Source organism: Brevundimonas sp. 357, assembly GCF_003938605.1.
Taxonomy (GTDB): Bacteria; Pseudomonadota; Alphaproteobacteria; order Caulobacterales; family Caulobacteraceae; genus Brevundimonas.
In genome coordinates this window covers 1-112,498 of sequence record NZ_RHWX01000009.1, presented here as the reverse complement: position 1 = coordinate 112,498, position 112,498 = coordinate 1, and the positions used below count along the sequence as shown (strand labels likewise).

At 67.8% G+C, this 112,498-nt stretch carries 104 protein-coding genes, 1 tRNA gene and 1 riboswitch (1 of these 106 cut by a window edge); of the genes, 59 read left to right on the top strand and 46 right to left on the bottom strand.

What is annotated here, in order from left to right; all coding sequences use genetic code 11:
- The 11 genes in view from EGK63_RS09800 to EGK63_RS09750 are tightly spaced (at most 48 nt apart) and all read right to left on the bottom strand, a layout consistent with a single transcriptional unit that may run on beyond the window.
- Nucleotides 1-231 carry the 5' portion of a hypothetical protein gene (locus tag EGK63_RS09800; protein ID WP_003166007.1) on the bottom strand. 144 nt of this gene lie to the left of the window's left edge, so only the first 231 of its 375 coding nucleotides appear in the window; it begins with the start codon at nt 229-231; its stop codon lies beyond the left edge, outside the window.
- 1 nt (nt 232) lies between these two features.
- A complete protein-coding gene (locus tag EGK63_RS09795) occupies nt 233-778 on the bottom strand; it encodes a chemotaxis protein CheD (protein WP_003166008.1) in 546 nt (181 codons plus the stop codon).
- Nucleotides 775-1,164, bottom strand: a complete 390-nt coding sequence (locus tag EGK63_RS09790) for a response regulator (RefSeq protein WP_003166009.1) — start codon at nt 1,162-1,164, stop codon at nt 775-777. Before EGK63_RS09790 ends, EGK63_RS09795 begins: the two co-directional genes overlap by 4 nt.
- 8 nt (nt 1,165-1,172) lie before the next feature.
- Nucleotides 1,173-2,210 (bottom strand): chemotaxis response regulator protein-glutamate methylesterase, encoded by a 1,038-nt coding sequence (locus tag EGK63_RS09785; RefSeq protein ID WP_125901165.1) that lies wholly within the window; start codon nt 2,208-2,210, stop codon nt 1,173-1,175.
- Entirely contained in the window at nt 2,207-3,073 is an 867-nt protein-coding gene (locus EGK63_RS09780; protein ID WP_125901163.1) for a protein-glutamate O-methyltransferase CheR, read from the bottom strand. Before EGK63_RS09780 ends, EGK63_RS09785 begins: the two co-directional genes overlap by 4 nt.
- Nucleotides 3,070-3,531, bottom strand: coding sequence for a chemotaxis protein CheW (locus EGK63_RS09775; protein WP_371412957.1), 462 nt, complete (start codon nt 3,529-3,531; stop codon nt 3,070-3,072). Before EGK63_RS09775 ends, EGK63_RS09780 begins: the two co-directional genes overlap by 4 nt.
- Before the next feature lie 28 nt (nt 3,532-3,559).
- The gene (locus EGK63_RS09770) at nt 3,560-5,872 is read right to left on the bottom strand and encodes a chemotaxis protein CheA (RefSeq protein WP_125901159.1); all 2,313 of its coding nucleotides are present in this window, start codon (nt 5,870-5,872) and stop codon (nt 3,560-3,562) included.
- A gap of 12 nt (nt 5,873-5,884) precedes the next feature.
- Nucleotides 5,885-6,250, bottom strand: a complete 366-nt coding sequence (locus EGK63_RS09765; protein ID WP_040346123.1) for a response regulator — start codon at nt 6,248-6,250, stop codon at nt 5,885-5,887.
- Entirely contained in the window at nt 6,247-6,528 is a 282-nt protein-coding gene (locus EGK63_RS09760; RefSeq protein ID WP_125901157.1) for an STAS domain-containing protein, read from the bottom strand. The genes EGK63_RS09765 and EGK63_RS09760 overlap by 4 nt, the downstream gene beginning before the upstream one ends.
- The gene (locus EGK63_RS09755) at nt 6,528-8,522 is read right to left on the bottom strand and encodes a methyl-accepting chemotaxis protein (RefSeq protein WP_125901155.1); all 1,995 of its coding nucleotides are present in this window, start codon (nt 8,520-8,522) and stop codon (nt 6,528-6,530) included. Before EGK63_RS09755 ends, EGK63_RS09760 begins: the two co-directional genes overlap by 1 nt.
- Before the next feature lie 48 nt (nt 8,523-8,570).
- Nucleotides 8,571-9,278, bottom strand: coding sequence for a TorF family putative porin (locus EGK63_RS09750; protein ID WP_125901153.1), 708 nt, complete (start codon nt 9,276-9,278; stop codon nt 8,571-8,573).
- A gap of 294 nt (nt 9,279-9,572) precedes the next feature.
- Between EGK63_RS09750 and EGK63_RS09745 the strand changes: the two genes are divergently transcribed.
- The 5 genes from EGK63_RS09745 to EGK63_RS09725 all read left to right on the top strand — a co-directional run bounded on the left by EGK63_RS09745 (nt 9,573) and on the right by EGK63_RS09725 (nt 18,574).
- Nucleotides 9,573-10,955: a nitrogen regulation protein NR(II) gene (locus EGK63_RS09745; protein WP_243637635.1), complete on the top strand. Its 1,383-nt coding sequence runs from the start codon at nt 9,573-9,575 to the stop codon at nt 10,953-10,955.
- On the top strand, nt 10,952-11,554 hold the full coding sequence (locus tag EGK63_RS09740) for a response regulator transcription factor (protein WP_125901149.1): 603 nt from the start codon (nt 10,952-10,954) through the stop codon (nt 11,552-11,554). The genes EGK63_RS09745 and EGK63_RS09740 overlap by 4 nt, the downstream gene beginning before the upstream one ends.
- A gap of 76 nt (nt 11,555-11,630) precedes the next feature.
- Entirely contained in the window at nt 11,631-13,076 is a 1,446-nt protein-coding gene (locus tag EGK63_RS09735; protein ID WP_125901148.1) for an NAD-dependent succinate-semialdehyde dehydrogenase, read from the top strand.
- 177 nt (nt 13,077-13,253) lie between these two features.
- Nucleotides 13,254-14,909, top strand: coding sequence for an MFS transporter (locus tag EGK63_RS09730; protein WP_371412956.1), 1,656 nt, complete (start codon nt 13,254-13,256; stop codon nt 14,907-14,909).
- Between the two features lie 290 nt (nt 14,910-15,199).
- The gene (locus tag EGK63_RS09725; RefSeq protein ID WP_125901144.1) at nt 15,200-18,574 is read left to right on the top strand and encodes a PAS-domain containing protein; all 3,375 of its coding nucleotides are present in this window, start codon (nt 15,200-15,202) and stop codon (nt 18,572-18,574) included.
- Nucleotides 18,575-18,637: 63 nt separating this feature from the next.
- Here EGK63_RS09725 and EGK63_RS09720 read toward each other — a convergent pair whose 3' ends face one another.
- On the bottom strand, nt 18,638-19,252 hold the full coding sequence (locus EGK63_RS09720; RefSeq protein WP_125901142.1) for a response regulator transcription factor: 615 nt from the start codon (nt 19,250-19,252) through the stop codon (nt 18,638-18,640).
- Nucleotides 19,253-19,434: 182 nt separating this feature from the next.
- Here EGK63_RS09720 and EGK63_RS09715 point away from each other — a divergent pair, with 182 nt between their 5' ends.
- From EGK63_RS09715 to EGK63_RS09705, 3 genes are all read left to right on the top strand, one after another.
- On the top strand, nt 19,435-20,784 hold the full coding sequence (locus tag EGK63_RS09715) for a DcaP family trimeric outer membrane transporter (RefSeq protein ID WP_125901140.1): 1,350 nt from the start codon (nt 19,435-19,437) through the stop codon (nt 20,782-20,784).
- A gap of 32 nt (nt 20,785-20,816) precedes the next feature.
- Nucleotides 20,817-22,754 (top strand): acetate--CoA ligase, encoded by a 1,938-nt coding sequence (gene acs / locus EGK63_RS09710; RefSeq protein ID WP_125901138.1) that lies wholly within the window; start codon nt 20,817-20,819, stop codon nt 22,752-22,754.
- Between the two features lie 271 nt (nt 22,755-23,025).
- The gene (locus EGK63_RS09705; protein ID WP_125901136.1) at nt 23,026-24,084 is read left to right on the top strand and encodes a CaiB/BaiF CoA-transferase family protein; all 1,059 of its coding nucleotides are present in this window, start codon (nt 23,026-23,028) and stop codon (nt 24,082-24,084) included.
- Nucleotides 24,085-24,315: 231 nt separating this feature from the next.
- Here EGK63_RS09705 and EGK63_RS09700 read toward each other — a convergent pair whose 3' ends face one another.
- A complete protein-coding gene (locus tag EGK63_RS09700; RefSeq protein ID WP_125901135.1) occupies nt 24,316-25,887 on the bottom strand; it encodes a bifunctional GNAT family N-acetyltransferase/carbon-nitrogen hydrolase family protein in 1,572 nt (523 codons plus the stop codon).
- Nucleotides 25,888-26,109: 222 nt separating this feature from the next.
- On the opposite strand from EGK63_RS09700, the gene recA reads away from it, so the two are divergent.
- From recA to alaS, 3 genes are all read left to right on the top strand, one after another.
- Nucleotides 26,110-27,189 carry a recombinase RecA gene (gene recA, locus EGK63_RS09695; protein ID WP_125901133.1) on the top strand — a complete coding sequence of 360 codons (1,080 nt, stop codon included), beginning with the start codon at nt 26,110-26,112 and terminating at the stop codon, nt 27,187-27,189.
- Between the two features lie 397 nt (nt 27,190-27,586).
- Nucleotides 27,587-28,072, top strand: a complete 486-nt coding sequence (rraA, locus tag EGK63_RS09690; protein WP_125901131.1) for a ribonuclease E activity regulator RraA — start codon at nt 27,587-27,589, stop codon at nt 28,070-28,072.
- A gap of 131 nt (nt 28,073-28,203) precedes the next feature.
- Nucleotides 28,204-30,849, top strand: a complete 2,646-nt coding sequence (gene alaS, locus EGK63_RS09685; RefSeq protein ID WP_125901129.1) for an alanine--tRNA ligase — start codon at nt 28,204-28,206, stop codon at nt 30,847-30,849.
- A gap of 221 nt (nt 30,850-31,070) precedes the next feature.
- On the opposite strand, the gene EGK63_RS09680 is transcribed toward alaS, so the two are convergent.
- Complete coding sequence (locus EGK63_RS09680) at nt 31,071-31,622, bottom strand: DUF2939 domain-containing protein (protein WP_125901127.1); 552 nt, start codon at nt 31,620-31,622, stop codon at nt 31,071-31,073.
- Between the two features lie 316 nt (nt 31,623-31,938).
- A complete protein-coding gene (locus EGK63_RS09675) occupies nt 31,939-33,159 on the bottom strand; it encodes an NADP-dependent isocitrate dehydrogenase (RefSeq protein ID WP_125901125.1) in 1,221 nt (406 codons plus the stop codon).
- A 194-nt stretch (nt 33,160-33,353) separates the two neighbouring features.
- On the opposite strand from EGK63_RS09675, the gene EGK63_RS09670 reads away from it, so the two are divergent.
- The gene (locus tag EGK63_RS09670; protein WP_165906575.1) at nt 33,354-34,475 is read left to right on the top strand and encodes a DUF1176 domain-containing protein; all 1,122 of its coding nucleotides are present in this window, start codon (nt 33,354-33,356) and stop codon (nt 34,473-34,475) included.
- Nucleotides 34,476-34,555: 80 nt separating this feature from the next.
- Here the strand turns inward: EGK63_RS09670 and EGK63_RS09665 are convergent, their stop codons facing one another.
- From EGK63_RS09665 to EGK63_RS09630, 8 genes are all read right to left on the bottom strand, one after another.
- Nucleotides 34,556-36,352 carry a DUF885 family protein gene (locus EGK63_RS09665; protein WP_125901121.1) on the bottom strand — a complete coding sequence of 599 codons (1,797 nt, stop codon included), beginning with the start codon at nt 36,350-36,352 and terminating at the stop codon, nt 34,556-34,558.
- A gap of 92 nt (nt 36,353-36,444) precedes the next feature.
- Nucleotides 36,445-38,268: a DUF885 family protein gene (locus tag EGK63_RS09660; RefSeq protein ID WP_125901120.1), complete on the bottom strand. Its 1,824-nt coding sequence runs from the start codon at nt 38,266-38,268 to the stop codon at nt 36,445-36,447.
- A 127-nt stretch (nt 38,269-38,395) separates the two neighbouring features.
- On the bottom strand, nt 38,396-38,623 hold the full coding sequence (locus tag EGK63_RS09655) for a hypothetical protein (RefSeq protein WP_125901118.1): 228 nt from the start codon (nt 38,621-38,623) through the stop codon (nt 38,396-38,398).
- A 5-nt stretch (nt 38,624-38,628) separates the two neighbouring features.
- Nucleotides 38,629-39,462 carry an S-formylglutathione hydrolase gene (fghA, locus tag EGK63_RS09650; RefSeq protein WP_125901116.1) on the bottom strand — a complete coding sequence of 278 codons (834 nt, stop codon included), beginning with the start codon at nt 39,460-39,462 and terminating at the stop codon, nt 38,629-38,631.
- Nucleotides 39,463-39,481: 19 nt separating this feature from the next.
- The gene (locus tag EGK63_RS09645; RefSeq protein WP_125901115.1) at nt 39,482-40,033 is read right to left on the bottom strand and encodes a hypothetical protein; all 552 of its coding nucleotides are present in this window, start codon (nt 40,031-40,033) and stop codon (nt 39,482-39,484) included.
- An 11-nt stretch (nt 40,034-40,044) separates the two neighbouring features.
- Entirely contained in the window at nt 40,045-40,431 is a 387-nt protein-coding gene (locus EGK63_RS09640) for a VOC family protein (RefSeq protein WP_125901113.1), read from the bottom strand.
- Nucleotides 40,432-40,523: 92 nt separating this feature from the next.
- Nucleotides 40,524-40,988, bottom strand: a complete 465-nt coding sequence (locus tag EGK63_RS09635) for a GFA family protein (protein WP_125901111.1) — start codon at nt 40,986-40,988, stop codon at nt 40,524-40,526.
- A gap of 16 nt (nt 40,989-41,004) precedes the next feature.
- Nucleotides 41,005-42,111 carry an S-(hydroxymethyl)glutathione dehydrogenase/class III alcohol dehydrogenase gene (locus tag EGK63_RS09630; protein WP_125901109.1) on the bottom strand — a complete coding sequence of 369 codons (1,107 nt, stop codon included), beginning with the start codon at nt 42,109-42,111 and terminating at the stop codon, nt 41,005-41,007.
- A 202-nt stretch (nt 42,112-42,313) separates the two neighbouring features.
- Here EGK63_RS09630 and EGK63_RS09625 point away from each other — a divergent pair, with 202 nt between their 5' ends.
- The gene (locus tag EGK63_RS09625; RefSeq protein WP_125901107.1) at nt 42,314-43,015 is read left to right on the top strand and encodes an NAD-dependent deacylase; all 702 of its coding nucleotides are present in this window, start codon (nt 42,314-42,316) and stop codon (nt 43,013-43,015) included.
- Nucleotides 43,016-43,131: 116 nt separating this feature from the next.
- On the opposite strand, the gene EGK63_RS09620 is transcribed toward EGK63_RS09625, so the two are convergent.
- A complete protein-coding gene (locus EGK63_RS09620) occupies nt 43,132-43,917 on the bottom strand; it encodes an RNA methyltransferase (protein ID WP_125901105.1) in 786 nt (261 codons plus the stop codon).
- Nucleotides 43,918-44,024: 107 nt separating this feature from the next.
- On the opposite strand from EGK63_RS09620, the gene EGK63_RS09615 reads away from it, so the two are divergent.
- Entirely contained in the window at nt 44,025-44,708 is a 684-nt protein-coding gene (locus EGK63_RS09615; protein WP_125901103.1) for a DsbA family oxidoreductase, read from the top strand.
- Nucleotides 44,709-44,882: 174 nt separating this feature from the next.
- Here the strand turns inward: EGK63_RS09615 and EGK63_RS09610 are convergent, their stop codons facing one another.
- Complete coding sequence (locus EGK63_RS09610) at nt 44,883-45,710, bottom strand: hypothetical protein (RefSeq protein ID WP_125901101.1); 828 nt, start codon at nt 45,708-45,710, stop codon at nt 44,883-44,885.
- Nucleotides 45,711-46,051: 341 nt separating this feature from the next.
- Here EGK63_RS09610 and EGK63_RS09605 point away from each other — a divergent pair, with 341 nt between their 5' ends.
- Together EGK63_RS09605 and EGK63_RS09600 are read left to right on the top strand one after the other, a co-directional pair.
- On the top strand, nt 46,052-46,963 hold the full coding sequence (locus EGK63_RS09605) for a retron St85 family effector protein (RefSeq protein ID WP_125901099.1): 912 nt from the start codon (nt 46,052-46,054) through the stop codon (nt 46,961-46,963).
- A complete protein-coding gene (locus tag EGK63_RS09600; protein ID WP_125901097.1) occupies nt 46,953-47,888 on the top strand; it encodes a retron St85 family RNA-directed DNA polymerase in 936 nt (311 codons plus the stop codon). The genes EGK63_RS09605 and EGK63_RS09600 overlap by 11 nt, the downstream gene beginning before the upstream one ends.
- Nucleotides 47,889-47,901: 13 nt before the next feature.
- Here EGK63_RS09600 and thiC read toward each other — a convergent pair whose 3' ends face one another.
- On the bottom strand, nt 47,902-49,824 hold the full coding sequence (gene thiC, locus EGK63_RS09595) for a phosphomethylpyrimidine synthase ThiC (protein WP_243637634.1): 1,923 nt from the start codon (nt 49,822-49,824) through the stop codon (nt 47,902-47,904).
- A 67-nt stretch (nt 49,825-49,891) separates the two neighbouring features.
- Nucleotides 49,892-50,001: riboswitch (TPP riboswitch) on the bottom strand.
- Between the two features lie 273 nt (nt 50,002-50,274).
- Between thiC and EGK63_RS09590 the strand changes: the two genes are divergently transcribed.
- Together EGK63_RS09590 and EGK63_RS09585 are read left to right on the top strand one after the other, a co-directional pair.
- Nucleotides 50,275-50,937 (top strand): aspartate/glutamate racemase family protein, encoded by a 663-nt coding sequence (locus tag EGK63_RS09590; protein ID WP_125901095.1) that lies wholly within the window; start codon nt 50,275-50,277, stop codon nt 50,935-50,937.
- A gap of 70 nt (nt 50,938-51,007) precedes the next feature.
- Nucleotides 51,008-52,354: a Gfo/Idh/MocA family protein gene (locus EGK63_RS09585; RefSeq protein ID WP_125901093.1), complete on the top strand. Its 1,347-nt coding sequence runs from the start codon at nt 51,008-51,010 to the stop codon at nt 52,352-52,354.
- Nucleotides 52,355-52,409: 55 nt separating this feature from the next.
- Here the strand turns inward: EGK63_RS09585 and EGK63_RS09580 are convergent, their stop codons facing one another.
- The gene (locus EGK63_RS09580; protein ID WP_243637633.1) at nt 52,410-52,694 is read right to left on the bottom strand and encodes a hypothetical protein; all 285 of its coding nucleotides are present in this window, start codon (nt 52,692-52,694) and stop codon (nt 52,410-52,412) included.
- 94 nt (nt 52,695-52,788) lie between these two features.
- Between EGK63_RS09580 and EGK63_RS09575 the strand changes: the two genes are divergently transcribed.
- Nucleotides 52,789-53,547 carry a ribonuclease gene (locus tag EGK63_RS09575; RefSeq protein ID WP_165906574.1) on the top strand — a complete coding sequence of 253 codons (759 nt, stop codon included), beginning with the start codon at nt 52,789-52,791 and terminating at the stop codon, nt 53,545-53,547.
- Nucleotides 53,548-53,593: 46 nt separating this feature from the next.
- Nucleotides 53,594-53,971, top strand: coding sequence for a hypothetical protein (locus EGK63_RS09570; RefSeq protein ID WP_046651837.1), 378 nt, complete (start codon nt 53,594-53,596; stop codon nt 53,969-53,971).
- A gap of 24 nt (nt 53,972-53,995) precedes the next feature.
- Here the strand turns inward: EGK63_RS09570 and EGK63_RS09565 are convergent, their stop codons facing one another.
- The 4 genes from EGK63_RS09565 to EGK63_RS09550 form a co-directional block, all read right to left on the bottom strand.
- Nucleotides 53,996-55,075 carry a hypothetical protein gene (locus EGK63_RS09565; RefSeq protein WP_125901089.1) on the bottom strand — a complete coding sequence of 360 codons (1,080 nt, stop codon included), beginning with the start codon at nt 55,073-55,075 and terminating at the stop codon, nt 53,996-53,998.
- Nucleotides 55,076-55,167: 92 nt separating this feature from the next.
- The gene (locus tag EGK63_RS09560) at nt 55,168-55,935 is read right to left on the bottom strand and encodes an ABC transporter permease (protein WP_003163885.1); all 768 of its coding nucleotides are present in this window, start codon (nt 55,933-55,935) and stop codon (nt 55,168-55,170) included.
- The gene (locus tag EGK63_RS09555) at nt 55,935-56,870 is read right to left on the bottom strand and encodes an ABC transporter ATP-binding protein (protein WP_125901087.1); all 936 of its coding nucleotides are present in this window, start codon (nt 56,868-56,870) and stop codon (nt 55,935-55,937) included. Before EGK63_RS09555 ends, EGK63_RS09560 begins: the two co-directional genes overlap by 1 nt.
- 84 nt (nt 56,871-56,954) lie before the next feature.
- A complete protein-coding gene (locus EGK63_RS09550; protein WP_125901085.1) occupies nt 56,955-57,293 on the bottom strand; it encodes a DUF2218 domain-containing protein in 339 nt (112 codons plus the stop codon).
- Between the two features lie 118 nt (nt 57,294-57,411).
- On the opposite strand from EGK63_RS09550, the gene EGK63_RS09545 reads away from it, so the two are divergent.
- The 9 genes from EGK63_RS09545 to EGK63_RS09505 all read left to right on the top strand — a co-directional run bounded on the left by EGK63_RS09545 (nt 57,412) and on the right by EGK63_RS09505 (nt 69,484).
- Nucleotides 57,412-58,740, top strand: coding sequence for a sorbosone dehydrogenase family protein (locus EGK63_RS09545; protein ID WP_125901084.1), 1,329 nt, complete (start codon nt 57,412-57,414; stop codon nt 58,738-58,740).
- A 256-nt stretch (nt 58,741-58,996) separates the two neighbouring features.
- Nucleotides 58,997-60,796, top strand: a complete 1,800-nt coding sequence (locus tag EGK63_RS09540) for a long-chain-acyl-CoA synthetase (RefSeq protein ID WP_125901082.1) — start codon at nt 58,997-58,999, stop codon at nt 60,794-60,796.
- 135 nt (nt 60,797-60,931) lie between these two features.
- Nucleotides 60,932-61,801, top strand: coding sequence for a flagellar motor stator protein MotA (gene motA, locus EGK63_RS09535; RefSeq protein WP_003163893.1), 870 nt, complete (start codon nt 60,932-60,934; stop codon nt 61,799-61,801).
- A 92-nt stretch (nt 61,802-61,893) separates the two neighbouring features.
- Nucleotides 61,894-62,202, top strand: a complete 309-nt coding sequence (locus EGK63_RS09530) for a hypothetical protein (RefSeq protein WP_125901080.1) — start codon at nt 61,894-61,896, stop codon at nt 62,200-62,202.
- 151 nt (nt 62,203-62,353) lie between these two features.
- Complete coding sequence (locus EGK63_RS09525) at nt 62,354-62,638, top strand: hypothetical protein (protein WP_125901078.1); 285 nt, start codon at nt 62,354-62,356, stop codon at nt 62,636-62,638.
- Nucleotides 62,639-62,786: 148 nt separating this feature from the next.
- The gene (gene mnmC / locus EGK63_RS09520) at nt 62,787-64,595 is read left to right on the top strand and encodes an FAD-dependent 5-carboxymethylaminomethyl-2-thiouridine(34) oxidoreductase MnmC (RefSeq protein WP_125901076.1); all 1,809 of its coding nucleotides are present in this window, start codon (nt 62,787-62,789) and stop codon (nt 64,593-64,595) included.
- Between the two features lie 33 nt (nt 64,596-64,628).
- Nucleotides 64,629-65,051 (top strand): DUF6491 family protein, encoded by a 423-nt coding sequence (locus EGK63_RS09515; protein WP_125901074.1) that lies wholly within the window; start codon nt 64,629-64,631, stop codon nt 65,049-65,051.
- A 173-nt stretch (nt 65,052-65,224) separates the two neighbouring features.
- Nucleotides 65,225-66,385: an efflux RND transporter periplasmic adaptor subunit gene (locus EGK63_RS09510; protein WP_371412952.1), complete on the top strand. Its 1,161-nt coding sequence runs from the start codon at nt 65,225-65,227 to the stop codon at nt 66,383-66,385.
- A gap of 9 nt (nt 66,386-66,394) precedes the next feature.
- Nucleotides 66,395-69,484 (top strand): efflux RND transporter permease subunit, encoded by a 3,090-nt coding sequence (locus EGK63_RS09505; RefSeq protein ID WP_125901072.1) that lies wholly within the window; start codon nt 66,395-66,397, stop codon nt 69,482-69,484.
- A gap of 153 nt (nt 69,485-69,637) precedes the next feature.
- On the opposite strand, the gene EGK63_RS09500 is transcribed toward EGK63_RS09505, so the two are convergent.
- Both EGK63_RS09500 and nhaA read right to left on the bottom strand, forming a co-directional pair.
- The gene (locus tag EGK63_RS09500; protein ID WP_125901070.1) at nt 69,638-72,289 is read right to left on the bottom strand and encodes a TonB-dependent receptor; all 2,652 of its coding nucleotides are present in this window, start codon (nt 72,287-72,289) and stop codon (nt 69,638-69,640) included.
- Between the two features lie 230 nt (nt 72,290-72,519).
- Nucleotides 72,520-73,725, bottom strand: coding sequence for a Na+/H+ antiporter NhaA (gene nhaA, locus EGK63_RS09495; RefSeq protein ID WP_125901068.1), 1,206 nt, complete (start codon nt 73,723-73,725; stop codon nt 72,520-72,522).
- Nucleotides 73,726-73,947: 222 nt separating this feature from the next.
- Between nhaA and EGK63_RS09490 the strand changes: the two genes are divergently transcribed.
- The 8 genes from EGK63_RS09490 to EGK63_RS09455 all read left to right on the top strand — a co-directional run bounded on the left by EGK63_RS09490 (nt 73,948) and on the right by EGK63_RS09455 (nt 80,563).
- On the top strand, nt 73,948-75,399 hold the full coding sequence (locus tag EGK63_RS09490) for a protein adenylyltransferase SelO family protein (RefSeq protein WP_125901066.1): 1,452 nt from the start codon (nt 73,948-73,950) through the stop codon (nt 75,397-75,399).
- A 217-nt stretch (nt 75,400-75,616) separates the two neighbouring features.
- Nucleotides 75,617-76,030 (top strand): DoxX family protein, encoded by a 414-nt coding sequence (locus EGK63_RS09485; protein WP_125901064.1) that lies wholly within the window; start codon nt 75,617-75,619, stop codon nt 76,028-76,030.
- Nucleotides 76,031-76,227: 197 nt separating this feature from the next.
- Nucleotides 76,228-76,716: a MerR family DNA-binding transcriptional regulator gene (locus EGK63_RS09480; RefSeq protein WP_125901062.1), complete on the top strand. Its 489-nt coding sequence runs from the start codon at nt 76,228-76,230 to the stop codon at nt 76,714-76,716.
- Nucleotides 76,717-76,720: 4 nt separating this feature from the next.
- Entirely contained in the window at nt 76,721-78,502 is a 1,782-nt protein-coding gene (locus tag EGK63_RS09475) for an acyl-CoA dehydrogenase C-terminal domain-containing protein (protein ID WP_125901061.1), read from the top strand.
- A gap of 104 nt (nt 78,503-78,606) precedes the next feature.
- Nucleotides 78,607-79,770 (top strand): acyl-CoA dehydrogenase family protein, encoded by a 1,164-nt coding sequence (locus tag EGK63_RS09470; protein ID WP_125901059.1) that lies wholly within the window; start codon nt 78,607-78,609, stop codon nt 79,768-79,770.
- 35 nt (nt 79,771-79,805) lie between these two features.
- Nucleotides 79,806-79,994 carry a hypothetical protein gene (locus tag EGK63_RS09465; RefSeq protein ID WP_003163904.1) on the top strand — a complete coding sequence of 63 codons (189 nt, stop codon included), beginning with the start codon at nt 79,806-79,808 and terminating at the stop codon, nt 79,992-79,994.
- A 57-nt stretch (nt 79,995-80,051) separates the two neighbouring features.
- Nucleotides 80,052-80,306 carry a type II toxin-antitoxin system Phd/YefM family antitoxin gene (locus EGK63_RS09460; RefSeq protein ID WP_125901057.1) on the top strand — a complete coding sequence of 85 codons (255 nt, stop codon included), beginning with the start codon at nt 80,052-80,054 and terminating at the stop codon, nt 80,304-80,306.
- Nucleotides 80,303-80,563: a Txe/YoeB family addiction module toxin gene (locus EGK63_RS09455; protein WP_125901056.1), complete on the top strand. Its 261-nt coding sequence runs from the start codon at nt 80,303-80,305 to the stop codon at nt 80,561-80,563. Before EGK63_RS09460 ends, EGK63_RS09455 begins: the two co-directional genes overlap by 4 nt.
- Before the next feature lie 6 nt (nt 80,564-80,569).
- Here EGK63_RS09455 and EGK63_RS09450 read toward each other — a convergent pair whose 3' ends face one another.
- On the bottom strand, nt 80,570-82,084 hold the full coding sequence (locus EGK63_RS09450) for an AarF/ABC1/UbiB kinase family protein (RefSeq protein ID WP_125901054.1): 1,515 nt from the start codon (nt 82,082-82,084) through the stop codon (nt 80,570-80,572).
- Between the two features lie 82 nt (nt 82,085-82,166).
- Here EGK63_RS09450 and EGK63_RS09445 point away from each other — a divergent pair, with 82 nt between their 5' ends.
- From EGK63_RS09445 to EGK63_RS09435, 3 genes are all read left to right on the top strand, one after another.
- A complete protein-coding gene (locus EGK63_RS09445) occupies nt 82,167-82,886 on the top strand; it encodes a 16S rRNA (uracil(1498)-N(3))-methyltransferase (RefSeq protein ID WP_125901052.1) in 720 nt (239 codons plus the stop codon).
- A gap of 68 nt (nt 82,887-82,954) precedes the next feature.
- Nucleotides 82,955-84,316 carry a glutamate--cysteine ligase gene (locus EGK63_RS09440; RefSeq protein ID WP_125901050.1) on the top strand — a complete coding sequence of 454 codons (1,362 nt, stop codon included), beginning with the start codon at nt 82,955-82,957 and terminating at the stop codon, nt 84,314-84,316.
- Between the two features lie 94 nt (nt 84,317-84,410).
- Nucleotides 84,411-86,021, top strand: coding sequence for an ATP-binding protein (locus EGK63_RS09435; protein ID WP_125901048.1), 1,611 nt, complete (start codon nt 84,411-84,413; stop codon nt 86,019-86,021).
- 1 nt (nt 86,022) lies between these two features.
- On the opposite strand, the gene EGK63_RS09430 is transcribed toward EGK63_RS09435, so the two are convergent.
- Nucleotides 86,023-86,814: a TSUP family transporter gene (locus EGK63_RS09430; protein WP_125901046.1), complete on the bottom strand. Its 792-nt coding sequence runs from the start codon at nt 86,812-86,814 to the stop codon at nt 86,023-86,025.
- A gap of 136 nt (nt 86,815-86,950) precedes the next feature.
- On the opposite strand from EGK63_RS09430, the gene EGK63_RS09425 reads away from it, so the two are divergent.
- From EGK63_RS09425 to EGK63_RS09400, 6 genes are all read left to right on the top strand, one after another.
- Nucleotides 86,951-87,742 (top strand): hypothetical protein, encoded by a 792-nt coding sequence (locus tag EGK63_RS09425; RefSeq protein WP_125901044.1) that lies wholly within the window; start codon nt 86,951-86,953, stop codon nt 87,740-87,742.
- A 744-nt stretch (nt 87,743-88,486) separates the two neighbouring features.
- The gene (locus tag EGK63_RS09420; RefSeq protein ID WP_125901042.1) at nt 88,487-89,239 is read left to right on the top strand and encodes a DUF72 domain-containing protein; all 753 of its coding nucleotides are present in this window, start codon (nt 88,487-88,489) and stop codon (nt 89,237-89,239) included.
- A gap of 4 nt (nt 89,240-89,243) precedes the next feature.
- Nucleotides 89,244-90,314 (top strand): NAD(P)-dependent alcohol dehydrogenase, encoded by a 1,071-nt coding sequence (locus EGK63_RS09415; RefSeq protein WP_125901040.1) that lies wholly within the window; start codon nt 89,244-89,246, stop codon nt 90,312-90,314.
- Between the two features lie 100 nt (nt 90,315-90,414).
- Nucleotides 90,415-91,140 (top strand): acetoacetyl-CoA reductase, encoded by a 726-nt coding sequence (gene phbB / locus EGK63_RS09410; protein ID WP_003163916.1) that lies wholly within the window; start codon nt 90,415-90,417, stop codon nt 91,138-91,140.
- 153 nt (nt 91,141-91,293) lie between these two features.
- Entirely contained in the window at nt 91,294-92,034 is a 741-nt protein-coding gene (locus tag EGK63_RS09405; RefSeq protein WP_234288006.1) for a DUF4908 domain-containing protein, read from the top strand.
- 54 nt (nt 92,035-92,088) lie between these two features.
- Nucleotides 92,089-93,111 carry an isopenicillin N synthase family oxygenase gene (locus EGK63_RS09400; protein ID WP_125901037.1) on the top strand — a complete coding sequence of 341 codons (1,023 nt, stop codon included), beginning with the start codon at nt 92,089-92,091 and terminating at the stop codon, nt 93,109-93,111.
- A 79-nt stretch (nt 93,112-93,190) separates the two neighbouring features.
- Here EGK63_RS09400 and EGK63_RS09395 read toward each other — a convergent pair whose 3' ends face one another.
- The 3 genes from EGK63_RS09395 to EGK63_RS09385 all read right to left on the bottom strand — a co-directional run bounded on the left by EGK63_RS09395 (nt 93,191) and on the right by EGK63_RS09385 (nt 97,007).
- Nucleotides 93,191-95,044 (bottom strand): ubiquitin-activating E1 FCCH domain-containing protein, encoded by a 1,854-nt coding sequence (locus EGK63_RS09395; protein ID WP_125901035.1) that lies wholly within the window; start codon nt 95,042-95,044, stop codon nt 93,191-93,193.
- Nucleotides 95,045-95,221: 177 nt separating this feature from the next.
- Nucleotides 95,222-95,929: a monofunctional biosynthetic peptidoglycan transglycosylase gene (mtgA, locus tag EGK63_RS09390; protein ID WP_125901033.1), complete on the bottom strand. Its 708-nt coding sequence runs from the start codon at nt 95,927-95,929 to the stop codon at nt 95,222-95,224.
- Between the two features lie 112 nt (nt 95,930-96,041).
- Nucleotides 96,042-97,007, bottom strand: coding sequence for a WD40 repeat domain-containing protein (locus tag EGK63_RS09385; RefSeq protein ID WP_125901031.1), 966 nt, complete (start codon nt 97,005-97,007; stop codon nt 96,042-96,044).
- Between the two features lie 88 nt (nt 97,008-97,095).
- Here EGK63_RS09385 and EGK63_RS09380 point away from each other — a divergent pair, with 88 nt between their 5' ends.
- The gene (locus tag EGK63_RS09380; protein ID WP_125901029.1) at nt 97,096-97,782 is read left to right on the top strand and encodes an alpha/beta fold hydrolase; all 687 of its coding nucleotides are present in this window, start codon (nt 97,096-97,098) and stop codon (nt 97,780-97,782) included.
- Between the two features lie 12 nt (nt 97,783-97,794).
- On the opposite strand, the gene EGK63_RS09375 is transcribed toward EGK63_RS09380, so the two are convergent.
- From EGK63_RS09375 to EGK63_RS09360, 4 genes are all read right to left on the bottom strand, one after another.
- Nucleotides 97,795-98,004, bottom strand: coding sequence for a DUF2093 domain-containing protein (locus tag EGK63_RS09375; RefSeq protein ID WP_125901027.1), 210 nt, complete (start codon nt 98,002-98,004; stop codon nt 97,795-97,797).
- The gene (locus EGK63_RS09370) at nt 98,001-99,098 is read right to left on the bottom strand and encodes a GTP-binding protein (protein WP_125901025.1); all 1,098 of its coding nucleotides are present in this window, start codon (nt 99,096-99,098) and stop codon (nt 98,001-98,003) included. Before EGK63_RS09370 ends, EGK63_RS09375 begins: the two co-directional genes overlap by 4 nt.
- Before the next feature lie 49 nt (nt 99,099-99,147).
- Nucleotides 99,148-100,134 carry a cation diffusion facilitator family transporter gene (locus EGK63_RS09365; RefSeq protein ID WP_125901023.1) on the bottom strand — a complete coding sequence of 329 codons (987 nt, stop codon included), beginning with the start codon at nt 100,132-100,134 and terminating at the stop codon, nt 99,148-99,150.
- Between the two features lie 86 nt (nt 100,135-100,220).
- On the bottom strand, nt 100,221-100,880 hold the full coding sequence (locus EGK63_RS09360) for a hypothetical protein (protein WP_125901021.1): 660 nt from the start codon (nt 100,878-100,880) through the stop codon (nt 100,221-100,223).
- A gap of 299 nt (nt 100,881-101,179) precedes the next feature.
- Between EGK63_RS09360 and rplU the strand changes: the two genes are divergently transcribed.
- The 11 genes from rplU to ptsN all read left to right on the top strand — a co-directional run bounded on the left by rplU (nt 101,180) and on the right by ptsN (nt 108,624).
- Nucleotides 101,180-101,668, top strand: coding sequence for a 50S ribosomal protein L21 (gene rplU, locus EGK63_RS09355; RefSeq protein ID WP_087140381.1), 489 nt, complete (start codon nt 101,180-101,182; stop codon nt 101,666-101,668).
- 96 nt (nt 101,669-101,764) lie between these two features.
- The gene (rpmA, locus tag EGK63_RS09350; protein ID WP_125901019.1) at nt 101,765-102,049 is read left to right on the top strand and encodes a 50S ribosomal protein L27; all 285 of its coding nucleotides are present in this window, start codon (nt 101,765-101,767) and stop codon (nt 102,047-102,049) included.
- Between the two features lie 177 nt (nt 102,050-102,226).
- The gene (locus EGK63_RS09345; RefSeq protein WP_003163930.1) at nt 102,227-102,760 is read left to right on the top strand and encodes a GNAT family N-acetyltransferase; all 534 of its coding nucleotides are present in this window, start codon (nt 102,227-102,229) and stop codon (nt 102,758-102,760) included.
- A 124-nt stretch (nt 102,761-102,884) separates the two neighbouring features.
- Nucleotides 102,885-102,971, top strand: a tRNA-Leu gene (locus EGK63_RS09340).
- A gap of 161 nt (nt 102,972-103,132) precedes the next feature.
- A complete protein-coding gene (locus tag EGK63_RS09335) occupies nt 103,133-103,747 on the top strand; it encodes a ribonuclease D (RefSeq protein ID WP_125901017.1) in 615 nt (204 codons plus the stop codon).
- Between the two features lie 19 nt (nt 103,748-103,766).
- Nucleotides 103,767-104,429, top strand: coding sequence for an LPS export ABC transporter periplasmic protein LptC (gene lptC / locus EGK63_RS09330; RefSeq protein ID WP_125901015.1), 663 nt, complete (start codon nt 103,767-103,769; stop codon nt 104,427-104,429).
- Entirely contained in the window at nt 104,426-104,920 is a 495-nt protein-coding gene (locus tag EGK63_RS09325; RefSeq protein WP_125901013.1) for an LptA/OstA family protein, read from the top strand. Before lptC ends, EGK63_RS09325 begins: the two co-directional genes overlap by 4 nt.
- A 6-nt stretch (nt 104,921-104,926) precedes the next feature.
- Nucleotides 104,927-105,727 (top strand): LPS export ABC transporter ATP-binding protein, encoded by an 801-nt coding sequence (gene lptB / locus EGK63_RS09320; RefSeq protein WP_125901011.1) that lies wholly within the window; start codon nt 104,927-104,929, stop codon nt 105,725-105,727.
- A gap of 108 nt (nt 105,728-105,835) precedes the next feature.
- Nucleotides 105,836-107,356, top strand: coding sequence for an RNA polymerase factor sigma-54 (gene rpoN, locus EGK63_RS09315; RefSeq protein WP_125901216.1), 1,521 nt, complete (start codon nt 105,836-105,838; stop codon nt 107,354-107,356).
- 76 nt (nt 107,357-107,432) lie between these two features.
- Nucleotides 107,433-108,080 carry a ribosome hibernation-promoting factor, HPF/YfiA family gene (gene hpf, locus EGK63_RS09310; protein ID WP_125901009.1) on the top strand — a complete coding sequence of 216 codons (648 nt, stop codon included), beginning with the start codon at nt 107,433-107,435 and terminating at the stop codon, nt 108,078-108,080.
- Nucleotides 108,081-108,159: 79 nt separating this feature from the next.
- Nucleotides 108,160-108,624 (top strand): PTS IIA-like nitrogen regulatory protein PtsN, encoded by a 465-nt coding sequence (gene ptsN, locus EGK63_RS09305; protein WP_125901214.1) that lies wholly within the window; start codon nt 108,160-108,162, stop codon nt 108,622-108,624.
- A gap of 38 nt (nt 108,625-108,662) precedes the next feature.
- Here ptsN and EGK63_RS09300 read toward each other — a convergent pair whose 3' ends face one another.
- On the bottom strand, nt 108,663-108,917 hold the full coding sequence (locus EGK63_RS09300; protein WP_125901007.1) for a DUF1150 family protein: 255 nt from the start codon (nt 108,915-108,917) through the stop codon (nt 108,663-108,665).
- Between the two features lie 58 nt (nt 108,918-108,975).
- Nucleotides 108,976-109,395, bottom strand: a complete 420-nt coding sequence (locus EGK63_RS09295; protein ID WP_125901005.1) for an Hsp20 family protein — start codon at nt 109,393-109,395, stop codon at nt 108,976-108,978.
- A gap of 204 nt (nt 109,396-109,599) precedes the next feature.
- On the opposite strand from EGK63_RS09295, the gene EGK63_RS09290 reads away from it, so the two are divergent.
- Nucleotides 109,600-110,274: an OmpA family protein gene (locus EGK63_RS09290; protein ID WP_125901003.1), complete on the top strand. Its 675-nt coding sequence runs from the start codon at nt 109,600-109,602 to the stop codon at nt 110,272-110,274.
- 269 nt (nt 110,275-110,543) lie between these two features.
- Here EGK63_RS09290 and EGK63_RS09285 read toward each other — a convergent pair whose 3' ends face one another.
- Together EGK63_RS09285 and EGK63_RS09280 are read right to left on the bottom strand one after the other, a co-directional pair.
- Complete coding sequence (locus EGK63_RS09285) at nt 110,544-111,860, bottom strand: UDP-glucose/GDP-mannose dehydrogenase family protein (RefSeq protein ID WP_125901213.1); 1,317 nt, start codon at nt 111,858-111,860, stop codon at nt 110,544-110,546.
- A 175-nt stretch (nt 111,861-112,035) separates the two neighbouring features.
- A partial coding sequence (locus tag EGK63_RS09280; RefSeq protein ID WP_133411903.1) for an OmpA family protein occupies nt 112,036-112,498 on the bottom strand: 463 nt, incomplete at its 5' end.

The window sequence follows — 112,498 nt, the reverse complement described above, 5'->3', positions numbered from 1 at the left end:
GTCCATCGGCTGATCGTCGGCCACGGCCTGGGCCAGGCCCGACAGGGCCTCGATGCGCTGGGACAGGACATCGAAACTCTGGCTGCGCGTCAGATAGCCCAGCCGCGCCTCGGCCGGCAGTTGGCGCAGCACTTCGGACACCAGGCCGCCCGCCGCCTCGATCTCGGCGCGGATATCCGCCAGTTCCGCAGCCATGGCGGCCAGCAAGTCGCGGTTGTCGTTCTCGCCCATGTCAGAAGAGCTCCAGATCGCCGGTCGCGACGGACGGCGGCGGCGGCGTCGCGGGCGGCAGGATCGCGCCGTCCGTCACCACGCGCTGACGCGCCCGACCGCTGACCGGCCAATAGTGAATGCGGCGCCCGCCCGCGCCTCTCAGACTACGGCTGACGACGGGGATGCCCTCGTCGGCCAGGAATTTCTCGGCGAAGTCGGCGTTGGCGGCGCCCACGTCGCTGAGGCTGTCGAACATGCGGCCGCCGCCGAACAGCTTGGCCTCCAGCCGGTCGCGTCGCCCGCCCGCCTTCAGCACGTCGTTGATCAGCACTTCCATCAGATAGGCGCCGTAGCGGCGACTGGCGTCCGTTCCCGATCCCGCCCCTTCGGGCAGCAGAAAGTGGTTCATGCCCCCCACCCCGGCCGCCGGATCACGCAGGCACAGGGCCACGCAGCTGCCCAGAACCGTCGTCAGCACGACGTCGGGATCGGACGACACGCAGTGATCGCCCTGCCCCACATGCACGCGCCGCTCCACCGGCTCCTGAGCGGCCGCGCCGATCACGTCAGCGTGCCGAAGACCGCTTCCAGCTTCTCTTTCAGCTGGGCGGTGGTGAAGGGTTTGACCAGGTAGTTGTTCACGCCGAACTGCACGGCGCGCTGAACCAGTTCGCGATCGGCCCGGCCGGTCAGCATGATGAAGGCCGTCTTGGAGATCGGCGGGTGCGCCCGGATGGCCCGTAGCAGGCTGAGCCCGTCCAGATTCGGCATGTTGAAGTCCGAGATCACCAGATGGACCGGCTGCACCAGCAAGGAGCGCAGGGCCGCCTCGCCGTCGGGCGCCTCTTCGATGTCGCGCACCCCGATCTGCTGCAGACTGGCGCGGACAAGTGAGCGCATCGTCAGCTGATCGTCGACGACAAGGGTGCGAATGGCGGAAGCGGCGGGCATGAACGTCCTTACGCGACAGACTGGGGCGCGCCCGAACGGGCGGCGCAGGATTCGAGGATGGCCGGGGCCATGCGGGACAGCGGCAGCTGGCGCTCGACGGCGCCCAGCTCGAAGGCGGCGCGGGGCATGCCGTAGACGACGCAGGACGCCTCGTCCTGGCCCAGGGTGCGGGCGCCGGCCTGACGCATGGCCAGCAGGCCCTTGGCCCCGTCCTTGCCCATGCCGGTCAGGATGACGCCCGTGATCGGGCGGCCCAGTTGGGCGACCGAACCGAACAGGACGTCGACCGAGGGGCGGTGGCCGTTGACCGGATCGGCGGCGACCAGGCGGCAACGCCCGCCCGACACGGCCAGATGGGTCTCGCCGCCCGGCGCGATATAGACATGGCCCGGCTTCAGCGGCGCGCCGTCCTCGGCCTCGCTGACCGTGGCGGCCGAGACCTTGTTCAGGCGGGCGGCGAAGCTCCTGGTGAAGCTGGCGGGCATATGTTGGGTGATGACCGTCGCCGGACAGTCCGCCGGGAAGGCCGACAGTATGGTCAGCAGGGCCTCGACCCCGCCGGTGGACGAGCCGATCGCCAGCACATGATTGGGGTCGGCGTGATAGACGCCCTCGTGCCCCCGGATCGCGCGATCCTCCAGCGGGCGAACACGAGACCGCGCGGCGACCTTCACCTTCTCGGCCAGGTCGGCGAAGGCCTCGGCGGCGGGCACGCCCGGCGCGGGCTTGGCCACGGCGTCGACGGCGCCGACCTCCAGCGCGGCCAGGGTCACGTCCGTCCCCGCCTGGGTCAGGGTCGAGACCATGACCACCGGCATGGGCCGCAGCCGCATGATCTTCTCGAGGAACTCCAGCCCGTTCATATTGGGCATCTCGACGTCCAGGGTGATGACGTCGGGGTTCAACTCCTTGATCTTCGTGCGCGCCTCCAGCGGATCGGCGGCCGTACCGACCACGTTGATCTCCGAATCGCGGCGCAGGACGGCGCTGATCAGGCTGCGCATGGTGGCGCTGTCGTCCACCACCAGGACCGAGACCGCGCTCATGCCCCCGCGCCCTTGACGTAGGTGGTCAGTCCGGCCGGCTGCAGCTGTTGCGCCGCCGGGCCCGTCACCCGTTCCGAGTGGCCGATGTAGAGGACGCCGCCGGGGTTCAGGATCGGCGTGAAGCGGCCCCAGACCCGCTCCTGGGTCGCGTCGTCGAAATAGATGACCACGTTGCGGCAGAAGATGACGTCGAAGCGGCCGCGCATCGGCCAGTCGCCGATCAGGTTCAGCTCCTTGAACGCCACCAGACGGCGCAGCGTCGCATCGGCGCTGAAGCGGCCCGGCGCGCCCGCGATCGGCGTGAAATGCTTGCGCGACGCGGCCGGGACCGGGGCCAGCAGATCGTCGGAATAGACGCCCGCCGCGCCCTCGGCGACCATGTTGGGGTCGATGTCGGTGGCCAGGATGCGCACGTCCAGTTCCGCCGCTTCCGGCAGAACGTCCAGCACCGTCATCGCCATGGAATAGGGCTCCTGCCCGTTCGAGCAGGCGGCCGACCACAGGCGCACGCGCCCGCCCGCCCGCGCCTTGGCGGCCAGCTCGGGCATCACCTTGTCGCGCAGGTGATCGAAGTGGTGCGGCTCGCGGTAGAAGCGGGTGACGTTGGTGGTCAGGGCCGCCATCATCGCCTGGCGCTCGTCCACGCCCTCTACGCCGTCGATCAGGGCGCAGTAGTCGCGGAAGCTGCGCAGCCCCAGCACGCGCAGCCGCTTGGCCAGGCGCGAATAGACCAGCGCCGCCTTGCCTTCGCTGAGGGCGATCCCTGCGTGAGCGTGCAGGGTCTGGGCGATGTGACGGAAATCCTCGGCCGTGAAGACGAACTCGCCTTCAACCAGGGTTTCACGCCCGGCGAGGGTCGTCATGCCGCTGCAGCCTCGCTTTCCGGCAGGACGTGATCCAAGTCGATCAGGCTGATCATACGGCCGCCCTCGACGGCGAAGATGCCCTTCACGAAGGACTTCACCTGTTCGCTGGCCACGTCCGGCGTCGGCTGGATGGCCGCGTCCGACAGCTGCACGATGTCCGACACCGCATCGACCAGCAGGCCGACCAGGCGCGAACCGACATGGGCCACCATGATGACGTGCCGCTCGGTCGGCTCGTTCGTGGCCAGGCCGAAACGCGCGCCCAGGTCGATGATCGGCAGCACCACGCCGCGCAGGTTGATGACGCCCTTCATATAGGCGGGCGAGCGCGGCAGGGGCGTGGCCGGCGTCCAGCCGCGGATCTCGCGCACGCTCATGATGTCGACGCAGAATTCCTGCTCGCCGATGCGGAAGGCGATCAGTTCGCGGTCGGTCCCGGCGACATTGGGGGTCAGGGTCTGGTGTTCAGTCGGGGTCATGGTCTCAGCTCGCCATTTGCAGGTCGGAACGCGACGGGGTTCGGGAACGCTTGGCGGTCACAAGGGCGTCGATGTCGAGGATCAGGGCCACGCGGCCGTCGCCCAGAATGGTGGCGGCGGCTACGCCCTCGACGTGGCGGTAATGGGTTTCCAGGCTCTTGATGACGACCTGGCGCTGGCCGTGGATGGCGTCGACCAGCAGGGCCGCGCGCTGGCGGCTTTCGGTCTCGACGATCATCACCACCCCGCCCTTCAGCTCGGTCGGGGCGTCGCGGAAGCCCATGACCAGGCCGACGTCCACCAGCGGCACGAAGGCCTCGCGGAAGCGCAGCACGGGATCGACGCCGCCGACGTAGTGAATGTCGGCCTCGTTCGGGGTCAGGCTCTCGACGATGGCGGCGAGCGGCGCGACCAGGGTCTGATCGGCGGCGCCGACCACCATGCCGTCCAGCACCGCCAGCGTCAGCGGCAGGCTGAGGGTGAAGGTCGAGCCCTTGCCCGGATTGGAGGTGATGGAGATGCGCCCGCCTAGCGACTGGATCGAGCGGCGCACCACGTCCATGCCGACGCCCCGGCCCGACAGGTCCGACACCTCGGTCGCGGTCGAGAAGCCCGGCAGGAAGATCAGGTTGTCGATCTCGTCGTCCGACAGAACCGCATCCTCGGCGATCAGGCCGCGCTCGACGGCGATGCCCTTCACGCGCGGACGGTTGATGCCCTTGCCGTCGTCGGAGATCTCGATGACGATCCGGCCCGAACGGTGCAGGGCCGCCAGACGCACCGTCCCCTCTTCCGGCTTGCCGGCCGCCAGACGGTCCGCCGGGCTTTCCAGCCCGTGGTCGATGGCGTTGCGCAGCATGTGGGTGATCGGCTCGGCCAGGCGTTCGACCACGGTCTTGTCGACCTCGGTGTCCTCGCCGGACGTGACCAGCTTCACCTTCTTGCCCGTGGCCTCGGCCGCCTCGCGCACCAGGCGCGGCATCCGCTGGAACACCGACTTCACCGGCTGGGCGCGGATGGCCATGACGCTGTCCTGGATCTCGCGCGTCAGCAGTTCGAGGTCTTCCAGACCCAGGCCGATGTCGGATGAACGGGCCAGGCCGCTTTCGGTCACGCGCTGGGCCAGCATGGCCTGCTGGATGACCAGTTCGCCGACCGCATTGATCAGGCGATCCACCCGCTCTAGATCGACGCGGATGGTCACGGGCGCCGCAGCGGCGGGGGCCGTCGCCTGCACAGGCGCCGGAGCGGCCGGCGCGGGCGCAGGCTTGACCGGAGACGGCGCGACCGGCGCGGCGGGCGGAGGGGTCACGGGCGCGACGGCGACAGGCGCGGGCGCCTCCGTCGGCGCGGCGCCGACCGAGGCCAGCAGGGCGGCGATGTCCAGTTCCGGCGCGGCCGCGCGGGCCAGGGCCGAGGCGTCGCTGCCGTCCTCGTCGGCCACGGCGGCGGGCGCGGCCTCGACCGGCGTCGCATCGCCCAACGGCGTGACGCTGAGGTCGCAGTCCATCTCCACGAAGTCGAAGACCTCGCGCACCTCGGCCTCGCTGACGTCGGCGTCCAGTTCGATGGTCCAGATCAGATGGCTGTCGGTCGGCTCCAGCGCGTCCAGCAACGGCAGGCCGCTGTCGTCCATCTGCACCCGCGTCGGACCCAGACGGCCCAGTTCACGCAGCAGCAGACCCGTCTCATTGGCGCTGGCGTAGAGTCGCGGATGCGGACGGAAGACGACCTTCCACCCCTGCGATGCGCTCGGCGTCGTCAGATCGGGCAGCGGCGCCAGGGCGGACAGGTCGGGCAAGGGCGGCAGGTCGGGAAGGTCCGGCAGGCCCGCCGGAGCCTCGAACGCCCCAAGGTCCATAGCCACCGGGGTGAAGCCGAAATCGTCCTCTTCCGGCTCGACCGCCGCGACCGGCGCGGCCCCGCCATAGGTCAGGGCTTCCAGTTCAGCGACCAGACCGACCGAGCGCACGGGATCGACGGGCGCGCCCGCGCCGCGCGCGGCGGCGACGTGGTCGGCCAGCACGTCCGCGGCGCGCAGCAGGGTCTTCACCGTCGGCTCGTCGCACGGCTTGCGGCCCGAGCGCAGCTCGTCCATCAGCGTCTCGAAGACGTGGGCGAACCGCACCAGGTCTTCCAGCCCGAAGGCCCCCGCCCCGCCCTTCACCGAGTGAACGGCGCGGAAGACGGCGTTGATGACCTCAATGTCCGTCGATCCGGCCTCCAGCGTCAGCAGATTGCCTTCCAGATCGGCGAGCAGCTCCTCGCATTCCTGGAAGAAGGTCGCCTTGATCGCCTCGAACGGATCGTCGCTCATCGTCTCAGATCCTCAGGCCGCCACGCGGCGCACGGCGTCGACCAGACGCACGGGGTCGAACGGCTTGACGATCCAGCCGGTGGCCCCGGCCTCGCGGGCGCGCTGCTTCTTGGCGGCGTCGCTCTCGGTCGTCAGGACCAGCACGGGGACGGCGCTGAACGCCGGGTCGGCCCGCATGCCCTCGATGAAGCCGAAACCGTCCATGCGCGGCATGTTGATGTCGGTGATGACGATGTCCGGGTTCTCGGCCTGAAGCACCTCCAGACCGTGGACGCCGTCCTCGGCCTGGACCACGCGATAGCCGGCGTCCTTGAGCGCCAGCATCAGCATGTCGCGCATGGTGCGTGAATCATCGACGGTCAGAACGGTCTTGGTCATTGGGGGGCGTCCTGTGCGGAGAGATCGGAGGGCGAAGCGCCGAAGGCGCTCCATTGGGTCGTCAGCGCCTCGGACGCATTGACGAAGGTCAAAGCCTGGCCGTCGGCGCGCCAGGTGCGGATCGCCGACAACAGCAGCTGCAGGCACAGCCCGCCCAGCCGCTCGACGGCCGAGCCGTCCAGCGTCAGGGCCTGACCGCGCGCCGCCACAAGCTCGCCCTTCAGCGGCTCGGCCGCGCGCAGGTCCAGAACCGGGGCCAGAACGACCGTGGCCGTCATCAGAACTCCTCCCAGCCGTCTTCGATGGCTTCAGGTTTCAGGGCGGCGCCGCCGCGTCCCATCGTCTTCAGGGCGGCGACCGTTTCGGACACCGGCCGAGCGGCGCGGGGCGTCTGCTCGGCAGGGGTTGCAGGGGCGGCGGCGACAGGAGCGACGGGGGCCTTCGGCGCGACGGGCCTGGGGGCCGCCGCAGGACGCGACGGCGCCGCCTGGATCACCTTGAAGTGCGCCACCGAGGCGGCCAACACGTCGGCTTCCTGAGACAGGGAGTGGCTGGCGGCGGTCGATTCCTCGACCATCGCAGCATTCTGTTGCGTGACCTGATCCATCTGGTTCACGGCCGCATTGACCTGTTGCAGGCCGGTCGCCTGCTCCTGGGCCGAGGCCGAGATTTCCGACATCAGACCATCGATCTCGGCCACCCCGGCGACGATGCGTCCCAGCGCCTCGCCGGTCTGGCCGACCAGGGCCACGCCCTGCTCCACCTGACGGCCGGACGCCGTGATCAGAGCCTTGATCTCCTTGGCCGCGCCGGCCGAACGCTGGGCCAGGGCCCGCACTTCCGAAGCCACCACGGCGAAGCCGCGACCGGCGTCGCCCGCGCGCGCCGCCTCGACGCCCGCGTTCAGCGCCAGCAGGTTGGTCTGGAAGGCGATCTCGTCGATCACCCCGATGATGGCGCCGATCTGGTCGGACGACTGTTCGATGGCGGTCATGGCGGCGACGGCGTCGCTGACCACCGCGCCCGAGGCTTCCGCCTCGCCGCGCGCCTGCTGCACCACGCCGGCGGCCTGGCGGGCGCCGTCGGCGGTGCGGTTCACCGTGGCCGTGATCTGGTCCAGGGCGGCGGCGGTCTCTTCCAGGCTGGCGGCCTGCTGCTCGGTGCGGCGCGACAGGTCGTCGGAGGCCTGGCTGATCTCGCTCGAGCCCGAACGGATCGCCGCGACATTGGCCGTCACGGCGGCGATGGCCTTCTCCAGCTGGGCGATGGCGGCGTTGAAATCGGCCTTCAGCTGCGCCGCCTTGGGGGCGAAGGCGACGTCGATGCGATGGGTCAGATCGCCGTTGGCCATGGCGCCCAAACCCTGGGCCAGGGCGGTGATGGCCACCTTGTCGTCTTCAGCCTCGCGGGCCTTCTCGGCTTCGACGCGGGCGCGCTCGTCCTCGGCAGCCTGACGCTGGGCGACGGCTTCGGCCTCCAGGCGGTCCTTGGCGATGGCGGCGTCCTTGAAGGTCTGGACGGCGGCGGCCATCTGGCCGACCTCGTCCTTGCGGCCGGCGGCCGGCACGGCCACCGAGGTGTCGCCCGACGCCAGGCGGCGCATGGCCGCCGTCATCGCCGTCAGCGGCTTGGCCAGGATATTGGTCAGCATCACGGCCATGCCGGCCGCCAGCGCCAGCGCCAGCACCAGGCCGCCGATCAGCACCATGCGGGCCGTCTTGGCGACCGACACCTGGGTCTCGGCATAGATGCGGCTTTCCTGGACCTTCTTCTCGATCAGGCCGTTCAGGGCGCTTTCGGCCGGGTCGATGAATTTGTCAGCCTCGCCGTTGCGGCCGACCATGGCGATGGCCTGCATCCAGCCGGCCTGATCCGCGACCAGGGCCTGGCCGCGCTGGACCACCTGCTTGTTCCACTCATCCGCGGCGGTCCGAGCCGCGCGCACCTGCGCGGCGCTGGCGCGGTCCAGCTGCGTCACGCGATCGAGGCTCTTGTTGAAGCTCTGCCGGTGCTCTTCCAGCCGTTGCAGATAATAGGGGTCGCGCGACACCAGGAAGCCGCGATAGCTGGCCTCCTGCCGCGCCAGATAGAATTGCGCCGCCTCGGCCTCGCGCTGGACGACGCCCGCGCGCGCTCGGTCCGCCCGCGCCGCATCCAGGGCGTTAATCTGCAAAAACACCGTCAGCCCCATGGCGACGATGGCCAGGATGACGACCGCAAAGGCCGCCATCAGTTTCTTTTCGATCTTAAGGTCGCTCAGCATGGCGTCCATCTAACTCACCCCCGTGAAGATTCTCTTGAGAGCCGAACCGGCTTTCGATCAGAAGTTGAAGCTGAGCGCCCCCACCAGGCGCCCGTCGTAGTTGTCGCCAAGTGCATGGCTGTCGGTGTCGTACCAGCGCGCGTCGATGGCCCATCGCTCGCTCAGGTTGTGCTTCACGCCCAGATTCCAGGCGTTGTAGTCCGCCCCGCCGTCCGCCGATCGCACGCCGAAGGCGGCCGACGCCTTGGTGCGCGGCCCCAGGGCCGTCGACGCCTGGGCCTCGACCCACCAGGCCTTCTTGGTCGCGGCGAAACCGTCGGGCGTGTAGTTGATCCGCAGCCGCCCGGAGACGCGCCCGAACTTGCGGGCGGCGTCAGCCTGATATTCCCAATAGTTGGCGTCGACGCCCGAGCGCGTGCCCGGCAGGTCGCGGTTCACGACGGACAGATCGAAGGCCACGCCCGCCGCCTTGGGCCGCCAGCCCAGCGCCGTCACGATCTCGGCGTCGGAGCCTTGAGACAGCTTGGCCGTCGAGGCGAAGACGCTGCCGTAGAAGTCGCCGTAGGACGCCTCAAGGCTGGCGTTCAGGCTGGGATCGCCGGCGCTCTTGCCCAGGCCCTTGCCGACGTATTCGCTGGCGAGGCCCAGCTGGCCGCTGATGGATTGAGCCTGCACCGGCGTCGCGGCGCAGACCACGGCGATCAGCGTCGCCGTACAAAGCCCGCGTGCGCCGTTCTGGCGGGGGGCTGAAATTTGAAAGGACATTCGGACCTCTTGAACGTGAAGCCTTCTTGCCGCAGACATCCGTATGCAATCGTAAACTGAACCGTACGTAGAAATCCGCATTCCGCGGCCGAAACGCCGCAAGTCTATGCAGAACTCTTCTCGCAAGATGATCTACGATCACCTTGCAGGCGGCTTTCAGCAACAAAGTTAATAAAAACATATATACCGACGTTATATAGAGAAACGTCGCTTTCTGTGATCTCATTCTCCATTGGAGACGATTGCTACTCCGACAGTGAATATTTAAAAGCGCGCCACGTCTTGATTCTGACGATGCCGTTGCGGAAGGTCTCGGCCCTGGTCTGGCGGGCGCGAGGAGGACTTTCGATTTATTCCGCATTGGACCGCCGCCACCCCGTCGCGTCCCGTCGCAAGCCCAGCGCCTCGGCGACGGCTCTGGCCTTCTCCGTGCTGACGATCGGCGCCCTGCTGTTCGCCTTCATCGCTCCCGCGACAGCGACGACGCGTCTCTCCCTTCTCTTCGCCGCAGCCTTCACCTTGTTGTCGATCGCCAGCCTGATCACGGCCTGGCGTCAGGACCGCGACATGGCCCGACAACTGGCGGCGAGAGACGCCATGCTGCACGCCGCCTTCCTGTCCACGCCCGCCCTGACCCTCAGCCGGGACGGCCTGGTGCAGAGGATGAACGGCGCGGCCGTAGCCCTGTTTGGCCTTCCGCGTGAGGCGGCGCGCGGCCGCGCCTTCTCTGACCTGACGCCCGAATTCGACATGACCGTCGTGATGCAGGCGGGTACGCAGGCCGGCCCGCTGGAAGCACGCCACGGCCACTGGACCGGACGCCGCTCCGACGGCTCGACCTTCCCTCTCAGCCTGCGCTTCGGTCTCATTCCCCATGCGCCAGGCGACGAACACGTCGCCCTGGCCCTGACCGATCTGACGCGTTCGCACGTCGCCGAGGCCCAGGCGCGCGAGCTGCACGCCCAGCTCAACAAGGTCTGGCGGCTGAACTCCCTGGGCGAGATGGCCGCCACCCTGGCGCATGAATTGAACCAGCCGCTCAGCGCCGCCACGACCTATATGCACGCCAGCCAGGCCGAGATGCTGAAGGCGGGCCCCGCGGCGGACAGCGCCCGGCGCCCGCTGGACCTCGCCAAGGGCCAGTTGCTGCGCGCGGGCAAGCTGATCCACCGGATGCGCGAACTGCTGACCATCGAAACCAGCGTGCTGGGACGCGAACGCGTGTCTTCCATGATCGAGGATCTGTCGCCCATCCTGCAGATGATCGGCCAGGACAAGCAGGTCGAGATCAGGCTTGACGCAGACCCTCAGGACGACGGGGTGCGCGCGGATCGCATCCAGTTCCAACAAGCCCTCGTCAATCTGGTGCGCAATGCGGTCGAGGCGGCGGCGGAACGCCCGGACAGCGGGGAAGTCAGCGTGACCGGCCGTGTTGAAGGCCCCGTCTATTGCATCACCGTCGAAGATAACGGCCCAGGCATCGCCGAGGCCGATGTTGAACGCATCTTTCAGCCCCTGACCACCACCAAGTCCGGCGGCATGGGCCTGGGCCTGTCGGTGACGCGGACCATTGTCGAACGCCACGGCGGCGCCCTGTCGGCGCGCCGCAGCCAGGCGATGGGCGGCGCAGCCTTCTCTTTCGCCCTGCGCCGACACGAGGAAGCGACCGCGTCATGAGCCGTTCCGTCTTCGTCATCGACGACGACCCCGCCGTGCGGGACTCCCTGCTGACCCTTTTGCGAGCGGACGGCGTCCGAGCGCGCGGTTTCGCCGGCGGGATCGACTTCTTCGCCGCCCTGCCCGAAGACGCCGCCGCCTGCGTCGTCACCGACGTGCGGATGCCGGGCATGGACGGAGCCGAGGTGGTGCGCCGCCTCATCGAACTGCGTGGAAACGCCTGGCCCGTCATCGTCATCACCGGCCATGCCGACGTGACCATGGCGGTGCAGATGATGAAGACCGGTATCGTCGACTTCATCGAAAAGCCCTTCGATCCCGAACGCCTGATCGAGGCGGTCCGCGCCTGCCTGAACCGGTTGGACGACCTGGACGTGCGCCAGCAGGCCCGTCAGTCGGCGCAGATGCGGCTGGGCCGCCTGACCCCGCGCGAGCGCCAGGTCTTCGACGCCCTGATCGCAGGCCTCTCCAACAACGAGATCGCGCTGAATCTGAAGATCAGCCCCCGCACGGTCGAGGTCTTCCGCGCCAAGGTCATGGCCAAGATGGAGGCCGACAGCCTGTCGGCCCTGGTCCGCATGGGGCTGATGCTCAGCTAGACGTTTCACCGCCTTGCAGCCGCGCCCGCTCCGGCGCGTTATGTCGGCTCCCCGACCGCGACCAAGGAGCCGCCCCATGTCCGACCCCGCCCGACTGCTGCGTCATCAGGCCTATATCGACGGCCGCTGGATCGACGCCGACGGCGGCGGGACGATCGAGGTGACCAACCCGGCCACGGGCGAGGTGCTGGCCACCGTCCCGGATATGGGCGCCCCTGAGACCCGCCGCGCCGTCGCCGCCGCCGAGGCCGCGATGAAGCCCTGGGCCGCGAAGACGGCGGGCGAGCGCGCCCGCATCCTGCGCCGCTGGTTCGACCTGATGATGAGCGAGCAGGACGCCCTGGGCCGCCTGCTGACCCGCGAACAGGGCAAGAGCCTGACCGAGGCCAGGGGCGAGATCGCCTACGCCGCCAGCTTCATCGAATGGTTCGCCGAAGAGGGCAAACGCACCTACGGCGAGGTCATTCCCACCTATGACGCCTCCAAGCGGCTGATGACGCTGCGCCAGCCGGTCGGGGTGGTGGGAGCCATCACGCCGTGGAACTTCCCCGCCGCCATGATCACCCGCAAGGTCGGCCCGGCCCTGGCCGCCGGCTGCGCCGTGGTGCTGAAGCCCGCCAGCCAGACCCCGCTATCGGCCCTGGCCCTGGCCGTTCTGGCGGAAGAGGCGGGCCTGCCGCCCGGCCTGTTCAACGTCGTCACCGGCTCGGCCTCGGCCATCGGCGGCGAGCTGACGTCCAACGAGACAGTCCGCAAGATCAGCTTCACCGGCTCGACCGAGATCGGCCGCCTGCTGATGGAGCAGTCGTCGCAGACCATCAAGAAGATGAGCCTCGAACTGGGCGGCAACGCCCCCTTCCTGGTCTTCGACGACGCCGACATCGACGCCGCCGTGGCGGGCGCCGTGGCCTCGAAATACCGCAACGCGGGCCAGACCTGCGTCTGCACCAACCGCTTCTATGTGCAGGCGGCGGTCCATGACGAATTCGTCGAGAAACTGACCAAGGCCAGCCAGGCGCTCAAGGTCGGAAACGGCCTGGACGACGGCGTCCAGATCGGCCCCTTGATCGACGAAAAGGCGGTGAAGAAGGTCGAAGAACACGTCGCCGACGCCCTCGCCAAGGGCGCAAGCCTGCTGACCGGCGGCGCCCGCCATGAGCTGGGCATGACCTTCTTCCAGCCGACCGTTCTGGCGGGCGTGACCCAGGACATGCAGATGTGCCGCGAAGAGACGTTCGGTCCCGTCTCCGGCGTCGTTCGCTTCGAGACGGAAGAAGAAGGGATCGCCCTGGCCAACGACACCATCTTCGGCTTGGCGGGCTATTTCTACGCCCGCGACCTGAGCCGCGTCTGGCGCGTGGCCGAAGCGCTGGAGACCGGCATGATCGGCGTCAACACCGGCCTGATCTCCACCGAGGTCGCGCCGTTTGGCGGGATCAAGCAGTCGGGACTAGGCCGCGAAGGCTCCAGCCACGGCATCGAGGATTATCTGGAGATCAAATACCTCTGCATGGGGATTTAGTCCCTCTCCCGATGGGAGAGGGAAGCATGATTATTCGACCAAGGTCGCTCTGCGCAAACCACCGTTCCTGCTGTCACTCTCCCTTCCGACGTCCGGCGCAAAGCACGCCGGGCGCGAGGGAAACGCGCCGCGCATCGCGGCCGCACAGGAAGGGAACTGCCCATGACCGACCGCACCATGGGTGCGGCGGACGGCGGCGAGCACACGGTCGACAAGAACGACCGGCTGGTGATTCTCGCCTCCTCCGTCGGCACCGTCATCGAATGGTACGACTTCTATCTTTACGGCTCGCTGGCCGCGATCATCTCCGCCCAGTTCTTCTCGGGCGTGAACGAGACCACCGGCTTCATCTTCGCCCTGATGGCCTTCGCCGCAGGCTTCGCCGTGCGCCCGTTCGGGGCCATCGTCTTCGGCCGCATGGGCGATCTTTGGGGACGCAAGAACACCTTCCTGGTGACCATGCTGCTGATGGGCATTTCGACCTTCGTGGTCGGCCTGTTGCCGCCCTATGCGGCCATCGGCATCGCCGCGCCGATCATCCTGGTGCTGATGCGCCTGATCCAGGGGTTGGCGCTGGGCGGTGAATACGGCGGCGCCGCCACCTACGTCGCCGAGCACGCCCCGCACGGCAAGCGCGGCTTCTACACCTCCTTCATCCAGATCACCGCCACCGTGGGCCTGCTGCTCAGCCTGATGGTGATCCTGGGCGTGCGCTTCGCCGTGGGCGAGGAAGCCTTCGTCGAGTGGGGCTGGCGCATTCCCTTCCTGGTCTCGATCCTGCTGCTGGGCGTGTCCCTGTGGATCCGTCTGAAGCTGTCGGAAAGCCCGGCGTTCAAGCGCATGAAGGCCGAAGGCAAGGGCTCGACCACGCCCCTGAAGGACAGCTTCATGAAGTGGCCGAACCTGAAGCTGGTGCTGATCGCCCTGTTCGGCCTGGCGGCCGGTCAGGCCGTGGTCTGGTACACCGGCCAGTTCTACGCCCTGTTCTTCCTCGAAAAGACGTTGAAGGTCGATCCGGCCCTGGCCAACATCCTGATCGCCGCCGCCCTGGCGCTGGCGACGCCCTTCTTCATCTTCTTCGGCTGGCTGTCGGACAAGATCGGGCGCAAGCCGATCATCCTGGTCGGCTGCCTGCTGGCCGCCCTGACCTACTTCCCGCTGTTCAACGCCCTGACCGGCGCCGCCAACCCGCGCCTGGCCGCCGCCGTGGCGGAGTCGCCGGTGACCGTCTACGCCGATCCGGCCGACTGCCACTTCCAGTTCGACCCGGTGGGCAAGACCGTCTTCAACAGCTCGTGCGACATCGCCAAGACCCATCTGGCCAAGGCGGGCGTCACCTATGTCAACGAAGCCGCTCCGGTCGGAACCGTGGCCCAGGTCCGCATCGGCGATCAGGTGGTCGACAGCTTCAACGGCAAGGTCATGCCCAAGGCCGACTTCGACGCCCAGAAGAAGACCTGGGACGCCGGCCTGACCGCCGCCCTGACCCAGGCCGGCTATCCGGCCAAGGCGGACAGCGCCCTGGTCAACAAGCCCATGGTGATCGGCATTCTGTTCCTGCTGGTCCTCTATGTGACCATGGTCTACGGCCCGATCGCCGCCGCCCTGGTCGAGATGTTTCCGACCAAGGTGCGCTACACCTCCATGTCGCTGCCCTATCACATCGGCAACGGCTGGTTCGGCGGCTTCCTGCCGACCACGGCCTTCGCCATGGTCGCCGCCACGGGCAACATCTACTACGGCCTGTGGTATCCGATCGTGATCGCGGTGCTGACCCTGATCGTCGGCGTCCTCTTCGTGAAGGAAGGCAAGGACGTGGATATCCACGACTAAGGCGCGACGCCCTTCCTTCTCCCCTTGTGGGAGAAGTTGGGCGCCGAAGGCGCTCGGATGAGGGGTGGCGACGCCGCGCATGAGTTTCATCAGACACAGCTGAGCGCCAGAGCGGACGTCGAAGCGCAGACACCCCTCATCCGTCTCGCTCCGCGAGCCACCTTCTCCCACAGGGGGAGAAGGGTTCGCCGGGGCTTTAAACTTTCGCCAACCTGCGGGCGGTCCGGCTTCGGCCTGGCCGCCCTCTTTTTCACTTGCCCGCGTGAGCGCGCCCGGCCCAGATGACGCCCATGTTCAGCCTCGCCACCCTGGCCCTGACGGCCTTCTACATGGCCGCCCTGTTCGGTATCGCCTGGTGGTACGAGCGGCCGCAGATCAAGGCGCGGCGCGGCATGCTGGGGCCGTCGCTCTACGCCCTGTCGCTGGCCATCTACTGCACCTCGTGGACCTATTACGGCGCCGTCGGCACGGCGGCGCGCGACGGGTGGGAGTATCTGCCCATCTACGTCGGGCCGATCCTGGGGCTGACCCTGCTGCTGCCGCTGTGGCGGCGCATCGCCTCGGCCGCCCGGCGCGAGAACGTCGGCTCGATGGCCGACTTCATCTCGTCGCGCTACGGCAAGAGCCCGGCGCTGGGCGCGGCGGTGGCGGGCGTCGCCATCCTGGGTTCGGTCCCCTACATCGCCCTTCAGCTCAAGTCGCTGTCGATGGCGGGCGAGATGATCACGGCGGGCACCCCCGTCGCCGGGTCCGAGAGCCTGACCGTCCTGGTCATGGCGGCGGTTCTGGCGGGGTTCGCCATCCTGTTCGGCGCGCGACGGCCCGACCTGACCGAGCACAACCGCGGCCTGATCCAGGCCATCGGCATCGAGTCCATCGTCAAGCTGGCCGCCCTGCTGGCCGTCGCCGTCTTCGCCGTCGTCCTGCTGGCCGCCTCGCCCTCGCGTCAGGCCGCAGCCGACAGCCTGGGCCAGTTGGGAACGTGGCCGCATATCGACGCCCGCTTCATGGCCATCACCCTGGTGGCGACCCTGGCCATCTTCTGCCTGCCGCGTCAGTTCCACGTCGCCTTCGTCGAGGGCGGCGATCCGGCCCAGGTGCGTCGGGCGCGCTGGATCTTCCCGCTGTATCTGATCCTTACCACCCTGGCGGTCCTGCCGCTGGTGGCGGCGGGCGGCCTGTTCCGGCCCGAGACGAACCCCGACCTGCTGGTGCTGGCTCTGCCGTTCGGCGCGGGGCAGAGCCTGCTGACCGCCGTGGTCTTCGTCGGCGGCTTCTCGGCCGCCACCGCCATGGTCATTGTCGAAGCCGTGGCCCTGTCGGCCATGGTGTCCAACAATCTGGTCCTGCCGCTGATGGGGGCGGGACGGCGGGGCGGCGCGGCCCAGCCGGACATGGCGCGGACTCTGCTGAACATCCGCCGCCTGGCCATCGTCGGCCTGCTGCTGCTGGCCTGGCTCTATTATCTGGCGATGGACCGCTCCAGCGGTCTGGCGGCCATCGGCCTCGTGTCCTTCGCCGCCCTGGCCCAGTTGGCGCCGTCGCTGTTCGGGGCGGTGCTGTGGCGCGGCGGGCGGGCCAGCGGGGCGCTGGCGGGACTGGCGGCGGGGATGGCGGTCTGGGCCGTCATGCTGGCCGCGCCGCAGCTGGCGCCCGGCTTCGGCCTGAACGTCCCCGCCATGCTGGGACTGGAAGACCCGTTCGCGGCGGGGGTCTTCCTCAGCCTGACGCTGAACCTCGGCGTCTTCGTCCTGGTGTCGCGCGCGCGGCCGCCGCGCCTGATCGACCGGGTCCAGGCCCGCGCCTTCGTCGACCGGCTCGGCCCCGACTGGCTGGAGGGGCGCGGCGGCTCGGCCGGGGCCTCGGTCGGCGACCTGCGCGCCCTGGTCGCCCGCTTCATCGGCGACGAGCGGGCCGAGCGCGCCTTCGCCGCCTGGGCGCGCGAAACCGACGTCAGGCTGAAGGACGCCGACCCGGCCGACGCCGCCCTGGCCCGCGCCGCCGAGCGGATGCTGGCGGGCGCCGTGGGCGCCGCCGCCGCCCGCCGCGTCCTGGCCGCCGCCCTGGCCGCCGGAGGCCGCGCGCCCGAGGACGTGGTGCGGATGCTCGACGAGGCGTCGCAGGCCGTTCAGTTCAACCGCGACCTGCTGCAGACCACGCTGGACAACATCGACCAGGGCGTCAGCGTCGTCGACGAAGACCTGCGCCTGACCGCCTGGAACCGCCGCTACGTCGAGATGTTCGACCTGCCCGCCGGCTTCGTCCACGTCGGCCTGCCCATCGCCGCCGTCTATCGCCTGAACGCCGAGCGCGGCGAGGCGGGCGTACCGGATCACGAGATCGACGCCTGGGTCGAACGGCGGCTGGAGGCCCTGGCCCGCCGCATCCCCCACGACCACGAGCGCGAACAGCCCGACGGCCGCATTCTGCGTTCCTCCGGGGCGCCCATCCCCGGCGGCGGCTACGCCACCAGCTACACCGACATCACCGCCCTGCGCCGCGCCGCACGCGAACTGGAGGAAGCCAATGAGCGGCTGGAGGCCCGCGTCGCCGACCGCACCGAACGGCTGGAAGAGGCCCGCCGCGCGGCCGAGGACGCCACCGCCTCCAAGACCCGCTTTCTGGCCGCCGCCAGCCATGACCTGCTGCAGCCGCTGCACGCCGCGCGCCTGTTCATCGCCGCCCTGCGGGAAGACGCCGACCTGGCCGGATCGCCCGCGCGCGGCCTGGCGACCAACGCCGACCGCGCCATCGACAGCGCCCACCGCCTGCTGACCGCCCTGCTGAACCTGTCCAAGCTGGAGGCGGGCGGGGTCCAGCCCGCCGTGGCGCCGCTGGCCTTGGGCGGTCTGTTCGACGAACTGGCGCGCGAGTTCGCCCCCCTGGCCCGCGCCAAGGGGCTGACCTTGAAGGTGGCGCCGTCGGCTCTGTGGATCGCCTCGGACCGCGACCTGCTGCGCTCCATGCTGCAGAATCTGGTCGCCAACGCCATCCGCTACACCGACCGGGGGCGAGTGCTGATCGGCGCCCGGCGCGACGGCGAGCGGGTGCAGATCCTGGTCAGCGACACGGGGCGCGGCATCGCCGAGGCCGACCGTCAGGCCGTCTTCGGCGAGTTCGTCCGCCTGCCCGGCGCCCCGGTGGACGAGCCGGGCGCGGGTCTTGGCCTGGCTATCGTGCAGAAGCTGTCGGACCTGCTGGGCCATCCCCTGTCGCTGGCCTCGCGCGTCGGGCGCGGCACGACCTTCCGCGTCGCCGTGCCGCGCGCGGCCGCCCGCTCCGAGCCGGAGATCATGTCCGACGACCGCCGCCTGCCGCTGGCGGGCCTGCGGGTGCTGTGCGTGGACAACGAGCCCGCCATCCTGGACGCCCTGACGGCCCTGCTGGACCGCTGGGGCGCGCAGGCCGTGACGGCGCGCTCGGTCGCGGATGCGCGCGCGGCGGTCGGCCCCTTCGACGCGGCTCTGGTCGACCTGCACCTGGGCGATGACGAGCCGGACGGTCTGGCCGCCGTGGACTGGCTGCGCGCGCGCGGGGTCAGGCGGATCGCCCTCGTCACCGCCGACACCCGCGACGGACTGAAGGAGAAGGCGACGGCTGCGGGCGCCGTTCTGCTGCCCAAGCCGGTCAAACCGGCGGCGCTGAAGGCCTTCCTCCGCAGCTGACCCTTCTCCCCTTGTGGGAGAAGGGAGATGATGCGCTATCGTCTTCGGCTGCTGGAGCGCCCGCTAAATATCCAGCGACTGGGCCAGGATCACCGCCTGGGTCCGATTCTGGACGCCCAGCTTGCGGAAGACGCTGGTCAGGTGCGCCTTGATGGTGGCCTCGGTGACGCCCAGGTCGAAGGCGATCTGCTTGTTCAGCCGCCCGACCTTCAACCCCTCCAGAATGCGCAGCTGCGACGGCGTCAGGCTGGCGATGCGGGCCTGAAGATCCGCTTCTTCCTCGCCCGCCGCCTCGACCTCGGGCGCCCAGGTGTCGCCTTCGAGGATGACCCGGATGGCCTCGACCATGGTCGGCAGGGCCGCCGACTTGGGAATGAAGCCCGCCGCCCCCAGCGACAGGGCGCGGCGGATGGTCGGCGCCTCCTCGCTGGCCGAGACGACGGCGACCGGAACCGCCGGATGATCGGCGCGGATCAGGGTCAACCCCGTCATGCCGTCCACGTCCGACAGCTTCAGGTCCAGCAGCAGCAAATCGACCGGCGCCGCGCCCAGGGCGGTCTGCGCCTCGGCCAGGCTGGCGCATTCGACGATCTGGGCGCCTTCAGACGCCTTTTCGACAGCCGACTTCAGCGCCGCCCGAAACAGGGGGTGGTCGTCGGCGACGACGATGCGATCCATGAGTGTCCTTCCCACGCGCGGTTCTTGTTTCGTCGGCCGCGTCGCGACGACACCATGCCGCGCCTCGACTTTGGTCGAAACTAGACGAATGGCTAATGGCCGCAAACCCGGAGCGCGCGGAATGCTGCCGTCCTGAGGCCTGCGACAGACGGGTCCGGAACAACGGTCTGGGAGGACCACGCATGGGAAGCTGCCGTTTGTTCGGCGGCGTGGCTGCGGCCGCGCTGCTGCTCGCGCCCGGCGCCGCACTGGCTCAAGACGCCAGCGCCGCACTGGAAGCCCGTATCGCCCAGCTCGAAGCCGAGCTGAACAGCCTGAAATCCGAAGTCGTCGCCGCTCGAACGCAGCAGGCGTCGCAGGCGCAGGACATCATCCGCCTGGAGACGCGGCCGGCGCCTGCGCCGACGCCGGTCTCCGCCCCGGCGGCGCCTTCGGACGGCTTCCGCATCGGCGACCACACGGTGAAGTTCGGCGGCTTCATCAAGGTCGACGCCATGGCGTCCAGCTATTCCGGCGGCGACCCGGCCAACGGCGACGCCCTGCGGGACTACCACCTGCCCGGCTCCATCCCGGTCGGCGGTGCGGACGAGGACGTCGCCACCGACTTCAACGCCCGCCAGACCCGCTTCTGGCTGACCACCGACGGCGTCGTGTCCGGACACAAGATCGGCACGCGGCTGGAGATGGACTTCCAGACCCTGCCCGGCTCGGGCGACCAGCGCACGACCAGCGGCTCGAACCCCGCCCTGCGCCGCGCCTTCGTCACCATCGACAACTGGCTGATCGGTCAGGAGTGGACCAACTTCCAGAACACCGCCGTCCTGCCGGAATCGGCGGACTTCGTCGGCGCGGCCGAGGGCACGGTCTTCGCCCGTCAGGCCCAGGTCCGCTACACGCGCGGCCCCTTCTCCATCGCGCTGGAGAACCCCGAGACCACCATCACCCCCTTCGGCGGCGGCGCCCGCATCGTGGCCGACGACAACAGCCTGCCCGACCTGACCGCCCGCTATGCGCTGAGCCGCCCGTGGGGCGACGTTCAGCTATCCGGCCTGGTGCGCCAGCTGAAGTATCAGAGCCCGGCGACCAACATCGATTCCACCGCCACCGGCTGGGGCCTGTCGGCCTCGGCCAAGTTCAAGGTCGGGGCGCAGGACGACATTCGCCTGATGCTGACGGGCGGCGAAGGCATCGGCCGCTATGTCGGGCTGAACTTCTCCAACGACGCGGTGCTGGACGCCTCGGGCGATCTGGAGGCCATCGGCGTGGTCGCGGGCTTCGCCGCCTATCGCCACGTCTGGGCGCCCGGCTGGCGCTCCAGCCTGATCTGGTCGACGCAGAAGGTGGACAACGACACGGCCCTGACCGGCACAGGCGTCAACCGCTCGGCCCAGAGCCTTCACGCCAATCTGATCTGGTCTCCGGTCACGGCGTTTGATGTCGGCGCCGAGGTGATGTTCGCTGATCGCAAACTGGAGTCAGGACTGGACGGCGACATGACCCGTCTGATCCTGTTCGCCAAATACGGCTTCTAAGGCCGACGAAAAAAGACCCTGGAGGAAATCGCGTGTCTGATCCGGAAATCTATCCCGTTCCCGCCGAACTGGCCGCCCGCGCCCACATGGACCGCGCAGGCTATGAAGCGGCCCGGATGCAGGCGCGCGAGACCCCCGAGGCCTTCTGGGCCGAACAGGCCGAACGTCTCGACTGGATGACCTTCCCGACCAAGATCAAGGACGTCTCCTTCAACAAGGTCGACTTCCGCATCCGCTGGTTCGAGGACGGGGTGCTGAACGCCTCGGTCAACTGCATCGACCGCCACCTGCCCGCCCGCAAAGACGAGGTCGCCATCCTGTGGGAAGGCGACGAGCCGACCGACAGCGAAACCGTCACCTTCGGCCAGCTTCACGAACGCGTCTGCCGCCTGGCGAACGTGCTGAAGGCCAACGGCGTCCAGAAGGGCGACCGCGTCACCATCTATCTGCCGATGATCCCGGAAGCCGCCTACGCCATGCTGGCCTGCGCCCGCATCGGCGCCGTGCATTCAGTCATCTTCGGCGGCTTCTCGCCCGACAGCATCGCCGGACGGATCGAGGACTGCGAATCCACCTTCGTCATCACCGCCGACGAGGGCTGCCGCGCCGGCAAGCGCGTGCCGCTGAAGGCCAATGTCGACAAGGCGCTGGAGAAGGTCGCGGGCGTGAAGACCGTCGTCGTCCTGCGCCATACCGGCGCCGACGTGCCCTTCGTCGCCGGCCGCGACCTGGACTGGGGCGTCGAGGCGGACAAGGCCTCGCCCGACTGCGCGCCCGAGCCGATGAACGCCGAAGACCCGCTGTTCATCCTCTACACCTCGGGCTCGACCGGAAAACCCAAGGGCGTGCTGCACACCACCGGCGGCTATCTGTTCTGGGCCAGCTATACGCATGAGCTGGTGTTCGACTATCGCCCCGGCGAGGTCTTCTGGTGCACCGCCGACGTGGGCTGGGTCACGGGCCACACCTATGTGGTCTACGGCGCCCTGGCCAATGCGGCGACCAGTCTGATGTTCGAGGGCGTGCCCAACTATCCGAGCGTCAGCCGTTTCTGGGAGGTGGTGGACAAGCATCAGGTCAACATCTTCTACACCGCCCCCACGGCCCTGCGCGCCCTGATGCGCGAGGGCGACGCCCCGGTGAAGGCGTCCAGCCGCAAGTCGCTGCGCCTGCTGGGCACCGTCGGCGAGCCGATCAACCCCGAGGCCTGGCGCTGGTATCATGAGGTGGTCGGCGAGAGCCGCCTGCCCATCGTCGACACCTGGTGGCAGACCGAGACGGGCGGAGCCCTGATCTCGCCCCTGCCCGGCGCCACGGACCTGAAGCCCGGCTCGGCTACGAAGCCTCTGCCCGGCGTCGAGCTTGAAATCGTGGACGCCGAGGGCGGCGTGCTGAACGGCGCGACCGAGGGCAATCTGTGCATCACCGACAGCTGGCCGGGCCAGATGCGGACGGTCTATGGCGACGACCAGCGCTTCTTCGACACCTATTTCTCGACCTATCCGGGCAAGTATTTCACCGGCGACGGCTGCCGCCGCGATGCGGACGGCTACTACTGGATCACCGGCCGGGTCGATGACGTCATCAACGTCTCGGGCCACCGCATGGGCACGGCCGAGGTCGAGAGCGCCCTGGTCCTGCACGACGACGTGGCCGAGGCCGCCGTCGTCGGCTTCCCCCACGACATCAAGGGCCAGGGCATCTACGCCTATGTCACCCTGAACAAGGGGGTCGAGGCCAGCGAAGACCTGCGCAAGGCCTTGGTCGCCCAGGTCCGCGAGGAGATCGGCCCCATCGCCGCCCCCGACGTGATCCAGTGGGCGCCGGGCCTGCCCAAGACCCGCTCGGGCAAGATCATGCGACGTATCCTGCGCAAGATCGCCGAGAACGAACTGGGCGCCCTGGGCGACACCTCGACGCTGGCCGATCCATCGGTGGTGGACGATCTGGTGAAGAACCGGGCGGCCTAGACATCCAAATCCGCTCCGCTTCTTCCTTCCGTCATTCTCGGGCTTGTCCCGAGAATCCATAAACGCGCCCCTGCGAGATCGAGGCTCAACGCCTTGTCCGGCCGGCGTCGAGGTTATGGATCCCCGGCACAAGGCCGGGGATGACGGCAGAGGGAGAAAGAGATGGCTCCCTGCCTATCCAGGGGGCATCAGGATTAAAGCTCTCCCCGAAGAGGCGGTCCCGCACAGCGCAAGCTGGACGGGGCCGCCCGCCTCGGCTTCAGTGGCGGGCATGAGCGGAACTCTCGACGGCCTGACCATCATCGAAATCGGCGGCATCGGCCCCGCCCCCTTCTGCGGCATGATGCTGGCCGATCACGGGGCGGAGGTGGTGCTGGTCCACCGTCCCGGCGCCGCGCCCGACCTGCGCGATCCCCTGAACCGCAGCCGCGCCCGTCTGGTCGAGGCCGACCTGAAGACGCCCGAAGGCGCCGCCCTGATCCGCGATCTGGCCGGCGCCGCCGACGGCCTGATCGAGGGCTTTCGGCCCGGCGTGATGGAGCGTCTCGGTCTCGGCCCCGATGCGCTGCTGGCCGACAATCCGCGCCTCGTCTACGGCCGCATGACCGGCTGGGGTCAGGACGGGCCGCTGGCCCCGGCGCCGGGCCACGACATCGACTACATCGCCGTCTCGGGCGCGCTGCACGCCTTCGGCCGGGCGGGCCAGAAGCCGACCCCGCCGATCAACATGGTCGGCGACTTCGGCGGCGGGGGCATGCTGCTGGCCTTCGGCATGGTCGCCGGTCTGCTGAAGGCCCAGCGCACCGGACGCGGCGACGTGATCGACTGCGCCATGACCGACGGCTCATCCCTGCTGATGAGCATGATCTGGGGCTTCCGCCAGAATCTGCCCGCGCCCCTGCCGCCCAGCCTGGCGTGGCGCGACGAGCGCGGCGTCAACCTGCTCGACACCGGCGCGCCGTTTTACGAGGTCTATGAGACGTCGGACGGCAAATACGTCGCCGTCGGCGCCATCGAACCGGCCTTCTACATCGCCCTGATGCGGCTGACGGGGCTGGGCGGCGATCCCGACTTCGCCATGCCCTTCGACCCGGCCCAATGGCCCATGCTGAAGGACAAGCTGGCCGCCGTCTTCCGCACCCGCACCCGCGACGACTGGTGCAATGATCCCGACGCCCAAGCCGCCTGCGTCGCCCCCGTCCTGTCCATGACCGAGGCGCCCGACCACCCGCACAACCGCGCCCGCGACGCCTTCGTCACCGCGCAGGGCGTGGTGCAGCCCGCCCCCGCGCCGAGGTTCCGGGACAGCCCGGCGAAGCGGCCCTCATAAGTCCGCTCACCCCGGCGGACGCCGGGGCCCAGCGCTTTGGCCTCAACGCCCCGCCCCCATCGCCGTCATCCCCGGCCTTGTGCCGGGGATCCATAACCGCCGCCATCTGTAAGACAAGACGCCGCGCCTTCACGCCAAAGCCCTGCGTTTATGGATTCTCGGGACAAGCCCGAGAATGACGAAACTTATTGGGCGTAGGCCCCTCCTCCGCCGGGATGAGCGGGAGTAAGTTCACCCCCCGTCCGTCCACACCGTCTTGTAGAGATCGAACCGTCGATCCCGCAGGTTCCGCACCGTCCCCTGCGCCTTGGCCCATGCCAGGTCGGACAGGTCCAGGTCCGCCACCGTCACCGTCTCGACGTTCTCGCTAGCCTCGGCCGCCACCCCGTCGCGCGCAAACGGGAAGTCGCACGGCGTCAGGATGCAGGACTGCGCATACTGAATGTCCATGTTCTCGACGTTCGGCAGGTTGCCGACATTGCCCGACAGGACGACGTAGCACTGGTTCTCGATGGCCCGCGCCTGCGAGCAGTAGCGCACCCGCAGATACCCCTGCCGGTTGTCGGTGCAGAAGGGGGTGAACAGGATGCGCGCCCCCTCGTCCGCCAGACGCCGCGCCAGTTCGGGGAACTCGGAGTCGTAGCAGATCATCACCCCGATCGGCCCGCAGTCGGTGGGGATGGCGTGGACGCGATCGCCGCCCTTGATGTTCCACCAATGCCGCTCATTCGGGGTCGGGTGAATCTTCTCCTGCTCATGCACCGAACCGTCGCGCAGGAAGACGTAGGCGACATTCTGGATCTCGCCGTCCTCGGTCCGCGTCGGGTGCGAGCCGCCGATGATGTTGACGTTGTAGCCGACCGCCAGCTCGCGCATCGCCTCGACGAAGCGCGGCGTGTAGCGGGTCAGGGCCTCGATCGATTCCGCCGGGGTCAGCTTCTTCGTCTCCAGCGACAGCAGCTGAAGCGTGAACAACTCGGGGAAGACCACGAAGTCGGCGCGGTAATCCGACACCACGTCGACGAAATATTCGACGTTGTCCATGAACTCGCCGAAGCTCTCGACCTTGCGCATCTGCAGCTGGACGGTGGCGACGCGCACCGTCTCCTTGACCGCAAAGGCCGCCCCCTTGCCCGTCGCCTCGACATAGTAGGGGTTGCGCCAGACCCAGCGCGCCGCATGGCCCAGCGACGCCTTGTCCGACGGCAGATAGTTCAGCAGCACTCCCGCCGGCTCGAACCCGGAACGCTGGTGAAAGGCCATGATCGGATCCTTCACCTTGCGGTCGCGCACCGCCTCGACATAGGCGTTCGGGTCCGGATAGGCGGCCCGGCGGCGCGCCAGTCCCGGCATCCGGCCGCCGAAGACGATCCCCTTCAGGTTCTGCGCCTCGCACAAGTCGCGGCGCGCGTCATACAGGCGCTGGCCGATGCGCAGGCGGCGCCGCGCCGGATCGACGCAGACCTCCATCCCGTACAGCCACGCGCCCGCCGGATCATGCCGCGCGCCATAGCCGCCGCCGGTGATCTGGTCCCAGCTGTGCGGCCCCATGGCTGACGCCTCGTCGATGCGGAAGCTGGCGGCGTAGCCGACGATCTCGCCCTCGAACTCGACCACGAACTGCCCGTCGGGATAGGTGGCGATCTGGCCACGCAGCATCCCCGGCGTATAGGGCGGCATGTCCTTGTAGACCCGCTCCACAAGGGCGTTGATCCCGGCGACGTCGCCCATGCGGGCGTTGCGGATGGTCAGGACGGCGGGCTTCGCCGGCTCGGCGGAAAGGGAGGTCTCAATGTCGGTCATGCCCTGCCTAACGCGCGAGCTTGGCTGTTGGATCAATTCGGCCGACAAAAGAGCTAATGCGTCAATTTCGGTCGCATCGCACAGACTTGTTCTCGTTCAGTTCACGAGAACATCTTGCGAACAAGAACAAACCATGTCCATAGTCCGGCTCAACGAGGGAGCGGGTCCGTGGCGGGTCTCTCCCGAAGTCAGATGGGAATCATGGCAAGGGAGAGAAAACCAATGTCACAGGCGGCACTGAAGCTCGTGGGTAAAGAAGACGGCGACAAACAACGCGCTCTTGAGGCGGCGATCGCACAGATCGATCGCGCCTTCGGCAAGGGCTCGGTCATGAAACTGGGCAAGGCGGGACAGGTGGCCGAGATCGAGAGCGTCTCGACCGGCTCTCTGGGTCTCGACATGGCGCTCGGCATCGGCGGTCTGCCGGTCGGCCGGGTGATCGAGGTGTTCGGCCCCGAATCCTCGGGCAAGACGACCCTGGCCCTGCACACCGTGGCCGAGGTCCAGAAGAAGGGCGGCGTGGCCGCCTTCGTCGACGCCGAACACGCGCTGGATCCGGTCTACGCCCAGAAGCTGGGCGTGAACCTCGACGACCTGCTGGTGTCGCAGCCCGACGCGGGCGAGCAGGCGCTGGAGATCGTCGACACCCTGGTGCGCTCGGGCGCCGTGGACATCGTGGTGGTCGACTCCGTCGCCGCCCTGACGCCCCGCGCTGAGATCGAGGGCGAGATGGGCGACAGCCTGCCCGGCCTTCAGGCCCGCCTGATGTCGCAGGCCCTGCGCAAGCTAACGGCCTCGATCTCCAAGTCGAAGTGCATCGTCCTGTTCATCAACCAGATCCGTCACAAGATCGGCGTCATGTACGGCTCGCCGGAAACGACGACGGGCGGCAATGCGCTGAAGTTCTACGCCTCGGTGCGCCTCGACATCCGCCGCACCGGCGCGATCAAGAACCGCGACGAGGTCGTCGGCAACACCACCCGCGTCAAGGTGGTCAAGAACAAGGTCGCCCCGCCGTTCCGCGAGGTCATCTTCGACATCATGTACGGCGAAGGCATCTCCAAGATCGGCGAGATCATCGACCTGGGGGTCAAGGCCAACATCATCGAGAAGTCGGGTTCGTGGTTCTCCTACGACTCCACCCGCATCGGCCAGGGCCGCGAGAACGCCAAGGAGTTCCTCAAGAACAACCCCGACATGGCCCTCGCCATCGAGAAGGCCGTGCGCCAGTCGACGGCCAAGATCGCCGACGACATGCTGGGCGCGCCCGAGCCGGACGAAGGTCAGGATATGGAGGGCTGATCCGCCACCCCCAACGCCGTCATCCTCGGGCTTGACCCGAGGATCCAGCCAGGCAGCGTCCTCTTCCTTTCCAGCCGTGATCGCGCTGACGATCCGATCCTCGGGTCAAGCCCGAGGATGACGGCGGGAGGCAAGGGGCCCCCTGACGGCCAGGGCTTCTCCGTTCGCCGCCTCGCGACCCGCCTACCGACCCCGCGGGGCCGGTCGGACGGAGACCGGCCCGCCCGACCTGCGTCGGGCGGGCCTCTTTTTTCCCCGCCCCTCTACCGCTCATCCCGGCGGAGGCCGGGATGAGCGGATGTTGAGATACGCCCGTCAAACGCCTTTCTCAGTGCAACGGCCTTGTTTCCCTTCGGCGCCTACGGGCAGAGTCCCCGCGCCCCAACGGAGCCTCCCCATGACCGCCATCGCTACCGCCGACCTGTGCGACGCCCATCCCGACGTGGTGAAGGTCTGCCAGACGCCTTTCCGCAGCTTCGGCCAGGTCACGGCCTTCCACGGCCCGGTCCGCACCCTCAGCGTGCTGGATGACAACGCCCTGGTCCGCCAGACGCTGGAGCGCCCCGGTGAAGGAGCCGTTCTGGTGGTCAACGGCGGCGGTTCGCTGAAGCGCGCCCTGGTCGGCGACAATCTGGCCAAACTGGCCATCGACAACGGCTGGGCCGGGATCGTCGTCCACGGCGCCGTGCGCGACACAGCCGTCATCAACACCATGAACGTCGGCGTCAAAGCCCTGGGAACCATCCCCCTGCGCGCCGATCGCGACGCCATCGGCGAGATCGACATTCCCACCGCCTTCGGCGGCGTCATCTTCACACCGGGCGACTGGCTCTACGCCGACGCGGACGGCCTGATCGTCTCGCCGCGTCGCCTGCACGATTAGAGCGTCCCCGAGCGTAAAAACACGGCCGCGCCCGCAGGATCACGCGCCAGTGATGCGTTCGGCGCAAAATCCCTATATGACGCCGGTTCCGACATTCCTCCCGCGCGCCCGAGTTCCAGAGCGATACGCCCATGACCAGCCTGAAGCAGATCCGTTCCACCTTCCTCGACTACTTCGCCGCCGACGGCCACGAGAAGGTGCAGTCGGCTCCGCTCGTGCCGCAGAACGACCCGACCCTGCTGTTCGTCAACGCGGGCATGGTGCCGTTCAAGGACTATTTCACCGGCGCAGCCGTCCCGCCCTACAACCGCGCCACCAGTTCGCAGAAATGCGTCCGCGCCGGCGGGAAGCACAACGACCTGGACAATGTCGGCTACACCGCGCGTCACCACACCTTCTTTGAAATGCTGGGCAATTTCTCGTTCGGCGACTACTTCAAGGACCACGCCATCGAGCGCGCCTGGACCCTGCTGACCAAGGAGTTCGGCCTCGATCCCAAGCGCCTGCTGGTCACCGTCTATCACACCGACGATGAAGCCTTCGACATCTGGAAGAAGATCACCGGCTTCTCGGACGACAAGATCATCCGCATCCCCACCGCCGACAACTTCTGGGCCATGGGCGACAGCGGGCCGAGCGGCCCGTGCACGGAAATCTTCTACGACCACGGCGACCACATCTTCGGCGGCCCTCCCGGTTCGCCGGACGAGGACGGCGACCGCTTCGTCGAGATCTGGAACAACGTCTTCATGCAGTTCGAGAAGGAGAACGACGAGATCGTTCGCGAACTGCCCAAGAAGTCGGTCGACACCGGCATGGGTCTGGAGCGCATCGCCGCCGTGCTCCAGGGCGTCCACTCCAACTATGAAGTGGACCTGTTCCGTAATCTGATAGCGGCCTCGGAAGAGCTGACCCACACCAAGGCCGAGGGCGAGCGCGCCCCGTCGCACCGGGTCATCGCCGACCACCTGCGTTCGACCGCCTTCCTGATCGCCGACGGCGTGACCCCGTCGAACGAGGGCCGGGGCTATGTCCTGCGCCGCATCATGCGCCGCGCCATGCGCCACGCCCACCTGCTGGGCGCCGCCGATCCGCTGATGCACCGCCTGGTGCCGACCCTGGTTCAGGAGATGGGCGAGGCCTATCCGGAACTGGGCCGCGCCCAGGCCTTCATCGAGGACACGCTGAAGCAGGAAGAGATCCGCTTCCGCACCACGCTCGGTCGCGGCATGAATCTGTTCGATCAGGCGACCAGCGACTTCAAGGCCGGCGACATGCTGGACGGCCAGACGGCCTTCACCCTGTACGACACCTACGGCTTCCCGCTGGATCTGACGCAGGACGAGGCCCGCCGTCGCGGCTTCAGCGTCAACGTCGACGGCTTCGAATCCGCCATGGCCGAACAGCGCGACCGCTCGCGCGAGCACTGGAAGGGCTCGGGCCAGACGGCCTCGGCCGGCGCCTGGCTGGCCCTGCGCGACCAGCACGGCGGCACGGAATTCACCGGCTATGAGTCCGAAACCGGCGAGGGCAAGGTCATCGCCATCGTCAAGGACGGCGCGGAAGCTGCGTCCGCCGCGACCGGAGAGACGGTCGAGGTGCTGCTGGACAAGACCCCCTTCTACGGCGAAGGCGGCGGTCAGGCGGGCGACAAGGGCGCCTTCGTCTGGAGCGGCGGCGAAGGCCGCGTCCTGGACACCAAGAAGCACGGCGGCGACCTGCACGTTCACACGCTGGAAGTGACCAAAGGCGCGCTGGCGACCGGCGCGGTCGTGACCGCCACGGTCGAGGAAGGCTCGCGTCCGACCACCCGCGCCAACCACTCGGCGGCCCACCTGTTCCACGCCGCCGTCAAGAACGTGCTGGGCGCTCACGTCGCCCAGAAGGGCCAGATGGTCGACGCTGAGCGCATGCGCTTCGACTTCAGCCACAACGCCCCGATGACGGACGAGGAGATCGCCCGCGTCGAGGACGAGGTGAACGCCGTCATCCGCCAGAACGTCCCGGTCACGACCGAACTGATGACGCCCGACGCCGCCATCGCGGCGGGCGCCGTGGCCCTGTTCGGCGAGAAGTACGGCGACGAGGTCCGCGTCCTGACCATCGGCCGCGCCCTGTCGGGTCCGGGCGCCTATTCGGTTGAACTGTGCGGCGGCACCCACGTCTTCCGCACCGGCGACATCGCCCTGTTCAAGATCGTGTCCGAGGGCGGCGTAGCCGCCGGCGTGCGCCGCGTCGAGGCCCTGACCGGCGAGGCGGCCCGCCGCTTCCTGCTGGATCAGGCCAATGTCGCCCGCCATCTGGCCCAGGGCTTCAAGATCCAGCCCGCCGAGGTTCCGGCCCGCGTCGAGGGGCTTCAGGCCTCGGTCAAGACGCTGGAGAAGCAGGTCGCCGACCTGAAGAAGCAGCTGGCCCTGGGCGGCGGCGCGGGCGCCAATGCGGCCCCCGAAGAGATCGGCGGGATCAAGCTGATGGCCCGCGTCCTGGACGGCGTGGACGGCAAGGGCCTGCGCGGCGTGGCCGAGGACTTCAAGAAACAGATCGGCTCGGGCGTCGTCGCCCTGGTCGGCGTCACCGACGGCAAGGCGGCCATCACGGTCGCCGCCACGCCGGACATGGCGGGCAAGGTCAATGCGGCCGACCTGGCCCGCGACGCCGTCATCGCCATGGGCGGCAAGGGCGCAGGCGGCAAGCCCGACTTCGCCCAGGGCGGCGCTCCGGACGGATCGAAGGCCGAGGACGGCCTGAACGCCATCCGCGCCGCGCTGAAGGGCTGATCACCCTGACAGGCTGAAACAGGAAAGGGCGGCGCATCGGATGCGCCGCCCTTTTCTTTAGGCCGCTCGCGTATCGAGGGTTGAGCGCTGCCCCAACCCCGCTCATCCCGGCGGAGGCCGGGAACCAGAAAGAGCGCCACACGGCGTCCTTTCCATTTCAGCAAAGCGCTTGAAGCCAAAGCACTGGATCCCGGCCTTCGCCGAGATGAGCGGAGTATGGCTTACTCTGGCGTCCCCAGGTCGATCGCCGCCAGCTTCCAGCTGAACAGATTGCGGCGCTTCATCAGCAGGGACACCTGCTCGTCCGGCTGATCGTCGCGGGTCAGGGTGACGGCGAAGGTGTCCAGGTCGCGATAGCCCCACGACTGACGCACGCGGTCATGGTCGCTCTTCGCCTTCGGCTCCGTTTCGACCGAGAGGGCGGGCTTGGGCGTGCGGCCCTCCTGCACCATCATGGAGATCGCCTGCGGGGTGACGAAGGCGTCCACCGCCCCGCCGACAATCGCGGGCGCCAGCAGCATCCCCAGCCCCGACAGGCCGCTGTCGGCCATGCGCGGGTCATTGCGCATCTCGGCCATCATGCGGGCGTTCAGCTCGTCCTTCAGACTGGCGCGGAAGGCGGGAAAGTCGACCTGGCGCTCCAGCCCCTTTTCATCCCCGGCCTTCGCCGCCTGCACCAACGAGCGCGCCGCCAGCAGCGGCGACGCGGCGTAGGCGACCACAAAGACAGCGACGGCCGCCAATCCCAGACGAATGATCAGTTTGCGGTTCATCGGCCCTCCCCTGCCTTACGAACGCGACGAGACGACGACGAAACAGCGTCAAAATCCCCAAGACTATTAGGGACATGGTTCGTCGGCGGGTTCAATGCGTGTTTTCACGCGGCTCCGTCCCCTGCCCGCACGCCGTCATCCTCGGGCTTGACCCGAGGATCCAGCCATCCGCGTGCGGGACATGGGCAGGATCGAGCGCGTCGCCCCCCTGGATCCTCGGGTCAAGCCCGAGGATGACGGCGAATGTGGGGGATAACGCCCAACAAAAAGCCCGCCGGATCGCTCCGGCGGGCCTTGATGTCGTTCTGAGCTAAGCTCAGCCGATGCCCGGCAGGGCCTTCTTCAGGTTCTCGGACACCTTGTCCAGGAAGCCTTCGGTCGTCAGCCAGGACTGCTGATCGCCGACCAGCAGGGCCAGATCCTTGGTCATGAAGCCCGACTCGACGGTCTCGACAACCACGCGCTCCAGCGTATCGGCGAACTCGGCCAGCTCGGCGTTGCCGTCCAGCTTGGCGCGGTGCTTGAAGCCGCGGGTCCAGGCGAAGATCGAGGCGATCGAGTTGGTCGAGGTGGCCTCGCCCTTCTGATGCTGGCGATAGTGGCGGGTCACGGTGCCGTGGGCAGCCTCAGTCTCCATGACCTTGCCGTCCGGCGTCATCAGCACCGAGGTCATCAGGCCCAGCGAGCCGAAGCCCTGCGCCACGATGTCCGACTGCACGTCGCCGTCGTAGTTCTTGCACGCCCAAACGAAGCCGCCCGACCACTTGATTGCGGCCGCGACCATGTCGTCGATCAGGCGGTGTTCATAGGTCAGGCCGCGCTTCTTGAATTCCTCGGCGTAGTCGGCGTCGAAGACTTCCTGGAAGATGTCCTTGAAGCGGCCGTCGTAGGCTTTCAGGATGGTGTTCTTGGTCGACAGATAGACCGGGTAGTTGCGCTGCAGGCCATAGGCGAACGAAGCGTGGGCGAACTCGCGGATCGAGGCGTCCAGGTTGTACATGCCCATGGCCACGCCGGCGCCCGGCGACTTATAGACCTCGTGCTCGATGACCTCGCCGTCGTCGCCGACGAACTTGATGGTCAGCACGCCCGGTCCCGGCATCAGGAAGTCGGTGGCCTTGTACTGGTCGCCGAAGGCGTGGCGGCCGACGACGATCGGCTGCGTCCAGCCCGGCACCAGGCGCGGGACGTTCTTGCAGATGATCGGCTCGCGGAAGACCACGCCGCCCAGGATGTTGCGGATGGTGCCGTTCGGCGACTTCCACATCTTCTTCAGGCCGAATTCGGCGACGCGCGCCTCGTCCGGGGTGATGGTGGCGCACTTCACGCCGACGCCGTGCTTCTGGATGGCGTGGGCCGCGTCGATCGTGATCTGATCATCGGTGGCGTCACGGCTTTCCATGCCGAGGTCGTAATAGTCGAGTTCGAGGTCCAGGTACGGGAAGACCAGCTTGTCCTTGATCATCTGCCAGATGATCCGGGTCATTTCGTCGCCGTCGATGTCCACGATGGGATTGGCGACCTTGATCTTGGCCATGCTTACGCCTCTGTCTCTCAATCAGGGAAGGAATTCGGTGCAGGGGATATAGCGACCCCGGCGCGCGGGCGCAAAGGGGACGAAAGCCGCACGGCGGGAACGAAGCCGCCGGAACGAAACGGCGGCTTGGCCGCTAGGCTTTTTCATGGCTACGCTTGGCGTCGCCAGTCGATCAAGAACGCATGGAACGCCTGATGACGCTTCGCCGCCTGCGGTTCGCCGCCTCTGTCGCCCTCCTCCCCCTGACGCTGATCGCCTGCAAGGGACGTGAGGCCGCCGCCACGCCCGAAACCCCGGCTGCGCCGGCCCCTGCAGAAGCGGCCGCCGCCCCCGCTGTCCAGGCCGCCGCCGCCAATCCGCCCAGCGTGACGCGCGAGTTCCGAGACTGGACCGCCACCTGCGACAACACCAACCACTGCGTCGCCTTCGGCTCAGGCGAGAACCAGATGGGCTTCGTCCTCGTCTCGCTCGCCCCCGGACCGGACGCCCGGCCCGTGGTTCATATGGGCGGCTGGGGCCTGGAGGACGGCGAAGGCGACGTCTACGCCGAGATCGACGGCCGGCGCCATGCGGGTCAGAACACCAAGATGGACGAGGAAGGCGACGTCATCGCCTTCAGGACGCCCTCAGCCCAGCTGATGCAGGGCCTCGGCAACGGCTCCTTCATGGCGTTAAGGCGCGGCGACAAGCAGATGAAGGTCAGCCTGGGCGGGGCCGCCGCCGCCTTCCTGTGGATCGACGAGCGTCAGGGACGGCTGGGCACGACCACCGCCCTGATCCGTCGCGGCGACCGTCCGGCCTCCACCGTCCCCGCCGCGCCGGCCGCCCCGCGCGTGACGATCGCCGCCGCCGCGCCGCAGAACGGCCTGGTGCAGGACGACCTGTCGCCGGCGCTGCTGGCGCACCCCAAGGTAAAGGAATGCCTGGCCGAAACCCGCAAGGGCGAGCGGTTCGAACCGGACGTCGAGGTCTTCCGTCTGGCGGACGACAAACTGCTGTGGGCCGTGCCCTGCGGCGAAGGCGCCTACAACTTCAACCAGGTCTATTTCATCACCTCGGCTGACCGAACCTCGCCCCAGCTGGTCAGCTTCTCCACGGCGACCGGCAGCGAAGAAACCCTGGTCAACAGCCGCTACAACCCCAAGACCCGCACCCTGTTCGCCTTCGGTCGGGGACGCGGCATCGGCGACTGCGGCCGCATGGGCACCTGGGCCTGGACCGGCGAACGCTTCGCCCTGCTGAACGAGAAAAACATGCCCGGCTGCACCGCCATTCCGCAGGATCTGTGGCCGACCACCTGGCGCGCGGCGACCTGACGACGGCTCGACGCCAGACGTGAAAACGGCCCGGACGCGGAACGTCCGGGCCGTCATTCGTTTCAGGCTTCAATCACGCCTCAGGCGCGCATCCGCCCTTCCAGCACCGCCAGCGGCAGGGAGCCGCTGCCCAGCACCTTGTCGTGGAAGGCGCGCAGGTCGAAGCCGGGCTTGGCTTCCGCCTCCTTGCGCAGGCGCGCGATCACCGTGTGGCCGACCTTGTAGGAACAGGCCTGGCCCGGCCAGACCGAATAGCGGTTGATCTCGCTGTTCGAGGCGTCCAGCGGCTTGGCGCCTGAGGCCGCCATATAGTCGACCGCCTGCTCGCGGCTCCAGCGTTCGGAGTGGATGCCGGTGTCGACCACCAGGCGCACGGCCCGGAACAGATAGGACATCAGGAAACCCACCCGGCCCAGCGGATCGGTGGCGTAGGCGTCCAGATCGTCCGCCGCGACCGCCTCGGCGTACAGCGCCCAGCCTTCATTGTAGGCCGAGAAGCCGCCCGCGCGGCGCCATTGCGGCAGCTCGCCCGACTCGCGCTGCAGGGCGACCTGCAGATGGTGGCCCGGCGAGGCCTCGTGATAGGTCAGGGTCGGCAGGGCGAACTTCGGCCAGTTCCCGCTGTCACGCAGGTTGATGTAGTAGGCGCCCGGACGCGAGCCATCCAGCGGCGGCCCCTGATAGTATCCGCCCGGCGCGCCCGACTGGATCGACACCGGCACGCGACGCACCTCGACGTGGGTCTTGGGCAGGCGGCCGAAGACGGCGGGCAGTTTCGGCTCCAGCGCCGCGACCTGTTCGTTCAGCCACTTCAGCAGCTCTTCCTTGCCCGCGTCGGTGTTGGGGAACAGCTGGGCCGGATCCTTGTTCAGCGCCTGAACCCGCTCGCCGACCGTGCCCCGGGTCATGCCCTGCGACTTCAGGATGCCGTCGATCTCGGCGGTGATCTCGGCCACCTGCTCGCGGCCCATGGCGTGGATTTCCTTGGCCGAGAGCGTGGTCGTCGTGTTCGACTTCAGCCCGGCGGCGTAGAAGGCCTCGCCGTCCGGCAGGCGCCACACGCCCGCATCGTGCACGGCGTCGGGACGGATCTTCTCCAGCGCCTCGATCTGGCGGGCCAGGGCGGGCTTGATCTTCTGATCGACCAGGGCGACGGCGCGCGCGTCATAGCCCGACAGATTCAGCGCCCCGGCCTTGCGGGCCAGCGACTTGATCATGGACATGTCGGCGGCCGACGTATCGCGCAGGGTGCGGATCTGCGGCAGCATCCGGTCGATGATGAAGTCTGGCGGAATGACGCCCAGCCCGGCGTCCTCGCGGATCTTGGCCGTCTCGCCGTCCAGCACGCCGGCGAAGGCGTCCAGGCGCGACAGGAAGGCGTCGGCGCCCGCCGCATCCTCGATGCGGTGCTGGTTATCCATGAAGTCCGGCATGGAGAAATAGCCGCCCGACAGCTGGGTCACGACATAGGGAGAGGGGCGGCCCGGCCCGGCGCCGTAGTCGAAGCGCGCCGTCTCGGCCGAGGTCTGACGCCCGAAGGCGGCGATGGCGTAGTTCAGCGCCCCGGCCTCGGACAGGCCCGCCTGATCGAAGGCGCGCAGCTCGGCCCAGCGGCTGACCGCCTTGTCGCGATCCTTGCGGATGGCGTCCGGCCCGGCTTCGCTCAGCTTGGACGACAGGCCCGCGCGGGCGCCCTTGTCCAGACCCAGGTTGGTGGCGCGCTCGGGCGACTCGTCGATGTCAGCCTCGAACCAGCCGTCCAGCAGGGCGTTCAGACGCGCATCGGCGTCCGACACGGCCGCGGCGGCTTGCGCCAGCGAAGGCGCGGCGACGGCTGTCGCGGCGGCGGTCAGAAGAAGGCGGCGGCGGTCGATCATTCGGTTACTCCCCCAAGGGCCGCGCCGCGCCGGACGCCGATCCCAAAGCTTACTGAAATGACGGACCGGCGCGCCCGTAAGAGGTCCAGCCGTCAGGCCGGGGTCCAGGCGTTCATGGTCCGCTCCAGAACCGTCAGCGGCACCCCGCCCAGGCTCAGGCCGGTGTCATGGAAGCCCTTGATGTCGAAACGCGATCCCAGACGCTTCTTGGCGTCTTCACGCAGGCGCACCCAGGTGGTGTGGCCGACCTTGTAGCTGGAGGCCTGGCCCGGCCAGACGCAGTAGCGCTCGACCTCGGTGGCGATGCTGGATTCCTGATCGCCCAGCGTATCGACCATGTAGCGGATGCCCTGTTCGCGGCTCCAGCGCTTGTGGTGCAGACCCGAGTCCACGACCAGACGCGCGGCGCGGAACATCAGCGACTGCAGGTAGCCGATCTGACCGAAGGGATCATTCTCATAGGCGCCGATCTCGTCCGCCAACTGCTCCGAATACAGGCCCCAGCCCTCGGAATAGGCCGAGAAGCCCATGACCTTCATCAGCAGCGGGGTATCCGGCTGCTCCATCTGCAGGGCGATCTGGAAGTGATGGCCCGGCACGGCCTCGTGATAGGTCAGGGTCGGCAGGGTCCATTTGGGCCACTCCGCCGTGTCGCGCAGATTGATGTAGTAGGCGCCCGGACGCGACCCATCCAGGGCCGGCGCCATGTAGTAGCCGCCCGGCGCGCCGGCCTCAGTGGCCTTGGGCACGCGACGGATGTCGCAGGGCGACTTGGGCAGGCGGCCGAAATAGTCCGGCATGCGGGCCTGCATGGCCGCCATCTGGACGTTCAGCTCCTTCAGCAGCTCTTCCTTGGCCTCGTCCGTGTTCGGATAGACGAAGCGCGGATCCTTGCCGAGGGCGGCGATGCGCTGGCCGACCGCGCCTTGCGTCAACCCCTGCGCCTTCAGCAGGCCGTCGGCGCGGGCCGAGATTTCGGCCACCTGATCCAGCCCCATCTGATGCACCTCGTCCGGCGTCATCGAAGAAGTGGTGTAGTTCTTCAGCCCATAGCGATAGTAGGCCTCGCCGTCGGGCAGACGCCACACGCCGCCGTCGTGCGTCGCGCCCGCGCGCACCGCCTTCAGGGCGTCGGCCTGGCGCTGGATGGCCGGATAGACCTCTCGCGTCAGGATCGTCTGAGCCCGCGCGGCCCAGTCGCCGGGGATGTTCTTCTCGGCCGTGCGGCGGGCGATCGACTGGCTCATGACCGAGTCGGCCACGGCCGTGCCGGTGATGGCGCCCATCTGCGTCAGGGTGCGGTCGATGACGAAATCCGGCGGCACGGCCCCGGCGGCGTAGTCGATCCGCATCCGCTCGCGTTCGTCGTCCAGACTGCGGGCGAAGTCCGACAGGCGCGACAGATAGGCCTCGGCGTCGTCCGCCGCCTCGATGCGATGCTGGCTGTCGAGGAAGTCCGGGATCTGCTGATAGGAGCCGCCCAGCTGGCTGACCGTATAGGGCGAAGGGAACATCCCGCCGCCGTAGGGGAAGGCGTAGCCCTCCTTCACCGTCTCGCCGAAGAAGGTCAGGGAGTCGTGATAGATTTGCTCCTTGGACGGCAGGGCGTTGCGGTCGATGGCCGCCATGTCCTTCATGGCCGCGACGAACTTGACCTTGTCAGCCTCGACCTTGGCCTGGCTGCGGTCGCTCAGCTTGAAGCGGGCGTCGGCGTGTTCGCCCCGGTCCATGCCCAGCATGGTCAGGGATTCCGGGTCCGTCAGGAGCATCTCCTGCGCGATCCGGTTCATCAGGGCGTTGAAGTCGGCCGAGGCGGTCTGCGCCACAGCGCCGTGGGCGAGGGCGCGAACCGGGCCGACAGCGGCCAGCGCTCCCCCCGCGGCGACCGACATCAGCAGGCGGCGGCGATCCATCATGAGCTTCCTCCCAAAAGCGATGGGCCGGGATGCTATCCGAGCGGCGAAAGCCCGCAAGCCATGATCGTCATGCGGCTGATGTTTCCTTTACGCGCCGCCGCCTGCGAGCGGCGGCGCCTCAGGCCCGTCACCGCTGAACGTGCGCCTTGATGCAGTCGCGCACGGCGCGCTTCAGATCGCCCGGCGCGTTCGGCTCGTCCACGCCCTCGGCGGCGAAGACGGCGCGCATGGCGGCGTCCAAGCCCTTGGGCAGTGCGTCGATCACCTTCTTCTGCCCCTTTTCATGCAGGCAGAAGCCGACCTGGTTGCACAGGTCGGCGAACATGGCGTCGAAATCGGGGGCGGCGTCGGTCATCACACTCAGGCTTTCAGCCGCTTGGCGTGGAAGGCCACATGATCGTCCACGAAGCTGGCCATGAAGAAGTAGGAATGGTCATAGCCCGGCTGCATGCGCAGGGTCAGCCCCTGTCCGGCCTTTTGCGCCGCCGCCTTCAGCAGCTCCGGCTTCAGCTGATCGGCCAGGAAGGAATCCGCGTCGCCCTGATCCACCAGAATCTCGTCGAAAACGCCTTTCGCCGCCCCGCCCTCGATCAGCAGGGCCGCGTCGTGTTTCGCCCACTCCGCCCGGTCCTCGCCCAGATAGGCGCTGAAAGCCTTCTCGCCCCAGGGGCAGCGCGTCGGCGAGGAAATCGGCGCAAAGGCCGACACCGACTTGAACAGTTCGGGATGACGCAGCGCCAGCGTCAGCGCCCCATGCCCGCCCATCGAATGACCGAAGATCGAGCGCGTCTTCGCCGTCGGGAACGCATTGTCGATCAGATCGATCAGCTCGCCCGCGACATAGCTCTCCATGCGGAAATGCGGCGCCCACGGGCCTTGCGTCGCATCGACATAGAAGCCCGCGCCCTGCCCCAGATCATAGGCCGGATCGTCCGCCACGCCTTCGCCGCGCGGCGAGGTGTCCGGCGCGACGATGATGACGCCGTGTTCGGCGGCGGCCTTATAGGCTCCGGCCTTGGTGGTGAAGTTGTCCTCGGTGCAGGTCAGGCCCGACAGCCAGATCAGGACCGGGAACGGGCCTTCCCCCGCCGGAACAAAGACCGACAGCGTCATGGGCGTGCCCGTCGTCGCGCTGTCGTGCTTCAGATAGCGCAACGTCCCGCCGTGGACGACGTGGCTCTTGACCGTTTCCATCAACTCGAACTCCTGAAGATCAGTCCGGCCAGACCCTGGCCATGAAGGCGTCATCGAGGACGCCGCCATCCTTGGAAAAATGCGCGTACCAGTCGCGCGGGATCGGAGCGACCGCCCCCTCGGGCTGCGCGCCGCCGCCCCAGGCGTCGAACTGCAGGCCGACCAGGATCGGCGCCTCGCGCACCGACGGCGCCGGAACCGCCCCGGCGGCGGCGACGATGGCCTCGACCGCCTCCGGCTTCATCGCCGGCTCTCCGGTGACGACGAAAGCCCTGGATCGTTCGCCCGGCTTGACCATCAGCAACAGCATGCCCGAGGCGCCGGGCTGCGAGGACTGCGCCTTTGCTGCAGCGGCCACAGCCTCATCGACGGCCTTCAGATAGGGAGACAGGTCGGCGACCTCGACCCTCTGTTTCATGACCTGGTCAGGCAGGTAGAGCACCACCTTCTTCTGGACCCAGGCCTCCGCCGGCGCCGCAACGGGCGCATCCGCCCCGCCCGGCGTGCAGGCGGCGAGCGCCGTGACGGCCAGAACGGCCATGATCGACGCAGTCGCCGCCTTCATCTTCATCACCTCAATCCTCAGCCCGGCCGGTGCACGGCGCAGATCTTGTTGCCCGACGGATCGCGCAGATAGGCCAGGTGCATCGCGCCGAAAGGCGTGTTGCGCGGCCCGGCAGGATCCTCGATCGCCGTGCCGCCCGCCGCAACACCGGCTTCGGAGAAGGCGACGACCGCCTCGGGGCTGCTGGCGAAAAAGCCGATGGTGCCGCCGTTGGCGTGGCTCGCCGCCTGGCCGTCGCGCGGCTTGACCACCCCCAGCATGCCGCGCGGGGTCATGTACCAGACGCCCGGCATGGGCGCGTCGCTGGGCGTGCCCGGCTGGTGGCCCAGAGCCCCCAGAACGGCGTCATAGAATTTGTGCGAGGCTTCGAGGTCGTTGGCCCCGACAGTGACGTGCGTAAACATGGTGATCCTCCCAGATCCGCCCGATCATCGCGCCGGGCGCGGCAAGCTAAGCCGACAAAGTTTCGTTTGGCAACGAACTTTGCTGCACCTGCTCAATCGGGCCGCGCGCCCTCGCGGGCGTAGGCGCCCATCAGCTCGGCGTAATCCTCAGGCGGCGGGAACTCGGGATAGCCGACCTTGGCCCCCGACTGCGCGCCGGGCAGACGCTCCGTCGTCCAGGTGTCGGCATAGGGAACGAACCACGCCCCGTCGTCCAGCAGGCTGGGCCTCAGGTTGACGAACTGCCCCCCGGCGATGCCGCGGGTGAACAGCCAGGTCTTGCATGACGGACAGAAGTGATGCTCCGGCACGGGATTGTGCAGGCCGCCGATCTCCGTCTCGCCCTCGACCGTCAGCCCTTCGCTGGGCAACATCAGGCTCAGGGAATAGGCGCCGCCCGTCAGCTTCTGACAGGCCCGACAATGACAGGCCACCGCAAAGACCGGCGCCTGGGCGACCTGAACTTTCACCTGCCCGCAGAGGCAGGCCCCCGTCCACGGCAGTTTCCAGTCGCCCATGGCTGAATCCCTCTCGTTAGAAGACGATGACCGAACGAATGCTCTTGCCTTCATGCATCAGATCGAAGGCCTCGTTAATCCGCTCCAGCGGCAGGGTGTGGGTGATCATTGGGTCGATCTCGATCTTGCCGTCCATGTACCAGTCGACGATCTTCGGCGTGTCGGTGCGGCCGCGCGCGCCGCCGAAGGCCGAGCCCTTCCAGACGCGGCCGGTGACCAGCTGGAACGGACGGGTGGCGATCTCCTTGCCCGCCTCGGCCACGCCGATGATGACGCTCTCGCCCCACCCGCGGTGACAGGCTTCCAGCGCCTGACGCATGACCACGGTGTTGCCGGTGCAGTCGAAGGTGTAGTCGGCGCCGCCCCCGGTCAGCTCGACCAGATGGGCCACCACGTCCGACACGTCCTTGGGATTGACGAAGTGGGTCATGCCGAAGCGACGGCCCCACTCCTCCTTGTCGCCGTTGATGTCGACGCCGACGATCATATCGGCCCCGACCATCTTCAGCCCCTGGATGACGTTCAGGCCGATGCCGCCCAGGCCGAAGACCACGGCGTTGGCGCCCGGCTCGACCTTGGCCGTGTTGACCACCGCGCCCACGCCCGTCGTGACGCCGCAGCCGACGTAGCAGGCCTTGTCGAAGGGCGCGTCCTTGCGGATCTTGGCCACCGCGATCTCGGGCAGGACCGTGTAGTTCGAGAAGGTCGAGCAGCCCATATAGTGGTGAAGGGTCTGGCCCTTGTAGGAAAAGCGCGAGGTGCCGTCGGGCATCAGCCCCTTGCCCTGCGTGCCCCGGATCGAGGTGCACAGGTTGGTCTTGCGGCTCAGGCACGACTTACACTGGCGGCATTCCGGCGTGTACAGCGGGATGACGTGGTCGCCGACGACCAGCGAGGTCACGCCCGGCCCCACCTCGACCACCACGCCCGCGCCCTCGTGGCCCAGGATCGAGGGGAAGAGACCCTCGCTGTCCAGACCGTCCAGCGTATAGGCGTCGGTGTGGCAGACCCCCGTCGCCTTGATCTCGATCAGCACCTCGCCCGCGCGCGGCCCTTCCAGATCGACCTCGATGATCTCGAGCGGGCGTTTGGCTTCGAACGCGACGGCGGCGCGGGTTTTCATGGGGAGTTAGTCCTTGGTCTCTTCGTGCTCTTCCCCTCTCCCCTTGAGGGAGAAGGCAGCGGCCGCAGGCCGACGGATGAGGGGTCGCACCGGCAGCGATCAGTTTCAAGCCCGCAAACGGCCACGGGCAACAAGACCCTTCATCCGACCTGCTGCACCAGCCGCCTTCTCTCTCAAGAGCAGAAGAGTTTAGACTGTCGGCATGAACCTCGTCATCCTGACCGGCGCCGGCGTCTCGGCCGAGAGCGGCGTGCCCACCTTCCGCGCCTCGGACGGCCTGTGGGAGGGGCATCGCGTCGAGGACGTCGCCACGCCCGAGGGCTTTGCGGCTGACCCGGCTCTGGTGCAGGACTTCTACAACCAGCGACGGCGACAGCTCGCCAGCGTGCATCCCAACGCCGCGCACCGGGCGCTGGCCGATCTGGCGGCGCGGTGGAGGGGCGATTTCCTGCTGGTGACGCAAAACGTCGATGACCTGCACGACCGGGCGCACCTTGAGACGCCGCCCGCGCCGGGCTTCGAGCTGATCCACATGCACGGCGAGCTGAAGAAGGCGCGCTGCACCGCCTCGGGCGTCGTCTGCGACTGGCATGAAGACTTGGAGGCCCTGCACGCCTCGCCCCATCACCCGCGCGGACGCTTGCGCCCGCACATCGTCTGGTTCGGGGAAATCCCGCTGGAGATGGAGCGGATCGAGGCGGCGCTGGCGCGCTGCGACCTGTTCGTCTCCATCGGCACCTCGGGCGCGGTCTATCCGGCGGCGGGCTTCGTCCAGCTGGCGCGCATGGCCGGGGCGCGGACGGTCGAGATCAATCTGGAGCCGACGCAGGGCGCGGGCCTGTTCGACGAGGGCGTCTACGGCCCCGCCAGCGAGACCGTGCCCGCCTTCTTCGGCGCGCTGTAGCCCTCTCTCCCAACTGCCGTCACCCTCGCCCTGCGCCTCATATGTCCAGGACGCTAGATCCTCGGGTCAAGCCCGAGGATGACGGCAAACGGCGGCGCAAACGAGCACAGGATCCCTTATTCCTCCTTCTTCGCCGCCTCGGCCCGTTCCGCCGCCAGCTTGGCCAGCACCCGGCCGCGGCCCTTGGCCAGGGCGTGGATGGCGCCGCGCATGGTGGCGACCTCCTGTTCGGTGAAGGCGGCCCGGCCCAGCATGACGCGCAGGTTCTGGCTCATCGAGCGCTTCTTCTCGGGCGGATAGAAGAAGCCGCCGTTATCCAGCTCCGCCTCCAGATGCTCGTACATGCCGACCAGCAGGTCGTTCGACGCGGGCGGCTCGCCCTCGCGGAAGCGCGGCGGCGGGGCGTCCAGGATCAGGGTGCGCCACTCATAGGCGTTGATCGCCACCGCCTGGGCCAGGTTCAGCGAGTGGTGCTTCGGGTCGATCGGAATGGTGGTGATGCCGGCGCACAGGGCGATGTCGCCCGTCTCCAGCCCCGCCCGCTCGCCGCCGAACAGCAGGCCGGTCTTCAGCCCCGAGGCCGTGTCGTCATAGAGGATGCGGGCGCTCTCACGCGGGGTGCGCACCGGCTGGCGCGTCTCGCGCGGGCGGGCGGTGGTGGCGAAGACGGTGTTCAGGTCGGCGATGGCCTCGGCCACGCTGTCGAACACCCTGACCCCGTCCAGCACCCAGTCGGCGCCCGACGCCGTGGCCCAGGCGCGCTCCTGGGGCCAGCCGTCGCGCGGGCTGACCAGCCGCAGCTCGGACAGGCCGAAATTGGCCATGACGCGGGCGACCGCGCCGATGTTGTCGGCCATCTGAGACTTGTCGAGGACGACGACGGGGGGCGTGAGTTCAGTCATGGGCGGTGTGTAATCTTTCCTGCCCCGCGCGAGAAGGCGCGCTTGCCTCCTTCTTCATCGCCCCCATATTCTCGCAACACATGCTGTTTCAGAAAGCCCCGCCGCCCATGACCCAAGCCAGGACAGACGCCGCCCCGCTCAAGCCGCTGAAGATCGACTTCGTCTCCGACGTCATGTGCCCCTGGTGCGCCGTGGGGCTGGGCGGGCTGGAGCAGGCGCTGGAGCGGCTCCAGGGCGAAGGGATCGCCGCCGACATCGCGTTCCAGCCGTTCGAGCTGAACCCCGACATCGCCCCCGAGGGCGAGAACATGGGCGAGCACCTGGCCCGCAAATACGGCTCCACCCCCGAACAGTCGGCCGCCAACCGCGCCGCCATCACCGCCCGCGCCGCCGAGGTCGGGGTCGAGATGAACTTCCGCGACGACAGCCGCATGTGGAACACCTTCGACGCCCACCGCCTGCTGCACTGGGCCGGGCTGACGGCGCCGGACAAGCAGGCGGCGCTGAAACACGCCCTGTTCGGCGCCCACTTCACGCAAGGCCGCAACGTCTCGGACGCGGGCGTCCTGACCGAGGCGGCGCAGGCCGCCGGGCTGGACCGCGCCGAAGCGGCCGAGGTGCTGGCCTCGGGCCGCTATATGCAGGAGGTCCGCACGGCGCAGGCCCTGTGGCGCGCGCGGGGGATCACCTCCGTCCCCGCCGTGGTGGTGGAGGACAAATATCTGATCTCCGGCGGCCAGCCGACGCAGGTGTTCGTCAACGCCCTGCGCGAGATCGCGGGCAAACGCTAATCCCTCCGTCATCCTCCGGCGACCCTCGCGAAAGCGGGGGGAGACCGGGGGACCCAGCGGCGCGCGTGAGCGCGAAAGATGCGACGCCAGCGCTTGAAGGAAGATCGCCTTCGGCGCCGCTGGGTCCCCCGGTCTGCGCCGCTACGCGGCTTGCCGGAGGATGACGAAAGAAGATCAGGGCGACGCGGCCTCGTCGGGAAAAACAGAGTCCAATTCGTCTGAATCGTCTGAAATCGCCGCCCTCTCTTCCGGCGCGAGGCCGGCGCTGAGGGCGTTGATGCGGGCCTCGACGGCGCGGCGGCCCACGTGGTCGTCGGGGGCCAGGCGGGCGGCGTCGCGGGCGACGGCGGCGACCGCCTTCATGTCGGCTTCCAGCGTGTCGAGCGGGTCTGGTTCAGGCGCAGGCGGCGGGCTTTCCGGCTCGGCGGCGGCCAGCAGGGCCGGGTCGGTCAGCGCGCGCCAGGTGCGCAGCCACGACGCCGCCTCGGCCGCCCGGCCGCGCCGCACCGCCCGGTTCAGCCGCATCAGGGCCTGAGCCGCCATCGCCGCCAGATCGGGGGCGTCCGCCGCCGCATCCTCGACCGGATCGTCCTCGTCAGGCCAGGGATCAGGGTCGCCCGCATCGCAACGGCGCCAGCCCTCGCGCGCGGCGCGGGACCGCAGCGTCCCCAGCTTCAGCCCATAGCGGTCGCAGACGGCCTCGGCCGTATCTCCGGCCAGATAGTCGCGCCGCGCCACCGCCCAGGTCGCCTCGGAGCGGACACGATAGCCGTCCCGCGGCGCCGGGTCTTCGTAATAACAGCCGCGCGGGGCGTCAGCCGCCTCGGCCCGCTCGACGGTCGAGGGCCGCACATGGTCGGGGATGTAGGTGGTGTCGCCGTACTCGTCCTGCTCCCACCGACCGGAGGCGATGATGCGCGGCGCCTCCTCATGCCAGTCCTTTTCCGGCCAGTCCTTCTCGGGCCAGTCCTTCTCCCGCCCGCCCGAAGCCTGATCTTCCATCGCGCCGCCTCCTGCCTGAAAGGCGGAGGATGGCGGACGGGTGCGTCAGGATCGGACGGGGGCGCCTTCAGAGTTATTCGCGAGAAAGCACGGGGCCTTCAATTCAAATATCCACAATCGTCGACTTGAAATTCGCTTTGCTTCTGTGCACTTTAAGAGAACCTCTTAGCTGGGTGCTATCCCTTCGCTTTAAGGGTGTCACTCTACGCCGGGTGTAAACCAGGCTGTATTCGATTGCGTGACATGGGCAACGACAACGGGCTTCCGTGTCGCCCCCGGTCAAGCGGACTCGGCGCCGACACGGAAGCCCGTTGTCGTCGCTCAAAGTAAGAGGTTACGGGTTGGATCACCCGCTGCGCGATGATGCACATAAGGCTATTCGCCAGCGAGTGATCCAGCACCTCAGGGATGGGTGTTCGGTCAAGCGCGCTGGCGACCTAGTCTTTGTGTGTGGCGGCAACGATCCCAATCACATGCGCCCGCGATTCACCGCCTATTGCGGCGTCAACCATCCCGATTTGGAACTCTTCCAACCAGAATATGCGATGAACGATTATTTCGCCGCGCCTGGCGGAACCCCCTTCGATCTGGGAACCTTCGAAAGACTGGTCGCGGAACTATCCCACGTCATCGTACTGTTCCCCGAGGCTGCCGGGTCCTTCGCCGAGGCGGGCTACTTCGCTCAAGATGACCGATTTCGGTCCAAGACGTTGCTGGCCCTCGATCTACACTGGCAAGGCAGCGACAGCTTTATTTCCATGGGGCCGGCGCGGCAGTTCAACGAGAAGTCAAAATTTTCCGGCACGATGCAAATTCCTTATGCCGCGCCAGATTTCGATCAGATCGTGCAGCGGCTGAAGCGCTACGGGTTCGAGCGGTACCGAAAGGAGCTCACACTCGGCGTGTTTAGCGACTTAACGCCCTACGACCTCTTTTGCTTGCTCCAGAAGGTTGTCGATTTGATGGGGATCGCGACCATCGATGACATTCTCGCCATTCTTCGGGGTGTTTTTTCCGGCGTGATAAAGCCCAAGCGCATCAAGGAAATGGTGTCGGTTCTGGTTGGGGCGAAATACCTCGAAGCGGTAGGCGAATTCGGCCATTATCGGCTCGCTTCTGACAGGACGGATCTCATGCCGGCGCGAGATTCAATGAAGTCTATCGAGCACAAAATTCGTCTCGACTTGGCGGCGTTTTACCCCACGTGCCCGCCCGATTTCCTGGCAATCTTGGAGAGCCCTAATGCTCCTTGAACGCCTTGAAAAGCACACTGGGCTGCCTCGCAGCCTATTGGAGAGGTACGCCGAAACGGCGTCGAAGCGGTACCGCGTTTACACGGTCGAAAAGCGCAACGGAGACCGGCGAACAATCGAACACCCGAGCCGAGAGATCAAAGCTATCCAGCGTTGGCTGATCCGTGCGCTGATAGGAAACATGCCGGTTCACGAGGCCTCGACCGCCTATTCCAAGGGCGCAAGTATTCGAAAGAACGCCGAGCGCCACGTCCGCTCGCGTTACACTGTTCGTCTCGACTTCGAGGGATTCTTCCCGTCGTTCGGCGGGGCGGATGTGATCGCCTACCTGAAGAAGACCCACGACGATCCCATAATGGTCCTATCAGCTGAGGATCTGTCGTTTATCCGGCGAATAGTGTGTCGGCACGACGCGCTGACGATCGGAGCGCCCACTTCGCCAGGGTTGACCAACGCAATGATGTTCGAGTTCGATAGCGCGCTGGCGGATTGGTGCGCTGCCAGGGCGCTGATCTACACGCGGTATGCGGACGACTTGTTTATTTCGGCGTCCGCGCCGGGCGCGCTGGCTGGCGTTGAGGCCAAGGCGGCCGAGCTCGCCGCAGCGTTTCCGTATGCGAAACTGGCGCTGAACCGAGAGAAAACGGCGCATCTCTCTCGGAAATATAGGCGGTCGATTACGGGGCTGGTAATCACCCCCGAGCAGACCCTTTCCATCGGCAGGGACAAGAAAATCCGTCTAAAGTCCGATGTATACGCCTATTCAAAAGGGAACCTCCAGTCGGAGCAGCGATCACGCACTGCCGGCTTAATCGCGTTTGTCCGCGACGTGGAGCCAGCGTTTTATGAAACCTTGCTGCGCAAGTATGGGCGCGAGACGATCGAAGGCTTGCAGAAGGGTCTTCGATCGTCGCTGAAGGGCTGAGAAGCCTCCGGGCCTACACCTTCACCTCAATCTCCCCGCCCCCCGCTCTGAACTTCGCGCTCATCTCGGCCATGCCCGCCTCGGCGTCCGTCAGGCTGGCGCCTGCGTCGTTCTGGGCCCCATTTTGCGTCTTTTGGGCGGCGTCGCGGATGTCCTGGCTGATCTTCATGCTGCAGAACTTGGGGCCGCACATGGAGCAGAAGTGGGCGGTCTTGTGGGCCTCCTTCGGCAGGGTCTCGTCGTGAAATTTGCGGGCGGTCTCGGGGTCCAGGGAGAGGTTGAACTGGTCCTCCCAGCGGAACTCGAAGCGCGCGCGGCTGAGGGCGTCGTCGTGGGCGCGGGCGCCGGGGTGGCCCTTGGCCAGGTCGGCGGCGTGGGCGGCGATCTTGTAGGTGATCACGCCGTCCTTGACGTCCTGACGGTCGGGCAGACCCAGATGCTCCTTGGGCGTGACGTAGCAGAGCATGGCCGTGCCGAACCAGCCGATCATGGCCGCGCCGATGGCGCTGGTGATGTGGTCGTAGCCGGGGGCGATGTCGGTGGTCAGGGGCCCGAGCGTATAGAAGGGCGCCTCGTGGCAGTGCTTGAGCTGCTCGTCCATGTTGGCCTTGATCTTGTGCATCGGCACGTGACCGGGGCCTTCGATCATGACCTGGCAGCCCTTGGCCCAGGCGATCTTCGTCAGTTCGCCGAGGGTGCGCAGCTCGGCGAACTGGGCCTCGTCATTGGCGTCGGCGATGGAGCCGGGGCGCAGGCCGTCGCCGAGCGAGAAGGAGACATCATAGGCGCGCATGATGTCGCAGATGTCCTCGAAATGCTCGTAGAGGAAGCTCTCCTTGTGGTGGGCCAGGCACCACTTGGCCATGATGGAGCCGCCGCGCGAGACGATGCCGGTCACGCGTTTGGCCGTCATCGGCACGAAGGGCAGGCGCACGCCCGCGTGGATGGTGAAGTAGTCCACGCCCTGTTCCGCCTGTTCGATCAGGGTGTCGCGGAAGACTTCCCACGTCAGATCCTCGGCGACGCCGTTCACCTTCTCCAGCGCCTGATAGATGGGCACGGTGCCGATGGGGACGGACGAGTTGCGGATGATCCAGTCGCGGATGTTGTGGATGTTACGGCCCGTCGACAGGTCCATGACGTTGTCGGCGCCCCAGCGGGTGGCCCAGACCAGCTTGTCCACCTCGTCATCGACGCTGGAGAGGACGGCCGAGTTGCCGATGTTGGCGTTGATCTTCACCAGGAAGTTGCGGCCGATGATCATCGGCTCGACCTCGGGGTGGTTGATGTTGTGCGGGATGATGGCGCGGCCGCGGGCGATCTCCTGACGGACGAACTCGGGCGTCACGAAGTCGGGGATGGCGGCGCCGAAGTCCTCGCCGTCGCGGATGCAGGGGGCGTTCTGCTCGCGGCGCAGGTTCTCGCGGATGGCGACGTATTCCATCTCGGGCGTGATGATCCCGGCCCTGGCGTATTCATACTGGGTGACGGGGCGGCCCTCGACGCCCTTGAACACGCGGTGGTTGGAGACGTCGAAGCGGGGGGCCAGGTGCTTGCCGCTGGCGTGGCCGTTGTCCTCGGGCTTGACCTCGCGCGGGTTCGCGACGGGGGCGATGTCGCCGCGATCCAGTTGCCAGCTGGATTTGACGCGCGGCAGGCCCTTCTTGATGTCGATGGTCACGGCCGGGTCGGTGTAGGGGCCCGACGAGTCATACATCGTCACCGGCGGCTCATTGGCGGACGGGTGGACGGCGACCTCGCGGAAGGGGACGCGGATGTCGGGGAAGAGCTCGCCCGCCACATAGACCTTCTGACCGCCCGCGCGGGGGCCGGTGGGGATGCGGCCGTGCTCGGCGGCGACTTCCTTGCGGGCGTCGGCGAGGGCCAGATCGACCTGCGGCTCGTGCGGTTGTTCGTTCGTGACGTGGATATTCATTGTGGCGGCCTCCTGCGAGAAGAGGGACCGCCGGCGCGGTAGGAGCGCCCCTGGTCGGTTTCCCGGCGTGGAGGCGGTGAACTCGTCCCTTCGCCGGCATGACCCGGATCAGGTTCGACGGGTCAGAGGAGAAACCTCAATCTCAGCCGCTCGATTGCGACCCCCCGGAGAACGGCGCGACCCTAGCCCGTTTGCGCGGCGGGTCAAGCGAGACGGGATCAGAAGGGGGAGAGGGGGCGGCCCGGCTTCTCAGTCGGGGGGGCGTTAAGGCCGGGCCGCCGCAGACTTCGTCGGGGTTGGGGGGGCGTCCGACGTGTCCGATTGCACAATCCCCGGCCGCGATGTTGGTTCCGCTGATTTTCGCGTGTTAACGCTCTTTGTCGAACAATAATCGTTTTTCCCGCCGCGCCCGGTTTACCAGGCGCGCGGCGGTTCAGCAGGATCGTAAACATGGCGCGCGTTCTGGGCGTTCTGGGCGGCATGGGGCCCGCCGCGACAACAGCCTTTCTGGCGCGGGTGCAGTCCCTGACTCCGGCGGCGGGCGACGAGGACCACATCCGCGTCATCGCCGACATCAATCCCCAGGTGCCCAATCGCCATACTCAGCCCGAGGCGGCGGGCCGGACGCTGGGCGAGATGGCGCGGGCGCTGAAGACGGCGGGCGCGCAGGTGCTGGCCATGCCGTGCAACACGGCCCACGCCCATACGGACGCCATCCGCGCGGCGGACCTGCCCTTCATCGACATGATCGCCGAAACCGCGAAGGCGGCGGGCGCAACCGGAGCGCGGCGGGTCGGGGTGCTGGCCACGCCGGGCGCGGCCTTGCTGTACGCCGAGGCTCTGGCCGCCGAAGGACTGGAGATGGTCGCCCCCTCCCCCGCCGAGCGCGAGCGTTTCATGCAGGTGGTGTTCGGGGTCAAGGCGGGCGACGTCGGCGCCGCACAGCGCGCGGCCATGCGCGACCTGGCGAAGGCGCTGATCGCGGCGGGCGCCGAGGCGGTGATCGGCGGCTGCACCGAGGTTCCGCTGTTGCTGGATCAGGATGACGTGGACGCGCCGCTGATCGACTCGGCCGAGGTGCTGGCGCGGGCCTGCGTGGCGGCGTGCCGCTGACCGGCCGCTAGGCGAGGCGCCCGGCTTGGCCTAAGCGGAAGGCGACGCCGTTTCAGCAGGAGCCTTCATCATGGATCGCCGCGCCTTCATCGCCGCTTCGTCCGCCGCCGTCGCCGCCTCGACCCTGGCCGGGCCGGCCCTGGCGCGGAACGACCGGCTGCAGATCGGGATCATCGGCACGGGGCTGAGGGCGCAGAGCCTGATGTCCATCCTGCTGAAGCGGGCCGATGTGGACATCGTCGCCCTGTGCGACATCGAGCCGCTGATGATCGCGCGGGCCAAGGGGATGATCGCCGCCGCCGGGAAACCCGCGCCGCGCGCCTATGAAGGGGCGCCCGATCAGGCCTATCGCGACCTGCTGGCCCATCCGGGGCTGGATGCGGTCATCATCGCCACCCCGTGGGAATGGCACGCCCCCATGGCCATCGCGGCGATGGAGGCCAAGATCCCGGTCGGCTGCGAAGTGGTGGCGGGCGTCAGCCTGCAAGACCACTGGAACGTGCTGGAGGCGCACGAGCGGACCGGCACGCCCTATATGGTGCTGGAGAACGTCTGCTATCGGCGCGACGTGCTGGCGGTGCTGAACATGGTGCGCGCCGGGCTGTTCGGCGAGCTGGTCCATCTGCAGGGCGGCTATCAGCACGATCTGCGCGCGGTGAAGTTCAACAGCGGCGATCCGCAGAAGCCCTATGGCGGCGGGGTCGAGTTCGGGCCGAAGGGCTGGTCCGAGGCGCGCTGGCGCACCTGGCATTCGGTCAACCGCAACGGGGAGCTGTACCCGTCGCACGGCATCGGGCCAATCGCCAACTGGATCGACCTGAACCGGGGCAACCGGATGACGACGCTGACGGCCTATGCCTCCAAGGCGCGGGGGCTGCACGCCTATGTGGTGGACAACGGCGGGGCCGATCATCCGAACGCCCAGGTGCAGTTCAAGCTGGGCGATGTGGTGACAACCTCGATCGGCTGCGCCAACGGCGAGACCCTGCTGTTGCAGCACGACACCAATCTGCCGCGGCCCTATTCGCTGGGCTTCCGGGTGCAGGGGGTGAAGGGGCTGTGGATGGACCTGAACCAGTCGGTCCACATCGAGGGCCGCAGTCCCGCGCATCAGTGGGAGGCGCAGGCGGCCTGGTTCGAGCAATACGACCACCCGCTGTGGAAGACCCACGCCGACACGGCGGCCGGATCGGGCCACGGCGGCATGGACTTCTTCGTCATCCACGCCTTCGTCGAGGCGCTGAAGGCCAAGGCGGCCATGCCGCTGGACATCTATGACGCCGTGAGTTGGAGCGCGATCACCCCCCTGTCGGAACAGTCGATCGCCGAGGGCAATCGCACGGTGGACTTCCCCGACTTCACGCGCGGGGCGTGGCGCGAACGCAAGCCGATCTTCGGCTTCGACGGCGTGTATTGAGGCCTCTCCCGCCCCCGTCACCCTCGGGACAAGCCCGAGGGTGACGGAGCAGAGGTCAGTTCTCCGCCTTCTTGCCCATCAGGGGCGACAGCAGACTGTTGACCTCGTCCATCTGGCCGTGGCCCTGGGCGGCGCGGTGCTCCAGTTCGTCAGCGCGGCGCTCAAGCGCGCGCGCGCGTTCGGCGCGCGGGTCGTCCTCGGGTACGGCGTGAAGGGCGGGGCGGCGGGCCTCCAGTTCGGCGATCAGCTCGTCGAAACGGGCCTGGTTCATATTCTCGCCCTGCTCGAACAGGGCGATGGCTTCCTCCAGGGCGGCTTCAAAGGCGTCTTGATCGGGCATGGGCCTCATCCTCTTATGCTTACGCTTATCAATGAGCGGGGCCGTGCGCCGGTTCCGCCTTGGCCGCCGATCACGCAGGGTTTACGAGACCGCCATGCGCACCTTTTTCGCCTCCGCCGCCCTGATGGTCCTGCTGGCCGCCTGCACCGTGTCCACGGAAGCGGCGCCGGAGCGAGCCGAGGTCGCGGGCGCCGTCTGCGACGTGCCGGACGATGTGCGCCCCGCCCGCCCCTATCGCATTCCGCAGGACGAGGTGGCGGCCGACGTGCCGGTCGCCTTCAACATGCTGGCGGTCAGCTGGTCGCCGCAGGCGTGCCGCAGCGGCAAGGACTATCCCGACGAACGCTATCAGTGCGCGGCCAATCAGTTCGGCCTGACCTTGCACGGGCTGTGGCCCAACGGCGCCGCTGACAAGCACCCGCGCTATTGCGCCGCCCCCGGCCCGGCCATTCCGGTCGAGACGGTACGCGAACATTTCTGCATGATCCCCTCGCCCAGCCTGCAACAGCATGAATGGGCGGCGCACGGCACCTGCGGCTGGGACAGCCCCGAAGCCTATTTCGCCCAGGCCGCCAAGATGTGGGACGGGCTGAACAAGCCGGACCTGGAGGCCATTCCCGCCCAGCGGCTGACCGCCGGGGCGATCCGCGACGCCTTCGTCGCCGCCAATCCGGGCTTCCCGCGCGAGGGGGTGTTCATCGCCACCACCGACGGCTGGTTCCGCGAGGCGCGGCTCTGCTACTCCAAGGACTATCGGCCGATGCGCTGTCCGCGCGGCCTGGGCGCGCCGGATCGCGAGCGGCTGAAACTGGCCCCGAAAGGGGTTCCGGGCGGCGTGCAAACGACCGGTTAACCAGAACAGGGTCAGGCTGCGGGTTGCTGTTTCGTCCGAGGCCGTCATGTCGACCATGCTGACCCAGTCCCGCCGTCGTTCCAGCGACCATTTCCAGCCCGAGGACATGGAGCCGCAGGAGCAGCGCCGTCTGCGCGGTTTGCTGGAGCAGATCGACTACGCCGCCTATGTCGCCAACCGCGAACTGATCGGCCACGCCCTCGCCCAGGTGGACGTCGGCGCCTTTCAGAAGCTGGCCGTGCTGACGGCCCAGGCGCGGGCGCGCTGGGGCGCCGAGGCCGTGCGTCTGGCCGAATCCGGCGCTCCGGCCACCCCCGACCAGGTGGCCCGCCTGACCGCCGCCCGCACCGCCTATGACGAGCTGGCCGAGGCCTATGACGCCCTGCGCCGCATGGTGGAACGCGGTTATCTGCCGCTGAAATAGACGCCGGGCGTCAGTCCAGCCGCCTTAGTCCAGCTTCTGCGGCCGGGTGACGATCGGGGCGTTGGGATCGGTCTGGGCCGGGCGCGCCTGGGTCGGCGGCGGGCCTTCGGCCTGGGCCGGCGTATCCGGCTGGGACGCGGCGGGGGGAGCCACCACAACAACAGGCGGGGGCGGCGTCGTCGCCGGAGGCTGGGTCACGGGAGCCTGAGCCGCAGGCGACGGGACCGGCCGGGTCGGCGCAGGGGTCGAACGCGCAGGCGCGGGCGCCGCAGCGACTCGCGTCGAAGGCGACGGCGCGCGGGCGGTCGGCGCGGCGGCGACAGGCGCCTCGACAGCGACGGGAGCGGGCTGCGGCGTCGGCGTTTCGAGCGGGACGGCGGGGGCCTCGACAGCGGGTTTCGTCACGACGGCGGGCGGCGGCGCGGCGTCTTCCGCGCCCGAGCGGGCCAGTAGCCAGACCGCCACGGGAACCAGGACGGCGGCGGCCGCCACCCCGGCGTAGAGCGGCCAGCGCGAGCGGGGCTTGGGCGCAGCAGGCGCCAAGGGCGCGGCGATCGTCTCGACCACCGGCGACGCTGCGGGCGGGACGACGGGCGCGGGCGCCGCGGTCGGCGCGGGCGGAGCCGACGCGGCGGGCGTCAGGCTGGGCGCGGCGGGCGTCAGGCTGGGCGCGGCTTGCGGCAGGGGGCGCGGCGTCAGCGGGGCGGCGGACGCCGGAGACGGCGCAGGTTGGGGGACGGCCGGTTGCGGCGGGGTCTGTTGCAGGGCCGGGGCGGTCGGCGCGGGGCGACGACGCGGGACCATGGAGCCGCCGAACACGTCGGCGGGTCGGGCGGCGGGCGCGGCCGGGCGTGAGGCGGCGGGCTGGGCCGTCTGCGGGCGCGGCTGCGCAGGCTGGGTCTGGGCGGGCTTGGCCTGCGCCGGTTTCGGGTGCGGCGGCATGGCGGTCAGGCGCGCCAGGCCCTCGTCGCGCGGCAGGGGGCCGACGTGGAAGGCGGCCTGGGGCGGGCGGCCCCAGGTGATCTGGCCCCGGCGGAAGGGTTCGGGGGCGCGCGGGGCGGATTGCGTTTCGGGCGACTGGGGCTTGTCGTCGGCGTCGGACATTCGGTCTCCGGCGCTCAGGCGAGCGCGCATCAGGTCGAAAAGGCGTTAGAGGGCCAGGACGGTGAGCGCCGAGTTCGGCGCTTTCGTGGCCTTCAGTTCTTCAGACGATAGCCGGTCTTGAAGATCCAGCCCACCACCGCCAGACAGGCGAAGAAGAAGCCGAGCGTGGCCGCAAGGCTGATTTCGACGCTGACGTCCCCCACGCCGTAGAAGGCCCAGCGGAATCCCGAGATCAGATAAACCACCGGGTTGAACAGGGCGACCGTGCGCCAGCCCTCGGGCAGCATCTCGATCGAATAGAAGGCGCCGCCCAGGAAGGTCAGGGGCGTGACGATCAGCATGGGCACGAACTGAAGCTGCTCGAAATTCTGCGCCCAGACCCCGATGATGAAGCCGAACAGGGCGAAGGTGGTCGAGATCAGGATCAGGAAGGCCAGCATCCAGAAGGGGTGCAATATCTCGAGCGGCACGAAGAAGGCCGCCGTGGCCAGGATAATGAGGCCCAGGATCGCCGACTTGGTCGCCGCCGCCCCGACATAGGCCAGCACGATCTCCAGCGGCGACACGGGGGCGGACAGGATCTCGTAGATCGTCCCCGTGAACTTGGGGAAGTAGATGCCGAAGGAGGCGTTGAAGATCGACTGGGTGAACAGGCTGAGCATGATCAGCCCCGGCACGATGAAGGCGCCGTAGGGAACGCCGTCCACCTCGGTCATGCGGCTGCCGATGGCGCCGCCGAAGACGACGAAATAGAGCGACGTGGTGATGACCGGCGTCACCAGCGACTGCCACAGGGTGCGAAGGGCGCGCGCCATCTCGAAGCGATAGATGGCCCAGACGCCGTAACCGTTGAAGCTCATCACGCGGCCTCCCGATCCTGATGGACCAGGCCGACGAAGATGTCTTCGAGCGAGCTCTGGCGGGTGCTGAGATCCTTGAAGCCGATGCCGAGATCCGACAGACGGCGCATCAGGGACGGGACGCCGGTCTTTTCGGCGTTGGAATCGAAGACGTATTCCAGTTCGGCCCCGTCGCATTGCAGCGCCAGATTCCATTCGGCCAGTTCCGGCGGCAGGGTCGCCAGCGGCTCCTGAAGCTGCAGGGTCAGGGTCTTCTTGCCCAGCTTCTGCATCAGGTCGGCGGTCTTTTCGACCAGGATCAGCTCGCCCTTGAGGATGACGCCGACGCGATCGGCCATCTCCTCGGCTTCCTCGATGTAGTGGGTGGTCAGGATGATGGTCACGCCGCGCTCGCGCAGGCGGCGCACCAGCGACCACATGTCCCGGCGCAGCTCGACGTCCACGCCCGCCGTGGGTTCGTCCAGGAACAGGATCTCCGGTTCGTGGCTCAGGGCCTTGGCGATCATGACGCGGCGCTTCATCCCGCCGGACAGGGTCATGATCTTGGCGTCCTTCTTGTCCCACAGGCTGAGGTCGCGAAGGATCTGTTCGACATAGGCCGGGTTCGGCGCCTTGCCGAACAGACCCCGGCTGAAGGTCACGGTGGCCCAGACGGTCTCGAAGGCGTCGGTCGTCAGTTCCTGCGGGACCAGGCCGATCTTGGTGCGGGCGGCGCGATAGTCGCTCTGAATGTCGTGGCCGTCGGCGGTGATGGTCCCGGTCGAAGGGGTGACGATGCCGCAGACGATGGAGATCATCGTCGTCTTGCCCGCCCCGTTCGGACCCAACAGGGCGAAGATCTCGCCCTTTTCGATATCCAAATCGACGCGCTTCAGGGCCTGGTGCCCCGTCTTATAGGTCTTGGTCAGACCCTGGATGGTGATGACGGCTGGCATGCAGGCCCCTCCCGGCTTGGGCGAGGCAGATAAGAAGGCGTCCCCGCCCGCTCAAGGGCGCCGTTTGGACAAGATTGACAAAAGTCAGGCCTCGGAGCGCCAGTCGAACACCAGGGTCTCGCGGTGGCCGAAGCGCGACAGGTGGTCGGCGAACACCACCTTGAAGCGGTCCATGTCGGCGCCGACGTCGCCTTCCAGCCGGACCAGCAGCCGGTCCGCCAGGGCCTGCATTCTGCATACCCCCATGGGCAGGACGATGCGGGCGTTCTCGGGCGTGAAGACGGCCTCGAATTTGTGCGCCCAATGCTTGGCCAGTTGCTGCATATGGCGGCTGGCCTGGGCGGTCAGGACTTCGACGGTCGCCACCGGACCCGTCGGATCGAAAGCGGCATCGGAAACGGCAGGGGCGGAAGCGACGGTCATGGCGATCCTCACACGAACAGGCCGCCACCATAGCAAGTTGCGAGCGACTCGCAACATCATAGGCAACCTGACCGCTCTCTCGCGGGTTTCTCCTCCGACGCCATGAAAGGGCGACGCCATGTCCCGTCTTTCCGTCCTGCCCGTTCTGGCGGTGAGTTTCAGCCTGACCCTGGCTCTGGAGGCGTGCGCCACGCGCAGCGCCCTGCCTGACGACGCAGGCTTCGGCGCCGCCCCCGCCCTGCCCGCGCCCCAGCCCCAGGCCGTTCCCACGGTCAAGATCGCCCGCGCCGTCGGCTGGCCGCAGGGACAGACGCCGGTTGCGGCGGCGGGCCTGGCGGTGAACGCCTTTGCGACGGGTCTGGATCATCCGCGCTGGCTCTACCTCCTGCCCAACGGCGACGTGCTGGTCGCCGAGTCCCAGGCGCCGGCCAAGCCCAAGGACAAGAAGGGCGGACTACGCGGCTGGGTCGAGGGGCTGGTGATGTCGCGCGCCGGATCGGGCGACACGCCCAGCGCCGACCGCATCAGCCTGCTGCGCGACGCCGACGGCGACGGGACGGCGGAGACGAAGACGGTCTTTCTGAGCGGGCTGACCTCGCCCTTCGGCATGGCCCTGATCGGCGAGCGGCTGTACGTCGCCAACGCCGACGCCGTGGTCATGGTCCCCTATCAGGCAGGCCAGACGCGCATCGACGCGACGCCGGTCAAGGTCGCGGACCTGCCCGCCGGGCGCAATCACCACTGGACCAAGAGCCTGGTCGCCTCGGCGGACGGAAGCAGGCTCTATGTCGGGGTCGGCTCCAACTCCAACATCGGCGAGAACGGGCTGGACGAGGAGGTCGATCGCGCCGCCATCCTGGAGATCGACGTCGCCACCGGCGCGCGGCGCGTCTTCGCCTCAGGGCTGCGGAACCCGGTCGGCCTGGCCTGGAATCCGCAGGACGGGCGCCTGTGGACCTCGGTCAATGAGCGCGACGCCCTGGGCGACGACCTGGTCCCCGACTACATGACCTCGGTCACGCCCGGCGGCTTCTACGGCTGGCCGTGGAGCTATTACGGCCAGAACGTCGACGAACGGGTGCAGCCCGCCCGGCCCGACAGGGTCGCCAGGGCGATCAGGCCCGACTACGCCCTGGGGTCGCACACCGCGTCGCTGGGCCTGACCTTCTACGCCGGGACGCTGCTGCCGCAGTGGCGCAACGGGGCGATCATCGGCCAGCATGGATCGTGGAACCGCAACCCGCCGTCCGGATACAAGGTCATCTTCGTGCCCTTCCGCGAGGGCCGCCCGGACGGACCGCCGCAGGACGTGCTGACCGGCTTCCGCAACGCAAGGGGCGAGGCCATGGGGCGGCCCGTCGGCGTGGCGGTCGACGGACGCGGCGCCCTGCTGGTCGCCGACGACGTCGGCGACGCGGTCTGGCGCGTGACGCCTGCCGCGCGATGAGATGCGGCGGCGGCTTCATCAGTCGTGAGGGCGCGGGCCTGGTTTCATCTGCAGACGATCCAGCGTGGAACCGTCGCTCACTGCCGGATCAGCTTGACCCTGCGTCGGCTTTCGACTTGACCCTACGTCATTGAAAGGACGCGAAAGCTTGCCTTTTTGTCGAATGGCCCCGCCTGCGTCCCCGCCGCCGGTTGACCCGCCGCCCCGCGCCGTTCATCAACCATGACAAAGGCAATCGGGAAGAGGCGGCGCACCCATGGGACTGGCGGCAAACATCCGGCGCGACATCAAGTTCGCTGGCGGGCTGTTCAGGCTTCTGAAGCGCATCAAGCCCATCACGCTCGACAGCGACGTCCTGGCCTGTGACGACATCGAGGAGGCGGTCGACAAGTTCGGCCCCAACATCGCGGTCGAGGACGAAACCCGCAAGCTGACCTATCGCGAGTTCGAAGCCCTGGCGAACCGCTACGCCAACTGGGCCAAGAGCCGCAACCTGAAGCGCAGCGACGTCATCGCCCTGGTGATGCACAACCGCGTGGAATACGTGGCGGCCTGGTTCGGCTTCTCCAAGGTCGGGGTGGCCACCGCCCTGATCAACAACAATCTGACCGGCGCGGCCCTGGCCCACTGCCTGACCATCTCGACCGCCTTCAACGTGGTGACGGACGAGGACTGCTGGCAGGCGGTCGAGGACGCGCGCGGCCTGGTCGACCGCAACCTGATGATCTGGGTCCACGGCCTGGGCGAGGAGAATGAGACCAACGCGCGCCGCGACCTGGACAACGCCGTACGCAGCGCATCGTCCGTGCGGCCCGACCGTTCGCTGCGTCAGGGCATGACCAACCGCGACACGGCCCTGTACATCTTCACCTCGGGCACGACCGGCCTGCCCAAGGCGGCCCGGATGCCGCATTCGCGGGTGCGGACCTATATGCGCGCCTTCGCCGGGGCCACGGCCTCGACGCCCAAGGACGCCCTGTTCAACGTCCTGCCGCTGTATCACTCGACCGGCGGCCTGGTCGGCGTCGGCTCGGTGCTGCTGAACGGCGGGCGGATGGTGACGCGGCGGCGCTTCTCGGCCACCCATTTCTGGCCCGACGTGAAGGCGACCGGGGCGACCATGTTCGTCTATATCGGCGAGCTGTGCCGCTATCTGGTCAACAGCCCCGAGAACCCGGACGAGAAGGGCCACAAGCTGCGGCTGGCCTTCGGCAACGGCCTGCGCCCCGACGTCTGGCCCGAGTTCCAGAGCCGCTTCGGCATCAAGGACATTCTTGAATTCTACGGCTCGACCGAGGGCAACGTCTCCCTGTTCAACTTCGACGGCAAGGCGGGGGCCATCGGCCGGGTGCCGGGCTTCCTGAAGTCGCAGATCAACATCCGCCTGATCGCCCTGGACCCCGAGACGGGCGAGCCGGTGCGCGGCGCCGACGGCCTGTGCCGCCTGGTGATGAGCGGCGAGACGGGCGAGGCTATCGGCCAGATCGGCAGCGACATCCGCCACGACTTCTCGGGCTATGCCGACAAGAAGGCGTCGGAGAAGAAGATCCTGACCGACGTGCTCAAGAAGGGCGACCGCTGGTTCCGCACCGGCGACCTGATGCGTCAGGACCGTCAGGGCTACCTCTATTTCATGGACCGTCTGGGCGACACCTTCCGCTGGAAGGGCGAGAACGTCTCGACCGCCGAGGTCGAGCAGCGCCTGTCCGAAGCCCCGGGCGTGCAGGAAGTCATCGCCTACGGCGTCGAGGTGCCGGGCCAGGAAGGCAAGGCGGGCATGGTCGGCCTGGTGCTGGACGAGAAGTTCGACGCGGCGAGCTTCGCCGCCTGGGCCGACGAGCAGTTGCCGACCTATGCGCGACCGGTGTTCGTGCGGATGCTGAAGTCGGCCGACACCACCGGGACGTTCAAATACCGCAAGGTCGACCTGGTCGCCGACGGCTTCGATCCCGACAAGGTCGACGGTCCCGTCTGGGTGCGCGGCGGCAAGGCCGGCTATCAGAAGCTGACCCCCAAGGCCCGCGAGGCGATCCTGAGCGGCGCGACGCGGTTGTAAGAATTGGGGCCCTCTCCTGTTGCGAGAGGGTCTTTGTGGTTTTCGTCCCGAACCGGGATTCGCGAAACGCGGCCTTAAGCATTAACGCCGATAACGGCGTCCTGACCCTTCGGCTCCAGGACGCCTGCTCGCCTCATGTTCCAGATCATCGGCATCGTCATGCTGTTCGCCATGGTGTTCGGCAGCTTCCTGCTGCACGGCGGCAAGATGGCGACGATCCTCTATTCGCTGCCCTATGAGCTCATGGCCATCTTCGGCGCGGGCATCGCGGCCTTCCTGATCTCCAACAGCCTGCCGGTGATCAAGGCCACCCTGGGCGGGCTGGGCAAGTGCTTCGCCGGGCCGAAGTGGAAGAAGCAGGACTACAAGGATCTGCTCAGCCTGCTGTTCCAGCTGACCAAGACGATGAAGTCCAAGGGCGTGATCGCCCTGGAAAGCCACATCGAAAAGCCGGCCGAGAGCGCCATCTTCCAGAAATATCCCAAGGTGCTGAAGGACCACTTCGCCACCGACTTCATCTGCGACACCCTGCGGATGATGACCATGAACCTCGAGGATCCGCACCAGATCGAGGACGCCATGGAGAAGCAGTTGGAGAAGCACCACCACGAGGCCTTGGCCCCGGCCCACGCGCTGCAGACCCTGGCCGACGGCCTGCCCGCCCTGGGCATCGTCGCCGCCGTGCTGGGCATCATCAAGACGATGGGGTCGATCACCGAGCCGCCGGAAGTGCTGGGCGGCATGATCGGCGGCGCCCTGGTCGGCACCTTCCTGGGCGTCTTCCTGGCCTATGGCCTGGTCGGGCCGTTCGCCTCACGCCTGAACGCCATCGTCGAGGAGGAAGGCGCCTACTACAAGATCATCCAGTCGGTGCTGGTGGCCCACCTGCACGGCAATGCGGCCCAGATCTCGGTCGAGATCGGCCGCGGCGACATCCCTTCGACCGCCCAGCCGTCCTTCACCGAAATGGAAGAAGCCCTGGCCGCCGCGCCGATGGACGCCTGACGCCCGCAAGCGACGTTCGGAACACGGAGCGTTCACGACGGTTCTCTCAGGATCACGGCCGCGTGCGCGGCCGCTTGTGAAGGAGCCGTCCGATGCGACTGTCCTCAAAACTCTCCCTGACGATTCTGACCGCCGCCAGCGCCCTGCTGATGCTGGCCGCCTGCAATGACCGATCCCCAGAAAAGGCGGAAGGCGCAGCCGCGCCCGCCGCCGCGTCACCCGCCGTCACGCCGACGAGCCCATCGTCCGACACCCTGACGCCTGCGAATCCGCCCCCAGGCGACGCGATTCCAGCGCCGACGCCGCCGACCCTGCCTCCGGATCCGGACGCGCCGGTCACGCCGGTTCCCACAGACCCGACCGACCCCACCACGCCGCCCATTCCCCCCCACGGCCGCTGACGAAACGGCGGTGGGCGTATCGATATTCGTGATGCCCTCGCGATGACTTCACGAACCCGTGAGAAATCGCTTGCGCTCCTCCTCACGAAGCCGTTATCTCTACCTCAGCGAGGTTCATGGTCTCGCTTTTACCTTCTGAAGGAAGAAACCTATGCGCATCACCGCTCTGATCGCCGCTTCGGCCGCTGCTCTGGCCCTGGCCGCTTGCCAACCCGCCGCCACCGACAAGGCTGAAGACGCCGCTGCCGACGCCACCGCCGCCGCCGACACCGCTGCCGACGCCGCTGCTACGGCCGACGCCGCCGCCACCGACGCTGCCGCCGCTGCTGGCGAAGCCGCTGGCGAAGCCGTCAAGGCTGCCGACGCCGCTGCTGCTCCGGCTGCTGACGCCGCCGCCGCTCCGGCCGCTGCTCCGGCTGCTCCGGCTGCCCACTAAGACTTACGTCTTGGTGTCGCGGTCCTCGTGACCGCGATGCGGAAAGGGGTCGTCCTCACGGACGGCCCCTTTTTCATGCGCGCTTTCCAAACGCTCATTCCTGGCGGACATGCTTTCTTCCAGCGGCCGGGACCGATAGACCGCCGCCATGACCGCCGCACCGCCCCCCGACGACGCCTCGCCCCAACTGCTGTGGGCCGAAGACGGCTCGCCCCGGTCGGGCCGATTCGGCGACGTCTATTTCTCGAAAGACGACGGCCTGGCCGAGACCCGCGCGGTCTTTCTGCAAGGCTGCGGCCTTCCCGAGGCCTGGTCGGGGCGATCCGCCTTCACCGTCGGCGAACTGGGCTTCGGCACCGGGCTGAACATCGTGACCCTGCTGGATCTGTGGCGGCGTACGCGCGCGCACGGGGCGCGGCTACGGGTCTTCTCCATCGAAGGCTTCCCCCTGACACGCGACGAAGCGGCCCGCGCCCTGGCCGCCTGGCCCGAGCTGGCCGAGACGGCCGCCGGGGTGCTGGACGTGTGGCCCGCCGAGACGCCGGGCTTTCACCGGCTGGACCTGCCGCAGTGGGGCGCGACGATCGACCTGGCCGTCGGCGACGCCCGATGGGCGCTGGAGCAATGGTCGGGTCCGGCCGACGCCTGGTTCCTGGACGGGTTCTCGCCCGCGCTGAACCCCGGCATGTGGTCGCCCGAGATCCTGGCCCTGGTCGCGGCGCGCTCCGCGCCCGGCGCGCGGCTGGCCACCTTCACCGTCGCCGGGGCCGTGCGGCGCGGCCTGGCCGAGCATGGCTTCAGCGTCGAGAAGAAGCCCGGCCACGGCAGGAAGCGCGAGCGGCTGGAGGCGCGCATGGCGGGCGAGGCGCCGACGGAGCGCCCTCGTCATGTCGCCGTGATCGGCGCCGGGATCGCGGGCGCCGCCGTCGCCCGCGCCCTGATCGCCGAGGGCGCGCGCGTCACGGTCGTCGAGGCAGAGCGAGCGGGCGCGGGCGCTTCAGGTTTTCCAGCCTCGCTGGTGACGCCGCGACTGGACGCGGGCGACGCCTTCATCGCCGAATTCCACGCCCAGGCGCTGGAGCGGGCGGGACGCCTGTACCGCGCCCTGCCCGGCGCCGTCGTCGCCGAGGGGGTGCTGCAACTGGAGCAGGCGCCGCGCGACGCCGCCCGTTTCGACAAGATCGCGACGCAAGCCCTGTGGCCGGAAGGCGCCATGCACAGGCTGGACCCCGCCGCCTGTTCTGAGCGCCTGGGCGAACCCACAACGCGCGGCGGTCTGATGATGGGCCAGGCCCTGGCCGTGCGCTCCGACGCGATTCTGGAGCCGTGGCTGGCGGGCGCTGAACGGGTCACGGGGCGCGCGGCCGCACTGGAAGCGACGACCGACGGCTGGCGCGTGAAGGGCGACGACGGCGCCGTCCTGATCGAGGCGGACGCCGTCGTGCTGACGGCGGGCTGGGGATCGACGCGGCTGGCGCCCGACCTGCCGCTGTCTCCGGTCGCGGGACAGGCGGACTGGACCCGGGGGACGCCGCCGCCTCTGCCCGTCGCCTGGGGCGGCTACGCCGCGCCGACCGGGAACGGGATGCTCTACGGCGCCACCCATGACCGAGGCGTGGAGGCGCCCGAGGCGTCCGATGAGGCCGGCGCCCGCAACCAGGCGACCCTGGCCGCCGCCCTGCCCGCCCTCGCCGCGCTGGCGCAGCAAGCGCCCGCCGAGGCGCGCGGCCGCCGCGTCGCCGTGCGCGCGACGACGCCCGACCGCCTGCCCCTGTGCGGAGAATGGAAGAGCGGACTCCATGTCCTGACCGGCCTGGGTTCGCGCGGCTTTTGCGTCGCTCCCCTGCTGGGCGAGCATCTGGCGGCGACCATCATGGGGCGGCCTTCGCCCGTGCAACGTGACCATGGGAGTCGCTTAGGCCCTTCGCGTCATGACAACGTCGCTGAAGACCGCTAAGGTCGAATACCGACGATCAACAAAGGATACGCCATGACCCTCCGTACTTCCCTCGCCGCCTGTACGGTCCTGGTTTTGAGCCTGAGCGCCGCCGCCTGCGCGCCCCAGACGAACGGCGCCTCCTCGGTGCAGACGGCCTCGTCGACGGCCGCCCCCTGCTTCTACGCCGATCAGGTCCGCAACTTCCGCTCGGATGATCGCACCAACATCTATTTCGATACGGGTCGCGGACGCATCTATCAGGCCCAGGCGGTCGGCATCTGCCAGGATCTGGACTTCGCCACGGCCCTGACCATTCGTCCGCAGAGCGCCGGGAAGTCGCGCCTGTGCGCCGGCGACTGGGCGAATCTGAACGTGCGCGGCATGTCAGGCGTCAACGGCCCTTGCCGCGTCCGCATCGTCAAGGCGCTGAGCGAGGCCGAAGTCGCCGCCTTGCCGGATCGGATCCGCCCCTGACCAGAAAACGACCGTCAGCACGCGCCCCGGTTGCAGATTACATCGTCGTAATTGCGAATGAGTCGTTTGAGCGCGGATCGCCGAACGGGTAAGTAGCGTTGCTATGCCCGCGACGCCGGACAGAAGGTTGGCGCGCGTCTGACTGTACGCTCAATCTCCCAGGATATTCGCACGTGGCGACCTCTCGACGCTTTTCGGCCCGACTGACCTCCGCCATGGCTATGGCCCTGGCTACCAGCCTGACCCTGGCCGCCTGTGGCGGACACGGGGATGAAAAGGACAAGAAGGACGGGGCCTCGCGCCAGACCGTCAGCGCGACGACGGCGACCTCGGTCGCCCTGCCCCGCACCGTGGTCGCCTCAGGCACCGTCTCGGCCTGGGAAGAGGTGCCGGTCGCCGCCGAGACCGGCGGACTGACGGCGACGATCCTCTATGTCGACGAAGGCTCCTATGTCCGCCAGGGCCAGCCCCTGGTGCAGATGAACGACGTCCTGTTGCGCGCCCAGGTGCGCCAGCAGCAGGCGGCCGTGCAGACGGCCGAGGCCAACGTCGCCCGCGACGACGCCGCCCTGGCCCGCGCCCAGGAACTGAAGACGCGCGGCTTCCTGAGCCAGGCGTCGCTGGATACGGCCCTGGCCAATCAGCGCGCCTCGGCGGCCAATCTGGCCTCGGCCCACGCCGCCCTGGCCGAGACCCAGACTCGCCTGTCCCAGGCCACCATCCGCGCGCCGGTCAGTGGCCTGATCATCAGCCGCAGCGTGACCAAGGGCCAGATCATCAGCGCCGGAACCGAACTGTTCCGCATGGTGCGCGACGGCCGTCTGGAACTGGACGCCCAGGTGCCGGAAACCGAACTGCCCCTGATCCAGGCCGGACAGAGCGCGGCCGTCACCTCCAGCCAGGCCGGATCGACGACCGGCACGGTCCGCATCGTCACGCCCGAGGTCAACGCCCAGACCCGCCTGGGCCTGGCGCGCATCAGCCTGGCGCCCGGCAGCGCCCTGAAGCCCGGCATGTTCGCCCGCGCCGCCATCGAGGCGGGCACGCGCCCGGCCACAGTGGTGCCGACCGACGCCGTCCTGTATCGCAGCAACAAGTCCGGGGTGTTCGTGCTGAACGCCGATTCCTCTGTGCGCTTCATCCCAGTGACTGTGCTGTCGCGGCGCGACGACCAGACCTCGGTCGAGGGGCTGAACGCGGGCGTCCGCGTCGTGGTGGCCGGCGCCGGCTTCCTGAACGAGGGCGACAAGGTGACGGTGGCCGCGCCGCGCGCCGCCGCGCCCGCAGCGGCTCCAGCCGCCGCCCCCGCCGCCCAAGCGCCCGCCAAGAAGTAAGGCCCGGCCATGAATCAGCTTTCCGCCTGGGCGATCAAGAACCCCATCCCCATCATCCTGCTGTTCCTGCTGCTGACGCTGGGCGGCGTGACCGGCTTCGCCGGGATGCGGATCAACAACAACCCCGACATCGACTTCCCCCTGGTCGCGGTCACGGCCGCGCGCCCCGGCGCCGCCCCGACCGAGATGGAGGTGCAGGTCACGCGGGTGATCGAGGATTCGATCGCCGGCCTGTCGGGCGTGCGCCACATCTACTCCAACGTCTCGGACGGGGTGTCCTCGACCACCATCGAGTTCGAACTGGGCACCGACACCGAGCGCGCCACCAACGACGTCCGCAACGCCATGAGCGGGGTGCGCGCCAGCCTGCCCCAGGACATGCAGGAGCCGACGGTCCAACGCATCGACATCACCGGCGACGCCCTGATCACCTATGTCGTCCGCTCGGAAACGATGACGCCGGAACAGATCAGCTGGTTTATCGACAATGAGATGAGCCGCGCCCTGCTGGCGCTGGGCGGCGTCGGCGAGGTCAATCGCTCGGGCGGGGTGGACCGCGAGATCCGCGTCGAACTGGATCCGCAACGGCTCAGCGCCTACGGCGTCACGGCGGCCCAGGTCAGCCAGGCCCTGACCAACGTCAACAACAACCTGCCGGGCGGTCGCGTCACCATCGCGGGCTCGGAACGCGCCGTGCGCACCCTGGGCGCCGCCGGTTCGGTCGAGCAGTTGCGCGAGACCCTGGTGCCCGTGGGCGACGGCAAGAACGTGCGCCTGGGCGATCTGGGCGTGGTGGTCGACAAGTGGAGCGAGCCGCGCCGCCTGGCCCGCTACAACGGCCAGGAGGCCGTGACCTTCAACTTCCTGCGCTCGCGCGAGGCCAGCGAGGTCAAGGTCTCGGAAAAGGTCCGCGCCGAGGTCGAGAAGATCGACGAGGCCCATCCCGAACTGACCATCGAACAGGTCACGTCCAGCGTGAAATACATCGAGGAATCCTACCTCGCCTCGCTGGAGGCGCTGATCCTGGGCGCCGTGCTGGCGGTCATCGTGGTGTGGATCTTCCTGCGCGACTGGCGGGCGACCGTGATCGCGGCGACGGCCATGCCGATGTCGCTGATCCCGACCTTCGCCATCCTGGGGCCGATGGACCAGTCGCTGAACGTGGTGACGCTGCTGGCCCTGTCGCTGACGATCGGCATCCTGGTCGACGACGCCATCGTGGAGATCGAGAACATCGTCCGCCACATGCGCGACGGCAAGCCGCCCTATGACGCCGCCTTCGAGGCCGCCGACGAGATCGGCCTGGCCGTCGTGGCGACGACCGGCACCATCATCGCCGTGTTCGCGCCCGTGGGCTTCATGCCGGGCATCATCGGCCAGTTCTTCAAGGCCTTCGCCCTGGCCGCCTGCATCAGCGTCTTCTTCTCCCTGGTGGTGGCGCGTCTGCTGACGCCGCTGATGGCGGCCTACATGCTCAAGCACACCCATCATGAGGACAAGGATCCCTTCTGGATGGCGGGCTATCTGCGCTCGCTGAAGTGGTGCCTGCGCCATCGCTGGATCGTCTTCGTGATGGGCGGCGCCTTCCTGTTCGGCTCCATCTTCCTGTCGGTTGCGGCCAAGATGTCGTTCGAGTTCATGTCGCCCGCCGACGAAGGCCGCGCGGCCTTCCAGATCGAACTGCCGCCGGGCTCCACCCTGCATCAGACCGATGTCGTGGTGCAGCAGGTGACGCAGACGCTGAACGCCCGGCCGGAGGTCACTTCGGTCTACGCCGCCATCGGCGGCCAGTCGGTGAACCAGGCCAACGTCTACGCCGACATGGTGCCCAAGGGTAAGCGCGACCTGAGCCAGCAGGCCTTCGCCCGCGTCATGGTCGATGAGCTGAAGCAGATCCCCGGAGCCCGCATCCGCGCCGGCATCGCCCAGCAGGGCGGCGGACCGGGCGACGGCACCAGCTACACCTTCTCCATCCTGGGCGACGATCCGATCGTGCTGGAAGCCGCGGCCCGCAAGGTCGAGGAGGAGATGCGCGGGGTGCCGGGCCTGGCCAACATCGTCAACACCGCCGCCATCGCCCGACCGGAAATCCTGGTCACGCCGCGCCCGGATGAGGCGGCGCTGCTGGGCGTCTCGGCCGGGGCCATCTCCCAGGCCGTGCGTGTCGCCACCATCGGCGACATCGACCAGAACCTGCCGAAGTACAATCTGGGCGACCGCCAGATCCCCATTCGCCTGCAGCTGACCGAGGCCGCGCGCGAGGATCTGAACGTGCTGGAGACGCTGCGCGTGCCGACCGCCTCAGGGGCCGCCGTGCCGCTGAGCGCCGTGGCCGACATCGAGTTCGGCGCCGGTCCGGCCACGGTCAGTCGCCAGGATCGCTCGCGCATCGCCTCCATCTCGGCCGAGCTGGACGGCATCACCACCGGCGCGGCGGGCCAGGCGGTCAACCGCCTGCCGTCGGTCAAGGAACTGCCGACCGGCGTGCGCCAGGTGCCCGCCGGGGACGCCGAGTTCATCCAGGAGATGCTGGTGGGCTTCGGCATCGCCTTCCTGTCCGGCATTCTGCTGATGTATGCGGTGCTGACCCTGCTGTTCAAAAGCTTCGCCTATCCGATCACCATCATGGCGGCTCTGCCCCTGGCCATCGGCGGCGCCTTCATCGCCCTGGTGATCGCAGGCAAGAGCTTCTCCATGTCGGCCCTGATCGGGGTGCTGATGCTGATGGGGATCGCGGCCAAGAACTCCATCCTGCTGGTCGACTACATCATCATGGCCGAGAAGAGCGGGTTGAGCCGTTTCGCCGCCATCATGGACGCCGCCCACAAGCGGGCGCGGCCGATCCTGATGACCACCTTCGCCATGGGGGCGGGCATGGTGCCCATCGCCATCGGCTGGGGCGCCGACGTGGAGTTCCGCTCGCCCATGGCCGTGGCCGTGGTCGGGGGGCTGATCTCCTCGACCTTCCTGTCGCTGCTCTACATCCCGGCGGTGTTCACCATCATCGACGACATCGCCGGCTTCGGGCGACGCCTGCTGAACCGGATGTTCGCCGGCCAGCGGCGACTGGCGGGGGAAAGCCACACCCCGGCCGAGTGAGGCGGCCGCTTCGCGGTTGAATGAGGAAAAGCCCCCGATCCATGCGGCCGGGGGCTTTTTCCATGTGCCTGCCCTCTCCCGATGGGAGAGGGATAGAAAAAGGGCGGGCCGGATCGCTCCGGCCCGCCCCTCCTGTCAGACGCTCCGCTTGGATCAGTAGCGGACGCGCAGGGTCACGCCGTAGGTACGCGGCTGGCCCATGAAGGCGTTGTAGGTCTGGGTGTCCAGCGCCGGGTTGTAATAGGTGCCGTTGGGCTGGACCGTGGTCTGGAAGGCCGAGCCCTGCATGGGGGCGTTGATGGCCACCTGCTTGTACTCCTCGTCGGTCAGGTTCTGGGCCCACAGGTCCAGCGCCCAGCGTTCGTCTTCCGAGCCCAGGGTGACGCGGCCGTTCAGCAGGGTCATGGCGTCCTGCATCTTGTACGGCAGCAGATCCGAACCGGTGTTGAACTCGGTCGAGTATTTGGCCGACAGGTTCAGACCCATCTTCAGCCCAGCGCCGATCGAGCGGTCGAAGGCCACCGAGGCGGTCGCCGACCATTCCGGCGCGAAGGAAGCCCGCGATCCCGGCAGCAGCGACAGCTGCGGGAAGTTGCCGGGATTGGTCAGGTCGGCGGCGGTGAAGTCGCCGTACTTGGTGTCGGTGTAGGTCACGCCGCCCGACAGCGACAGGCCCTCGACCGGGGTGAACCAGACGAAGTCGGCGTCGACGCCTTCCGAGGTCAGCTCAGGGATGGATTCGACCACGAAGGCCGTGCCCAGGAAGGTGTTGAGCTGGAAGTCCTCGAACTTCTGATTGAAGTAGGTGATGTTGAACAGCACCGAGCGGTTGAACAGGGTGTTCTTCAGCCCGATTTCATAGCTGTCGACGGTCTCCGACGGGAACAGCAGGGAGTTGTTCGGCGTGATCGGCAGCGGGTTGGTCGCGGTCGGCCCCTGCACCCGGTCCATGTTGTAGCCGAACGACTTGTAGCCGCGCGCGTAGGAGGCGTAGGCCATCACGCTGTCGTTGAAGCGATAGCTGCCCTTGATGGTGCCGCTCAGCTCGCCGTTGTCGTGGCTTTCCGAGATGCGACGGTTGTCGAACAGAGGGTTGGCCCAGGGCAGGCAGAGGTTGGCGGCCAGACGACCGGCCGTGGCCTGGGCGGTCGCCTGGTTCAGGCCCGCGCCCATCAGGGCGCCGGTCATGGCGCCGACGTTGCCCAGGGCGCCGCCGCAGGCCGCGCCGTTGGTTCCCAGATTGTCCTGAACGCCCAGCAGGCGCTTGTCGTCCAGGGTGTAGCGCAGACCCAGGGTCAGATCGAACTTGTCGGTGACGCGCCAGGTGTTGTTGGTGAAGAGGGCGAAGGATTCCGTCGTCTGGCTGTAGTGGTCCTGCACGCCGTGGCCGACGCCGAAGCCGGGGCCGCTGGGCGCCGTCGGGCCGGTGGTCGCGCTGCCGCCCTGCGCCAGGCAGCCCGCCAGGAACTGCGCCGTCGTACCCGGACGGGTCAGGCAGCCGATGATGCCGGGACGGATCGGAATGGCGCCGCCCGAGCCGGCGTTCAGCTGGCTGGAGATCAGCAGCGACAGGAAGGGCGTGTAGCCCGCGCCGTACCAGTAGCTGTCTGCGCGATTGATGTTCTCGCGCGTGGCGAAGGCCCCGACCAGCCAGTCGAGACGGTCGGTGGAGCCCGCCAGACGGAACTCCTGGGTCAGGTTCTCCAGCTCGAAGCCGTAACCGCCGTCATTCTCGCGATAGAGGATGTCGGCGGTGGTGTAGTCGAGATCCATGCCGTTGACCCCCGACCAGTTCCGCCAGGAGCTGAGCGAGGTGAAGGTGGCGTTCCACGACGGGATGTCGATGTTGGCCTCGGCGGAGAAACCCATGTCCTCCATTTCCTGGCCGGTGCCGCGGTTGGCGTAGGCCGTGCGCGAGAACGGCAGTTCGCCAAAGCCCGGGGCCGGGGCCGCCTGCTGGCCGCCGACGGCGGTGATGAACGGATAGGTCGGACCGGTGCGGACCTGGGTCGAGACGCAGCAGTATTCGTCGCGCTTGGAATAGTCGGCGATCAGGCGGATCGACACGTCGTCCGAGGGCAGGATCAGCAACTGGCCGCGTGCGGTCCAGAAGTCCTGGTTCTGGTCGTCTGTCTCCTGACGCGGGCCGGAGCCGGTGATCACGTCATAGAAGCCGTCGCGTTCGCGCTTGGCCATATAGAGACGGCCGGCGATCTTGTCGGTGATCGGTCCGGTGACCGAACCGGCGATCCCCCAGGCCCCGAAGTTGCCGTAGGTGGCCTCGGCGTTGAAGCCCGGCGTGAAGGACGGAGCCTCGGAAATGATGTTGATGACCCCGGCCGAGGTGTTCTTGCCGAACAGGGTGCCCTGCGGCCCCTTCAGCACCTCGATGCGGCTGAGTTCGCCCAGGTCGCCGAAGCCGACGCCGTTGCGCGAGCGATAGACGCCGTCGATCACGACGCCGACCGAGCTTTCCAGACCGGGGTTGTCGCCGACCGTGCCGACGCCGCGGATACGAGCCGTGGTCGAGGTCTCCGACTGGGTCGAGGTCACGGTCATGCCCGGCGTCAGGATCTGCAGATCCTTGATGTCGCGCACGCCCGCGCCGTCCAGCGCTTCCTGCGACAGGGTCGTGACCACGATCGGCACGTCCTGCAGGCTCTGTTCGCGTTTCTGCGCGGTGACGATGATGTCGTCGACCGTGGTCGGTCCTTCCTGGGCGGCGGCGGCGCCTGCGAAGCCGAAGGCGACGGCCCCGACGACGGCGGCGGATGCGGTGCTGCGGAGGATGTGGTTCAAACGCATGAGGCGGCTCCCCGACTATGGCGGGCCATGCTGACGGCCGCGCACGTTCCTGTCCCTGATGACCCGCACTCATTAAACGGCGCGAGTTCTCGATAAGAAGGGGTAGTGCAAGGCGGAGTCACCGACAAGCTGAGGCCCCGTCAGTGACGAAAATTTCACCTATCCTCGCCCGATCTGTGGCGAGAAAGAGACAAATATACTGACGTTAGGTCAATGTTATCAATGATCAGTCAGATGTTCGACTGGTGCGCGACCATTCTCTTCTTTCGGCCTTTTTCGGCCAGGGCCAGAATCGCGGCGGCCGTCAGGGCCGACAGCACCGAACCGCCGATGACGCCCAGCTTGACCTCGATCTGCTCGGGCGAGTCCACCGCGCCGGGGAAGGCCAGGACGCCGATGAACAGGCTCATGGTGAAGCCGATGCCGCACAGCAGGCTGACGCCGTAGAGCTGCATCCAGCCCGCGCCCGACGGCCTGTCGCCCAGGCCCAGCTTAACCGCCAGCCAGGCCACGCCGAAGACGCCCACCTGCTTGCCGATGAAGAGGCCGAGCGCGATGGCGATGACCAGGGGGGCGAAGGCCTGCTCCAGCGACAGGCCGGCGAAGGAGACGCCCGCCTTGGCGAAGGCGAACAGGGGCAGGACCAAATAGGCCACATAGGGGTGCAGGTCGTGCATGGCGTCCTTGAGCGGGCTCTGGGAGGTCTCGCGGCGCGGCTCGACCGGCACGATCAGAGCGAAGGCCACGGCGGTCAGGGAGGTGGACAGGCCCGACTGCACCGTCAGATACCAGACGGCGCCAAAGCCCAGCACCCAGAAGGCGGCCGCCATCCGGCGCCGCCCCAGAACGGCGAACAGGGCGGTGACGCCCAGCGCCGCCAGCAGCGGAACCCACTGCACCCCCTGGCTGAACAGGACGGCGATCAGGGCGATGGCGCCCAGGTCGTCGACGATGGCCAGGGTCAGGAGGAAGACGCGCAGGGAGGACGGCAGACTGCGTCCGACCACGGCGAAGACGGCCAGGGCGAAGGCGATGTCGGTGGCCAGGGGGATGGGCCAGCCCTGCGTCGGGCCGCCCAGCGCCCCGACCACGCCCAGATAGACCAGACCCGGCACCGCCATGCCGCCGAGCGCCGCCAGGATGGGCAGGGCCAGCTTCTTGGGATTGCTCAGCTCGCCCTTGAGGATCTCGTATTTGATCTCCAGGCCGACGACGAGGAAGAAGACGGCCATCAGGCCTTCCTTGATCCAGTCGGACACCGTCTCCTCCAGCCGCAGCGGGCCGATCTGGACGGCGTGGACGCTCTTGAGCCAGGCGAAATAGTCCGCCGACCAGGGCGAGTTGGCGACGATCAGGGCGGCGACGGCTGCGAGGCCGAGGACGGCCCCGGAACCGGCCTCGGTCTTGAGGAAGGCGAGCGTGAATTTTCTGGCCACGAAGGTCTCCGAAACAATGAGATGGTCTGTCGTGGCGTCAGGTTATCGACGGACGCCGGACCGGATTCGCGCGCAGGGCGGCGCCGGCCTGGCCTCGGGATCGGATCGCACGAGACCTGATGTCTGCGGGTGAAAATACGGATCGGCGGCGAAGGTTCAAGCCTGATCGGCCGGATCGGGCTCGCGGTTGCGAAATGCACGGCGAAGGCGCATCTGCCGCCCATGCCCGTCTCCCCCGCCTATCGCCCCGAACCCCGCTTCTTCGACCTGGGCGCCGACTACGGCGACGCCGTGAAGGCGGCCGACTTCCCGCAGACGACCTTACGCCTGCGCAACGACCGCGCGGCGGCCGAGGTCGGACTGGAAACGCTGAGCGACACCGAATGGCTGGCCCATTTCGGCCGGTTCGAGCCCCTGCCCGGCCAGCCCGGCCCCGTGGCCATGCGCTATCACGGCCATCAGTTCCGCGTTTACAACCCCGACATCGGCGACGGACGCGGCTTCCTGGCGGCGCAGATGCGGGAGGTAAGCGGCGCTCAAGCAGCGAGCGATAGCGCTCTTCCAGGTCGCCTTCTCGACCTGGGCACCAAAGGCTCGGGTCAGACGCCGTGGTCGCGTCATGCGGACGGGCGGCTGACGCTGAAGGGCGGGATGCGCGAGGCGCTGGCGGCGGCCATGCTGGACAGCCTGGGCGTGCCGACCTGCCGCATCCTGTCGCTGATCGAGACGGGCGAGAACCTGGAACGGCACGACGAGCCGTCGCCGACGCGCGCGGCCGTCATGGTGCGGCTGTCGCACAGCCATATCCGCTTCGGGACGTTCCAGCGCGCAGCCTACTATGGACGCAAGGATCAGATCGAGACGCTGATGGAGCACGCCCGCAGCCTGTATCACCCGGCGGTCGCGCCGGGCGACGCGGCGGGCTTCCTGGCGGCGGTGGTCGAGGCCTCGGCGGCGCTGACGGCCAAGTGGATCGCGGCGGGCTTCGTCCACGGGGTGCTGAACACCGACAATCTGAACGTCACGGGCGAGAGCTTCGACTACGGCCCCTGGCGCTTCCTGCCCCATTATGAGCCGGGCTTCACCGCCGCCTATTTCGACCAGAACGGCCTCTACGCCTTCGCGCGCCAGCCCGAGGCGGTGTTCTGGAACCTGACGCAGCTGGCCGGGTGCCTGAAGCTGATCGCCGACGCCGAGCCGCAGGTCGCAGTCCTGACCGAGGCGCTGAACGGGTTCGGCCCCGCCTATATCCGCCACCTGCGCGCGGCCTTCCTGAACCGGCTGGGCGTGCAGAGCCTGGGCGAGGCGGCGGACCAGCGGCTGCTGGACGCAACCCTGGCCCTCGCGCGCGAGAAGAAGGAGGCCCTGCGCTGGGAGCCGATCTTCTTCGACTGGTTCGGCGGCTTCAGCTCGGCGGCGCGGGCGCTGGGCGGGGTGCGCGGCAAGACCTACCAGGGCGAGGCCTTCGACGCCTTCCGCTTCGCCCTGATGGAGCACGAGCCCGACCGGCCCGAGCGGCTGGAGCATCCCATGTTCGCCGCGCCCGAACCGGAAGAGATGCTGATCGACGAGGTCGAGGCCCTGTGGAGCGCCATCGACACGGCCGACGACTGGGCCCCGCTGCAGGCCAAACTGGCCCGGCTGGAGGCGGCGAAGAAGGCCTGGAGCCTCTAAGTCATCAATTGATGTCATCAACCGTTGACTCGAAATCCGCCTCGGCTTAGAGGCGGATGATCCCGGCTGGTTTCAGACGATGGGTTACGAGGAATTGTGGTTTCGGCCCTGCTGTCGCCACGTCGTTTTCCGACCGTTATCACAGATTGTTTCAGCCGCTTGCAAATCGGAACCAAGCAACTGATCTTGTGACTGTTGCAAATGAACGGTTACGGCCATGACGACGACCACCTTGTCCACTCACCAGGCGCGCGCCCGCGCTGACTATCTGAACATCACGCTTTGGACCTTCCAGGGCTGGATCGCGATGTTCTTCATCGCCGCCGGCTACGCCAAGCTGTCCGAGCCGATGGAGAACCTGATCGTTCTGATGCAGTGGCCCGCCGCCGCCAGCGAGGCCTTCGTGCGTGGTCTGGGCGTCGCCGAGATCGTGCTGGCGGCCATGGTTCTGGCGCCGCTGGTCTCGTGGCGGTTCGGCCGTCCCCTGCTGCTGACGGCGGCGGCGGGTCTGCTGGTCCTGGAGACGATCGCCCTGGGCGTGCACGCCTTCGGCCTGGACCTGGGTCTGAGCCTGACCAACGTCTTCCTGCTGGCCATCACGGCGCCGGTGCTGTGGCTACGCCGCCGCTGAGCCGCCGCATCGCTTGAAGGTTTTGCGGGCCCGCTTCTCCCCCTCCCCCGAGGGCCCGCAAATATAAAGGCCGCGACCCGTCCCCGGTCGCGGCCTTTTCTTTTGTGCGCCAACGCCCCTCGCCCGCCCGTTCACAACTTCGTAGCCCGGCGCGCGAAAAGCTTCCCTTTACGTCCGCGTCAAGTTATGAAGCCGTCATGCCGATTGCTGACGAACATCGCACCTATTCCATACGGCAGCTGTGCCGCGAGTTCGGCGCGACCGCGCGCGCGCTGCGCTTCTATGAAGACAAGGGCCTGCTGACGCCGTCGCGCAAGGGTCAGACGCGGGTCTACGGTCCGCGCGACCGCGCCCGGCTGAAGCTGATCATGCGCGGCCGGCGCATCGGCTTCACCCTGGTCGAGATCCAGGAGATGCTGGATCTGTATGACCAGAAGGACCACAACGTCCATCAGATGGCCATCGCCCTGCCGCGCCATCGCGCCCGTATCGCGGCGCTGCGGCAGCAGCTCGAGGACATCGAAGGCGCCATCGAGACGGCCGAGGCCGCCTGCGCCTGGATGGAGTCCAAGCTGACGGAACACCGTCCCGATCTTCTGCCGGGCGCAGAGGCTTACGCCAGCCTGCTGAGCGAACGCCTCAACGATCCCGACGACCACTTCCTGACCTTCAAAGCGAGAGCCTGATCCCATGAGCTACAAGGCGCCCGTCCGCGACCTGTCCTTCGTCCTGCATGACGTTCTGCAGGTCGAGAACTACGGCAACCAGCTTCCCGACGCCGATCTGTCGCGCGACCTGATCGACCAGATCGTCGAGGAAGGCGGCAAGTTCGCCGAAGAGGTCATCGCCCCGATCAACCGCGTCGGCGATCAGGAAGGCTGCCACATCGAGGGCGACGTGGTGACGACGCCGAAGGGATGGAAGGAAGCCTATCACCAGATGGTCGAGGCCGGCTGGCCCTCGCTGGGCTTCAGCACCGAGTTCGGCGGTCAGGGCATGCCCTCGGTCGTGTCGAGCGCGGTGGGCCAGTTCACCGCCGCCGCCAGCGCCGCCTTCTCCATGTATCCGGGCCTGACCAGCGGCGCCTTCCACGGCATCGAGGCCAGCGCCTCGGACGAGATCAAGCAGAAGTATCTGCCCAAGATGGCGTCGGGCGAATGGACCGGCACCATGAACCTGACCGAGCCGCAGTGCGGCACCGACCTGGGCATGGTCCGCACCAAGGCGGTTCCGAACGGCGACGGCTCCTATTCCATCACCGGCCAAAAGATCTGGATCTCCGCGGGCGAGCACGACTTCGCCGACAACATCATCCACACGGTGCTGGCCCGCGTCGAAGGCGCGGTTCCGGGCATCAAGGGCCTGTCCCTGTTCGTCGTGCCCAAGTTCCTGGTGAACGAGGACGGCTCGCTAGGCGAGCGCAACGGCGTGTCCTGCGCCGGGCTCGAGCACAAGATGGGCATCCACGGCAACGCCACCTGCGTCATGGCCTATGAGAACGCCAAGGGCTGGCTGATCGGCGAAGAAGGCCGCGGCATGAACAACATGTTCGTGGTCATGAACGAGGCCCGCCTGGGCACCGGCCTGCAAGGGCTGGCTATCGGCGACGCCGCCTATCAGGCCGCCGTCGAGTTCGCCAACGACCGCCTGCAGGGCCGCAGCCTGACCGGACCGAAGAACCCGGACGGCCCGGCCGACCCGATCATGGTCCACCCGGACGTGCGCCGGATGCTGCTGGAGGCCAAGGCCTTCGTCGAAGGCGGCCGCGCCTTCATCCTGTGGACCGCGCTGCAGGCCGACCTGCAGAAGGCCGCCGACGAAGCCGTCGCCACCAAGGCCAAGGACTACATGGGCCTGATCACGCCCGTGCTGAAGGCCTATCTGACCGACAAGGGCTTCCACGTCGCCTCTCTGGCGATGCAGGTTCACGGCGGTTCGGGCTACACCGAACACTTCCCCGCCTCGCAGTATCTGCGCGATGCGCGGATCACCATGATCTATGAAGGCACCAACGGCATTCAGGCGCTGGATCTGGTGGGCCGCAAGCTGCCGGCCAACGGCGGCCGCGCGATCATGAGCTGGTTCGCCGACATCGACGCCTTCGTCAGCGAGAACGGAGACAACGAGGCCATCAAGCCCTTCGTCGAGGGTCTGGCCGACGCCAAGAAGAAGCTGCAGGAGGCCACCATGTGGCTGATGCAGAACGGCATGGCCAACCCAGACAACGCCGCGGCCGCCTCGACCGACTACCTGCACATCTTCGGCCTGACGGCCTACGCCTTCCTGTGGGCCCAGATGGCCAAGGCGGCGCAAGCCAAGATCGCCGCCGGGGACGCCGATCCCTACTACGCCAACAAGCTGATGACCGGCCGCTACTTCGTCGAGCGCATCCTGCCCGACGCCGGGGCGCACCTGAAGAAGTTGAAGTCCGGCGCCGAGGTGCTGATGCAGATGCCCGCAGAGGCGTTCTGATCCGCTTCTGATCCAGGGGCCTCTCTCGCCGCGGCGGGGGAGGCCCTTTCTTTATCGCAGAAGGGCGGCGCATAGACCGCCCGCGTCAGCAGGAAACACCCCCTATGAACGTCCTAGGCAGCCCCGATCCCGACTTCATGCGCGAAGAGGAGATCGTCCTCTTCTCCGACTCCGTCGCCAAATGGATCGACGAGCACGCCCCGCAGGAGAAGTTCCAGCAATGGATCGCCGAATCCTCGGTGCCGCGCGGGCTGTGGAACGCGGCGGGCGAGGCCGGCCTGCTGGGCCTGTCGCTGCCGGAAGAGGACGGCGGCTTCGGCGGCGATTACCGGCACGAAGTCGTGCTGATGCGCCAGTTGGGCTGGAAGGGCGCGGACCACTTCGGCATCTCGCTGCACAACGCCATCGTCATGCCCTACGTCTGGCACTACGGCACGGCCGAGCAGAAGGCGCGCTGGCTGCCGCGCCTGCAGTCGGGCGAGCTGGTCGGCGCCATCGCCATGACCGAGCCGGGCGCAGGCTCCGACCTGCAAGGAGTGAAGACCACCGCCGTGAAGCAGGGCGACCACTATGTCCTGAACGGCTCCAAGACCTTCATCACCAACGGCCAGCTGGCCAACTTCATCATCGTCGTCGCCAAGACCGACCCGGCCGAGGGCGCCAAGGGCACCAGCCTGATCTGCCTCGAAACCGATGGGGCCGAAGGCTTCGAGCGGGGCCGCAACCTGCACAAGATCGGCATGGAGGCGAACGACACCTCCGAGCTGTTCTTCAACGATGTGAAGGTTCCGCTGGAGAACGTCATCGGCGACACCGAGGGACAGGGCTTCGTCCAACTGATGCAGCAGCTGCCGCAGGAGCGGCTGAACATCGCCGTTCAGGGCGTGGCCGCCGCCGAGCGCGGGCTGGAGGCGACCCTGGCCTACGTCAAGGAACGCAAGGCCTTCGGCAAGCGGGTCATCGACTTCCAGAACACCCAGTTCAAACTGGCCGAGATCAAGACCAAGCTGACGGTCGCCAAGGTCTTCGTCGACCACTGCATCGGTCTGCACCTGAAGGGCCAGCTGGACGCCGCCACGGCCTCCATGGCCAAATACTGGGTCACCGACATCCAGGGCGAGACCATCGACGAGATGCTGCAGCTCTTCGGCGGCTACGGCTATATGACCGAATATCCGATCGCCCAGCTGTACAAGGACGCCCGCGTCCAGCGCATCTACGGCGGGACGAACGAGATCATGAAGCTGCTGATCGCGCGGACGCTGTAAGGGCGCCGTGCGGCGCGCATGGAGATCAGGGACGGATGGCCGCCCACAGCGAGACGGACCTGTCAGAAGCGCTGCGCGCCGTCGAATCCCTGATCGCCAAATGCGAAAAGGCGGTCCTGAAGCTGGCCCCCGGCGCGGCGCAGCACACCCTTCTCGTCCGCCGCATCGCCGCCTTGAAGATCGCGCGCGATCTGATCGAGGAGCGGCTGGACGCGACGCGCTGAGGCGCGGGTCTTGCGGCCCCCTTGCGATGATGTACAGAACTTCGTACATTATCACTTATGAACGCCATCTCTGTCTCCGAACTGCGCAAGAACCTGGCCGCGACCATCGACCGGGTGGCGGCGGATCATGACTACACGATCATCACGCGCGAGGGCGGCAAGCCGGCGGCCGTCCTCATGTCGCTGGAAGACTTCGCCTCCTGGCAGGAGACGGAGTATCTGCTGCGCAGCCCAGCAAACGCGGAACGCCTGCGTAAGGCTGTCGCTGAGCTGGACGCCGGTAAGGGCCAGGCGCGCGATCTGATCGAATGAAGCTGACGTTTCAGGAAGAGGGCTGGGAGGACTACCTCTACTGGCAATCTGACGACCGCAAGCAACTCAAGAAGATCAACGGCCTGATCCGCGAATGCCTGCGGACGCCCTTTAGCGGAACTGGGAAGCCGGAACCTCTGAAAGGCGAGTTCTCCGGCTGGTGGTCGCGCCGGATCGATCAAGAGCACCGACTGATCTATCGCGCGACCGAAGACACCCTGCTGATCGCGCAGTGCCGCTATCATTACGGTCGCTGAGGCGTCCTATCGCAGCAGCAGGGCGCCCGCGATCAGGGCGCCGGCGAGCACAATCGAAGCGGCGATCCACCGCCCGGCCGAGACGATCGACCGGGCGGTTTCCTTGTCCGACGATGCAGCGGCGACAGGGTCGGCCGTCAGGCGGCGCGAGGCGGCGCGGATCAGGCGGGGCAGGTCGTCGCTGGCCGCCGACAGGTCCAGCAGGGCGCCGATCAGGCGGTTGCGCAGGGCCTCGGGGCTGCGGCTGGAGAAGAGGGCGCGGCTCCAGGCGCCCTTCATCGTCTTGACCAGATCGAAGTCGGGATCGACGCGCGACAACACCCCCTCGATCGTCACCAGCGCCTTGAGGATCAGCACCAGATCGGGCGGGGCGGCCACCCGTTCCTGCCGCATCAGTCCCATCAGGTCGCCGACGATGGCGGGCAGGTCGACCGCGCCCTGACCGTGGCGGGCGATCAGCCGCTCGGCCCCGGCGGTCAGGCTGGCGCGCGAGACGTCCGTCCCCTCGGTCCAGTCGGCCAGCACCTCGGCCATGCGGACGCCGTCGCCGGCGGCCAGCGACTGGACGAAGCTGATCAGCTCTGCCCGGCGGCGCGGGGTGACGGTCCCGACCATGCCGAAGTCCAGCAACCCCACCCGGTCGCCGGGCAGGCCGCGCAGGTTGCCGGGGTGCGGATCGGCGTGAAACCGGCCGTTGACCAGCACCATGTCCAGCACCGCCTCGGCGCCGACGCGGGCCAGCCGGTGCGGGTCGACGCCCGCCGCCCTCAGCCGCGCCGCATCCACGGGAGGCACGCCGTCGAGATAGTCCTGCACCAGCACGCTGTCGGTCGTGTGCGGCCAATAGACGGCCGGGATGACCACATCGCGGTTCCTGGCGAAGTCGGCGGCGAAGCGGTCGACGTTGCGGCCCTCTGTCGTGAAATCCAGTTCGTCCAGCATGGCCTCGGTCAGCTGGGCGATCAGGGCGCGCGGGCGATAGCGGGCGATCTCGGCGCTGGACTGTTCGGCGCGGCGCGCCAGTTCCGCGATCAGGCGCAGGTCGGCCTCGACGCGCGGGCGCACGCCGGGGCGGCGGATCTTGACCACCACCTCGGTCCCGTCGTGCAGGGCGGCGCGGTGCACCTGGGCGATGGAGGCGGCGGCCAGGGGCGCCGCGTCGAAACGGACGAAGACCTGTTCCGGCGGCCCGCCCAGGGCGGCCTCGACCTCGGGCCGCAGCGTCTCGAAGTCGAGGGTGGGTCCGGCGCTCTGAAGCTGTTCGAACTCGATGATCCAATCGGCGGGCAGCAGGTCCGAGCGGGTGGACAGGATCTGGCCCAGCTTGACGAAGGTGGGGCCCAGCGCCTCCAGCGCCTGACGGGTGCGGCGCGACAGAGGCTCGGGCCCGTCGGCATGGGCCTCGCCGCCGCCGAGACCGAGGCGCAGCAACACGGCCTCAAGGCCGAAGCGGGCGGCGACGCCGGAAATCTCGGCCAGACGTTTTCGATCGCGCGCCGCTACGGCCAAGGTTGTGAACATGACAGACGAACGCGGGCGGAACGGCCGCGGTTCCTGTAGGCCGAGGTTGGTCGCGACTGCCAAAGCGCGATATGCAGGCGCCATGATCCGTCTTTACGTCCAGGGCGACCTCGCCCCCGGCGCCGCCGTGGCGCCCACGCTCGACCAGTCGCGCTATCTGACGCAGGTGATGCGGTTGAAGGCGGGCGACGAGCTTCTCGTCTTCAACGGCCGCGACGGCGAGTGGCGCGTCAGCGTCGCCGAGGTGCTGAAGAAGGGCGTCATCCTGCGCGCCGAGGAACAGACGCGGCCGCAGGTCTATGGCCCCGATCTGGAGCTGATCGTCGCCGTGGTGAAGAAGGCCCGCATCGAGACCATCGTCGAGAAGGCCGCCGAACTGGGCGCCAAGCGGGTGCGGCTGGCGCTGACCCATCGCACCAACGCCGACCGTCTGCGGCTGGACCGGCTGGACGCCATCGCCGAGGAGGCCGCCGAGCAGACCGGACGCCTGGACGTGCCGGTCGTGGATGATCCGGTGAAGCTGGACGCCCTACTGGACGGCTGGGAGGCGGGGCGGCGGCTGATGTTCTGCGATGAGACGGGCGGCGCGCCGGCGGCGTCGGCGTTGACCGGCGCAGGCGACGGCAAGTGGGCCATTCTGATCGGGCCCGAGGGCGGGTTCTCGCCCGAGGAGGGCGAGCGGCTGCGGTCCCTGCCCTTCACCACCGCCGTCTCGCTGGGGCCGCGCATCCTGCGGGCCGACACCGCCGCCATCGCCGCCATGACCCTGTGGCAGGCGGCCGTCGGCGACTGGGATCGCTAGAAGTTTCCGCCGCCCCCTTGAGCATGGCCGACGGCTGGCCCATCTAGCCGCGACAGCAGAGGTTACAGATGTCCGACACGGCGCCCCTTTCCAGAGACCAGCTGATCCACGCCATGTCGAAGGGCGAGAAGCCCCGCGATCAATGGCGCATCGGCGCCGAGCACGAGAAGTTCGGCTTCGACAAGTCGACCCTGCGCCGCCCCGCCTATGAGGGCGAGAACGGCATCCTGGCCATGCTGACGGGCCTTCAGCGCTTCGGCTGGTCGCCAGTCGAGGAAGCCGGCCGCGTCATCGCCCTGGAGCGCAAGAACGCCGAGGGCTTCAGCGCCTCGATCAGTCTGGAGCCGGGCGGTCAGTTCGAACTGTCGGGCGCCCCGCTGAAGGACATCCATGACATCTGCAACGAGACCGGCCAGCACCTGATGGAGGTCAAGCAGGTCGCGGACCAATTGAACCTGGGCTTCCTGGGCCTGGGCTTCGACCCGATGTGGCGACGCGAGGACATCCCCGTCATGCCCAAGGGCCGCTATGACATCATGCGCGCCTATATGCCCAAGAAGGGCAAGCTGGGCCTGGACATGATGCTGCGCACCTGCACCATCCAGGCGAACCTCGACTTCGACAGCGAAGCCGACATGGTGATGAAGTTCCGCACGTCGCTGGCGTTGCAGCCCATCGCCACCGCCCTGTTCGCCAACAGCCCCTTCACCGAGGGCAAGCCGAACGGCTTCCTGTCGGCGCGCGCCAACGTCTGGACCGACACCGACCCGGACCGCACAGGAATGCTGGACTTCGTGTTCGAAGACGGCTTCGGCTACGAACGCTACGCCGACTATGCGCTGGACGCGCCGATGTATTTCGCCAAGCGCGGCGAGACCTATGTCGATCTGTCGGGCCAGTCGTTCCGCGCCTTCATGGACGGCAAGCTGGACGCCCTGCCGGGCGATCGCGCCACGGCCAAGGACTGGGCCGACCACCTGACCACCCTCTTCCCCGAGGTGCGGCTGAAACAGTATCTGGAGATGCGCGGCGCCGACGGCGGGCCGTGGAGCCGCATCTGCGCCCTGCCCGCCCTGTGGGCCGGGATCCTGTATGACGCGCCGTCGCTCGCGGCGGCCTGGGATCTGTGCAAGGACTGGGACATCGCCGACCATGAGCGCCTGCGCCGCGACGTGACGCGACTGGGCCTGAAGGCCGAGGTCAACGGCCGCAGCGTGCGCGACATCGCCGTCGACATGGTCAATATCGCCAAGCAGGGCCTGAAGAACCGCGCCCGCTTCAGCGGCGGCATGGTGGACGAGCGCGGCTACATCACCGAACTGGAAGACATCGCCGACAGCGGCGTGACCTCGGCCGACCGGCTGCTGGAGCTGTACAACGGCGAATGGGGCGGCGACGTCGGGCGCGTCTATCGCGACTGCGCCTACTGAAGCTCTCCTGACGGGCGAGCCGCAAGGCGCCCTTAACCGGCAGGCGCTAGGGTGAGGTCCAGCCCGCCTTCAGGACCGCGCCTCAGGACCGCCCATGCCCCTCACTCCGGCCGCCGCCCCTTCCTCGACGGGACAGCCGCAGCCGCCGCCTGACGCCGGGGTCGATCTGGCGACCTTCTTCGACGTGTCCCTGGACCTGCTGGTGATCCGCGACCTGGAGGGGCGGATCGTGCGGGTCAGCGCCTCCTGGGCCTCGACCCTGGGCTATCGGCCCGAGGAACTGGTCGGGCTGGCCATACTGACCCTGGTCCACCCCGACGATCTGCCCGGCACCCTGGGCAGCGTGACCGAAGTCGAGACGCGCCGACCCGGCGATCCGGTGCTGGGCCACGTCAACCGCTATCGCCACAAGGACGGCGGCTACGTCACCCTGGAATGGCGGGCGCAGAAGTTCGGCGACCGCATCTACGCCGTCGCCCGCGACGTGACGGCCAAGGCGGCGGCGGAGCGCGCCCTGATCGAAGCCAAGGCCGCGGCCGAGACCGCCAACCGCGCCAAGTCCGACTTCCTGGCCAATATGAGTCATGAGATCCGCACGCCGCTGAACGGGGTCATCGGCGTCATCGACGCCCTGGCGCGCACGCCGCTGTCGCCCCAGCAGGCCGAAATGGTCGAACTGGTCCGCAGTTCGGGCGTAACCCTGGAGCGGCTGGTCACGGACATCCTGGACGTGTCGCGCATCGAATCCGGGCGCATGACGCTGGAAACCCGTCCCTTCGACCTGAACGACGCCCTGATCCCCGCCATCGCCCCCCTGCGCGGGCTGGCCGAGGAGAAGGGCCTGACCTTCCGCCTCGAACGCACCGAGACCGCGCGCGGCGTCTTCAACGGCGACGTGGTGCGGATCCGCCAGATCCTGAGCAATCTGCTGTCCAACGCCGTCAAGTTCACCGCGCGAGGCCAGGTCGCCGCACATATCGACCTGATGGACATGGGCGACGGCGCCGCCCTGCTGACGCTGGAGGTGCGCGACACCGGCATCGGCTTCGGCGCCGATCACGCGGCGCAGCTATTCCAACGGTTCAGCCAGGCCGACGCCTCCATCACCCGGCGCTTCGGCGGGGCCGGGCTGGGCCTGTCCATCTGCCAGGCCCTGGTCGAGATGATGGGCGGGCGCATCGAAGCCGAGTCGGCCCTGGGCGAAGGCAGCCGGTTCCGGGTCGAGCTGCCGCTGACGCGCATCGCCTCCCTGGCCGAGTTCGACGCGGCCTACGCCGAGGAAACGGCGCCGAACGCGCCGCCTTCCGGCTCTCGCCCCCGCGTCCTGCTGGCCGAGGATCATCCGATCAATCAGCGGGTGGTGCGGTTGATCCTGGGGGACAGCGTCGAGCTGACCCTGGTCGAGAACGGCGAACAGGCGGCGGCCGCCTTTGTCGCTGAGCGGTTCGACCTGGTGCTGATGGACATGCAGATGCCGGTGATGGACGGGCTGAGCGCCACGCGCGCCCTGCGCGATGTCGAGCACGCCGACCCGGCGCGCCCGCGCACGCCGGTCATCATGCTGAGCGCCAACGCCATGGCCGAGCATCAGGAACAGGCCGCCCAGGCGGGCGCCGACCTTCACCTGGCTAAGCCCGTCACGGCCGAAGCGCTGACGGCCGCCGTCCGCAGGGCGCTGGGCGGCCGCGCGATCCAGCCCGACTGACCTAGCCCAGCCAGCCGGCGATCATGGTCCGCAGCGGATTGGCCGGATCGGACAGCAGCCGCGCCGTCATGGCGAGGGAAATGACCACCAGCAGGGGGCGGATCAGCCGCGGGCCGAAGCGCATGGCCGCGTGCGAGCCCATGCGGCCGCCGACGAACTGGCCCACCGCCATGATCCCGGCCAGCGCCCAGACCACATGGCCGCCGACCGCCAGGACGACGATGCCGACGACGTTGCTCATCAGGTTCAGCGCCTTGGTGTGCGCCGTCGCTCGCGTCAGCCCCATGCCCAGCAGCATGACGAGGCTGAGCGCGAAGAACGACCCCGTGCCCGGCCCGAAGAAGCCGTCGTAGAAGCCGATCCCGCCCGCCACGAAGGCGTAGGCCAGCGGCGTCAGCCGGGCGTGGGCGTCCTCGTCCGCCGCCTTGGGGCCGAGCAGGAAATAGAGGGCGATGCCGACCAGCAGCGCGGGCAGCAGGATCATCAGCCACCGCGTGTCGACCAGGGTGACGGCGAAGGCGCCCAGTCCCGCCCCGACCGCGACGAGAACCAAGGGCCAACGGATCAGGCGGAAATCCACCCGCCCCCTGCGCCAGAAATTCCACAGGGCGCTGGCCGTGCCGACGCTGCCTTGGACCTTGTTCGTGGCGATGGCTGCGACCGGGTTCAGCCCGACCGACAGCAGGGCCGGCAAGGAGATCAGCCCCCCGCCCCCGGCGATGGCGTCGATGAAGCCGGCGATCACCGACGCGACGCCCAACAGGGCGATGATTTCCAGCGTCAGTTCCGGCACGCTTCGACACTCCCGCGACGCTGGCGCTATAGCCCCCCGGTCGCCATCGCGCCATCGTCTCGTCTTTGGCTTGGACAGCAAGGCCGCGACAGGCTCATAGTGGCGTTCTTCCAGGGGGAAGCGCGCCGGAGGATCCGTGTCGTTCATCGCCGCCGTGACGTCCGCCCTGATTTTAGCCGCCCCGCCTCAGGCGGCGACGGCGTCGCCCGCTTCGCCGTCCGCCTCATCCTCCGCGCCGATGTCTGTTGCGCCGACCAGGCCCCAGTGGCTGCTGTCGCGCGAAGGAGCGCAGGTCGTTTTCCGCGGCGCCTTGAACCCCGCATCCAGCGCGGCCCTGGTCGAAGCGCTGTCGGACAAGGACGCCGAGGGGCTGATCATCGACAGCGGCGGCGGCGACGACAACGCCGCCCTGGACGCGGCTGAGGTGATCCTGGCGCGGCGGCTGCCCGTGACGGTGCGGGGCCAGTGCACGTCCGCCTGCGCCAACGCCGTCTTCGCCGCCGGAGCAACGCGGATCATAGAGCGGGCGGGGTTCGTCAGCTTTCACCACTCCTCACCGGTGATCGAGGCCAACTATCAAAGGCTGAACGAGGCCGTCCCCGAGGAGATCGCCCGCGGCGCCCGGCGGACGCGCGCCCTCTACGCCGCACGCGGGGTCGATCCCGCTATATTAGACTGCGCCGCCGCCCGGGTCGGCCTGTCCACCCTCCAGACCGAAGTCCGGATTCCCGGCGAGATCGCGCCGCGCGTCGCCTGGTTGTCGCGCCACTCCCTGTGGATACCGCATGAAGCGACGCTGCGCCGCTACGGCCTGGAATTCACCCGCTGGGGCCGACCGCCCAGCCGCCGCGACGTCCTGGCCCGCCTGCGCCCGCCCAACCCGCGCGCCGTGGTCTTCGGCCGGGCGGATGACTGCGTGTCGGACTGAGGCGGGGCGCGGCCCGTTTGGCTGATACGCTTACTGTCCGGAAGCTGGATTGAGGCGAACTTCGCTTCACGCCCCGTTGCGGACGAAGGCGGGGTTACCTATTCGGTCGGGGCGTAGCTTCAAATCTCGATCAGCTTGAGAGTTCGTCTATGAATAATGCACACAATGGAACTCGAGACCATGCAGGCGCGTGAGCGGTAGGCAATGAAAAGACTAACGATAAACGATATAATCAGAACATCAGCTCTTGCTGCTTTTTTTATCGTGTTCGTTCGCGCCCCCACCATTAAAGCCGTGTTCTTTTTCGTCATGTTTGTAGGGATTCTTATAACAATTCAGTCTATAGATTTGATGAAATCAGATTTTCGACGACACACGATGGGATACATCGTGACGATGCTTGTAGTGACGTGCATTCTTGCCACGACCATATATTTCGTTTGACGCCAACCGTGGCCCTCACCGGTCGCGCCGTCGCGTTTCGGATGAGGGAAGGAGACCACTTCGACTCATCGCGGACGTTGGCTAAATCACCCTAGCTGCGAGCATGCCAAGTATCTAAACGATCAACACCCGCGTTTTTCAGTTTTTGGGAGCCTTGGTGCTTGCAGGGTTCGGCCTTTCTAACCGTCGCCTTCCTGCGCGATTGTGACGGGCTTGCTTCGGCACCTTCACGCCATCCGCTTTCCGTAGCCGCCGTCGGTGATTTCTGCGATCAAACGGCCTGCATCAGGAGGCTAGTTCATGGCGGAATCCATCCATATCGGCGTCGGCGGCTGGACGTTCGAGCCTTGGCGCGGGGTCTTCTATCCCGAGGGGCTGGTGCAGAAGCGGGAGCTGGAGTTCGCCAGCCGGGCGCTGACCTCCATCGAGATCAACGGCACCTATTATTCGACTTTCAAGCCGGACAGCTGGGCGAAGTGGCGTGACGAGACGCCGGACGGTTTCGTCTTTTCGGTCAAGGCCAGCCGCTACTGCACCAACCGAAAGGTTCTGTCCGACGGCGCCGAGAGCTTCGAGCGGTTCCTGTCGCAAGGGCTGACGGTGCTGGGCGACAAGCTGGGGCCGATCAACTGGCAGTTCATGGGGACCAAGACGTTCGAGCCCGAGGACTTCGAGGGTTTCCTGAAGCTGTTGCCCAAGGAGAAGGACGGCGTGCGACTGCGGCACGCGCTGGAGGTGCGCAACCCGACCTTCGCCACCGAACAGTTCTATGATCTGGCGCGCAAATACGGCGCGGCCGTCGTCTATGCGGTCGATGACGAGGAGCCGACCTGGCCGCAGATCGACGAGGCGACGGCCGACTTTACCTACGCCCGGCTGATGTCCAGCCGCGAGGACGAGCCGACGGGCATGACCTCAGGAGAGTTGGACGCCGTGGCGAAACAGGCGCGCGGCTGGGCCGAACGCGGCGACGTCTTCGCCTACTTCATCTCAGGGGCCAAGGTGCGGAACCCGGCGGCGGCCCAGGCGCTGATCGCCAAGCTGAAGGACTGAACCCATGCCCATCGCCACGCGCGCCTTCGCCGCGACCGCCGCCGACCAGCCGCTGAGTCCCTACAGCTTCGAGCGGCGCGATCCCGGCCCGGACGACGTGGCCATCGAGATCAAATACTGCGGCGTCTGCCACTCGGACCTGCATGTGGTGAAGAATGATCTGGGCGGGACGCGCTATCCCATCGTGCCGGGCCATGAGATCGCCGGGGTGGTGACGGCGGTCGGCGCGAACGTCACGCGCTTCAAGCAAGGCGACCGCGTCGGCGTCGGCTGCATGGTCGACAGCTGCCGGACCTGCTCGGCCTGCCGCGAGGGGCTGGAGCAGTATTGCGAGCCGGGCATGACCCAGACCTACGGCTCGCGCGATCCCAAGGGCGCGGCCGTCGGCCAGACGATCACCCAGGGCGGCTATTGCGACCGCATCACGGTGGATCAGGCCTTCGTGCTGAAGATCCCCGACAGCCTGCCGCTGGATGCGGCCGCGCCCCTGCTGTGCGCGGGCGTGACCACCTGGTCGCCGCTGAAGACCTGGGGCGTGGGGCCCGGGTCGAAGGTGGCGGTGATCGGCCTGGGCGGCCTGGGCCATATGGCGGTCAAGCTGGCCGCCGCCCTGGGCGCCGAGGTGACGGTGCTGTCGACCTCGGACCGCAAGAAGGCCGACGCCGAGCGGATGGGCGCCCGGCATTTCCTGATCAACTCGGACGCAGACGCCATGAAGGCGGCGGCCGAGCAGTTCGACCTGATCATCAACACCGTCTCGGCCACGCATGAGATCGCCAGCCACGTCAATCTGCTGGCGCGCGACGGGACCATGGTCATGCTGGGCCTGACGACCGAGGGGCTGCCGGTCTTCGCCATGCCCCTGCTGTGGCGGCGGCGCCGCATCGCCGGTTCGCTGATCGGCGGCATTCGCGAGACGCAGGAGATGCTCGACTTCTGCGGCGAACACGGGATCGTGTGCGAGATTGAGGTGATCGCACCCGATCAGATCAACCAAGCTTATGAACGGATGGAGCGGTCGGACGTGCGCTACCGCTTCGTCATCGACATGGGCCGTATGGCCGCGACGGCATAACCCCGTCTTCTCGTTCGCCGCCAGCCGCGCTAAGGCTGTCAGCAAGGGAGACGGACGGCGTCGCAACCATGACGACCGCCGCACAGGACAGGGAGACGTCATGACGCGTACCGCATTCGTTACCGGGGGCACCCGGGGCATCGGCAAGGCGATCGTTCAACGACTGAAGGAAGACGGGCTGCAGGTCGCGGCCGGTTATTCCGGCAACACCGAGGCCGCAGAGGCCACCGCCCGTGAACTGGGCGTCATGGTGGTGAAGGGCAACGTCGGCTCATTCGAGGATTGCGAGCGGGCGGTCAGGGAGGTCGAGGCGCAGCTGGGCCCCATCGACGTCCTGGTGAACAACGCCGGCATCACGCGCGACGGCTTCTTCCACAAGATGAGCGCGGACCAGTGGTCCGACGTGATCCGCGTCAACATGGACAGCGTCTTCAACATGACGCGCCAGGTCATTAACGGCATGCGCGACCGGGGCTTCGGCCGCATCGTCAACATCTCCTCGATCAACGGTCAGAAGGGCCAGATCGGCCAGACCAACTATTCCGCCGCCAAGGCCGGGATGATCGGCTTCACCAAGGCGCTGGCGCTGGAGAACGCGCGCAAGGGCGTGACCGTCAACTGCATCGCACCCGGCTATATCGACACCGAAATGGTCGGCGCCATGGACCAGAAGGTGCTGGACGCCATCGTGGCCCAGATCCCCGTCGGCCGCCTGGGCAAGGGCGAGGAGATCGCCGACATGGTGTCCTGGCTGTCGGGCGAGCGTGCCGGATATGTCACAGGGTGCACGCTCTCGCTCAACGGCGGGCAGTACCTGGTTGGATAAGCCGCGTTCGCCCAAAATCCGCCGTTCGCGCGTATCACCTCTGAAAACATGAGGACTGCGGTCGAAGTCGTGGCGGAGAAACCGCCTGCCTTCATCCTCGCGACGCATCGCGCCGCGAGGAGCAGACGCGCGCGCGCCTGGCGCCGGTCCGGCATGACGGCGGGGCTTACCCTTTTCCTTGCCTGCGGGGCTGTCGCCGCCGAAGCGACGGCCCAGACCCGATCCAACGCCCAGGCCGAGCAGAGTCGGGCCATCCGCGACCAGTCGATCATCCGCACCACGCCGCCGCCGGGGCGCTACACCTCCGAGGCGGGCCAGTCCTTCATCCTGGACCAGGCGGGGTCGCTGACCCTACTGCGGTTCGAGCGATCGACCGAGACCTGGGCGCTGCGGCCGTCCTCGGCCCCGCGCGGCGACACCATCTATCGCAACGACGCCGGCGATCAGGTGCTGCGCGTCACCACCGGCGGCGGCATCACCGTCTATACGACCCGCGCGCCCGGCGGCTCGCCCGTGTCCCTGGCCGGACCGCCGGTCAGCCTGGCCCCCCCGTCGTTGGGGCCTGTGCAGATGTTCAACCTGATGGCGCGACGCAGCGGCCTGGTGTCGGAAGCCATGGGTCGGTTGGTGCGCATCAACCTGGACGGCCAGGAATCCGAAGCCCTGTGCATCGAGGCGCTGATCGTCACCACCGACGCGGTGGTTCGCATCGCCCGGTCGCCCAGCGCCCGCCCCTTCCTGGACCGATTGCGCAGCATCACTATCATCGAGGGGCAGCGCTCGTCCGTGACCTATTCCGGCGGCGATCTGCGGGTCGTGGTCGACCCCCGGCGCGGCATCGCCGGCCGCCCGTCGTCTGCGCGCGTCATCCGGGCCGTCATCCCGCAGGACTGACATTGGACCAACGGTCCGCCGCGCCGCATCTGCCCTTTCGCGCCCATTGGGCGTATGAGGGCCGCCATACTCACCATCACAGAGGCTGATTTCACAGTGACCTCTTCCCTCACCGCCGTCTCCGCCGAAGATCAGGCCAAGACCCGCGCCATCGTCCCGGTGTCGATGAAGGGCTATGACGCCGACTTTCAGGCCTTCTCGGACGCCCTGGGCGCCTCCTTCGCCCGCTACGGCTTTGCCGTTATCGCGGACCACGGTCTGGATCAGGGGCTGATCGACGCCGCCGTCAACGACGCCAAGGCCTTCTTCGCCCTGCCCGAGGATGTGAAGCGTCAGTATCACCAGGCCGGCACGGGCGGCGCGCGCGGCCTGACCCCGTTCGGCGTCGAGGCGGCCAAGGGCGCCAAGGCCGTGGACCTGAAGGAGTTCTGGCACACGGGCCGCGAGCTGCCGGAAGGCCATCCCTATCGCCAGTACATGCGTGACAACGTCTGGCCGACCGAGGTGGCGGGCTTCCGCGAGCACGTCTACGGCCTGTACGACGGTCTGGACGAACTGGGCCGCCGCATCCTGAAGGCCATCGCCCGCTATCTGAAGCTGGACGACGCCTATTTCGAAGACAAGGTCCAACTGGGCAACAGCGTGCTACGCCTGCTGCACTATCCGCCGATCCCGGCCGACGCCGAGGGCGTGCGCGCGGGCGCCCATGAGGACATCAACGTCATCACCCTGCTGCTGGGCGCCGAAGAGGCCGGGCTGCAGCTGAAGGATTCGGACGGCGAATGGCTGGACATCGCCCCGCCGCCGGGGGCGCTGGTGGTCAACATCGGAGACATGCTGCAGCGGCTGGTCAACCACGTCCTGCCGTCGACGACCCACCGCGTGGTCAATCCGGCGCCCGAGCGTCGCGGCTTCGCCCGCTATTCGACGCCCTTCTTCCTGCACTTCAACCCGGACTTCCCGATCGAGACCCTGCCGTCGACGATCACGCCTGACAACCCGGACCGCTATGCGGGCAAGACCATCCTGGCCGAGGACTTCCTGACCGAACGCCTGAAGGAAATCCGCCTGATCTGACCGGGCGGGACGACTGAAAAGCACGAAGGGCCGGCGGATCGCTCCGCCGGCCCTTTTTCTTGCCCGCCGATTGTCTGCGTCAGCGCGCGATGCGCAGGCGGGTGATATCGCGACCGATGGCGCGGAAGGCTTCCTTAAGGTCGGTATTCTTGTTCGGCGTAAAGAAGTGCTCCTTGCTGGTGGCGCACTTATCCATGACCTCATAGGCCGTATCCACGCCCGCCCCGCCCGTGCTGGTGCTGAGGTTGAAGCCGACCGTGTAGATGACGATATTCTCCTTCTTCATCCCCTCACAGAGCGCCACGGACTGGGCGAAGGGGGTGCCGTTCGGCGCGCTGCAGTTGATCTGATAGTTGGCGTTGCCGGCGGATCCGTTGCTGGGGGCGTCATGCGAGATCACGCCCTGGCAATAGGGGTTGTTGAACTCCCCGTCCGTCATCAGCACGACGGCCTTCAGCGTCTTGGAGGGGTCATAAGGATTGGCGCTGCTGGCGGAAGGCCAGACGGTGTTGAAGTTCGGCGAGACCGCATACCAGCCCCATTCAATGCCGATCTGTCCCGCCGTCGAACCGGCCGCCTGATAGGCGTCGATCTGACTGTCCAGCCCTTTCACGCTTCCCTTGTCGTCAACCTGATTGGTCAAGGGCGTGAGCGTATTGCTCAGGCAACGGTTGTCGCCGTGCGGGTAGTTGCGGCCGCCCCACTCGTCCCGCTCCAACGTTCGGCCTGGACTGCGGTCTGTCGGGATCAGTGCACCGGACCTATTCCGTTCGGTCCACAAACGTTCGCTGACACAGGTGCTCGAAGACAGGTCACGCAAGGTGCGATTGTCGCGACCGATGAAATAGCGTCGTTCGCAGCCGTCATAACCGCACTGAACGGATCCCCCTCTAGAGTAGGCGGATTGCTCTGGCCCCCATAGGCCGACGCTGAACTGGTCGTCGGAAATCTTCTTCACCTGGAAGGTGTTGTTGAGCGCGCTCATGCCCTGAACGCCCGAAACCTTCACCCAATCGCCCGTCGAGAGCGTGTGCTGGGTTGATGTCACCCAGACCTGACAATCGGGCGCCCAGCACCGACGGAAACTACCGGTATTGTTGCGGCCGTTGCCCGAAAAGCCGGAAACTTGGAAGCTATTGGTCGTCACAGACGACACGCGATGGACGCGATTGTTCAATCCTGAAGAGGCGTTGCTGACGCCGCTGATCCAGACGTAATCGTCCTTTTTCAGCCCGTGATTGTTGGCGGTCAGAGTGCCGCCCGAAACGCGCGAAAGCGACTTGCCTGCATCCGCCCAATCTGCGCCCTCTATCACCGTCGACGCCTGCAGCGGCCCCCGCGCCTTAGCGGCGTAGTCGCCCAGGTTCACGCCCATGGAATAGGGCACCAGGGCCACGCGCGAGGTAAAGGGCGTCTGCTCCTTCTGCACCACGAGACCCACCAGCTCCTTGGCCGCTTCCTTCAAGCTGGTGAGCGGAGAGCCGGACATCGAACCGGTGATGTCCAGCACCAGCGCCACCTCCACATTGCGTGAGGCGCGCAACACCTGCGAACTGGTGCTGACCGGAAGGTAGTCGTCCATGAGCTTGCCGTAGGGCGGCAGGAAGACATTGGCGACCAGCACCTTCACATCGACCCTGGCTTCAGCCTCTACCCGTCGATTGTCGACCAGAACGAAACTGGCGGTGTCTCCGTCCTTGTCGAAATAACCCGGCATGTTGGCCTGCAACGCCGCCATGCCGATTCGATTGATGTTGAAGTCGTCGCTGTACTTCGAGCGCGCCGCGGCCAGGGCGGCGGCGTCTAGGGCGTCCTGGAGTTGAGCCTTCACCTTGGACGCCTGGTGAATATCGACGGCGCCGAGGGTGATCATCATCAGAATCGGCAGGGCGATGGCGAACATCAGCGCGACGTTGCCCTGGGTCTGGCGCATCAGGCGGCGGACGAAGAGGCGTGCGCCCCGCCCGGCTCGTTTCAGACCGTGTGTCACCCTTCAGACCCCGTCGTCGCGCGCGGACGCAAGGGTCCGCAATCGACCTCAGCATGACACGCGTCCGTTAAGGCTTGGCCCCCCGTTCACGGTTAACGGCGGGTTGCGAAACGGCCGACTTCAGCGGCGGTCGATGCAGGCGTCCAACCCCTGTTCGCGCACCGTGCCCATGGCGGCCTGGATGCGGGCGGCGCGACGGCGGACATAGGGGCCGGGCGATCCGGCGTTGTAGCGGCGCGGGCTGGGCAGGATGGCGGCCAGGCGGGCGGCCTCGCGCGCCGTCAGCTTGTCCGCGCCCTTGTCGAACCAGTGGCGCGAGGCGGCCTCGGCGCCATAGACGCCCGGCGCCCATTCGGCGACGTTCAGATACATCTCCATGATCCGCCGCTTGCCCCAGCCGATCTCGATCAGGCCGGTGTAGCCGACCTCCAGCCCCTTCCTGACCCAGTCGCGGCCGGGCCACAGGAAGACGTTCTTGGCGGTCTGCTGGCTGATGGTCGAAGCGCCGCGCCTCTTGTCCGAGCCGCGCTGTTCGGCGCGTTCGTTGGCCTCCATCGCCTTCTGGATGGCCTCGACGTCGAAGCCGTGGTGCCGGCAGAAGCGGGCGTCCTCGGCGGCGATCACCGCCTCGACCAGACGCGGCGAGATACGGTCCAGCGAGCGCCAGCGATAGTCCATGCCGTGCCCGGCCGCCGCCTGCTTGACCATCAGGATCGTCGCCAGCGGCGGCGCGAAGCGATGCACCGCCACCCCGGCCAGCGGGAACAGGGCCAGGATCAGCAGAAGGGTCAGGAGCGGCCGCCGCTTGCGGTGTTTCGCACGGGTCATGGACGGAGCATGGCTCAGGAAGGTTGAGAAATCACGGCGACGCTTGCCGAGCCGCCGTCGCGAGGCTGGATTCTCGGGTCAAGCCCGAGGATGACGGCAGGAGGGCGTTGTTTCAGAGCGAGGCCACGCCGGCGTGGCCGTCCTCATCCGCCCAGGCGATGCGGGCGGCGCCGGAACTCATGGCCAGGGCGGTGATGGGGGCGCCCTTGTCCTGTTTGACGAACTGCAGGCCGCGCCCGGCCGGATCGGCCCACCAGACGCGCCCGTCTTCCAGCCCCGCCGCCAGACGGCCGTGGGCTGCGGCGGCGGCGACCTGGGCGATCAGGGTCGTCTCGTCATAGCCGATCTCGGTCGCCTCGCGCCCCATCGGCCCGTTCGAGCCGACGAAGGGCCACAGCACCACGCCCTGCGCGCCCGAGGTGGCCAGAAGCTGCCCCTTGGCCATGAAGGCGAAGCTCTTGATCTTGGACGGATAGCCGCCCATCCGCATGTTCTTCTGATCCTTCAGCCGCCAGCCGTGCAGCTGGTTGTCCTGCATCGAGGTGACGACATAGGCGCCGTCGGTCGAGAAGCCGACCGCCAGATGCGACCCGGCCCAGGCCAGCTTGGTCGGCTGCTGCTGCTCGATGCGGGCGTACCACAGCCAGGCGCCGCCATAGGTCGAGGCGGCGATGCGGCGCCCCTTGGGATCAAAGGCCACGCCCGAGACGGTGCGCTCGTGCTGGAAGTCGCGGCGGAAGTGCGGATCCTTGACGTCCAGCACGCTCAGCGCGCGGCCCGAGGAGAAGGCGATCAGGCCCGACTCGGCCGAGGCGGCCACGGCGTCGATCCATTGGCCCTTGGTCTGGGCCAGCAGGACGGCCTCGCCCTCGCGGCTCCAGACCAGCTTGCCGTCGTCGCCGCCGGTGACGATCCCCTCGCCCGAGGGGTGGACGCAGGCGCACAGGACGGCGCCGTCATGGACCTCGCTGCGGGCGCCGCTCTCGAACCGCACCGAGCCGTCGCCGAGGGCGAAGATCGCGCCCGTCTTGTCGAACAGGGCGGCGGTGACCTGGGCGTCGAAGGAGAAGGTCGTCATGTCGGCTCACGCAGGGCGAAGGAGAAGTCGGATGCGCCTCATAACCTCCCCCGTCGCGTCTGTCGCGTGGCGGGTCTATGAGGGGGCCATGACCCTGCTGCTCATTCCCGGCTTCATGGCCGATGCGACCCTGTGGGACGCCATGACCGATGATCTGGCGCCGTTCGGACCGCTGGTCGCCACCGACCTAAGCCGGGGCGAGGATATCGAGAGCATGGCGGCCGCCATCCTGAGCGATGCGCCGGAGCGGTTCGTCGCCGTGGGCTTCTCCATGGGCGGCTATGTGGCGCGGGAGCTGGCGCGGATCGCGCCGGAGCGGGTGGAGGCCCTGATCCTGATCGCCACCTCGGCGCGCGGGGATACGGAGGAGCTGATCCGTCAGCGGCGTTCGTCGTTGAAGGCGCCGCCGAAGGCCTTCAAGGGGTTGAGCCGTCCGGCCATCGTCTCGTCCCTGCACCCCGATCTGGCGAACGACGAGGCGATGATCGCGCGGGTGCGCGACATGGGCTTGCGGCTGGGCGGCGAGGTGTTTCACCGCCAGTCGGCGATGGCGCGGGCGGGCGATCTGGAGCGGCTGGGGGAGATTGTCCAGCCGACGCTGATCGTGGCGGCGGATGCGGATCGGCTACGGAGCCGGGAAGAGGCGGAAGAGCTGCACCGCGGGATCGCCGGCGCGACGCTGGAGACGGTAGCCCACACCGGCCACATGATCCCGCTGGAACAGCCGAAGGCGCTGGCGCGAGTGATGACGGAATGGCTGAAAACCCTCTCCTGATGGGAGAAGGTGTTAGCGGTGCGTTTCCACCCAGCGCTTCGTCATCAGTTCGCCGGACGCATAGGCTTCCTGAAGCTCGACGCTCCAGTAGTTGAGCGCCTCCAGCGGGATCGGCGCGCCCGAGACGGCGCAGCGGACGTGGTCGCCGTGCTGCACGATCTCGAACTCGGGCGTGCCGTAGATCAGCTTGGCTTCGGTGCGCGGGCGAGGCGGCGGGTTCATGCCGCGCAGGCCTCGAACCCGGCCTTCAGGGCGGCTTCGTCCAGATCGCGGCCGATGAAGACGGCGCGGCTCCAGCGGCGCTCCTTGTCGCCCCACGGTTTCTGAAGGTCGCCTTCGAGGATCATGTGCACGGCCTGAAAGACCAGGCGGCGGTCCTCGCCCTGAACGTCGATGATGCCCTTGGCGCGCAGGATGTTCTGGCCCTGCTCGCCCAGCAGCTTGTCCAGCCAGGCGGTGAATTTGGCGCCGTTCAGCGGGCGGTCCAGCGTCAGGGAAATACCCTTGATGTCGTCCTCGTGGGCGTGGCCGCGTGGGCCGTGTGCATGATTGTGCCCATGATCGTGATGCTCATGGCCGCAGTGCTCGTCATGAACGTGGTCATGCCCGTGATCGTGGCCGCAATGCTCGTCGTGGACGTGGCCTTCGGCGCCGTGGGGCGGGTTCACGAAGTCCGGCTTGACCTCGAGTATGCGGTCCAGGTCGAAGGCGTGCAGGCCCAGCACCTGATCCAGCGGCACGTTCGAACGCTCGGCGCGGACGATGGGGGCCAGCGGGTTCAGCGCGCGCAGGCGGGTCTCGACCTCGGCCAGTTGAGCCTCGTCCACTAGGTCGATCTTGTTCAGAATGATGCGGTCGGCGAAGGCGACCTGCTCGCGCGCCTCTTTGGAATCGTCCAGACGCGCCATGACGTGCTTGGCGTCGACCAAGGCGGTGACGCTGTCCAGCTGGGTCTTGGCCTTGACCTCGTCGTCGACGAAGAAGGTCTGGGCCACCGGACCGGGGTCGGCCAGGCCGGTCGTCTCGACGATGATGGCGTCGAAGGCCGGCTTGCCGGGGCGCTGCCGCTTCATCAGGCCGTTGACCACGCGGATCAGATCGCCGCGCACCGTGCAGCAGACGCAGCCGTTGTTCATCTCGAACACGTCCTCGTCGGCGCCGACCACCAGATCGTTGTCGATGCCGATCTCGCCGAACTCATTGACGATGACGGCGTAGCGCTTGCCGTGGTCCTCGGTGAGGATGCGGTTCAGCAGGGTGGTCTTGCCGGCGCCGAGGTAGCCGGTGAGGACGGTCACGGGTGTCTTCTGGGTCATGGCTCGCTAGATGGCGGCTGAGGGCCGCCTTGGGAAGAGGCGAAACCGCTCAGCAGGTCGGACAATCCGGCAGGACGCCCGTTTCCAGCTGCAGCGTCGTGTGGCTGATGTCGAATCGGCCGCGCGCCAGGGCTTGCGCCTCGGCCAGCAGGGCGTCGCCGTCGGGGCGCTGGTGGACGATGTGGGCGGTCAGGGCCGCATCGGTCGTCGACAGCCCCCAGACGTGCAGGTCGTGCACCGCCGTCACCCCCGGCAGGGCCAGGAAGGCGGCGCGAATCTCGCCCACGTCCAGCCCGTTGGGCGCGGCGTCCAGAGCCAGGTTCACCGAATCCTTCAGCAGGCCCCAGGTGCCGATCATGATGACGGCGACGATGATCAGGCTGACGATCCCGTCGATCAGCGACCAGCCGGTGAACAGGATGACGACGCCCGCGATCACCACGCCCAGCGACACGGCGGCGTCGGCCATCATGTGCAGATAGGCCCCGCGCACGTTCAGATCCTTGTGCTGGTCCTTCATGAACAGCAGGGCCGTGCCCAGGTTGATGAAGAAGCCGATCCCGGCCACGACGATGATGACGCCCGAGGCTACCGGCGCAGGCTCGGCCAGGCGGCGCACCGCCTCGAAGGCGATCGCCCCGCAGGCGAAGATCAGCAGCAGGGCGTTGCCCAGGGCCGCCAGCACCGTCGCCTTGCCATAGCCGTAGGTGCGCTTGGGCCCCGCCGCGCGCCGCGCCAGCCAGGCCGCCCCGCCCGCCATGGCCAGACCCAGCACGTCGGACAGATTGTGCCCCGCATCGGCCATCAGGGCGGTGGAATCGGCGATGAAGCCGGCCGTGAACTCGGCGACGACAAAGGCCAGGTTGACGATCAGGCCGACGGCGTAGCGCCAGTCGCCCGTGTCGGTCGGTCCATGATGATGGTGCCCGCCGAAGCCATGGGAATGGCCATGGCCGTGCGAATGACCGTGGTCATGAGCGTGGGAGTGATCGTGATGATCGTGGCCGTCATGGCCGTGTGCGTGATCGTGCGCCATGTCCGCTCAGCTAGGTCTTCCCGCGCGGGAAGGTCAAGCCCCGCAGAAGATAAGTCTTTGAATGTAAATATATAACCTATCGAAACTCAGTGCTGATGCGTCAGCACCAGGAAGCCGATCAGGATCAGCGCCCCGCCCAGGATGGCGCCTTCATAGCGCGCCCACCGCTCCAGCCTGAGAATAGAGTAGCCCGCCGTCGCCAGGGCGGCCAGCAAGGTCATGCCCAGCACCGTCCCCGCCGCGAAGGTCAGGGTCAGCAGGGCCAGGGCGCCCACGCCCTCGGTCGCCGAGGACAGATAGATGGGCAACAGCACCTCGCCCGGCGTCACCGCCATCATCAGCACCAGGCCCCAGAAGGCCGCCTTGTCCGAAACCGCGGGCTCGGTCAGTTCAGCCGCCGGTCCGCCCGCCGTGACGGGACGCTTCAGCGAGGCCCTGGCCAGGTAGAAGGCGCCGAACAGGAACAGCAGCGCCGCCGACAGGTGCGGCAGCAACCCCTCGACCCAGCGGTTCAGCGCCAGCCCCGCCGCCACGATCAGCGACCCCACGAGAGCCGTCGACGCGATATGCGCCAGTCCGGCCGTCACCACGGCGGTCATCACCCGCGCCACGCTCCAGCGCTGGGCGCGGCCGACCAAGACGAAAGGCAGCCAATGGGTCGGCAGGGCCGCGTGCAGGAAGGCCGCGACGAAGCCGCCGCCCAGAAGCGACAGCAGCACCGGCTCGGCGAGATCGGGAGAGGACATGGCCGTCCCCTTAGAGTGTTACCTTATAACAGTCGAGAAGAATCGACGAAGAATCTTCATGCGCGGCGTCACGCCGCGCCCCTGCATATATATAGCGCTCTCGCGTACGTGCGCCCGCTTGCGCCATCCGTGCAATCGGGCCACAGAGTCCGCCAGGAACCGGTTTTGCACGGGTTTTGGCCCGGCAGGCGTCCGTTTCACGTTGACTCTTCCGTGACCATCCGTATATGTCGCCGCTCTTCGCCCGCAGGGTCTCCTGGCGGGCGCATCCATTTTTGCGTTCACGCTGAGGCTTCCAAATGTACGCGGTGATCAAGACCGGCGGAAAGCAGTACCGGGTTCAACCGGGCGATGTGATTGTTGTCGAGAAGATCGACGGCGACGCTGGCGCTGCCGTCAATTTCGGTGAAGTCCTCATGCTGGGCGGCGACAAGGGTGTTACGGTCGGCGCTCCGCTGATCGACGGCGCCGCTGTCGCAGCCACGCTGATCGAGACCCGCAAGGGCGAGAAGATCAAGATCTTCAAGAAGATCCGTCGTCAGGGCTATCGCCGCACGAACGGTCATCGCCAGATGGAATCGGTCCTGCGCATCACCGGCATCGAAGGCGCCGGCGAGAAGGCCAAGTGGGACGGCACGGTCGACCTGATGACCAAGGCCGAGATCAACGCCCGCGCTCGCGGCCTGGCCCCGCGCGTCGAGGCTGTCGAAGCCGAAGCCCCCAAGGCCAAGAAGGCTCCGGCCAAGAAGGCCGCCAAGGCTGACGCCGCCGAAGGCGCCGAAGCCTAAGATTTTCACCGGCGCTGGACCAGCGCCAGTTACGATTAAGCAGTGCGTTCAAGCAGGCCGAACGGCCGGTAGCGCGCTAAGAAGAGGAGCAGCAAGATGGCTCACAAGAAATCTGGCGGTTCGTCGCGTAACGGTCGCGACTCAGAGTCGAAGCGCCTTGGCGTGAAGAAGTTCGGCGGCGAGCGCGTGCTGGCCGGCAACATCCTCGTGCGTCAGCGCGGCACCAAGTTCCACCCGGGCGCCAACGTGGGCCTGGGCCGCGACCACACCCTGTTCGCCACTGTGACCGGCGCGGTGCAGTTCACCACCAAACGTGGCGGCCGTTGTTACGTGTCGATTCTCCCGGCCAACGACGACGCCCAGGCGATGGCCGCCGAGTAACGCGAAGCCAGGACAGTATTTCCCCGGATCGCGTTGCTCTCGACAGCAGCCGATCCGGACCAAGGGAAAATTTTCCGCGGGGAGTCTGGATCACCAGGCTCCCCGTTTGCGTTTCCCCGCCTCGAATGCCGCCCGAGCCCTCCAAGGAGGCGGCGCCGAAGACATCGAGGCCGAACCATGTGCGTGATCGAAACCTCTCCCGTCGTCGAGACGCGGCGTCTGCTGCTGCGCGCCCCCGGCGCCCAGGACGTGACGCGTATCGCGGCCCTGGCCAACGACCACGACATCGCCCGCATGACCCAGCGGATGCCCCACCCCTTCCGCGTCGACGACGCCGAGGACTTCGTCCTGCAGGTGGCGTCCCAGGATCCGAAGCGGGCCAACACCTTCCTGATCGAGCACGAGGACCACGGCCCCGTGGGCGTCATCGGCATGTTCCAGAACACCGACGCCGTGCCCGAGGCCGGATACTGGATCGGGCGGGAGTTCTGGGGCCGGGGCTATGCGACCGAGGCGCTGGAAGGCGCCCTGGTCTGGGCCTCGACGCGCTGGAAGCGCCGCGCCCTGATGGCCGGCCACTTCGCCGACAACCCCGCCTCGGGCCGGGTGCTGGAGAAGGCGGGCTTCCTCTACACCGGCGAGACCCGTCCGGCCTTCAGCCGCGCGCGGGGCGAAAGCGCCGATACGCGGATGATGGTCTGGCTGGCCTGATAGAGCGCGGATTTCTCGGAGCTTTTGGTCAACGGTGCAGTTTTTTCCGGAATCGGAAAAAAGCCTGTTGACCGCCCCGAGGCTCCCCCCTATTAGTCCGGCCCTCGGCGGGGCGACCCACCGGGCCCAGGTGGCGGAATTGGTAGACGCGCTGGCTTCAGGTGCCAGTGGCTTAACGGCCGTGGAGGTTCGAGTCCTCTCCTGGGCACCATTTCTCAGACGGCGCTGTATCCGATCGGATGCGGCGCCGTTTGTCATTTCGGCCCTCCCCCTTCCTTTTGCGACGGTCGTGACAGCAAAGGTCGAGCTTGCGTCCTAGCGATAGCGCGCGGTTCGTCTATGTTACGGCCTGAACGACTGACGAGTTTCTGCATGACGGTTTATTTCCACGAAGGCGACCTGCCCGACGGCCTCGACCTAGGCCCTGAGGTGGCGATCGATTCCGAGACGATGGGCCTGCGTTTCCGCCGCGATCCGCTGTGCGTGGTGCAGCTGTCGTCCGGCGACGGGAACGCCCACGTCGTGCGTCTGAACCGTCCGGCCTACGACTGCCCCAACCTGAAGCGGGTGCTGACCGATCCGAAGGTGCTGAAGATCTTCCACTTCGGCCGCTTCGACATCGGCATGTTCGAACTGCACCTGGGGGTCGAGACGCGGCCGGTCTATTGCACCAAGATCGCCTCCAAGCTGGCGCGCACCTATACCGACCGCCACGGCCTGAAGGACGTGGCGCGCGAACTGGCCGGGGTCGACATGTCCAAGGCGCAGCAGAGCTCGGACTGGGGCGCGGCGGAACTGAGCCAGGCTCAGATGGATTACGCCGCCTCTGACGTGCTGTATCTGCACGCCATCAAGAACCGGCTGAACGAAATGTTGGTCCGCGAGGGCCGCATGGAGCTGGCCCAGGCCTGCTTCGACTTCCTCCCCGTGCGTTCGCGCCTCGACCTGGCCGGTTGGGACGAGATCGACATCTTCGCCCACGCCTGAGGACGGATCCGAAACGCGGATGAGCGATCAGCACGCCCAGGACGAGCAGAAGCGCGCCGACGAGGCCCGCGTCGCCCGCGCCGGCGAACGTTGGCGCACGCGCTCGCGTCAGGTGAAGCTGTACCGCCGCATCCTGCCCATCGTCATCCTGATGCTGGCGGGGGGCGCCCTGACCTGGACCGTGTTCCGCACCGTCATGTCCGGCGTGGAACGCAAGGCCAGCGAAAGCCGCGAGATCCGCCTGGACAACCCCATGTTCCACGGCCAGGACGCCCAAGGCCGCTCCTTCGTCATCGGCGCCCAGGGCGCGGTGCGCGATCCGGCCACGGGTCATTTCCGTCTGGTCGGCCCCCTGCTGCGGCTGAACCTGGGCGCGCGCAAGACGACCGAGCTGACCGCCGACGGCGGCACCTATGTCGAGACCCAGCGCAAGGTGGTCATCGGCCCCAATGTGAAGATTTCCGACGGCGGTTCGGGCTGGACTCTGGTCACGCCCGAAGCCGTGGTCGACACCGAAACCGGCGTGGTGACCGGCGACAAGGGCGTGCAGGGTCGCGGCCCCCTTGGAAGCATCGATGCTTCGTCTTACGCGATCTATGATCAGGGCCAGCGGGTCGTCTTCAACGGCCAGGGCGAAAACAAGGTGCGCGGGACCATCAATCCCGCCGGAGCCGACAGATGAACATGTCCAAGTCCAAACTGACGATCGCAGGCGCCGTCCTGCTGACGGCCCTGGCCCTGCCCGCCGTTTCGGGCGCCCAGAACACGTCCGCCAACCGCGCCGACTCCAGCCGACAACCGGTCCAGTACGGCGCTGACTCCGGCGAATACACGCCCGACGGCTTCTCGCTACGCGGACGGGCCGAGGTGACGCAGGGCGGAAACCGCTTGCGGGCCGACGCCATTCGCGGCTTCACCGCCAACGGCGACCTGAACCGGATCGAGGCGACGGGAAGCGTCTATTTCGTCACTCCCGATCAGAGCATGAAGGGCGACCGGGCGGTCTATACGCTGAACGACGGCAACGTCGTGGTGACCGGCGACGTCATCCTGACCCAGGGCAAGAGCGTTCTGACCGGCAATCGCCTCGTCTATAACGTCCGCACCGAGACCGCGCGCATCGAGGGCGGCAACGGCCGCGTCCAGGGCGTCTTCTATCCGCAAGGGAACTGACCCCGCGTGGCGCGCAAGGAACTTTCCGCACTGAACCGGGACGAACCGGTCGCCGAAACGGCGACGCCGGCGGTCGAGGACGCACGGCCCACGGGTCTGCGCGTCGAACACATCGCCCGCAGCTTCGGCCAGCGGCAGGTGGTGCGCGACGTCTCCCTGAACGTCCAGCGCGGCGAGGTCTGCGGCCTGCTGGGCCCCAACGGGGCGGGCAAGACGACCTGCTTCTACATGATCACCGGCCTGATCCCCGCCGACAGCGGCTCGATCTGGCTGGACAATGAGGACATCACCCAGCAGCCCATGTACCAGCGCGCGCGCATGGGCCTGGGCTATCTGGCGCAGGAAGCCTCCATCTTCCGCGGCATGACGGTCGAGCAGAACGTCAAGGCCGTGGTCGAACTGCGCGAGAAGACCGCCGCCGGCGTGCGGGACGAGACCACCCGCCTGCTGGAGGAACTGCGCATCGACCATCTGCGCCACGCCCCGGCCACCGGCCTGTCGGGCGGCGAGCGGCGCCGCGTCGAGATCGCCCGCGCCCTGGCCGCGCGACCCAGCTTCATGCTGCTGGACGAGCCGTTCGCGGGCATCGACCCCCTGGCCATCGCCGACATCCGCCAGGTGATCCGCTATCTGTCCAGCCAGGGCATCGGCGTGCTGATCACCGACCACAATGTGCGCGAGACGCTGGACATCATCGACCGCGTCTCGATCATCTCGTCCGGCTCGCTGCTGTTCGAGGGCACGGCCGACGAGGCCGTCGCCGACGCCGAGGTGCGCCGCGTCTACCTGGGCGAAATGTACGCCTGACGCCCAGAAGGCCTGACGCAGCGGCTGTTCGCCTCGCGTTAACGGCTTCCGATCCATGATCCCAGCAAGAAGCGGGCCAATAGCGCCTGCGTGCGGGGTGGAAACGACGTGATCGGTCAGAGGCTGGAGGTCAGGCAGGGGCAGGGGCTGGTCATCACGCCCCAGCTGCAGCAGGCGATCAAGCTGCTGCAACTGTCGAACCTTGAGCTTGAGGCCTTCGTCGAGGGCGAGCTGGAGCGCAATCCGCTGCTGCAACGGGACGAAGGCGAGCCCGCCCCCGACACTGCGCCTGAAGCCGCCAATGACGCCGCCCCCGCCGCCCGCGACGACGGCGAGATGCGCTTTGACGAAGGCTCGGACGCCCACGCCCAGAGCCTGGACGCCGGCGCCGACGATCTGTACGGCGACGCCGCCCCCGGCGAGCGCGTCAGCGACCGCCAGGGCGATCAGGCGACCGACCAGCCCGGCCTGACCGACTGGTCCCGCGCCGGCTCCGGCGGCGGCCTGGCCGACGGCGAGGAGCGCGAACGCCCCGACCAGCGCGACGAGACCCTGTGGGAGCATCTGCAGGCCCAGGCCTCGGCGGCCGGCTTCAGCCCCGCCGACCACGCCATCGCCCTGACCCTGATCGACGCCACGGACGAGGGCGGCTATCTGCGCGCCGACCTGGGCGAGATCGCCGAACGGCTGGGCGTGGACGAGGCCCGCATCGAGGCCGTGCTGGCCGTCTGTCACGGCTTCGAGCCGACCGGCGTCATGGCCCGCTCCATTCCCGAATGCCTGAAGCTGCAGCTGATCGAGCGCAACCGCTTCGACCCGGCCATGGGCGCCCTGCTGGATCATCTGGAGCTGCTGGCGCGGCGCGACCTGGCGGCCCTGCGCAAGGTGTGCGGCGTAGACGCCGAGGATCTGGTCGAGATGATCGCCGAGTTGAAGGCCCTGACGCCGCGCCCCGGCGCCGGCTTCGGCGGCGAACCGGCCCAGACGGTCGTGCCCGACGTCCATGTGCGCCCCGACCCGGCGGGCGGCTGGCGGATCGAGCTGAACACCGACACCCTGCCCCGCCTGCTGGTCGATAAGCGCTATCACGCCATGGTCGCCGCGGGCGCGCGCTCGGACACGGAGAAGACCTTCGTCGCCGACTGCGCCGCCCAGGCCAGCTGGCTGGTCAAGTCGCTGGATCAACGCGCCCGCACCATCATGAAGGTGGCGTCCGAGATCGTGCGCCAGCAGGACGCCTTCCTGGCCTTCGGCGTCGAGTTCCTGCGCCCCCTGACCCTCAAGACGGTGGCCGAGGCCATCGAGATGCACGAATCGACGGTCAGCCGCGTGACCTCGAACAAATACGTCTCCACCCCGCGCGGGGTGTTCGAGCTGAAGTTCTTCTTCACCGCCGCCATCCAGTCCAGCGACGGCGGCGCGGCCCATTCGGCCGAAGCCGTACGCCAGAGAATCAAAACGATGATCGACGACGAGGATTGCGGGAACGAAGTGCTGAGCGACGACCGCATCGTCGAGATCCTGAACGAAGCCGGTATCGACATCGCGCGACGCACGGTCGCCAAGTACCGGGAAGCTTTGAAAATTCCCTCGTCGATCCAGCGACGTCGCCTGCTCAAGAGCGCCTGATCACGCCACCGCCAAGCGTCACCACAAATCGGTGATCGGCGTTGACACCAAACACGGTCCGTCGCGTTCTATGCCTATGCAGATTCAAGTCAGCGGCAAGCAAGTGGATGTCGGCGAAGCGCTAGGCTCGCGCATCTCCCAGGAACTCGAAGAGGGCATCGGCAAATATTTCGCCCGCGGCGCCCAGGATGCCGAGGTCGTGGTGTCCAAGGATCGCCACGGCTTCCGCGTCGATTGCTGGGTGCGTCTGGCGTCGGGCCAGTCGCTGGTGACGACCGGCTTCGGCGGCGACGCCCAGGCCGCCTTCGCCGACAGTCTGGACAAGCTTGAGAAGCGCGTGCGCCGCTACAAGCGCCGCCTGAAGGATCACCACGCCGGTCCCAAGGGCCTGTCCCCCGAGAAGACCGAAAACGCTGCGCGCGAAGTCGCCGCCCTGACCATTTTCCGCGACCCTGACACGGTCGAGGATGAGGAATTCGGCGACGCTGGCCGCCCCGACGAGCCTCCGCCCGTCGGCATGGTGATCGCCGAGACTCAGGCCGAGATCCGCACCCTGACGGTCGGTCGCGCCGTGGCCGAACTGGACATGACCGGCTATCCGCTGGTGATGTTCCGCAACGCCGCGCACGGCGGCCTGGCCGTGGTCTATCGCCGGCCCGACGGCAACGTCGGCTGGATCGACCCCGAGCGTACGGTGAACGGCGCCGCCAAACGAGTCGGCTGAAAGACTTCCTCTGGAGGGGCGAAGGCGCTAGAAGGCCCTCGCCCTTCCGCACATGTCGGGTACCGTTTTCGGGGTAGTCATGGACATCGCTGATTTGCTGTCGCCGGACGGGATCGTCCTGCGAGGCGGCGCGTCATCCAAGCGCCAGGCTCTGCACGCCGTGGCGGAAGCCTTTGCCGGCGCGACCGGCATGGACGCAGACCGCACGTTGGAAGCCTTGCTGGAACGCGAAGCCCTGGGCTCGACCGGCCTGGGCTCGGGCGTCGCCGTACCGCACGCCCGCATCAAGGGTCTGGATCAGGTCTGTGCGGTCTTCGTCCGCCTGGACTCGCCGATAGCCTATGAATCGCTGGATGATCGTCCCGTCGATCTGCTGTTCGCCCTGTTCGCCCCCCTGGACGCCGGAGCCGAACATCTGCGGGCGCTGGCTGCCGTGTCGCGCGCCCTGCGCTCGCCGGAACTGCGCGAACAACTGCGCCAGGCGCGGACCGTGGACGCTATCCGCGCCCTGTTCGTCAAGGATGTGTCGAAGACCGCCGCCTGAGCGGTCTTCCTTACGTCTTCATTCGGCTTTCAAGACGCCTAATGGACCGACATCGGCTCCAGGTCATGCGCCACGGCGGCCGCGAAGGCGGTCTCGCGGTCCAGCATGACGGCCAGACGCTCGCCGTCGGCGCCGTGCACGGCGTAGAGGATCTGATCGGGGTCGATCTCGACATCGGCGGCCGTCTCGACCCGAGCGTCTTCCAGCACGTCGGAAGCGCGGATCGCGCGGACATAGACCAGGTCCGGGGCGCCGAAATCGGCGAAGTCCTTCGTATTCATGTTGGGCGTCATAAGACCGCCTCCTTACGCTTGACTAAACGCCTGGAAAGCCAGGCGGTTCGACGGCCGTTCAGCCCGTCGTGATGGGAATGCGCCGCACGCTGCGTTCCTGTTCCGGACGGACCAGTTCGACGTGCAGCAGGCCGTGCTCCAGCCGGGCGCCCGCGATCTCCAGCCCGTCGGCCAGGACGAAGTTGCGGACGAAGCCGCGCGCCGCGATGCCGCGATGCAGGAAGGCCTGTGGGTCGCGCCCGGCGTCCTCGCGCTTGCCGGTGATGGTCAGTTGGCGCCCTTCGACCGTGACCGACAGCTCTTCGGGCGTGAAGCCCGCCACGGCCAGGGTGATGCGCACCGCCGCATCGCCGAGTTGCTCGACGTTATAGGGCGGATAGGACTCGGCCGCCGCCTTGGCCGCCCGGTCGATCAGGGCGCGCGTATGGTCGAAGCCCAACAGGAAGGGGCTGTCGAACAGCAGGGTGCGTGCAGTCATGGGGCCCTCGCAATCAAGCGACCTCGGCCGTCCGGCGCCCCCCGTGATCGGCGAAGCGCCCGGCCGCTGTTACAGATGGGGGGACAGGCTCTGGAGGTCAACGGCCGACGACGCCCGCCGACGTTCATGGTCCATACACATTGAAACCTTAACTGTGGGGCAAGCGTTCACGCGACCAGAGGTCGCTATCGAAAGGATTCTTCCATGCGCGCCAAGATCGCCGTCGCCGGTCTGAGCATCGCCGCCCTGCTGGGCGCCGCCGCCTGCACCACGACCGACCCCTACAGCTCCACGCCGCGTCGCAACAACACCGGCACCGGCGCCGTCGCCGGCGCCCTGGGCGGCGCCCTGCTGGGTTATCTGACCAACACCTCCAGCGGCGAGCAGGGCCGCAAGAACGCCCTGATCGGCGCGGGCATCGGCGCCCTGGCCGGCGCCGGCGTCGGCCAGTACATGGACGGCCAGCAGCGCGCCCTGGAAGCCGAACTGTCGGGCACCGGCGTCGGCGTGGCCCGTCAGGGCGACAACCTGGTCCTGCGCATGCCGTCCGACGTGACCTTCGCCACAAACCAGTCGGACCTGGACCCGCGCTTCCTGCCGGTGCTGGACGACGTGGCCCGCGTGATCAGCCAGTACGACCGCTCCATGGTGGACGTGATCGGCCACACCGATTCCTCGGGCGGCGACGCCATCAACCAGCCGCTGTCGGAGCGCCGCGCCGCCTCGGTCGCCTCGCACCTGATCAACCGCGGCGTGATGCGCGAGCGCATCTATGTCGCCGGCATGAGCTCCCGCGCGCCGATCGGCTCCAACGCCACCCCGGAAGGCAAGGCTCAGAACCGCCGCGTCGAAATCCTGATCCGCCCCTTCACGGGCTGATCGACGAAACCAGAACATGAAGAAGGGGCGGCCGGTTCGGCGCCGCCCCTTTTTTTTAATGCCCGGCGACTGCGGGCGAGAAACAGCACAGCTTTACGCCCCACCCCTCTTGCCTTGCGGGGCGGACTGTCGGCCTCCTGTCCGCGCAGGAGATTCGGATGGAAGACGACGGCCTGGGCCGAGCGATGAAACTGGTCGGGATCGCAGCGGCGTCGGCCGTCGTGGTCGCCGCCGTGGTCATCACCGCCGGCCGTTTGCTGCTGCTCTAGTTACGCCGCATCCACGGGGCGACCGATGGAGAAGTAGCGGAACCCCCGCGCCCTCATGTCATCCGGACGATAGACGTTTCGCAGATCGACCAGGATCGGCTGCTTGAGCAGCAGCTTCACGCGGTCCAGGTCCAGTGCGCGGAACTGGTTCCACTCGGTCAAGATCACAGCCGCATCGGCGCCCTCGACCGCGTCATAGGGGCCGTCCTTGAAGCTGACTCCGTCCAGAAGCCTGGCGGCTTCCTCCATGCCCTCGGGATCAAACGCCTGAACTGTCGCGCCGCGTGCGATCAAGGCCGGCGCCACGTCCAGCGACGGGGCGTCGCGCATGTCGTCCGTGTTCGGCTTGAACGTCAGCCCCAGCAGGGCCACCGTCTTGCCCTTCAGATCGCCCCCCAGCGCCTCGGCCACGCGATCGGCCATGGCCTTCTTGCGCGCGTCGTTGATCGTCACCGTGGTTTCGATCAGCCGCACGGGCGAGCCGGCGTCCGTCGCCGTACGCACCAGCGCCAGGGTGTCTTTCGGGAAGCACGACCCGCCATAGCCCGGCCCCGCATGCAGGAATTTCGAACCGATGCGGTTGTCCAGACCGATGCCGCGCGCGACCTGCTGCACGTCGGCGCCGACGGCCTCGCACAGATCGGCGATCTCGTTGATGAAGGTGATCTTCATCGCCAGGAAGGCGTTGGCCGCATACTTGATCAGTTCGGACGTGCGTCGTCCGGTGAACATGATCGGCGTTTCGTTCAGGTTCAACGGTCGATACAGCTCGGCCATGACGGCGCGGGCGCGCTCGTCGGTCGTGCCCACGACGACACGGTCCGGGCGCTTGAAGTCGCCGATGGCGGCGCCTTCGCGCAGAAATTCGGGGTTGGAAACGACGGCGAAATCAGCGTCGGGGCGGCGCTCGCGAATGATACGCTCGATCTCGTCGCCGGTGCCGACAGGGACGGTGGACTTGGTCACCACGACGGTGAAGCCGTCCATCAGATCCGCGATCTCCTCGGCCGCCGCATAGACGTAGGACAGATCCGCATGGCCGTCGCCGCGACGCGAAGGGGTGCCTACGGCGATGAAGACGGCGTCGGCTGCACGAATGGCTTCGGCGCCGTCCGTGGCGAAGGACAGGCGCCCGCCCTTGACATTCGTCGCCACCAACGCGTCCAGGCCCGGCTCATAGATGGGCATGATATTCTGGTGCAGACGATCGATCTTGGAGACGTCCTTGTCGACGCAGACCACTGTATGGCCGAAGTCGGCGAAACAGGCCCCAGACACCAGGCCGACATAGCCCGTTCCGATCATGGCGACGCGCATCATGCACTCCTCTTGGAATCGTCCTGCAGGAAATAGCCGTCGATGCGGACCGGCGCCAGCAACGGCGACTTGCGGGCAAAGAAAAAGGACGGCCGGCCCGAATGGGCTGACCGTCCTTGATCGTATCGACGCTTCTCAGGTCGCGGGGGCTGGAATGAACCAGCCCCGTTGAGCCTTAGAAGTTGATGTCGACGGTGGCGCGGCGGTTCAGCGGCTCACGCACGCCGTCGCCGGTGGCCTTGGCCGGCTGGGTCTCGCCCTTGCCGTCCAGGGAGATCACGCCGCCATTGACGCCTTGAGCGACCAGGGCGTCAGCCACGGTGCGCGCACGGCGGTTCGACAGGCCCTGGTTGTAGGCCGCGTTGCCCGAGGTGTCGGTGTGGCCGACGACCAGCACGCGGGTCGGAGCGCCCGACTTGGCGTAGTTGGCGGCTTGCGTCACCACCGAGCGGGCTTCCGCCGTCAGGTCCGAACGGTCGAAGTCGAAGTAGACCACGAACTGACGCGCAGCCGGCTTGGCCGGAGGCGGCGGAGGCGGCGGCGGGGGCGGCGGGGGAGGCGGCGGCGGGGGCGGATTCGGAGGCGGTGGTTTCGGCGGAGGCGGCGGCGGCTTCGGCGGCGGCGGCGCCTCGGGGGGA

Bases quoted from the DNA above. Each gene is read 5' to 3' on its own strand.
- EGK63_RS09545 (WP_125901084.1), top strand. From the start codon at position 57,412: ATGTCCCGTCTTTCCGTCCTGCCCGTTCTGGCGGTGAGTTTCAGCCTG.
- EGK63_RS09365 (WP_125901023.1), bottom strand. From the start codon at position 100,134: ATGGCGCACGATCACGCACACGGCCATGACGGCCACGATCATCACGAT.
- EGK63_RS09360 (WP_125901021.1), bottom strand. From the start codon at position 100,880: ATGTCCTCTCCCGATCTCGCCGAGCCGGTGCTGCTGTCGCTTCTGGGC.
- EGK63_RS09465 (WP_003163904.1), top strand. From the start codon at position 79,806: ATGGCCGCCCACAGCGAGACGGACCTGTCAGAAGCGCTGCGCGCCGTC.
- EGK63_RS09715 (WP_125901140.1), top strand. From the start codon at position 19,435: ATGGGAAGCTGCCGTTTGTTCGGCGGCGTGGCTGCGGCCGCGCTGCTG.
- EGK63_RS09770 (WP_125901159.1), bottom strand. From the start codon at position 5,872: ATGAGCGACGATCCGTTCGAGGCGATCAAGGCGACCTTCTTCCAGGAA.
- EGK63_RS09680 (WP_125901127.1), bottom strand. From the start codon at position 31,622: ATGAACCGCAAACTGATCATTCGTCTGGGATTGGCGGCCGTCGCTGTC.
- EGK63_RS09725 (WP_125901144.1), top strand. From the start codon at position 15,200: ATGTTCAGCCTCGCCACCCTGGCCCTGACGGCCTTCTACATGGCCGCC.
- EGK63_RS09760 (WP_125901157.1), bottom strand. From the start codon at position 6,528: ATGACGGCCACGGTCGTTCTGGCCCCGGTTCTGGACCTGCGCGCGGCC.
- EGK63_RS09735 (WP_125901148.1), top strand. From the start codon at position 11,631: ATGTCCGACCCCGCCCGACTGCTGCGTCATCAGGCCTATATCGACGGC.
- rplU (WP_087140381.1), top strand. From the start codon at position 101,180: ATGTACGCGGTGATCAAGACCGGCGGAAAGCAGTACCGGGTTCAACCG.
- EGK63_RS09480 (WP_125901062.1), top strand. From the start codon at position 76,228: ATGCCGATTGCTGACGAACATCGCACCTATTCCATACGGCAGCTGTGC.
- EGK63_RS09485 (WP_125901064.1), top strand. From the start codon at position 75,617: ATGACGACGACCACCTTGTCCACTCACCAGGCGCGCGCCCGCGCTGAC.
- EGK63_RS09285 (WP_125901213.1), bottom strand. From the start codon at position 111,860: ATGCGCGTCGCCATGATCGGAACGGGCTATGTCGGCCTGGTGTCTGGG.
- thiC (WP_243637634.1), bottom strand. From the start codon at position 49,824: ATGAATATCCACGTCACGAACGAACAACCGCACGAGCCGCAGGTCGAT.
- EGK63_RS09490 (WP_125901066.1), top strand. From the start codon at position 73,948: ATGCCCGTCTCCCCCGCCTATCGCCCCGAACCCCGCTTCTTCGACCTG.
- EGK63_RS09785 (WP_125901165.1), bottom strand. From the start codon at position 2,210: ATGAGCGCGGTCTCGGTCCTGGTGGTGGACGACAGCGCCACCATGCGC.
- EGK63_RS09620 (WP_125901105.1), bottom strand. From the start codon at position 43,917: ATGACTGAACTCACGCCCCCCGTCGTCGTCCTCGACAAGTCTCAGATG.
- EGK63_RS09630 (WP_125901109.1), bottom strand. From the start codon at position 42,111: ATGAAAACCCGCGCCGCCGTCGCGTTCGAAGCCAAACGCCCGCTCGAG.
- EGK63_RS09745 (WP_243637635.1), top strand. From the start codon at position 9,573: ATGCCGTTGCGGAAGGTCTCGGCCCTGGTCTGGCGGGCGCGAGGAGGA.
- EGK63_RS09550 (WP_125901085.1), bottom strand. From the start codon at position 57,293: ATGACCGTCGCTTCCGCCCCTGCCGTTTCCGATGCCGCTTTCGATCCG.
- EGK63_RS09290 (WP_125901003.1), top strand. From the start codon at position 109,600: ATGCGCGCCAAGATCGCCGTCGCCGGTCTGAGCATCGCCGCCCTGCTG.
- EGK63_RS09370 (WP_125901025.1), bottom strand. From the start codon at position 99,098: ATGACCCAGAAGACACCCGTGACCGTCCTCACCGGCTACCTCGGCGCC.
- EGK63_RS09780 (WP_125901163.1), bottom strand. From the start codon at position 3,073: ATGACGACCCTCGCCGGGCGTGAAACCCTGGTTGAAGGCGAGTTCGTC.
- rraA (WP_125901131.1), top strand. From the start codon at position 27,587: ATGACCGCCATCGCTACCGCCGACCTGTGCGACGCCCATCCCGACGTG.
- alaS (WP_125901129.1), top strand. From the start codon at position 28,204: ATGACCAGCCTGAAGCAGATCCGTTCCACCTTCCTCGACTACTTCGCC.
- EGK63_RS09590 (WP_125901095.1), top strand. From the start codon at position 50,275: ATGGCGCGCGTTCTGGGCGTTCTGGGCGGCATGGGGCCCGCCGCGACA.
- EGK63_RS09420 (WP_125901042.1), top strand. From the start codon at position 88,487: ATGGCGGAATCCATCCATATCGGCGTCGGCGGCTGGACGTTCGAGCCT.
- EGK63_RS09720 (WP_125901142.1), bottom strand. From the start codon at position 19,252: ATGGATCGCATCGTCGTCGCCGACGACCACCCCCTGTTTCGGGCGGCG.
- motA (WP_003163893.1), top strand. From the start codon at position 60,932: ATGTTCCAGATCATCGGCATCGTCATGCTGTTCGCCATGGTGTTCGGC.
- EGK63_RS09750 (WP_125901153.1), bottom strand. From the start codon at position 9,278: ATGTCCTTTCAAATTTCAGCCCCCCGCCAGAACGGCGCACGCGGGCTT.
- EGK63_RS09635 (WP_125901111.1), bottom strand. From the start codon at position 40,988: ATGGGCGACTGGAAACTGCCGTGGACGGGGGCCTGCCTCTGCGGGCAG.
- EGK63_RS09655 (WP_125901118.1), bottom strand. From the start codon at position 38,623: ATGACCGACGCCGCCCCCGATTTCGACGCCATGTTCGCCGACCTGTGC.
- EGK63_RS09460 (WP_125901057.1), top strand. From the start codon at position 80,052: ATGAACGCCATCTCTGTCTCCGAACTGCGCAAGAACCTGGCCGCGACC.
- EGK63_RS09440 (WP_125901050.1), top strand. From the start codon at position 82,955: ATGTCCGACACGGCGCCCCTTTCCAGAGACCAGCTGATCCACGCCATG.
- EGK63_RS09600 (WP_125901097.1), top strand. From the start codon at position 46,953: ATGCTCCTTGAACGCCTTGAAAAGCACACTGGGCTGCCTCGCAGCCTA.
- EGK63_RS09385 (WP_125901031.1), bottom strand. From the start codon at position 97,007: ATGACGACCTTCTCCTTCGACGCCCAGGTCACCGCCGCCCTGTTCGAC.
- EGK63_RS09375 (WP_125901027.1), bottom strand. From the start codon at position 98,004: ATGAACCCGCCGCCTCGCCCGCGCACCGAAGCCAAGCTGATCTACGGC.
- EGK63_RS09450 (WP_125901054.1), bottom strand. From the start codon at position 82,084: ATGTTCACAACCTTGGCCGTAGCGGCGCGCGATCGAAAACGTCTGGCC.
- hpf (WP_125901009.1), top strand. From the start codon at position 107,433: ATGCAGATTCAAGTCAGCGGCAAGCAAGTGGATGTCGGCGAAGCGCTA.
- EGK63_RS09755 (WP_125901155.1), bottom strand. From the start codon at position 8,522: ATGGACGCCATGCTGAGCGACCTTAAGATCGAAAAGAAACTGATGGCG.
- EGK63_RS09540 (WP_125901082.1), top strand. From the start codon at position 58,997: ATGGGACTGGCGGCAAACATCCGGCGCGACATCAAGTTCGCTGGCGGG.
- EGK63_RS09580 (WP_243637633.1), bottom strand. From the start codon at position 52,694: ATGCCCGATCAAGACGCCTTTGAAGCCGCCCTGGAGGAAGCCATCGCC.
- EGK63_RS09705 (WP_125901136.1), top strand. From the start codon at position 23,026: ATGAGCGGAACTCTCGACGGCCTGACCATCATCGAAATCGGCGGCATC.
- EGK63_RS09640 (WP_125901113.1), bottom strand. From the start codon at position 40,431: ATGTTTACGCACGTCACTGTCGGGGCCAACGACCTCGAAGCCTCGCAC.
- EGK63_RS09610 (WP_125901101.1), bottom strand. From the start codon at position 45,710: ATGGAAGATCAGGCTTCGGGCGGGCGGGAGAAGGACTGGCCCGAGAAG.
- EGK63_RS09570 (WP_046651837.1), top strand. From the start codon at position 53,594: ATGTCGACCATGCTGACCCAGTCCCGCCGTCGTTCCAGCGACCATTTC.
- phbB (WP_003163916.1), top strand. From the start codon at position 90,415: ATGACGCGTACCGCATTCGTTACCGGGGGCACCCGGGGCATCGGCAAG.
- EGK63_RS09380 (WP_125901029.1), top strand. From the start codon at position 97,096: ATGACCCTGCTGCTCATTCCCGGCTTCATGGCCGATGCGACCCTGTGG.
- EGK63_RS09585 (WP_125901093.1), top strand. From the start codon at position 51,008: ATGGATCGCCGCGCCTTCATCGCCGCTTCGTCCGCCGCCGTCGCCGCC.
- EGK63_RS09335 (WP_125901017.1), top strand. From the start codon at position 103,133: ATGACGGTTTATTTCCACGAAGGCGACCTGCCCGACGGCCTCGACCTA.
- mtgA (WP_125901033.1), bottom strand. From the start codon at position 95,929: ATGACCCGTGCGAAACACCGCAAGCGGCGGCCGCTCCTGACCCTTCTG.
- EGK63_RS09575 (WP_165906574.1), top strand. From the start codon at position 52,789: ATGCGCACCTTTTTCGCCTCCGCCGCCCTGATGGTCCTGCTGGCCGCC.
- EGK63_RS09530 (WP_125901080.1), top strand. From the start codon at position 61,894: ATGCGACTGTCCTCAAAACTCTCCCTGACGATTCTGACCGCCGCCAGC.
- EGK63_RS09400 (WP_125901037.1), top strand. From the start codon at position 92,089: ATGAGGGCCGCCATACTCACCATCACAGAGGCTGATTTCACAGTGACC.
- EGK63_RS09300 (WP_125901007.1), bottom strand. From the start codon at position 108,917: ATGACGCCCAACATGAATACGAAGGACTTCGCCGATTTCGGCGCCCCG.
- lptC (WP_125901015.1), top strand. From the start codon at position 103,767: ATGAGCGATCAGCACGCCCAGGACGAGCAGAAGCGCGCCGACGAGGCC.
- EGK63_RS09700 (WP_125901135.1), bottom strand. From the start codon at position 25,887: ATGACCGACATTGAGACCTCCCTTTCCGCCGAGCCGGCGAAGCCCGCC.
- EGK63_RS09525 (WP_125901078.1), top strand. From the start codon at position 62,354: ATGCGCATCACCGCTCTGATCGCCGCTTCGGCCGCTGCTCTGGCCCTG.
- EGK63_RS09665 (WP_125901121.1), bottom strand. From the start codon at position 36,352: ATGATCGACCGCCGCCGCCTTCTTCTGACCGCCGCCGCGACAGCCGTC.
- EGK63_RS09615 (WP_125901103.1), top strand. From the start codon at position 44,025: ATGACCCAAGCCAGGACAGACGCCGCCCCGCTCAAGCCGCTGAAGATC.
- EGK63_RS09475 (WP_125901061.1), top strand. From the start codon at position 76,721: ATGAGCTACAAGGCGCCCGTCCGCGACCTGTCCTTCGTCCTGCATGAC.
- EGK63_RS09415 (WP_125901040.1), top strand. From the start codon at position 89,244: ATGCCCATCGCCACGCGCGCCTTCGCCGCGACCGCCGCCGACCAGCCG.
- recA (WP_125901133.1), top strand. From the start codon at position 26,110: ATGTCACAGGCGGCACTGAAGCTCGTGGGTAAAGAAGACGGCGACAAA.
- EGK63_RS09505 (WP_125901072.1), top strand. From the start codon at position 66,395: ATGAATCAGCTTTCCGCCTGGGCGATCAAGAACCCCATCCCCATCATC.
- EGK63_RS09740 (WP_125901149.1), top strand. From the start codon at position 10,952: ATGAGCCGTTCCGTCTTCGTCATCGACGACGACCCCGCCGTGCGGGAC.
- ptsN (WP_125901214.1), top strand. From the start codon at position 108,160: ATGGACATCGCTGATTTGCTGTCGCCGGACGGGATCGTCCTGCGAGGC.
- EGK63_RS09470 (WP_125901059.1), top strand. From the start codon at position 78,607: ATGAACGTCCTAGGCAGCCCCGATCCCGACTTCATGCGCGAAGAGGAG.
- EGK63_RS09790 (WP_003166009.1), bottom strand. From the start codon at position 1,164: ATGCCCGCCGCTTCCGCCATTCGCACCCTTGTCGTCGACGATCAGCTG.
- EGK63_RS09405 (WP_234288006.1), top strand. From the start codon at position 91,294: ATGACGGCGGGGCTTACCCTTTTCCTTGCCTGCGGGGCTGTCGCCGCC.
- EGK63_RS09645 (WP_125901115.1), bottom strand. From the start codon at position 40,033: ATGAAGATGAAGGCGGCGACTGCGTCGATCATGGCCGTTCTGGCCGTC.
- EGK63_RS09435 (WP_125901048.1), top strand. From the start codon at position 84,411: ATGCCCCTCACTCCGGCCGCCGCCCCTTCCTCGACGGGACAGCCGCAG.
- EGK63_RS09325 (WP_125901013.1), top strand. From the start codon at position 104,426: ATGAACATGTCCAAGTCCAAACTGACGATCGCAGGCGCCGTCCTGCTG.
- EGK63_RS09345 (WP_003163930.1), top strand. From the start codon at position 102,227: ATGTGCGTGATCGAAACCTCTCCCGTCGTCGAGACGCGGCGTCTGCTG.
- EGK63_RS09730 (WP_371412956.1), top strand. From the start codon at position 13,254: ATGGGTGCGGCGGACGGCGGCGAGCACACGGTCGACAAGAACGACCGG.
- EGK63_RS09555 (WP_125901087.1), bottom strand. From the start codon at position 56,870: ATGCCAGCCGTCATCACCATCCAGGGTCTGACCAAGACCTATAAGACG.
- EGK63_RS09445 (WP_125901052.1), top strand. From the start codon at position 82,167: ATGATCCGTCTTTACGTCCAGGGCGACCTCGCCCCCGGCGCCGCCGTG.
- EGK63_RS09565 (WP_125901089.1), bottom strand. From the start codon at position 55,075: ATGTCCGACGCCGACGACAAGCCCCAGTCGCCCGAAACGCAATCCGCC.
- fghA (WP_125901116.1), bottom strand. From the start codon at position 39,462: ATGGAAACGGTCAAGAGCCACGTCGTCCACGGCGGGACGTTGCGCTAT.
- EGK63_RS09560 (WP_003163885.1), bottom strand. From the start codon at position 55,935: ATGAGCTTCAACGGTTACGGCGTCTGGGCCATCTATCGCTTCGAGATG.
- EGK63_RS09515 (WP_125901074.1), top strand. From the start codon at position 64,629: ATGACCCTCCGTACTTCCCTCGCCGCCTGTACGGTCCTGGTTTTGAGC.
- rpmA (WP_125901019.1), top strand. From the start codon at position 101,765: ATGGCTCACAAGAAATCTGGCGGTTCGTCGCGTAACGGTCGCGACTCA.
- EGK63_RS09765 (WP_040346123.1), bottom strand. From the start codon at position 6,250: ATGACCAAGACCGTTCTGACCGTCGATGATTCACGCACCATGCGCGAC.
- EGK63_RS09660 (WP_125901120.1), bottom strand. From the start codon at position 38,268: ATGATGGATCGCCGCCGCCTGCTGATGTCGGTCGCCGCGGGGGGAGCG.
- EGK63_RS09295 (WP_125901005.1), bottom strand. From the start codon at position 109,395: ATGACTGCACGCACCCTGCTGTTCGACAGCCCCTTCCTGTTGGGCTTC.
- EGK63_RS09455 (WP_125901056.1), top strand. From the start codon at position 80,303: ATGAAGCTGACGTTTCAGGAAGAGGGCTGGGAGGACTACCTCTACTGG.
- EGK63_RS09670 (WP_165906575.1), top strand. From the start codon at position 33,354: ATGACGCTTCGCCGCCTGCGGTTCGCCGCCTCTGTCGCCCTCCTCCCC.
- EGK63_RS09675 (WP_125901125.1), bottom strand. From the start codon at position 33,159: ATGGCCAAGATCAAGGTCGCCAATCCCATCGTGGACATCGACGGCGAC.
- EGK63_RS09395 (WP_125901035.1), bottom strand. From the start codon at position 95,044: ATGCGCCAGACCCAGGGCAACGTCGCGCTGATGTTCGCCATCGCCCTG.
- mnmC (WP_125901076.1), top strand. From the start codon at position 62,787: ATGACCGCCGCACCGCCCCCCGACGACGCCTCGCCCCAACTGCTGTGG.
- EGK63_RS09625 (WP_125901107.1), top strand. From the start codon at position 42,314: ATGAACCTCGTCATCCTGACCGGCGCCGGCGTCTCGGCCGAGAGCGGC.
- EGK63_RS09500 (WP_125901070.1), bottom strand. From the start codon at position 72,289: ATGCGTTTGAACCACATCCTCCGCAGCACCGCATCCGCCGCCGTCGTC.